Source organism: Neorhizobium sp. USDA 3394, from assembly GCF_056280385.1.
In genome coordinates this window covers 4,307,434-4,409,539 of sequence record NZ_JBWCDU010000001.1, presented here as the reverse complement: position 1 = coordinate 4,409,539, position 102,106 = coordinate 4,307,434, and the positions used below count along the sequence as shown (strand labels likewise).

Annotated in this window: 88 protein-coding genes, 2 tRNA genes and 3 pseudogenes; 47 read left to right on the top strand and 46 right to left on the bottom strand. The window is 59.7% G+C overall.

From position 1 onward, the window contains the following. Positions 1-372: 372 nt before the first annotated feature. Positions 373-2,313, top strand: coding sequence for a M23 family metallopeptidase (locus ACZ9EJ_RS21545; RefSeq protein WP_046642136.1), 1,941 nt, complete (start codon positions 373-375; stop codon positions 2,311-2,313). Between the two features lie 75 nt (positions 2,314-2,388). Here ACZ9EJ_RS21545 and clpB read toward each other — a convergent pair whose 3' ends face one another. Beyond that, a complete protein-coding gene (gene clpB, locus ACZ9EJ_RS21540; RefSeq protein WP_046633901.1) occupies positions 2,389-4,989 on the bottom strand; it encodes an ATP-dependent chaperone ClpB in 2,601 nt (866 codons plus the stop codon). 383 nt (positions 4,990-5,372) lie between these two features. Between clpB and ACZ9EJ_RS21535 the strand changes: the two genes are divergently transcribed. After that, positions 5,373-6,449: a 3-deoxy-7-phosphoheptulonate synthase gene (locus ACZ9EJ_RS21535; RefSeq protein WP_255743287.1), complete on the top strand. Its 1,077-nt coding sequence runs from the start codon at positions 5,373-5,375 to the stop codon at positions 6,447-6,449. Positions 6,450-6,528: 79 nt separating this feature from the next. Here the strand turns inward: ACZ9EJ_RS21535 and ACZ9EJ_RS21530 are convergent, their stop codons facing one another. From ACZ9EJ_RS21530 to ACZ9EJ_RS21500, 7 genes are all read right to left on the bottom strand, one after another. Next, positions 6,529-7,392, bottom strand: a complete 864-nt coding sequence (locus ACZ9EJ_RS21530) for a DUF4167 domain-containing protein (RefSeq protein ID WP_046633897.1) — start codon at positions 7,390-7,392, stop codon at positions 6,529-6,531. A 301-nt stretch (positions 7,393-7,693) separates the two neighbouring features. Beyond that, the gene (gene prmC / locus ACZ9EJ_RS21525) at positions 7,694-8,557 is read right to left on the bottom strand and encodes a peptide chain release factor N(5)-glutamine methyltransferase (protein WP_046642138.1); all 864 of its coding nucleotides are present in this window, start codon (positions 8,555-8,557) and stop codon (positions 7,694-7,696) included. After that, positions 8,554-9,636, bottom strand: a complete 1,083-nt coding sequence (gene prfA, locus ACZ9EJ_RS21520; RefSeq protein ID WP_046633893.1) for a peptide chain release factor 1 — start codon at positions 9,634-9,636, stop codon at positions 8,554-8,556. The genes prmC and prfA overlap by 4 nt, the downstream gene beginning before the upstream one ends. A 160-nt stretch (positions 9,637-9,796) precedes the next feature. Continuing rightward, positions 9,797-12,064, bottom strand: a complete 2,268-nt coding sequence (ptsP, locus tag ACZ9EJ_RS21515; protein ID WP_046642156.1) for a phosphoenolpyruvate--protein phosphotransferase — start codon at positions 12,062-12,064, stop codon at positions 9,797-9,799. Between the two features lie 81 nt (positions 12,065-12,145). Then, positions 12,146-13,420 carry an aspartate kinase gene (locus ACZ9EJ_RS21510; RefSeq protein ID WP_046633890.1) on the bottom strand — a complete coding sequence of 425 codons (1,275 nt, stop codon included), beginning with the start codon at positions 13,418-13,420 and terminating at the stop codon, positions 12,146-12,148. A 267-nt stretch (positions 13,421-13,687) separates the two neighbouring features. Then, complete coding sequence (locus ACZ9EJ_RS21505; RefSeq protein WP_080954204.1) at positions 13,688-14,263, bottom strand: SH3 domain-containing protein; 576 nt, start codon at positions 14,261-14,263, stop codon at positions 13,688-13,690. A gap of 142 nt (positions 14,264-14,405) precedes the next feature. Then, positions 14,406-15,455, bottom strand: coding sequence for a LacI family DNA-binding transcriptional regulator (locus tag ACZ9EJ_RS21500; RefSeq protein WP_046633888.1), 1,050 nt, complete (start codon positions 15,453-15,455; stop codon positions 14,406-14,408). A 146-nt stretch (positions 15,456-15,601) separates the two neighbouring features. On the opposite strand from ACZ9EJ_RS21500, the gene bglB reads away from it, so the two are divergent. The 8 genes from bglB (at position 15,602) to ACZ9EJ_RS21460 (ending at position 25,051) form a co-directional block, all read left to right on the top strand. Beyond that, positions 15,602-16,702: a beta-galactosidase BglB gene (gene bglB / locus ACZ9EJ_RS21495; RefSeq protein ID WP_046642139.1), complete on the top strand. Its 1,101-nt coding sequence runs from the start codon at positions 15,602-15,604 to the stop codon at positions 16,700-16,702. Then, positions 16,699-17,535: a 5-dehydro-4-deoxy-D-glucuronate isomerase gene (gene kduI / locus ACZ9EJ_RS21490; RefSeq protein ID WP_080955846.1), complete on the top strand. Its 837-nt coding sequence runs from the start codon at positions 16,699-16,701 to the stop codon at positions 17,533-17,535. The genes bglB and kduI overlap by 4 nt, the downstream gene beginning before the upstream one ends. An 8-nt stretch (positions 17,536-17,543) precedes the next feature. Beyond that, entirely contained in the window at positions 17,544-20,027 is a 2,484-nt protein-coding gene (locus ACZ9EJ_RS21485; RefSeq protein WP_046642140.1) for a hypothetical protein, read from the top strand. 51 nt (positions 20,028-20,078) lie between these two features. Further along, positions 20,079-21,347: an ABC transporter substrate-binding protein gene (locus ACZ9EJ_RS21480; protein ID WP_046633883.1), complete on the top strand. Its 1,269-nt coding sequence runs from the start codon at positions 20,079-20,081 to the stop codon at positions 21,345-21,347. A 194-nt stretch (positions 21,348-21,541) separates the two neighbouring features. Next, the gene (locus ACZ9EJ_RS21475) at positions 21,542-22,558 is read left to right on the top strand and encodes a carbohydrate ABC transporter permease (protein WP_046642141.1); all 1,017 of its coding nucleotides are present in this window, start codon (positions 21,542-21,544) and stop codon (positions 22,556-22,558) included. Then, positions 22,558-23,610 carry a carbohydrate ABC transporter permease gene (locus tag ACZ9EJ_RS21470; protein WP_046633879.1) on the top strand — a complete coding sequence of 351 codons (1,053 nt, stop codon included), beginning with the start codon at positions 22,558-22,560 and terminating at the stop codon, positions 23,608-23,610. The genes ACZ9EJ_RS21475 and ACZ9EJ_RS21470 overlap by 1 nt, the downstream gene beginning before the upstream one ends. Before the next feature lie 9 nt (positions 23,611-23,619). Continuing rightward, positions 23,620-24,702: an ABC transporter ATP-binding protein gene (locus tag ACZ9EJ_RS21465; RefSeq protein WP_046633878.1), complete on the top strand. Its 1,083-nt coding sequence runs from the start codon at positions 23,620-23,622 to the stop codon at positions 24,700-24,702. Positions 24,703-24,808: 106 nt separating this feature from the next. Continuing rightward, positions 24,809-25,051 carry a DUF6719 family protein gene (locus tag ACZ9EJ_RS21460; protein WP_046633876.1) on the top strand — a complete coding sequence of 81 codons (243 nt, stop codon included), beginning with the start codon at positions 24,809-24,811 and terminating at the stop codon, positions 25,049-25,051. Positions 25,052-25,108: 57 nt separating this feature from the next. Here the strand turns inward: ACZ9EJ_RS21460 and ACZ9EJ_RS21455 are convergent, their stop codons facing one another. Further along, the gene (locus tag ACZ9EJ_RS21455; protein WP_251089896.1) at positions 25,109-26,026 is read right to left on the bottom strand and encodes an alpha/beta hydrolase family protein; all 918 of its coding nucleotides are present in this window, start codon (positions 26,024-26,026) and stop codon (positions 25,109-25,111) included. A gap of 259 nt (positions 26,027-26,285) precedes the next feature. Here ACZ9EJ_RS21455 and ubiG point away from each other — a divergent pair, with 259 nt between their 5' ends. Next, positions 26,286-27,032, top strand: a complete 747-nt coding sequence (gene ubiG / locus ACZ9EJ_RS21450; protein WP_046642158.1) for a bifunctional 2-polyprenyl-6-hydroxyphenol methylase/3-demethylubiquinol 3-O-methyltransferase UbiG — start codon at positions 26,286-26,288, stop codon at positions 27,030-27,032. Between the two features lie 136 nt (positions 27,033-27,168). Here the strand turns inward: ubiG and ACZ9EJ_RS21445 are convergent, their stop codons facing one another. The 4 genes and pseudogenes from ACZ9EJ_RS21445 to ACZ9EJ_RS21430 form a co-directional block, all read right to left on the bottom strand. Then, positions 27,169-27,597, bottom strand: a complete 429-nt coding sequence (locus ACZ9EJ_RS21445; RefSeq protein WP_046633872.1) for a DUF1178 family protein — start codon at positions 27,595-27,597, stop codon at positions 27,169-27,171. After that, positions 27,594-28,449, bottom strand: a pseudogene (locus ACZ9EJ_RS21440) (carbon-nitrogen hydrolase family protein). Before ACZ9EJ_RS21440 ends, ACZ9EJ_RS21445 begins: the two are co-directional and overlap by 4 nt. A gap of 12 nt (positions 28,450-28,461) precedes the next feature. Further along, positions 28,462-28,719, bottom strand: a complete 258-nt coding sequence (grxC, locus tag ACZ9EJ_RS21435) for a glutaredoxin 3 (RefSeq protein WP_007774047.1) — start codon at positions 28,717-28,719, stop codon at positions 28,462-28,464. Between the two features lie 71 nt (positions 28,720-28,790). Then, positions 28,791-29,567, bottom strand: coding sequence for a ComF family protein (locus ACZ9EJ_RS21430; protein ID WP_046642159.1), 777 nt, complete (start codon positions 29,565-29,567; stop codon positions 28,791-28,793). A gap of 58 nt (positions 29,568-29,625) precedes the next feature. On the opposite strand from ACZ9EJ_RS21430, the gene ACZ9EJ_RS21425 reads away from it, so the two are divergent. Beyond that, positions 29,626-30,498 carry a class I SAM-dependent methyltransferase gene (locus tag ACZ9EJ_RS21425; protein ID WP_046642144.1) on the top strand — a complete coding sequence of 291 codons (873 nt, stop codon included), beginning with the start codon at positions 29,626-29,628 and terminating at the stop codon, positions 30,496-30,498. Positions 30,499-30,502: 4 nt separating this feature from the next. Here the strand turns inward: ACZ9EJ_RS21425 and ACZ9EJ_RS21420 are convergent, their stop codons facing one another. From ACZ9EJ_RS21420 to ACZ9EJ_RS21395, 6 genes and pseudogenes are all read right to left on the bottom strand, one after another. Further along, positions 30,503-30,676: a Flp family type IVb pilin gene (locus ACZ9EJ_RS21420; protein ID WP_251089897.1), complete on the bottom strand. Its 174-nt coding sequence runs from the start codon at positions 30,674-30,676 to the stop codon at positions 30,503-30,505. A gap of 43 nt (positions 30,677-30,719) precedes the next feature. Next, positions 30,720-31,040 (bottom strand): hypothetical protein, encoded by a 321-nt coding sequence (locus ACZ9EJ_RS21415; protein WP_046633866.1) that lies wholly within the window; start codon positions 31,038-31,040, stop codon positions 30,720-30,722. Positions 31,041-31,147: 107 nt separating this feature from the next. Then, a complete protein-coding gene (gene mutT, locus ACZ9EJ_RS21410) occupies positions 31,148-31,561 on the bottom strand; it encodes an 8-oxo-dGTP diphosphatase MutT (RefSeq protein ID WP_037081747.1) in 414 nt (137 codons plus the stop codon). Further along, positions 31,558-32,378 (bottom strand): annotated as a pseudogene (locus tag ACZ9EJ_RS21405) (GNAT family N-acetyltransferase). The gene mutT and the pseudogene ACZ9EJ_RS21405 overlap by 4 nt, the downstream one beginning before the upstream one ends. Beyond that, a complete protein-coding gene (gene argJ, locus ACZ9EJ_RS21400) occupies positions 32,347-33,588 on the bottom strand; it encodes a bifunctional glutamate N-acetyltransferase/amino-acid acetyltransferase ArgJ (protein WP_046642146.1) in 1,242 nt (413 codons plus the stop codon). The pseudogene ACZ9EJ_RS21405 and the gene argJ overlap by 32 nt, the downstream one beginning before the upstream one ends. A gap of 60 nt (positions 33,589-33,648) precedes the next feature. Further along, positions 33,649-34,521 carry a peptidylprolyl isomerase gene (locus ACZ9EJ_RS21395; protein WP_046633857.1) on the bottom strand — a complete coding sequence of 291 codons (873 nt, stop codon included), beginning with the start codon at positions 34,519-34,521 and terminating at the stop codon, positions 33,649-33,651. 254 nt (positions 34,522-34,775) lie between these two features. On the opposite strand from ACZ9EJ_RS21395, the gene secA reads away from it, so the two are divergent. Beyond that, positions 34,776-37,487, top strand: coding sequence for a preprotein translocase subunit SecA (secA, locus tag ACZ9EJ_RS21390; protein ID WP_046642147.1), 2,712 nt, complete (start codon positions 34,776-34,778; stop codon positions 37,485-37,487). A gap of 75 nt (positions 37,488-37,562) precedes the next feature. Here the strand turns inward: secA and ACZ9EJ_RS21385 are convergent. Beyond that, positions 37,563-38,469, bottom strand: a pseudogene (locus ACZ9EJ_RS21385) (LysR family transcriptional regulator). A 128-nt stretch (positions 38,470-38,597) separates the two neighbouring features. On the opposite strand from ACZ9EJ_RS21385, the gene ACZ9EJ_RS21380 reads away from it, so the two are divergent. The 4 genes from ACZ9EJ_RS21380 to ACZ9EJ_RS21365 all read left to right on the top strand — a co-directional run bounded on the left by ACZ9EJ_RS21380 (position 38,598) and on the right by ACZ9EJ_RS21365 (position 43,101). Continuing rightward, positions 38,598-38,840, top strand: a complete 243-nt coding sequence (locus ACZ9EJ_RS21380; protein ID WP_046642148.1) for a DUF2798 domain-containing protein — start codon at positions 38,598-38,600, stop codon at positions 38,838-38,840. Next, positions 38,837-40,297 carry an MFS transporter gene (locus ACZ9EJ_RS21375; protein ID WP_046642149.1) on the top strand — a complete coding sequence of 487 codons (1,461 nt, stop codon included), beginning with the start codon at positions 38,837-38,839 and terminating at the stop codon, positions 40,295-40,297. Before ACZ9EJ_RS21380 ends, ACZ9EJ_RS21375 begins: the two co-directional genes overlap by 4 nt. Positions 40,298-40,399: 102 nt before the next feature. Next, positions 40,400-41,821, top strand: coding sequence for a lipopolysaccharide biosynthesis protein (locus ACZ9EJ_RS21370; protein ID WP_311522584.1), 1,422 nt, complete (start codon positions 40,400-40,402; stop codon positions 41,819-41,821). 59 nt (positions 41,822-41,880) lie between these two features. Further along, positions 41,881-43,101, top strand: a complete 1,221-nt coding sequence (locus tag ACZ9EJ_RS21365) for a GNAT family N-acetyltransferase (RefSeq protein ID WP_251089909.1) — start codon at positions 41,881-41,883, stop codon at positions 43,099-43,101. On the opposite strand, the gene ACZ9EJ_RS21360 is transcribed toward ACZ9EJ_RS21365, so the two are convergent. Together ACZ9EJ_RS21360 and ACZ9EJ_RS21355 are read right to left on the bottom strand one after the other, a co-directional pair. Further along, on the bottom strand, positions 43,102-44,736 hold the full coding sequence (locus ACZ9EJ_RS21360; RefSeq protein ID WP_046642152.1) for an AMP-binding protein: 1,635 nt from the start codon (positions 44,734-44,736) through the stop codon (positions 43,102-43,104). A gap of 132 nt (positions 44,737-44,868) precedes the next feature. Next, on the bottom strand, positions 44,869-45,519 hold the full coding sequence (locus tag ACZ9EJ_RS21355; RefSeq protein WP_046642153.1) for a hypothetical protein: 651 nt from the start codon (positions 45,517-45,519) through the stop codon (positions 44,869-44,871). 245 nt (positions 45,520-45,764) lie between these two features. On the opposite strand from ACZ9EJ_RS21355, the gene ACZ9EJ_RS21350 reads away from it, so the two are divergent. Further along, positions 45,765-45,849 (top strand) — tRNA-Leu (locus ACZ9EJ_RS21350). A gap of 162 nt (positions 45,850-46,011) precedes the next feature. Here ACZ9EJ_RS21350 and ACZ9EJ_RS21345 read toward each other — a convergent pair. Continuing rightward, positions 46,012-46,941, bottom strand: a complete 930-nt coding sequence (locus ACZ9EJ_RS21345; RefSeq protein WP_046642154.1) for a hypothetical protein — start codon at positions 46,939-46,941, stop codon at positions 46,012-46,014. A gap of 284 nt (positions 46,942-47,225) precedes the next feature. On the opposite strand from ACZ9EJ_RS21345, the gene ACZ9EJ_RS21340 reads away from it, so the two are divergent. The 4 genes from ACZ9EJ_RS21340 to ACZ9EJ_RS21325 are packed head-to-tail and all read left to right on the top strand — an operon-like array spanning position 47,226 to position 51,802. Then, entirely contained in the window at positions 47,226-48,656 is a 1,431-nt protein-coding gene (locus ACZ9EJ_RS21340; protein WP_255743285.1) for a hypothetical protein, read from the top strand. A gap of 1 nt (position 48,657) precedes the next feature. Continuing rightward, positions 48,658-49,476 (top strand): hypothetical protein, encoded by an 819-nt coding sequence (locus tag ACZ9EJ_RS21335; RefSeq protein ID WP_046642561.1) that lies wholly within the window; start codon positions 48,658-48,660, stop codon positions 49,474-49,476. Then, positions 49,476-50,834, top strand: coding sequence for a methyl-accepting chemotaxis protein (locus ACZ9EJ_RS21330; protein WP_052764724.1), 1,359 nt, complete (start codon positions 49,476-49,478; stop codon positions 50,832-50,834). The genes ACZ9EJ_RS21335 and ACZ9EJ_RS21330 overlap by 1 nt, the downstream gene beginning before the upstream one ends. Beyond that, positions 50,825-51,802, top strand: a complete 978-nt coding sequence (locus ACZ9EJ_RS21325) for an OmpA family protein (protein ID WP_046642562.1) — start codon at positions 50,825-50,827, stop codon at positions 51,800-51,802. The genes ACZ9EJ_RS21330 and ACZ9EJ_RS21325 overlap by 10 nt, the downstream gene beginning before the upstream one ends. A gap of 1 nt (position 51,803) precedes the next feature. Here the strand turns inward: ACZ9EJ_RS21325 and ACZ9EJ_RS21320 are convergent, their stop codons facing one another. The 3 genes from ACZ9EJ_RS21320 to ACZ9EJ_RS21310 form a co-directional block, all read right to left on the bottom strand. After that, positions 51,804-52,463, bottom strand: coding sequence for a thermonuclease family protein (locus ACZ9EJ_RS21320; RefSeq protein WP_046642563.1), 660 nt, complete (start codon positions 52,461-52,463; stop codon positions 51,804-51,806). Positions 52,464-52,710: 247 nt separating this feature from the next. Next, positions 52,711-53,241 carry a hypothetical protein gene (locus tag ACZ9EJ_RS21315; RefSeq protein ID WP_046642564.1) on the bottom strand — a complete coding sequence of 177 codons (531 nt, stop codon included), beginning with the start codon at positions 53,239-53,241 and terminating at the stop codon, positions 52,711-52,713. A gap of 102 nt (positions 53,242-53,343) precedes the next feature. Continuing rightward, positions 53,344-53,586: a hypothetical protein gene (locus ACZ9EJ_RS21310; RefSeq protein WP_046642565.1), complete on the bottom strand. Its 243-nt coding sequence runs from the start codon at positions 53,584-53,586 to the stop codon at positions 53,344-53,346. A gap of 114 nt (positions 53,587-53,700) precedes the next feature. On the opposite strand from ACZ9EJ_RS21310, the gene ACZ9EJ_RS21305 reads away from it, so the two are divergent. Beyond that, positions 53,701-54,204, top strand: coding sequence for a PIN domain-containing protein (locus ACZ9EJ_RS21305; protein ID WP_080955878.1), 504 nt, complete (start codon positions 53,701-53,703; stop codon positions 54,202-54,204). 28 nt (positions 54,205-54,232) lie between these two features. On the opposite strand, the gene ACZ9EJ_RS21300 is transcribed toward ACZ9EJ_RS21305, so the two are convergent. Both ACZ9EJ_RS21300 and ACZ9EJ_RS21295 read right to left on the bottom strand, forming a co-directional pair. Continuing rightward, positions 54,233-56,152, bottom strand: coding sequence for an AAA family ATPase (locus ACZ9EJ_RS21300; RefSeq protein ID WP_255743284.1), 1,920 nt, complete (start codon positions 56,150-56,152; stop codon positions 54,233-54,235). 839 nt (positions 56,153-56,991) lie between these two features. Further along, the gene (locus ACZ9EJ_RS21295; RefSeq protein WP_052764725.1) at positions 56,992-57,606 is read right to left on the bottom strand and encodes a response regulator transcription factor; all 615 of its coding nucleotides are present in this window, start codon (positions 57,604-57,606) and stop codon (positions 56,992-56,994) included. Positions 57,607-57,861: 255 nt separating this feature from the next. On the opposite strand from ACZ9EJ_RS21295, the gene ACZ9EJ_RS21290 reads away from it, so the two are divergent. Then, a complete protein-coding gene (locus tag ACZ9EJ_RS21290) occupies positions 57,862-58,464 on the top strand; it encodes a recombinase family protein (protein ID WP_080955880.1) in 603 nt (200 codons plus the stop codon). Here ACZ9EJ_RS21290 and ACZ9EJ_RS21285 read toward each other — a convergent pair. Further along, positions 58,415-59,641: a flagellin N-terminal helical domain-containing protein gene (locus ACZ9EJ_RS21285; protein ID WP_046642569.1), complete on the bottom strand. Its 1,227-nt coding sequence runs from the start codon at positions 59,639-59,641 to the stop codon at positions 58,415-58,417. The genes ACZ9EJ_RS21290 and ACZ9EJ_RS21285 overlap by 50 nt on opposite strands. Positions 59,642-60,498: 857 nt before the next feature. Between ACZ9EJ_RS21285 and ACZ9EJ_RS21280 the strand changes: the two genes are divergently transcribed. After that, positions 60,499-61,344 (top strand): hypothetical protein, encoded by an 846-nt coding sequence (locus tag ACZ9EJ_RS21280; protein WP_046642659.1) that lies wholly within the window; start codon positions 60,499-60,501, stop codon positions 61,342-61,344. A gap of 735 nt (positions 61,345-62,079) precedes the next feature. Then, the gene (locus ACZ9EJ_RS21275; RefSeq protein WP_255743282.1) at positions 62,080-62,841 is read left to right on the top strand and encodes a competence protein CoiA; all 762 of its coding nucleotides are present in this window, start codon (positions 62,080-62,082) and stop codon (positions 62,839-62,841) included. 127 nt (positions 62,842-62,968) lie between these two features. Here the strand turns inward: ACZ9EJ_RS21275 and ACZ9EJ_RS21270 are convergent, their stop codons facing one another. From ACZ9EJ_RS21270 to ACZ9EJ_RS21260, 3 genes are all read right to left on the bottom strand, one after another. Beyond that, positions 62,969-63,640, bottom strand: coding sequence for a hypothetical protein (locus ACZ9EJ_RS21270; protein WP_052764735.1), 672 nt, complete (start codon positions 63,638-63,640; stop codon positions 62,969-62,971). 566 nt (positions 63,641-64,206) lie between these two features. After that, positions 64,207-66,111, bottom strand: coding sequence for a hypothetical protein (locus ACZ9EJ_RS21265; RefSeq protein ID WP_255743281.1), 1,905 nt, complete (start codon positions 66,109-66,111; stop codon positions 64,207-64,209). Positions 66,112-66,196: 85 nt separating this feature from the next. Beyond that, positions 66,197-66,499, bottom strand: coding sequence for a hypothetical protein (locus ACZ9EJ_RS21260; protein WP_255743280.1), 303 nt, complete (start codon positions 66,497-66,499; stop codon positions 66,197-66,199). Between the two features lie 542 nt (positions 66,500-67,041). Here ACZ9EJ_RS21260 and ACZ9EJ_RS21255 point away from each other — a divergent pair. The 4 genes from ACZ9EJ_RS21255 to ACZ9EJ_RS21240 all read left to right on the top strand — a co-directional run bounded on the left by ACZ9EJ_RS21255 (position 67,042) and on the right by ACZ9EJ_RS21240 (position 71,167). After that, positions 67,042-67,848 (top strand): sulfite exporter TauE/SafE family protein, encoded by an 807-nt coding sequence (locus tag ACZ9EJ_RS21255; RefSeq protein WP_046642704.1) that lies wholly within the window; start codon positions 67,042-67,044, stop codon positions 67,846-67,848. 196 nt (positions 67,849-68,044) lie between these two features. Then, the gene (locus ACZ9EJ_RS21250) at positions 68,045-68,896 is read left to right on the top strand and encodes an SIR2 family protein (protein WP_476099661.1); all 852 of its coding nucleotides are present in this window, start codon (positions 68,045-68,047) and stop codon (positions 68,894-68,896) included. A 4-nt stretch (positions 68,897-68,900) separates the two neighbouring features. Beyond that, positions 68,901-69,392, top strand: coding sequence for a hypothetical protein (locus ACZ9EJ_RS21245; RefSeq protein WP_476099659.1), 492 nt, complete (start codon positions 68,901-68,903; stop codon positions 69,390-69,392). Continuing rightward, complete coding sequence (locus ACZ9EJ_RS21240; protein ID WP_046642677.1) at positions 69,389-71,167, top strand: ATP-binding protein; 1,779 nt, start codon at positions 69,389-69,391, stop codon at positions 71,165-71,167. The genes ACZ9EJ_RS21245 and ACZ9EJ_RS21240 overlap by 4 nt, the downstream gene beginning before the upstream one ends. A gap of 19 nt (positions 71,168-71,186) precedes the next feature. Here ACZ9EJ_RS21240 and ACZ9EJ_RS21235 read toward each other — a convergent pair whose 3' ends face one another. The 4 genes from ACZ9EJ_RS21235 to ACZ9EJ_RS21220 all read right to left on the bottom strand — a co-directional run bounded on the left by ACZ9EJ_RS21235 (position 71,187) and on the right by ACZ9EJ_RS21220 (position 75,876). Continuing rightward, positions 71,187-72,092 (bottom strand): hypothetical protein, encoded by a 906-nt coding sequence (locus tag ACZ9EJ_RS21235; protein ID WP_038583998.1) that lies wholly within the window; start codon positions 72,090-72,092, stop codon positions 71,187-71,189. 288 nt (positions 72,093-72,380) lie between these two features. Next, the gene (locus ACZ9EJ_RS21230) at positions 72,381-74,222 is read right to left on the bottom strand and encodes a DUF3732 domain-containing protein (protein ID WP_255743278.1); all 1,842 of its coding nucleotides are present in this window, start codon (positions 74,220-74,222) and stop codon (positions 72,381-72,383) included. Further along, complete coding sequence (locus ACZ9EJ_RS21225) at positions 74,219-74,665, bottom strand: three component ABC system middle component (protein WP_046642693.1); 447 nt, start codon at positions 74,663-74,665, stop codon at positions 74,219-74,221. The genes ACZ9EJ_RS21230 and ACZ9EJ_RS21225 overlap by 4 nt, the downstream gene beginning before the upstream one ends. Then, entirely contained in the window at positions 74,662-75,876 is a 1,215-nt protein-coding gene (locus tag ACZ9EJ_RS21220; RefSeq protein ID WP_255743277.1) for a hypothetical protein, read from the bottom strand. The genes ACZ9EJ_RS21225 and ACZ9EJ_RS21220 overlap by 4 nt, the downstream gene beginning before the upstream one ends. Before the next feature lie 565 nt (positions 75,877-76,441). Here ACZ9EJ_RS21220 and ACZ9EJ_RS21215 point away from each other — a divergent pair. The 4 genes from ACZ9EJ_RS21215 to ACZ9EJ_RS21200 all read left to right on the top strand — a co-directional run bounded on the left by ACZ9EJ_RS21215 (position 76,442) and on the right by ACZ9EJ_RS21200 (position 82,310). Then, entirely contained in the window at positions 76,442-77,134 is a 693-nt protein-coding gene (locus ACZ9EJ_RS21215; protein WP_255743276.1) for a PDDEXK family nuclease, read from the top strand. An 84-nt stretch (positions 77,135-77,218) separates the two neighbouring features. After that, complete coding sequence (locus ACZ9EJ_RS21210; protein WP_476099654.1) at positions 77,219-79,519, top strand: Mu transposase C-terminal domain-containing protein; 2,301 nt, start codon at positions 77,219-77,221, stop codon at positions 79,517-79,519. After that, positions 79,519-80,502 (top strand): ATP-binding protein, encoded by a 984-nt coding sequence (locus ACZ9EJ_RS21205; RefSeq protein WP_046640066.1) that lies wholly within the window; start codon positions 79,519-79,521, stop codon positions 80,500-80,502. The genes ACZ9EJ_RS21210 and ACZ9EJ_RS21205 overlap by 1 nt, the downstream gene beginning before the upstream one ends. Continuing rightward, positions 80,499-82,310 carry a TniQ family protein gene (locus tag ACZ9EJ_RS21200; RefSeq protein ID WP_046640067.1) on the top strand — a complete coding sequence of 604 codons (1,812 nt, stop codon included), beginning with the start codon at positions 80,499-80,501 and terminating at the stop codon, positions 82,308-82,310. The genes ACZ9EJ_RS21205 and ACZ9EJ_RS21200 overlap by 4 nt, the downstream gene beginning before the upstream one ends. 395 nt (positions 82,311-82,705) lie before the next feature. Here the strand turns inward: ACZ9EJ_RS21200 and ACZ9EJ_RS21195 are convergent, their stop codons facing one another. The 3 genes from ACZ9EJ_RS21195 to ACZ9EJ_RS21185 form a co-directional block, all read right to left on the bottom strand. Further along, positions 82,706-83,380: an SH3 domain-containing protein gene (locus ACZ9EJ_RS21195; protein ID WP_046640068.1), complete on the bottom strand. Its 675-nt coding sequence runs from the start codon at positions 83,378-83,380 to the stop codon at positions 82,706-82,708. Positions 83,381-83,400: 20 nt separating this feature from the next. Continuing rightward, on the bottom strand, positions 83,401-83,676 hold the full coding sequence (locus tag ACZ9EJ_RS21190) for a hypothetical protein (protein WP_251089899.1): 276 nt from the start codon (positions 83,674-83,676) through the stop codon (positions 83,401-83,403). Positions 83,677-84,066: 390 nt separating this feature from the next. Continuing rightward, a tRNA-Arg gene (locus tag ACZ9EJ_RS21185) sits at positions 84,067-84,143 on the bottom strand. Between the two features lie 263 nt (positions 84,144-84,406). Here ACZ9EJ_RS21185 and ACZ9EJ_RS21180 point away from each other — a divergent pair. Then, positions 84,407-84,922, top strand: a complete 516-nt coding sequence (locus ACZ9EJ_RS21180) for a disulfide bond formation protein B (RefSeq protein ID WP_046640070.1) — start codon at positions 84,407-84,409, stop codon at positions 84,920-84,922. Between the two features lie 39 nt (positions 84,923-84,961). Here the strand turns inward: ACZ9EJ_RS21180 and ACZ9EJ_RS21175 are convergent, their stop codons facing one another. Together ACZ9EJ_RS21175 and ACZ9EJ_RS21170 are read right to left on the bottom strand one after the other, a co-directional pair. After that, positions 84,962-85,519, bottom strand: a complete 558-nt coding sequence (locus ACZ9EJ_RS21175; protein WP_007767848.1) for an HNH endonuclease — start codon at positions 85,517-85,519, stop codon at positions 84,962-84,964. Positions 85,520-85,620: 101 nt separating this feature from the next. Further along, complete coding sequence (locus tag ACZ9EJ_RS21170; RefSeq protein WP_046640198.1) at positions 85,621-86,262, bottom strand: DNA-3-methyladenine glycosylase family protein; 642 nt, start codon at positions 86,260-86,262, stop codon at positions 85,621-85,623. A 48-nt stretch (positions 86,263-86,310) separates the two neighbouring features. Here ACZ9EJ_RS21170 and gluQRS point away from each other — a divergent pair, with 48 nt between their 5' ends. After that, a complete protein-coding gene (gene gluQRS, locus ACZ9EJ_RS21165; protein ID WP_255743273.1) occupies positions 86,311-87,207 on the top strand; it encodes a tRNA glutamyl-Q(34) synthetase GluQRS in 897 nt (298 codons plus the stop codon). On the opposite strand, the gene ACZ9EJ_RS21160 is transcribed toward gluQRS, so the two are convergent. Continuing rightward, positions 87,136-88,110, bottom strand: coding sequence for a YihY/virulence factor BrkB family protein (locus ACZ9EJ_RS21160; RefSeq protein ID WP_046640071.1), 975 nt, complete (start codon positions 88,108-88,110; stop codon positions 87,136-87,138). The genes gluQRS and ACZ9EJ_RS21160 overlap by 72 nt on opposite strands. 70 nt (positions 88,111-88,180) lie before the next feature. On the opposite strand from ACZ9EJ_RS21160, the gene ACZ9EJ_RS21155 reads away from it, so the two are divergent. The 7 genes from ACZ9EJ_RS21155 (at position 88,181) to ACZ9EJ_RS21125 (ending at position 93,459) form a co-directional block, all read left to right on the top strand. Next, on the top strand, positions 88,181-89,014 hold the full coding sequence (locus ACZ9EJ_RS21155) for an SDR family oxidoreductase (RefSeq protein ID WP_046640072.1): 834 nt from the start codon (positions 88,181-88,183) through the stop codon (positions 89,012-89,014). Between the two features lie 21 nt (positions 89,015-89,035). Continuing rightward, a complete protein-coding gene (locus ACZ9EJ_RS21150) occupies positions 89,036-89,239 on the top strand; it encodes a twin transmembrane helix small protein (protein ID WP_007766527.1) in 204 nt (67 codons plus the stop codon). Between the two features lie 15 nt (positions 89,240-89,254). Continuing rightward, complete coding sequence (locus tag ACZ9EJ_RS21145) at positions 89,255-89,827, top strand: cob(I)yrinic acid a,c-diamide adenosyltransferase (protein ID WP_046640073.1); 573 nt, start codon at positions 89,255-89,257, stop codon at positions 89,825-89,827. Between the two features lie 24 nt (positions 89,828-89,851). Further along, the gene (locus ACZ9EJ_RS21140; RefSeq protein ID WP_046633833.1) at positions 89,852-90,598 is read left to right on the top strand and encodes a rhomboid family intramembrane serine protease; all 747 of its coding nucleotides are present in this window, start codon (positions 89,852-89,854) and stop codon (positions 90,596-90,598) included. 139 nt (positions 90,599-90,737) lie between these two features. Then, positions 90,738-91,484 (top strand): electron transfer flavoprotein subunit beta/FixA family protein, encoded by a 747-nt coding sequence (locus tag ACZ9EJ_RS21135; protein ID WP_046640074.1) that lies wholly within the window; start codon positions 90,738-90,740, stop codon positions 91,482-91,484. A gap of 19 nt (positions 91,485-91,503) precedes the next feature. After that, positions 91,504-92,433 carry an electron transfer flavoprotein subunit alpha/FixB family protein gene (locus ACZ9EJ_RS21130; RefSeq protein WP_046640075.1) on the top strand — a complete coding sequence of 310 codons (930 nt, stop codon included), beginning with the start codon at positions 91,504-91,506 and terminating at the stop codon, positions 92,431-92,433. A 144-nt stretch (positions 92,434-92,577) separates the two neighbouring features. Continuing rightward, positions 92,578-93,459 carry a 3-hydroxybutyryl-CoA dehydrogenase gene (locus ACZ9EJ_RS21125; RefSeq protein ID WP_046605326.1) on the top strand — a complete coding sequence of 294 codons (882 nt, stop codon included), beginning with the start codon at positions 92,578-92,580 and terminating at the stop codon, positions 93,457-93,459. Positions 93,460-93,654: 195 nt separating this feature from the next. Here ACZ9EJ_RS21125 and tlpA read toward each other — a convergent pair whose 3' ends face one another. Next, complete coding sequence (gene tlpA / locus ACZ9EJ_RS21120; protein WP_046633827.1) at positions 93,655-94,323, bottom strand: thiol:disulfide interchange protein TlpA; 669 nt, start codon at positions 94,321-94,323, stop codon at positions 93,655-93,657. 23 nt (positions 94,324-94,346) lie between these two features. Between tlpA and argH the strand changes: the two genes are divergently transcribed. From argH to ACZ9EJ_RS21100, 4 genes are all read left to right on the top strand, one after another. Next, positions 94,347-95,750, top strand: a complete 1,404-nt coding sequence (argH, locus tag ACZ9EJ_RS21115; protein WP_046640076.1) for an argininosuccinate lyase — start codon at positions 94,347-94,349, stop codon at positions 95,748-95,750. Positions 95,751-95,853: 103 nt separating this feature from the next. Continuing rightward, positions 95,854-96,060 carry an LPS translocon maturation chaperone LptM gene (lptM, locus tag ACZ9EJ_RS21110; protein ID WP_046633823.1) on the top strand — a complete coding sequence of 69 codons (207 nt, stop codon included), beginning with the start codon at positions 95,854-95,856 and terminating at the stop codon, positions 96,058-96,060. A 16-nt stretch (positions 96,061-96,076) separates the two neighbouring features. Then, the gene (lysA, locus tag ACZ9EJ_RS21105) at positions 96,077-97,345 is read left to right on the top strand and encodes a diaminopimelate decarboxylase (RefSeq protein WP_046640077.1); all 1,269 of its coding nucleotides are present in this window, start codon (positions 96,077-96,079) and stop codon (positions 97,343-97,345) included. Positions 97,346-97,480: 135 nt separating this feature from the next. Beyond that, on the top strand, positions 97,481-100,210 hold the full coding sequence (locus ACZ9EJ_RS21100) for a TIGR02302 family protein (RefSeq protein WP_046640078.1): 2,730 nt from the start codon (positions 97,481-97,483) through the stop codon (positions 100,208-100,210). A 4-nt stretch (positions 100,211-100,214) separates the two neighbouring features. Here the strand turns inward: ACZ9EJ_RS21100 and ACZ9EJ_RS21095 are convergent, their stop codons facing one another. The 3 genes from ACZ9EJ_RS21095 to ACZ9EJ_RS21085 form a co-directional block, all read right to left on the bottom strand. Further along, the gene (locus ACZ9EJ_RS21095) at positions 100,215-100,592 is read right to left on the bottom strand and encodes a response regulator (RefSeq protein WP_046633817.1); all 378 of its coding nucleotides are present in this window, start codon (positions 100,590-100,592) and stop codon (positions 100,215-100,217) included. 131 nt (positions 100,593-100,723) lie between these two features. After that, complete coding sequence (gene hpt, locus ACZ9EJ_RS21090; RefSeq protein ID WP_007770732.1) at positions 100,724-101,266, bottom strand: hypoxanthine phosphoribosyltransferase; 543 nt, start codon at positions 101,264-101,266, stop codon at positions 100,724-100,726. A gap of 62 nt (positions 101,267-101,328) precedes the next feature. Beyond that, positions 101,329-101,988: a hypothetical protein gene (locus tag ACZ9EJ_RS21085; protein ID WP_046640079.1), complete on the bottom strand. Its 660-nt coding sequence runs from the start codon at positions 101,986-101,988 to the stop codon at positions 101,329-101,331. Positions 101,989-102,106 lie beyond the last annotated feature (118 nt).

The window sequence follows — 102,106 nt, the reverse complement described above, 5'->3', positions numbered from 1 at the left end:
CCCACCACTCCGACAAGTCAACAGCCTTGTTTTGGAAATCTTGAGAAAAATTCTAGGTAATTGATTTTAAAAGGTAATTTCCATAATATTTCCCCGGAGACTGTTTTCCTGTGAGTTTTGCTCCGTAAGAAGGGTGGGAAACACCTCCCTTTCAGCCGCCGCCTCAAAACCGCCCCGACAAATTCACAATCTCATGGTTACCACGTTCTGGAGAGGGATTCGAAAGCGCGCAGTTCAGGCAATGCACCCGTTTGCAGCTTGACCGGTTTGACTCTCTACTCTGAAAGGGGCACATGTTTGGCCCAAGGTCCCGCAGGCAGTATAAAAGCTGCCTACGGCAATAACGAGTATCAGGGACTGGCTTAAACTGGCATGATGACGGCCCGCAGCATGATCCGCTCGCTCGGCAACGAACCGCCGATCCTCGCCGACGGCCGTCGCGCTCCGGATCGACGTGAGATTTCGTTGCGTTGGCTGTCCGGCACCTTCCTGACCGGCATTACCTCTTCCATCCTGATGGGCGTTGCTTTGTTTGCCGCTCTCGACGGCCGGCAACAGCTTGCCATCCCGGCCGAAGCCTCCGCCTCCATCCCGACCAACGATGCGGATGCTGCCTCGCGCGGCAAGCGGCTGCTCGGCAGCAATATCGTCGCCATGCCGACCGACCGGAAGGTGATGGAAGTCTCGACGGTCGTGCACGAGGGCAATAAGGAAGTCGTCCGCCGCAAGCCCTTCGCGCATGTGAAGATGAATCTGGCCGCAAACCACGTGGCCCAGGAAGACTATCCGAACTTCGATCCGATGACGATCTTCTCGTCGAGCGAAACACCGCCGCCGCCTGCCGCACGTGCCGGCGTCATCTACGGCTCGAACGTCGAGTCCGAGGTCAGTCTCCAGACCGTGGCCTTCCCCATCAAGGGCAGCATGTATGCCTTCGCGCAGGCGATGACGCTGGAGGAGGTCGAGGAAAACGTCCGCTCCAACGGCTCGGTTCTCACGGACGGCAACAGCCAGCTTTCGGCGCTCTATTATGTCGACCCGCAGCGCTTCTCGTCGAAGGAGGATGGCGGCGGTCTCGACATCACCGCCGGCCTTTCGGCCCGCGTCGTCGAGGAAAACATCTCGGTTTCGATGCCTGAGGCGATCAACGCCCGTACCCGCGAATATGCCGACGACATCATTCCGGTGCGCAAAGCCGAGACGGTCAGCCAGGCGATGACCGAGGTCGGTTATCCGGAAGGCAAGGCGCGCGAGATTTCCGGCTACCTGCAGTCACGCCTCGGCGAGGCCAACCTTGCCGTCGGCGACGTGCTGCGCATCGGTGTCATCCAGGAAGGCGACATGGTCCTCGTCGTCCGCGCCAGCCTCTATCGGCGCGGCGACCACCGGGTAACCGTCGCTCTCGACGATCACGGACGCTTTGTGGACGGCCAGGAGCCGCCGATGCTGGATGCGGTGGCCTCGGCCTTCAGCGAGCAGCCGGCGCAGGTCCTCGCCGGTCGCGAACTGCCGCGCGTCTACGACGGCATCTACCGGGCAGCCCTCTCCTACGGCATGAGCATGGAGATGACAGCTACTCTGGTAAAACTGCTTGCCAGCAATGTCGATCTGCAGGCCCAGCTGAAACCGACGGACAAGATCGAGGCCTTCTTTTCGGTCGCCGACGAAAAGGGCCAGGCGAACAAGGATTCCCAACTGCTTTACGTGAACGCCCGTTTTGGCGACACGACGAGCCGCTTCTACCGCTTCCAGAACCCCGACGACAATTCGGTCGACTATTTCGACGAGGACGGCAAGAGCATCCGGCAGTTCCTGTTGCGAAACCCGCTTCCGAACGGCCGCATGACCTCCGGCTTCGGCATGCGCGGGCACCCGCTGCTCGGTTATTCCCGCATGCATACCGGCACCGACTGGGCAGCCCCGCGCGGCACGCCGATCATCGCCACGGGCAACGGCATCGTCGAAAAGGCCGGCTGGGATTCCGGCGGCTATGGCAACCAGACGCTCATCCGTCACGCAAACGGCTACGTCTCCTCCTACAATCACCAGAGCGCCATTGCGCCGGGTGTTCGCGAAGGCGCCAAGGTCACCCAGGGCCAGGTGATCGGTTACGTCGGCTCCACCGGCCAATCGACCGGCGCCCACCTTCACTACGAGCTGATCGTCAACGGCACCAAGGTCGATGCGATGAAAATCCGCCTGCCGGGCGGCAATTCGCTGAACGGCAAAACGCTTGCCCGGTTTGAAGAAGAACGCAAGCGGATCGATACGCTGCTCAACACCCAGTCGGCCGACGAGGTCGCCAGCCGGTAAGGCCTTTGCTAATCAGTTGGACACGAAAAAATGGCGGCCGAAGCCGCCATTCTGATTTTCAACGTTCGGCCTGACTTACGCAGCCTCACTCACCGCCCGTTTGACCCGGAAGAGCAGCCGGTCCGAACCGGCGCTGACCGCAACGGCCGATCCGTCTGGAATCTGGCCGCCGAGGATCTGCTCGGCCAGCGGATCCTGCATGAACTTCTGGATCACCCGCTTCAGCGGACGTGCGCCATAGACCGGGTCGTAACCCTTGTCGGCCAACCATTCGCGGGCATCCGAACCGAGATCGATGCTGATCTTCCGCTCCGCCAGAAGCGACAGCAGCCGCTTCATCTGAATATCGACGATCGCCCCCATCTCGTTGCGCTTGAGGCGGTGGAACAGGATGATCTCGTCGACGCGGTTCAAAAATTCAGGCCGGAACGAGGCCTTCACCACGTCCATCACCTGCTCGCGTACGCTTTCGGAATCCTCGCCCTCGCGCAGAGCGGTCAGGTATTCCGCCCCAAGATTGGAGGTCATGATGATCATCGTGTTCTTGAAGTCGACCGTGCGGCCCTGCCCGTCCGTCAGCCGCCCGTCGTCGAGCACCTGCAGGAGAACGTTGAAGACGTCCGGATGCGCCTTCTCGATCTCGTCGAACAGCACGATCTGGTAGGGCTTGCGCCGCACCGCTTCGGTCAGCGCCCCGCCTTCCTCGTAACCGACATAACCCGGAGGTGCACCGATCAGCCGCGCGACCGAATGTTTCTCCATGTATTCGGACATGTCGAGGCGGACCATCGCGGACTCGTCGTCGAACAGGAAGCGGGCCAGCGATTTCGTCAGCTCCGTCTTACCGACACCGGTCGGACCGAGGAAGATGAACGAGCCGATCGGCCGGTTCGGATCCTGCAGGCCGGCGCGAGAACGGCGGACCGCACGCGAAACAGCCTGAACCGCATCGCCCTGGCCGACGACGGACTTTGCCAGCTCGTCTTCCATGCGCAGCAGCTTGTCGCGCTCGCCTTCCAGCATCTTGTCGACCGGAATTCCCGTCCAGCGCGACACCACATGGGCGATCGCGTCCGGGTTCACGACTTCCTGCACCATGGCATTGGTCGAACCGTCCTGGGCTTCGGCTTCCACGAGGCGTTTTTCCAGTTCCGGGATCACGCCATAGGTCAGTTCGCCGGCACGCTGGAATTCGCCCTTGCGCTGGGCAGTCGCCAGTTCGTTGCGGGCCTCATCGAGCTGCCGCTTCAGGTCGGCGGCAAGACCGAGCTTCTGCTTTTCCGCCTGCCAGCGGGCCGTCAGCGCATCCGCCTGCTCTTCGAGCGAGGTGACTTCGCTTTCCAGCCGCAACAGCCGGTCGGCCGAGGCGCTGTCGGTTTCCTTTTTCAGGGCCTCGCGCTCGATCTTGAGCTGCATGATGCGGCGGTCGAGTTCGTCGAGTTCCTCAGGCTTGGAATCCACCTGCATGCGCAGCCGCGAAGCGGCTTCGTCCATCAGGTCGATCGCCTTGTCGGGCAGGAACCGGTCGGTGATGTAGCGGTTGGAAAGCGTCGCGGCCGCAACCAGGGCCGAATCCGAGATCCGAACCTTGTGGTGCTGCTCGTATTTTTCCTTGAGGCCGCGCAGGATCGAGATCGTGTCCTCGACCGTCGGTTCCTCGACCATGACCGGCTGGAAACGACGGGCGAGCGCCGGGTCCTTTTCCACGTGCTTGCGGTATTCGTCGAGCGTGGTTGCGCCGACGCAATGCAGTTCGCCGCGGGCAAGCGCGGGCTTCAGGAGGTTGGAGGCATCCATCGCACCGTCGGACTTGCCAGCGCCCACGAGCGTGTGCATCTCGTCGATGAACAGGATGATCTCGCCGTTTTCCGACTGCACTTCGTTGAGCACGCTCTTCAACCGCTCCTCGAACTCGCCGCGATATTTGGCCCCGGCGATCAGCGCGCCCATGTCGAGCGCCATGAGCTTCTTCTCTTTGAGGCTTTCCGGCACGTCGCCATTGATGATGCGCAACGCGAGACCTTCGGCGATCGCCGTCTTGCCGACGCCGGGCTCGCCGATCAGCACCGGGTTGTTCTTGGTGCGGCGGGAAAGAACCTGGATCGTGCGGCGGATTTCGTCGTCGCGGCCGATCACCGGATCGAGCCTGCCGTCACGGGCTTCCGCGGTCAGGTCCCGGGCATATTTCTTCAGCGCCTCGAAACCGGCTTCGGCATTGGCGCCATCGGCCGTGCGACCCTTGCGGATGTCATTGATGACCTGGTTGAGCCCCTGCGCGGTTACACCGGCCTTTTTCAAGGTCGCGGAGGTCGAAGCCGACGTTTCGATGATAAGCGCCAGAAGCAGGCGCTCGACTGTGACGAAACTGTCGCCAGCCTTCTTGGCTGCCTCTTCCGCTGTCGAGAAAACCTTCGCGAGCGGCTGGGAGAGGTAGATCTCGCCATTGCCGCCGGAAACCTTGGGAAGCTTGGCGAGTGCGGCGTCGTTGGCGATGCGCGCTTCCTTGGAATTACCGCCGGCGCGGTCGATGAGCGACGACGCCATGCCCTGATCGTCGTCGAGCAGGACCTTCAGCACATGTTCGGGCGTGAATTGCTGGTGACCCAAAGCCAAGGCCTGGGTCTGAGCCGACTGCAGGAAACCGCGGACGCGCTCGGAGTATTTTTCGATGTTCATGTGACACCTCCAGTGATCGACCCGCCCTTGATAAGGCACGGACCGATGATTGAGATTGAGCTCCCTCAAAGGCGAGCCCTGCCGAAGTCTCGGCGTTGTTGGAGATATGGTAAGCGGATTCTCGTGTTTAAAGTGTTCAGACGGTCAAAATCTGCGAGCTGAAACCTCAGGAATTTTCCGCGTGACAATCCACAATCGAGGGAATACAGAAACCCCATGTCTTTCACGTCCGCCTACGCCTCGCGATTTTATAGCTACCGCTTTTCCCAGCGGATGCGGGTCCGTGCGTAGCTGATTTCGACGCAACGACATTCCCTCAAGCCGCTGGTCTACCTGGCGGCTTTTTCAATTCCGCACGGTATGACCAAAAAGGAGCCATGCCCGTGCCGAATGCCCGTCCAGCCAATACCGTCGACGATCGCCGCATCGTCGAGATCACGCCGCTGACTATCCCCGCCGACGTCATCGCCGAAATTCCGCGCAACGATGCGGTCACCGAGACCGTGACCCGTACGCGCGACACCGTCCACCGCATCCTGCATGGCGAGGACGACCGGCTGATCGTCGTCATCGGTCCCTGCTCCATCCATGATCCCGTTGCCGCACGGGATTATGCGGCCCGGCTGCAAGAACAACGACGACGTTTCGGTGGCGATCTCGAAATCATCATGCGCGTCTATTTCGAAAAGCCGCGCACCACCGTCGGCTGGAAGGGCCTGATGAACGACCCGCATCTCGATGGCAGCTACCGCATCGAAGAGGGTCTGAGGATCGCCCGGCAGCTTCTTCTCGATATCAATGCGACGGGCCTTCCGGCCGGCTGCGAATTCCTCGATACGATCACCCCGCAATATATCGCCGACCTCGTCAGCTGGGGCGCGATCGGCGCTCGCACCACCGAAAGCCAGGTACATCGGCAGCTGGCATCCGGCCTCTCCTGCCCGATCGGCTTCAAGAACGGTACCGATGGCGGTGTCGCGGTTGCGCTCGATGCCATACTGGCCGCCTCGCAGACGCACCATTTTCCGGCGGTGACCAAGGACGGCCGGGCCGCGATTGCCACGACGACCGGCAACGAGGATTGCCACGTCATTCTTCGCGGTGGCAAGCAGCCGAATTATGAAGCCGCCGATGTCGAGGCCGTTTCGAGGGATGCTGCAAAACGCGGTTTGGAACCGCGGATCCTCATCGATGCCAGCCATGCCAACAGTGGCAAGGATCCGATGAACCAGCCGCTGGTCGTCAAAAACGTCGCGGCGCAGATCGCTGCGGGCGACATGGCCATCAAGGGCATGATGATCGAGAGCAATATCGTCGGCGGGCGCCAGGATCTCGTGCCCGGCAGACCTCTCGTCTATGGCCAGAGCATCACCGACGGCTGCATCGACTGGGAAACATCGGTCCTTGTCCTCGAAGAGCTTGCCCGCTCCGTCCGTGATCGGCGCCAGTCTCGGGCCTGACGCAGGCAATCCCTGTTGGAAGAAAAAGGCCGCCCGGTTTCCCGAGCGGCCTTCTTGATCTCGTTATTTGCAGGATGGCTTATTCAGAAGCTGCATCCGCCAGGGCCGGCTGCGAGCCGTCGCCCGAGGCCTCGCCCTCGGAACCACCCTCTTCACCGGCGCCTTCGCCACGACGCGGACGACGTGGGCGGCTGCCGGCGGCGCGGCGGCGGCGCGGAGCGGCTTCTGCCTGCGCCTCTTCCTCGACCGCCACTTCGGCAGGCGTGCCTTCGATCACCGGCTGCGGACCGGAGCCATCGACGACCGGGGCGACTGGCTGAGGTGCTGCGACCTGGGCCGGAACTGCTGCGACGACCGGCTGTTCCGGACGATTTTCCCGACGGGGGCGTTCACGCTGCTGGTCACGCTGTTCGCGTGGCTCCCGTTGTTCACGGGGTTCCCGCTGCTCGCGGGGCTCGCGTTGTTCCCGGGGCTGCTCCCGGCGGGGCTGCTGTTGCTGGACCTGCGGCTGCGGAGCCTCGTCCATGGACGGCTGTTGTGAGTAGCCGTTGTCCTCGTTGTCGCTATTGTCCATGTCGTCCTGATCCTGGACGTTGCCGTCCCGATCCTGGTATTCGCCACGGTTATCGTGCTGGAACCTGTCCTGCATCTGCGCCTGTGCGGCGGCAATGATGCGATTGTAGTGTTCGGCGTGCTGGAGATAGTTCTCCGCCATCACGCGATCGCCGGAGCTTTGGGCATCACGGGCGAGTTGGCTATACTTTTCGGCGATGTGCTGGGCGGTCCCGCGGATCTTCACGTCCGGGCCGGAGCTGTCGTAGGTGCGGCTGAGAGGATTGCCGCCCTTGCGGTTGAAGTTGTTATTTCCGCCGCCGCCGCCATTATTGTTATTGTTGTTACTGCCGCGACCTCGACCGCGTTTGTTCTGCTGTCCTGGCCTCATCTATCGTTCACCAATTCTCTGTCTTCGCTGATAAGGGGCCACGCGACCTGCCGGACAGAGCCGAACAAGACTTCGCGTGCCGCGCACAGGCCGATCAAAGCGTCCTGCCGCTTGTGAAAGTCAAATTAACTGATTCACGCACCGGGAATTGTTCAACCTTCGCAACTCTTCGAAAAGAGAAGGATCAAAGGGTTGCCCTGTAACCCGAACGAATCGCTGTTCATTCCCAGCCGTCCCAGTGCGTATTTGCAAGCTATCCCGCTTCCTCCGGAAATCCAAGCCTTTTCTTTTGCCTGCAAAATCAAGGATGATTCACGGTAAATACGAGAACCCGATCATTATCGCCATAATCGCGTACCGCCTCCATCGGCGTAAAGCCGGCAACGCGGAAAATCGCGGTCACGGTTTCCTTCTGATCGAACCCGATCTCGACGCCGATAACGCCGTCCTTTTCGAGGAAATCTCCTGCATTCGCTGCAATCGCGCGATAGGCTTCAAGCCCATCCGGACCTCCATCTAGCGCTGCCAGCGGATCGAAATCCCGGACTTCCGGGTCCAATGCGGGGATGACATCGCTTCGTATATAGGGCGGATTTGACACGATTATGTCGAACCGACCGGGAATTGCGTCAAACCAGTGGCTGCGGACCGCCTGAAATCTCTCGGCCATTCCCAGCCGTGCCGCGTTTCGCGCCGCCGTCTGCAGTGCGTCCTGCGAAATGTCGCTGCCGATACCTTGGGCCCGCGGGCTTTCCTTCAGCAGTGCCAAAACGATCGCGCCAGTTCCGGTTCCAAGATCGAGGATACGTGCCGAACCCTTGTCTGCGACAATCTGCCTCACATGGGCAAGCATCGAATCTACCAGGATTTCGGTGTCCGGCCGCGGCTCCAACGTTTCCTTCGAAATCAGGAGCTCCATGCCGTGGAATTCACGTGATCCCAATATGCGGTGTACCGGCTCACGTTTCAAGCGGCGCTCGACCGCTTCCCCGATCCGGGAGGTTTCCTCCTCCGTCAGCAGCCGGTCGCCGCCTGTGAAGACTTCAGTGCTGGAAAGCCCGAGCAACCCGCCGATCAGCAGCCGTGCCTCGATCGCCGCATCCGGCAGGCCAGCCACGGAGAACCGCGATCTCGCATCCGCGACGGCTGCGGACAGTGTCGTCATCCCTGTTGCTCGCCGAGTTGCGCGAGCTGGCCGGCCTGGTAGTCGGAAATCAGCGCATCGACCACTTCGTCGATATCGCCTTCCATCATCCGGTCGAGCTTGTAGAGCGTCAGGTTGATGCGGTGGTCGGTAACCCGCCCCTGCGGAAAATTATAGGTGCGGATGCGCTCGGACCGGTCGCCGGAGCCGACCTGGCTCTTCCGGTCGGCGGAACGTTCGCTGTCCGCCTTCTGGCGTTCCATGTCATAGAGGCGGGTGCGCAGCACCTGCATCGCCTTGGCGCGGTTCTGGTGCTGAGACTTTTCCGAACTGGTCACCACGATGCCGCTCGGCATGTGGGTGATGCGCACCGCGGAGTCGGTCGTATTGACGTGCTGGCCGCCGGCGCCGGACGAACGCATCGTATCGATGCGGATGTCTTCCGGCCGGATTTCGATGTCGATCTCTTCGGCTTCCGGCATCACCGCCACGGTCGCCGCCGAGGTGTGGATGCGGCCGCTCGCTTCCGTATCGGGCACGCGCTGCACGCGATGCACGCCGGATTCGAACTTCAGCTTGGAAAACACGCCGCGCCCGGTCACCGTCGCGATGATTTCCTTGTAGCCGCCCGCCTCGCCTTCGCTGGCCGACAGAACCTCGACCTTCCAGCCCTTGGTGGCGGCATAACGCTCGTACATGCGGAACAGGTCGCCGGCAAAAAGAGCCGCCTCGTTGCCACCCGTTCCGGCGCGGATTTCGAGGATCGCGCTCCTCTCGTCGGCCGCGTCCTTCGGCAAAAGCAGGACCTGCATGTCCTTTTCCAGCGCCTCGAGCCGCTCCTCGGCTTCCGGCAGCTCCATTTCAGCGAGTTCGCGCATCTCGCGATCGGTGCCCTTGTCGGTCAGCATCGCGCGCAGGTCGGCCACTTCGGCGATCGACTTCTCGTATTCGCGGATCTTGCGTACCACCGGCTGCAGCTCGGAATATTCCGACGCCAGCTTCACATAGACGTCGGCGGCCGGCCCTTCCGACATGCGCGCCTCGATCTCGCCGAACCGGCGTTCCAGTTCGCGCATCTTTTCGACAGGAAGCTTCGCCAACTATAGAACTCCAACTATGCCATTCGTCATCCTCGGGCTTGTCCCGAGGATCTCTCCACGCGTATAGGTCAGCAGATCCTCGGGACATCCTCGGACTTGATCCGTGGACCGAGGATGACGGTGAGAGCACATAGCTCGACCAATAGCCGTCATTCAATCATCAAACCGGAATATTGTTGGCCTCGGCGAACCGCACAAGCAGAGTGCGGATCGACTCCGACGACCTTATATCGTCGAGCGCCGCGTTCAATTCTGCCGACAGCTGGTCGATGTCAAGCCCGAGCAGCATTGCCTTCACCGGCCCGATGGAGGTCGGGGACATCGAAACCGAGCGGAAACCGACACCGAGCAGCGCCATCGCCGAGAGCGGCTTACCCGCCATCTCGCCGCACAGCGTCACCACCGTCTTGTTCCGTTCGCCGGCCCGTGCGATGTCGCGCAGAATGCGCAGGAACGGCTTGCCGAGATTGTCGAAACGGTCGGAAACCCGGGCATTGCCGCGATCGGCCGCCATCGTGAACTGGAACAGGTCGTTTGAGCCGACCGAGACGAAATCCACTTCCGCCATCAGTTCGTCGAGCTGCCACATCAGCGCCGGCACTTCCAGCATCGCCCCGAACTGCAGCTTGCGCGGCAGGCTGTGGCCGAATTTGGAAAGATGCTGCACTTCCTTCTGCATCAGTTCTCGCACCGCATGGATTTCCGAAACCTCGGTCACCATCGGCAGCATCATCTTGAGCTCGGCGCCGGCGGCAGCCCGGAGCAGCGCCCGAAGCTGGGTACGCAGCAGGCCCGGACGATCAAGCGACAAACGGATCGCGCGCCAGCCGAGCGCCGGATTTTCCTCTTCCTGGGCCCGGAAATAAGAGACGACCTTGTCGCCGCCGATATCGAGCGTGCGGAACGTCACCGGCCGGCCGGCCGCTTGCTTGATGACGTTGCGGTAGAAGCTTTCCTGCTCCTCGAGCTTCGGCATGGTCGAAGCGATCATGAACTGCAGCTCGGTGCGGAACAGGCCGATGCCGTCGGCGCCGGACTCGGCAAGCTGCGGTAGATCCACCAGCAGCCCGGCATTCATCTGCAGGCTGATACGCTTGCCGTCCTTGGTGATCGGCTCGACATCCCGCAGCGCCTTGAACTGCTCCTGCCGGCGGGCCCGCAGGCGTACCTTTTCCTCGTAGGCCTTCTGCAGGTCGAGAACCGGCCGCAGATGAATCTGGCCGTCGTCGCCGTCGATGATGATCGGATCGCCGTTTTCGGCAAGCGCCACGACACCCGCCGCCTGGCCGACGACCGGAATGCCCATGGCGCGCGCGACGATCACCACGTGGCTCGTCACCGCTCCGTCTTCGAGCACCAGGCCGCGCAGGCTGGCACGCGGATAGTCGAGCAGTTCGGCGGCCCCCATGGCACGGGCGAGAATGATGGCGTCGGTCGGGAAACCTTCGTCGAAGGCGCGGCCTGAAAAGCCCGTCAGCTGGCGCAGAAGTCGGTTGGCGAGATCGTCGAAATCATGCATCCGCTCACGCAGATAGGGATCGGTCAGGCGCATCATCCGCGCCTTGGTATCGCTCTGGACCTTCTCGACCGCGGCTTCCGCCGTCAACCCGTTGTGGATCGCCTCTTCCATGCGGCGGACCCAACCCTGGTCATGGGCGAACATCCGGTAGGTTTCGAGCACTTCGCGATGCTCGCCTTCCTGGGATACTTCGCGGCGCGACAGCATGTCGTCGATCGAGATGCGCAAGGACCCGAGCGATTCCGCCAGCCGGGTGACTTCCTTCTCGGCATCTTCGTTCAGGAGATTGGTAACGACGATGCGCGGTTCGTGCAGCACCACATGGCCAAGGCCGATGCCTTCGTTATAGGCGTCGGCGTCGATGGTGATGGCACGCGTGAGGTCGAGTTCGAGGCCGGGCCTCGTGATCTTCTTGAGCTCGCCGGTGGCGATCATCTCGGCGATCACCATCGCGGTGGTTTCGAGCGCCTCGACCTCGTCCTCGCGATAGTTGCGGCTCGCCTTGTTCTGGACGACGAGAACGCCAAGCGTGCGGCCGGCCCGAAGGATCGGCACGCCGAGGAAGGAATGATAGATTTCCTCGCCGGTTTCGGGGAGATAGCGGAAGGCCGGATGCGCCTGAGCATCGGAAAGGTTGAGTGGCTGCGCGGAGGCGGCAATCGTGCCGACGAGGCCCTGGCCCATCTTCAGCTGCGAAGTGTGGACGGCTTCCTTGTTGAGGCCTTCGGTCGCGTAGAGTTCGAGAACACCGTCGGAGCGGAGCACATAGACCGAACAGACCTCGGCCACCATGTTGCTGGCAATCTGGCGGACGATCCGGTCAAGGCGCTCCTGTGGCTCGAGCGGCTCCGCCATCAACTCGCGTAGCCGCTTCAACAGAACGCGCGGACCTGCCGACAGGTCTCTCATCGGCATATGCTCTCCCGAAACGAGGTCACCCCAACCGGAAGACGGCGCGCTCGATTGACGGCGCGCCGAACCGGTTCATTATCAACTCTTATCGAGACCGTAAGCGGAATGCAAAGTCCGAACAGCGAGTTCCGAATAGGCACCGTCGATCAGGATCGAAATCTTGATTTCCGAGGTGGTGATCGCCTTGATGTTGATGGATTTTTCGGCAAGTGCCTTGAAAGCATGCGCGGCAACGCCCGCATGGCTGCGCATGCCGATGCCGATGACCGAGACTTTCGCCAGACCTGATTCGGTCTGGACGACGTCGAAGCCGATTTTTTCCTTGTTGTCGTCGAGAACCTTCATGGCCTTCTGCACGTCGCCCGAAGGTACGGTGAAGGTCATGTCGGTGCGCGAACCGTCTTCCGACGTGTTCTGCACAATCATGTCGACATTGATATGCGCTTCGGCGAGCGGGCCGAAGATCGCCGCCGACACGCCCGGCCGGTCGGCAAGACGCCGGAGCGAAATCTGCGCTTCATCCTTGGCATAGGCGATGCCGGTGACGACTTCCTGTTCCACGATTTCTTCCTCGTCGCAAATCAAAGTACCGGGCGGGTTCAAAAGGTCACCCATGCCCGGCGCATCGGGATCCTCGAAACTGGAACGCACGAAGGTGCGGACCTTGTGGACCATGGCGAGCTCGACCGAGCGCACCTGCAGAACCTTCGAGCCGAGCGAGGCCATTTCGAGCATTTCCTCGAAGGAGACCTTCTTCATGCGCCGCGCCTGGGGCACGATGCGCGGATCGGTCGTGTAGACGCCGTCGACATCCGTATAGATGTCGCAGCGGTCGGCCTTGACCGCGGCCGCGATCGCCACCGCCGACGTGTCGGAACCGCCGCGGCCGAGCGTCGCGATCCGGTTGTCGGGGCCAAGCCCCTGGAAGCCGGCAACGACCGCCACCTGGCCCTCGCCCATCCGCTTGATGATCTCCGAACCGTCGATCTCCATGATCCGCGCCGCGCCATGGGCGCTGTCGGTGCGGATCGGGATCTGCCAACCCTGCCAGGACCGGGCGTTGATGCCCATCGACTGCAGGGCGATGGCAAGAATGCCGGACGTCACCTGCTCGCCGGATGCGACGACGGCGTCATATTCGCGCGCATCGTAAAAAGGCGAGTTGGCGCCGGAAACCTTCGGCATGTCCTGAACCCAGCCAACCAGCTCGTTGGTCTTGCCGGACATGGCGGAGACGACGACCGCGACCTCGTGCCCGGCTTCGACCTCACGTTTCACATGGCGCGCGACGTTGTGAATGCGTTCGAGATTGGCGACCGAAGTGCCGCCGAACTTCATGACGATGCGAGCCATACCGACAAAAACCACTGTTTCGCCAAGAGGCTCTGGAGCCTTGGGCGCCTGCTTTCAAACCGCCTCGAAGTTCCGTCGTTTGTGACAGGATCGTCGAGTTGCGGCGTCTCTTATCGAAAAGGCTGAAAAGGCGCAATGGCCAGAACATGGCCGAACGGTACGCTCGGCAGCAGCGCATCGCAATGCGGATGCAAAAAGGCCACCCGAAGGCGGCCTGTTTTAATTTCTGAATGGGGCTAGCGGTCGAACCACCGCGGCGGGCTACGGTCAACCCGGGTCCCGATAGAACCGGTCACGGTCGCCGCGCCATACCGGCGGACGGGGCGGCTGGGCGTCGCCCGGGCTCCAGCTGCGATCCCGGTCCCAACGCGGGGCGCCGTCACGATCCCAGCGCGGCGGCAGGGGCGGAGGCGGCGGAAGACGCGCATCGCGTCTCCAGTCGTAGCGGTCCCAGCGATCACGATCGCGATAGAAGTCGCGGTTGCGATAGTAGCGGCCCCAATAGTTGCCGACGTCGAACGTGACCATGGGAATGCCGAGGCCCTCGTAGTAGTCGGGCGCGACATAAACGCGGTTGGAACGATAGGTCGCCTGAACGTAGTTGCCCGACACCCAGCCGCGTCCGCCGACGAAGGCGACGTCGCACCAGTTGACGCTGCTCATGCAGCCGTAGATCGTTACCGCCGCGCCGACCGGGACGACGTCGACGGCCGGATAGCCGGTGCTTGGCCCGGACCGCATGTTGACATTGGCCGTGGCGACCCCGCGCACGGCCGCATCCGCAATCGACGGCGCCACGAACAGGGCGCAAAGTGCCGCAACGGACATCAGAGTTTTCTTCACGGGCTTCCTCCTGAGAAACCAAATAACGCGCGAACCGGACTGACGATCTGCCGAACGGATTTCGCCGGATATCAATGTTCGAGACATTCCCATTGTTCCAGCACGGCTCTGAATGGAGCATGAATAAACGTTTTGGCCGGGGTCAACCTTTGGCCGGCCCGGTCGACTGCCGCTCGGCAATGTGGCAAGCAAGCTCCACCCGCCGCGCCGGTTTCGCAAATCCGGTCATCCCGTCCCGCAAAAGATCGAGCGCCACGGCCCCGAGTTCGCGCATCGGAATATGCACGGTGGTCAGCGGCGGGTTGAGGAATGCGGCCTGCGGCAGGTCGTCCATGCCCATCACCGAAACGTCGCCCGGCACGGTGTATCCCATCTGCTGTACCCCCATCATCGCGCCCACTGCGAGACTGTCGCCCGCCGTCAGCACAGCCGTAAAATCTTGCCCGTTCCTGCGCAACCGCTCGCTGATCGCCTGGGCGGCAAGCTCCGGCAGCCAGTCCTCGACCGGCACGACCAGATCCGGGGGGCAAGGCAAACCATGATGCTGGAAGGCATCCTGCCAGCCTTCGCGGCGCCGGTCGATCGTCCGCCGGCCAGGACGCATCAGGAAGAGGATGCGTTTGTGGCCCAACCGGATGAGATAGTCGGTGGCCAGATGCGCCGCCGACCGATTGCAGGGGGTCACGCTCGACAGCCGCATCATCGGGTCGTCACCGTTGATCAGCACGACCGGCTTGCCGAAGCCGCGGGTGGCCTCGAGCATTCCTTCGTCGTCGACGGTCAGGAACAGCAGTCCCGCGACGTCCGGATCGACCCGCGCCTCTTCCAGCACCACTTTTTCCTCCGACTGGTCGGCGACCGCGCGGGTGACAATATCGAGCCCGAGAGCCTGCGCGCGGTCCCGCAACCCTTCCAGCACATAGAGGGTGAACTGGTTGCGCACGTAGTCGATCATCGCCGCGCTCGAAGCCGCCAGGATCACCTTCTTGCCGGCGACCGGCGTCGGCATTGCGTAATTGGCGTCTTTCGCCGCCTCCATGACCCGCTGGCGGATGTCCGCGCGCACGCCCTTTTCGCCGGCCAGCGCCCGCGACACGGTGCTCAGCGACACGCCCACCTTTCCCGCAATATCCTCCAGCCGTACCCGCCGGCTTTTCTTGCCGCGTTTGCCCGGCACGATCGTCGTCGCCATGACATCCTCCCATCACCGATGCGCACACTGCAAAAAATTTTCAGATTGCGCAATCAATTTTCAGATGTTTTCATGAAGGCACCGCTTGGGAGAGTGGATCGGCAATGCTGCGCAGCAAATGCTGCAGCACAGGGAGGAATTGAGACATGGGCCTTTCAGCCCGGGACATCCGTGAAAAGCTTGACCGCCTCGTGACCGGCATGACCGGGCTTCGCGACGATGGCCGTTTCCACGAACCCAATCTCGACGGCACCGCCGGCGACTATATCTCTTTCGAAAGCTGGGAATGGCCACAGGGCGTCGGCCTCTACGGCCTGATCCGGCTGTGGCTGTTCACCGGTCGCGAAGATTTGAAGACGCTGATCGAGAACTGGTATTCCGCCCGCATCGAAGCCGGGCTCCCGACGCTCAACGTCAACACCACTGCACCGATGCTCGGCCTTTCCGTCCTCTGGCGCGAAACCCGCGACCCGCGCTGGCAGCCGGTTCTCGACACCTGGGCCAATCGCGTCATGAGCCAGATGGGCCGCACCGAGGAAGGCGCCTTCGAACATCACGTTTCTGACAAGGTCAACGACGACGAACTCTGGGACGATACGTTGTATATGGTCGCCCTCTTCCTCGCCTCCTACGGCGAGGCGAGCGGCCGCCGTGAGCTGGTCGATGAGGCGTCGAAGCAGTTCCTCGTCCATTCCCGTTACCTCGCCGACACGAAGACCGGCCTCTGGTTCCATGGCTGGACGTTCCAGGGCCGCCATAATTTTGCGGAAGCCCGCTGGGCGCGCGGCAATGCCTGGATCACCGCCGGCATGCTCGACCTTTTCGACCTCGCCGAGGTTTCGAAGCCGGTAAAGGATTTCCTGCTCGGCGTGCTGACGGCGCAGGTCAATGCGCTGCTGCCGTTGCAGGCCGCTTCCGGCGCCTGGCGCACCCTGCTCGACGATCCGTCCTCCTATGAGGAGATTTCCGCGACTGCGGGCTTTGGTTACGGCCTGCTCAAGGGCTACCGCCTCGGTCTCGGCACCCATGAATGGCGCGCCGCCGGCCTCAGGGCCGTTGAAGCCGTTCTCAACAATATCGACGAAACCGGCACCGTGCTCAACGTCTCCTATGGAACGCGCATGGGCCATGATCTGCAATTCTATCGGGATATTCCCATCCAGCCGACCGGCTATGGGCAGGCTCTTTCGATCCTGTGCCTCTCCGAAGCCATCCGGCATGTGGAACCGGGAGGCGAGACGCCATGACGATGAAGGTTCTCTACGGGGCCGGCCCCAACGACATCAAGGCCTACGACACCGCGCGCCTGCGCGCCGAATTCCTGATGGAAGACCTGTTCCAGGCCGACAAGGTCTCCTTCACCTATACCCATGTCGACCGCCTCATCGTCGGCGGCGCGGTTCCGGTATCGTCCACGCTGAGCTTCGGCTCGGGCGAGGACATCGGCACGCCCTTCCTGCTGTCGGCCCGTGAAATGGGCATTGCCAATCTCGGCGGCACCGGCGTCGTCTCGGTCGACGGCAAGAGCTACACCCTGGAAAATCGCGACGTGCTTTATGTCGGCCGCGGCGCCCAGGACATCTCTGTCGCCAGCGCCTCTGCCGACAAGCCGGCCCGGTTCTACATGAACTCCGTTCCCGCCGGCGCCGATATCCCCCACCGCCTTATCAAGCGGTCGGAATCCAAGATGCTGACATTCGGCGACCCCAAGCGCGCCAATCTGCGGAACCTCAGGATGTACATCCATCCTGAAGTCACGCCTTCCTGCCTGCTTCTGCTCGGCATCACCGACCTTGCCGACGGCAGCATCTGGAACACCATGCCCCCGCATCTGCATGAGCGCCGCATGGAAGCCTATTGCTATTTCGACCTGCCCGAAGAGGAGCGGGTCATCCACCTGATGGGACGCCCGGAAGAGACGCGCCATCTGGTGGTCAAGAACCTCGACGCGGTTCTCTCGCCCGCCTGGTCGATCCATATGGGTGCCGGCACGGCGCAATACGCCTTCGTCTGGGGCATGACCGGCGAGAACCAGGAATACAACGACGTGGCCCCCGTGGCCCTCAGCGAACTGAAGTGAAGACGACCATGAATCCCGAAGCAAACTGGATGCGAAAGACGTTGAAGCCGGGCGAAGCCGTCCGCTACTGGCAGCTCGGCAGCATCGCGCAAGAGCGTTTCGACGTGCCGGACGCCCCGATGAAGGGCGAGATGGACCCGTTCTTCTTCCTGACCAAGGTCAAGAACTTCATTCCGCACGAATATCCTTGCCGCACCATCTTTGCCGAAACCTATCGCGGCAAGCGCCCGGATGTCCGCGGCTCCTTCGATGCGACCCGCTGGTGGCTGCCTTTCGGCTCCCCGCGGCTCGATCTTTCCGGCTTCTGGTTCCGCCCGACCCGGCTCGCCACCTGGACCCGCACCTATATCGAGGCGGAAACTGCCGGCACGGCGAAGATCCGCCTCGGCACCTGCGGCGGCGCGGTCATCTGGATCAATGGCGAGGAAGCCGGCTGGATGGCGCCCTATAGCCGCAATCTCGAAGCCAAGCAGGAATTCGAACTGCCGCTGGTCGCCGGCCTCAACGAGATTACGCTGTTCTTCGACGACCTCGCCGAGCGTGACGCCCGCTATTTCTATCAGTTCGATTACGTCTCCGGCCCGGCTGCCAGTGTCGCCCTGCCGGTCCCGGTCACGAGCGCCGTTGCCGCAAGCCTCGAGAAGGCGCTCGACACCATGTATTTCGATCGCCAGCATTATTTCGGCGGCGACATCACTCTGCTTCTCTCCGCACCCCTGCCGGTCGAAGTGAAGGTCAACGTAGCGGTCGAAGGCGATTTCATGTCGCGCGAGCGCTTCGATTTCGACTTCACCCTGGCCGCGGGCGCCACCAGCCTCAATATCGGTCCGTCGGAAAAGGCGCCCGCCGACTTCCGCCACTTCCGCATCACCCTCAATGCCGGCGGCTTCGTCGTGTCCCGTTCGCTCGGCGTCGAGATCTGCCACGCAGAAAGCCAGGGGCAGGCTCCTGCATCGCTGAGCGATCGTATCACCGAGACCCTGGCGCAAATCTCGGAAAATTCCGAACGCGATACGGTCCGCGCCTTCGCCCGGCTGGCAAGCGGCCGGTCCGGTCCCGATACGGATGCGATGATCGAGGAAATCCTGCCCTCGATCGAAGACTGCCACGACTGCGCCGACTTCTCGCTGGTGCCGCTCATCTGGTCGCGCACCGTCTGGGGCAAGGACATCAACGAAAAGACCCGTGCCCGCATCGACGGCGCCATCCTCAACTACCGTTACTGGATGGATGAGCCGGGCAATGACGTGCAGTGGTATTTCTCCGAAAACCACGCCCTGCTGTTCCATACTTCCGCCTATCTTGCGGGCAGCCTCCTCCCAGACGCCACCTTCGTCCGTTCCGGCCGCAAAGGCTCGGAGCAGGCGAAGGTCGGTGCCGCCCGCGTCCGCGCCTGGCTCGACCATTTCGAACACTGGGAAATGGCCGAGTTCAACTCCGCCCCCTATTTCCCGATCGACCTCAAGGGCCTGACGGCACTTGCAGCCCTTTCGCCCGACAAGGATATCGCCGACCGCGCCAAAGCCGGCATCGTCCGCCTCTGCGAAATCATCGCCCGCTCCGCCCATCACGGCATGGTGACGGCAGCGCAGGGCCGCTCCTACGAGCACACGCTCTGCGCCGGCCGCTCGCTGGAACTGTCCGGCGTTGCCCGTCTGCTCTGGGGCAAGGGCTGGTATGGCCGCCGCGTCCACTGCCTGCCGCAGATGGCCGTCTGCCTGCGCGACCACGGCCTCGAAATCCCGGCCGAATTCGCCGCGATTGCCGATCACCGCGGCAGCCAGCACCAGGAATGGCGTTTCGCCCAGGGCGAAAACTCCTTCGCCGCGCTCTATCATTACAAGGGCGAGCACTTCGCCATGGGCTCGACGGTCCATTACCGCTGGGACGAATGGGGCTACCAGGAAACCATCCTGCACCTTCGCCTTGGCGACAAGCCGGAAGCCGCTATCTGGATCAACCATCCGGGCGAAACCATCCAGTTCGGCTACGGCCGTCCGTCCTACTGGGGCGGCTGCGGCACCATCCCCCGAGCGCAGCAATACCGCGGTCTGGCGATCCTCGAATTCACCACCTATGAGGAACAGCCGGATTTCACCCATGCCTGGTTCCCCAAGGCCGAGTTCGACGAAACACTCGTTTCCGGCGGCGTGGCGCTTGCCCGCTCCGGCAAGGGCGCCGTCATGCTGCGCGCCGCCTCGAAGCTGGAGGCCGTCACCGACGGCCCCTCGGCAGGGGCCGAACTGCGCCAATACGGCCAGAAGACCCGCTGGATTGTCCGGGTCTGCGAAGCGGACAATCTCACGGCCGTCGAGTACCGCTTCAGCGGGCTCGCCCCGAGACAGGAATCCGACGGCACCGTCGTTGTCGAGGACCCGGAATATGGTACCGTCCGCTTCAGGAAGGATGGTTCCGTGGAGGCCGAAGGCCGCGTGATCGCGCGGGCGGATTATACAGTAAAAGGCGAAGCGACGATCCTGAGCGCTTCGTGATCTAAAAAACCGGACGGGTGGAGGCCCGTCCATTCAGAGGAGGAAATGAGCATGAAAACCAAATCGCTTCTGGCGGGCGCTGCGCTCGCCCTTCTCATGTCGACGGCAGCACATGCCGGCGACGTGCGGATCATGTGGTATTCGGACGGCGTCGAAGGCGACGTCATGAAGGACCTCGTCGGCCGCTTCATGAAGGAAAACCCGGGCATCAACGTCATCCTCGACAACGTTGCCTACAGCGTCATCAAGGACCAGCTGCCCGTGCAGCTCGAAGCCGGCAACGGCCCGGACATCGCCCGCGTCACGGCGATCAAGGACCTCTCCAAGCACTGGCTCGACTTGCGCCCGCTGGTCAAGGACGCCAAGTACTGGGACGACAATTTCGGCGCCCAGGCCGACTGGATGCGCCCGGACGGCTCCAAGCAGATCTCCGGCTTCATGACGCAGATCACCCTGACCGGCGGTTATGCCAACAAGACCCTGTTCGACCAGGCCGGCGTTCCGCTTCCAGGCCCGAAGGCCACCTGGGAAGAATGGGCTGCTGCTTCCAAAAAGGTCAAGGATAGCCAGAAGCTCCCGTTCGCCATGGCGATCGACCGCTCCGGCCACCGCCTGACTGCTCCGCTCCTGTCCTACGGCGCCAACTATGTCGGCAAGGACGGCAAGCCGGCACCGCTCGACAAGGGCGCCAAGGACTTCCTGACCAAGTTCGTCGGTTGGGTCGGTGAAGGCTCCTTCGCCAAGGACGTCTGGGTCTCGGCCGCCGGCTCGACCTACCGCGCCGCCGCCGAAGACTTCATCAACGGCCAGCTCGCCTTCTACTATTCCGGTTCCTGGCAGGTGGCGAACCTCACCACCAAGATCGGCAACAGCTTTGACTGGGTCGCAACCGGCAGCCCCTGCGGCCCGGCAGCCTGCACCGGCATGCCCGGCGGCGCGGCACTCGTCGCCGTGAAATACACCAAGAACCCGAAGGACGTTGCGACCGTCATGGACTGGTTCGCTCAGGAGAAGGTCGTCAAGGAATTCTCCGAGCGCACCCTCTTCCTGCCCGGCCACAAGGGCGTCGTCGACAAGGGCGGCCTCGACTTCAAGACCGACAACGCCTTCGCCAAGGCTGCCCTGACCAAATATGTCGAGGCATCGAAGACCACCTCCGAAACCGCCCTGAAGCTGCCCGGCTGGCGCTGGTCCGACACGGTCTATGCCGCGGTCGTCACCCGCGTCGGTCAGACCCTTGCCGGCGAACTGAAGCTCGATGACGCCTTTACGCGTATCGACGCCGACATCGCCCAGAAGGTCAAGGACAGCGGCCTCTGATAACAGCGGGGTGAGAAGCCTCTCACCCCGCCTCCGCTCCGCTCGGCCCACCCTCTCCCCGCAAGTCGGACAAGGGTGGGCGGCGACGGCGCGGCATATCCCTTCTCTCCACCCGGGGGAGAAGGTGCCGGCAGGCGGATGAGGGGCGAGCCCCGCCATCCGGACAAGAAGACAAGGAGGGATGGAATACCAACATGAGCACGACGTCTCTCACCGACCGTCTCGGCAGCCTTCTCATGGCGCCCGTGCATCTCCTGATGCGCATCATCGACATACCGCTCCGCGCCGTTCAGAAAGCGGCCGGCATCGGCGGCATGGCGGCCGTGTTCCTCGCTCCGAACATGCTGATCTTCGGCATTTTCGTGCTCCTGCCCCTCGTCATCAACTTCGTATACTCGATGACCGGCGGCACGGCCTTCTTCCTTTCCGAGCGCAATTTCGTCGGCGCCGAGCAGTATCAGCGCCTCTTCACCTGCACGAACTACCTCGACCCGATGTCCTGCCAGGAGGATGCCTTCTGGACCGCGGTCGGCAACACCTTCTGGTTCGTGGTCCTGCAGGTCACGCTGATGATCGGCGTGTCGCTGATTACGGCACTGATCCTCAACCGCGATCTCGCCGCCCGCTCCTTCTGGCGCGCCGTGTTCTTTTTCCCGGTCCTCCTGTCGCCCGTCGTCGTCGGCCTGATCTGGAAGTGGATCCTGCAGCGCCAGGGCCTCTTGAATTTCGGCCTCTACCAGTTCGGCATCGAGCCCTATACCTGGCTTACCGACCGCAACTGGACCTTCATCGCCACGATCGGCGTGTCGATCTGGGCGCATATGGGCCTCTACACGCTGATCCTGCTCGCCGGCCTGCAGGCGATCCCGAAGGATCTCTATGAAGCTGCGGAAATGGACGGCACCAAGCCGGAGCGCGTCTTCCGGCGCATCACGCTGCCGCTTCTCGCGCCGAACCTTCTCGTCGTCGTAGTTCTCGCCCTGATCAAGGCCGTGCAGATCTTCGACGAGGTCTACGTGCTGACCGGCGGCGGTCCGGGCACCAGCACGCTCTATCTGACCCAATACATCTACGAGACCGGCTTTGCCTCGACGCTCCGCAATCCGGGCCTTGCCGCTGCCGCCTCGATCCTGATGGGCCTCGTGCTCGTGGTGCTGACGCTGATCCAGCTCGGCGTCGGCCAGCGTAGCGAAAAGAAGGGGAAACGCTAATGGGTGTCGCCTCCCGCTTCATTCTGCGCCGCCGCGGCGGCAAAAGCTGGCACTGGACTGATATCGTCACCTGGGTCTGGCTCGTCGGCGGCCTGATCATCATGTTCGGCCCGGCAGTCTGGCTCGCCTTCTCGTCCTTCAAGACGCCGGCAGCCCTTGCCGAGTTCCCTCCGTCGATCCTGCCTTACGTCACCAGCCAGGCAACGGTCCAAGGTTACGACAAGCCGCTGCAGCTCTTCGAAGCCAAGATGCCGGACGGATCGACCAAGGTGCTGGCCGAGGTGCGCCGCATCGGTCTCGTCGCCCAGATGGTCGATCCGAAGGCGCCGGGCGAAATCGTCCGCGTCAATATCGGCGACCGCACTCCGGTACGTTCGGTCGCGTTTGCGACGGAAAACTACACGACGCCCTTCACGCAGTTCGATTTCCTGCGCTACCTGTGGAACTCTGTCTTCGTGACAGTGACGGCAACGCTGATCACCCTGATCGTCAATTCCATGGCCGCCTTCGCGCTGTCGAAATACGAGTTCAAGGGCCGCAGTCTCGCGATGCTGATCATCCTTGCGACGCTGATGGTGCCGCTTTCGGTGATCATGGTGCCGCTCTATTCGATCATCTCGTCGCTCGGGCTGTTCAACAATCTCTGGGGCGTTATCCTGCCGACGGTCGCGACACCGACCGGCGTGTTCATCCTGCGTCAGTACATGCTGACCATCCCGGACGAACTGATCGACGCCGCGCGCATGGACAAGGCGTCCGAATGGCAGATCTACTGGCGCATCGTGCTGCCGCTGACGGCACCGGCGCTCGCGGTTCTGGCGATCTTCTCGGTCGTCTGGCGCTGGAACGACTTCCTGTGGCCGCTGATCGTATTGTCGCGGCGCGAACTCTATACCCTGCAGGTGGGCCTAAGCATCTATTCCGGCGAGCTGAACGTCCAGTGGCACTTCATCCTGGCGATGACGGTCGTGACCATGATCCCGGTCGTGCTTGTCTTCATCTTCCTGCAGCGTTTCATCACCACCGGCATTGCCGGCACCGGCCTGAAGTAAGGATCACCGATGGGCGAGATCACCCTCACCAAAATCAAGAAGTCCTTCGGCGCAGTCGACGTCCTGAAGGACATCGACCTCGATATCAAGGACGGCGAGTTCATCGTTTTCGTCGGCCCGTCCGGCTGCGGAAAATCGACCTTGCTGCGCACCATCGCCGGCCTTGAAAAGGTCACCGGCGGCGAGATCGAGATCGACGGCAAGCGCGTCAACGAAGTGTCCGCCGCCGACCGCGGCCTTGCCATGGTCTTCCAGTCCTATGCGCTCTATCCCCATATGAGCGTGCGCCAGAACCTCGCCTTCGGGCTGGAAAATTCCAACATGCCCAAGGCGGAGGTGGCCGAGCGCATTACCGAAGCCGCCCGCATGCTGGAGATCGAGGCTTATCTCGAGCGCCGGCCCGGCCAGCTTTCCGGCGGCCAGCGCCAGCGCGTCGCGATCGGCCGCGCCATCGTGCGCCGCCCGACCGCCTTCCTGCTCGACGAGCCGCTGTCGAACCTCGACGCCGAGTTGCGCGTCTCGACCCGCGCCGAACTCGCAGCCCTTCACGCCCGCCTCGGCTCGACGATGATCTACGTCACCCACGACCAGGTGGAGGCGATGACATTGGCCCACCGCATCGTGGTCATGCGCGCCGGCAAGATCGAACAGGTCGGAACCCCGCTCGACCTCTACAACACACCAGCCAACCGCTTCGTCGCAGGTTTCATCGGCGCACCGCACATGAACTTCCTGGCCGGCGAGGTCGCCGAGCTGGAAACCGGCACGGCAACGCTTACGACCGCAGGCGGCCACCGCCTGCTCGTGCCGTTCTCGGGCCATTCCCTGTCCGTCGGCGACAAGCTGACGATCGGCATCCGCCCGCAGCACATAACGCTTGCCAATGATCCGGGAAGCCTCAAGGTCAAGGTGCGGCTCGTCGAAGCGCTCGGCTCCGAAACGGTCATCCACGCGGACCTGAACGGTGAAAAACTCCTCGCCGTCGTTCCCGGCCAGAAACTCATTTCCCCGGGCGAAGAAGCGCACCTTTCCGTCGCCGGCGCACCGCTGCACCTGTTCGACCGGAACGGATTGAGGGTGAAGGGGAGCTAGTCCTACCCTCGTTGCTTCGGGCCGAGCTACACCGGACGGTGGAATGGCCCGTCGATAGCACGGGCGTTACAATCCCTCACCAACCATAGCGGGAGGAGAGGTGTCGATGTTCCGTGCTTTTCTGATTCTGTTGCTGGCCATGGTCTTTACCGGACCGGCCGGGCTATCACCGGCCAACGCCCAGACCCGGATGGTCAAGGCCAAACCGACGCCGGCGTCGATGGCGGCCGGTGAGTCCGTATTGTTCGACGACAAGAGCTGCCCGGCGGGCATGATCGCTCGTTATACCAAGTCGCAGCGCAAGGAGCAGATTTCGAAGAGATGCGTGCATCTGAACGGCACGCGGTAGGCAGCAGGATCGAGGCGGATATCCGCGTCATGTGAGCGACGCCGATCTTCTCATGCCTCAGAGATACCCCTTGAAAAAGGCCAGCATCGCCCTCCGCATCGCTTCAGTTTCGCGGTGGCCGACGCCTGCTTCCGGCAGGAAAACCAGCGCGCCGAGCGCTTCAGCCTGGAGATAGGCAGCTTCCGTTTCGGCAAATGCGCAGTCCACCGCTGCTGGCGGCGTCAGCGGGTCGTCCCAGCCGATGCAGATCAGCTGCGGCCGCGGCGCCACCAGCCCGGCGATCTCACCGATCGAGGTCTCCTTGAGCAGTCCCGGCACCGTCAGGTAGTGGCCATGAAGGTCATGGGCGCCGATTTTGACCAGCGTCGCGAAATCGGCATAACAACACAGATGGGCCGCCGCCTTCACCCTCGGATCGATCGCCGCCAGGAAATAGGCAAGAGTCGCCCCCATCGACAGCCCCGAGACGCCGATCCTTTGCGGATCGACCTCCGGTCGGCCGGCGAGCCAGGTCAACGCCGCCGCCTGTTCGGAAAGCATCTGCCCGAACAGCGTTCTGCCGTGCCAGAGCGCCGCCTTGGTCGCCGCGTCCTCCGTCACCCCGGCCCGCTCGCCAAAGGTCGGCATGTCGATGCACAGCGCAACATATCCTTCGCGCGCCAGAGCCGGCCCCGGGGCATCGAGCAGGGCCGGCCGGCCGTCGATCAGTTCGGATGCCCCGATATCCCAGCGGGCGCCATGCGCATGCGCATAGACAATCGCCGGGCCGCCGGTGAGGAAGCCTTCGCTCGGCCGGGTGAGGAAACCCCGGACCTCCGCGCCATCCTCGAGCCTGAACCGCAATCTTTCGAGAATATAGCCGTCGTGGATTTCCGCGGAACTCTCCGCCAGCGCCATGGAGACCTCCTCGAAGGCAAGCAGCTCCTTCAATCGCTCGACCGTGATCGCCATCCTGCCCTCCTCCCAACGCGCCATCCCTCCCCTCCAGAGAGGATGACCGCCGTCTGTGCCCGTCAGCTTTTCGAAGGCATAGACCAAATCGCCTCGCCTCGCATCCCCACCATTCGAACTTGCGCCGACAATCGACCAGCCTCGTTTCGGCTAAGGCGGGACGAGGCTGCCGTCGCAGCATCAGGCCCGGCGAGGCCGCCTGTGAGAAAATCTCGATCGCAGAACTCTTGACTTCCACGCCCTATCATCCGACTTCAAACTCTGAAACGAAGGGATGAAGACCATGACCGAAGCCGCCCGCAGCACGATCGACCAGAGCGAAGTCGACCGGTTTTCCGCAATGGCCGCGGAGTGGTGGGACCCGACCGGCAAGTTCAAGCCGCTCCACAAGTTCAATCCCGTGCGGCTCGCCTATCTCCGCGACCGCATCTGTGAAAATTTCGGCCGCGATCCGAAGAGCCACCTGCCGCTTTCCGGCCTGCGCATCCTCGATATCGGCTGCGGCGGCGGCCTGCTCTCCGAGCCGATCGCCCGTATGGGCGCAACCGTCGTCGGCGCCGATCCGTCCGAAAAGAACATCGGCATCGCCTCCACCCATGCCGCCGAGACGGGCACCTCGGTCGATTACCGCGCAGTGACTGCCGAGCAGCTCGCCGAAGCCGGCGAGACGTTCGACGTCGTGCTGAACATGGAAGTCGTTGAGCACGTCGCGGATGTCAATTTCTTCATGACGACCTGCGCCAACATGGTCCGCCCCGGCGGCCTGATGTTCGTCGCCACCATCAACCGCACCTTCAAGGCCGGAGCGCTGGCGATCTTCGCCGCCGAAAACATCCTGCGCTGGCTGCCGCGCGGCACCCATCAATACGAAAAGCTGGTCCGCCCGGAAGAGCTCGAAAGACCGATCTCCGCAGCCGGCATGGACATCATCCACCGCACCGGCGTCTTCTTCAATCCGCTGCAGGACCGCTGGAACCTGTCGCCGGATATGGACGTCAACTACATGATGCTGGCCAAACGGCCGGCGTGATTTTCGGAACGTCTGGTCCAGGGTAATATTGCAGGCGCTATGGGAGCGTGACTATGGCTGAGGTCAGGCCAGCGCTCCCTCCGCCTCGGCACCTACGCCGGCCAATGCCGCCCGACGTTGCGCCGTCCCCGCTCGTTCAGTTCGCGTCTTCGGGAATGACCGGCAGCGGTGCGATCTCGATGCCCTCGTCGAGCAGCTCGCGCACCTCGCCGAGGCTCGCCTGGCCGATGATGCCGCGCGCATCCGCCTCGCCATAGTGGATCTTGCGGGCTTCCTCGGGAAACTTCTCGCCGACGTCCTCGGCATTAGCCTTGATCGCCGCGACTGCTTCCTTGAGCTTGGCAATCATCTCCTGGCGCGCGAGGTCCATCACCATCGCCTGCTTCTCTTCCTTCTTTCGGGCGGTCGAGACAGAGGGCGCCATCAGCGTCTTGGAAATAGAGGCGGAATTGCAGACCGGACAGGTGAGGAGCCCGCTCGCCACCTGCCGATCGAAGTCGGCGCTTTCCGAAAACCAGCCTTCGAACGTGTGGGCATTGTCGCAGATGAGCGAATACTTGATCAAGCGGCCACCTCTTCCGCCGCGTCCGTAACCGCATCGAGCGAGAACTCGCGGGCGTTCTTGAGGTTGGGGATCTTCCCCCGGGCCGCGGCAACGGCGGCAATATCGATCTCGGCGAGCACGATGTCTTCGCCAGTGCCTCCGGCGGACGCCAGCAGCCTGCCCCAGGGATCGACGATCATCGAATGGCCAAATGTCTCGCGGCCGTCCTCATGCACACCGGCCTGAGCGGCGGCGATCACGAAGGCACCGTTCTCGATAGCACGGGCACGCAGCAGGATTTTCCCAATGGGCCTCGCCGGTCTGGCGGGTGAAGGCCGCCGGCACCGTCAGGATTTCGGCCCCGGCCAGGGCTTCGGTCCGGAAAAGCTGCGGGAAACGGACGTCGTAGCAGATCGCGAACCCGAGCCTGCCGAACGGCAGGTCGGCGACGCGCGCTTCGCTGCCCGGCTCGTAGGCCGAGCTTTCGCGCCAGCTCTCTCCATTGTCCAGATCGACATCGAACATATGGATCTTGTCATAGGTGCAGATCTGCCGGCCGCTGGGCGCAAACAGGAAGGCGCGGTTGGCGATCTTGCCCCCATCAACGGCGATCGCCGTCGAGCCGACATGCAGATGGATGCCGAGTTCGCTTGCAAGGCTGCGGGCGGTCGAAACGATGACGTCTCCCGCCTCGTCGCGCAGAACGGCACGCATGGCCTTGCGGTCCCGCTGCAGGAAGCCCGTCATCTCCGGGGTCTGGATATAAACCGCCCCTTGCGCTGCCGCTTCACGGACCAGCCGCGCCATATCGGCGGCGTTCCTTTCCGGATCGACTCCGGAGCACATCTGGATGGCGGCAGCCTTGAAAGCCATGGGAGATACCTCTCAGTTCGCCAGCATCGGGTCCAGCTTACCGGCCCGGTCAAGCGCGTGCAGATCGTCGCAGCCGCCGACATGCGTCCCGTCGATGAAGATCTGCGGGAAGGTCGCACGGCCGTTCGCCTTGCCGATCATTTCCTGGCGCAGTTCCTGCGAATAGGTGGCGTCATGCTCGGTATAGGCCACACCCTTGGTGTCCAGCAAAGCCTTTGCGCGCGCGCAGTAACCGCAATATTCGCGGGTATAGATAGTGACCTCTGCCATGATCGTCTCCGGGCGCGGCCCCAAGGGAAAGGAAGCGGGAAAAGGCCGCGCGCAATAGTGTCTTCTTCTGTTCATATAGGTCCGGCAACAGCCATTGCAAAGGTCAAAACCGTGACCTCGACGGCACCTGCTTTTTTCAGTGCGCGAGTGGCGGATGAAACCGTCGCACCGGTCGTATAGACGTCGTCGACCAGCACCAGCCGCTTGCCGAAAACGCGGTCCTCGTGGCCCGGCGAGATCGCGAAAGCCGCCCGCACGTTGTCCTCGCGGGCCCGCGCCGAAAGCCCCACCTGCCGGTCCGTGCGCTTGACGCGGACGAGTGTGGACGGCAGGAACGGCCGGCCGGATTTTCGCGACAGGTGCCGGGCAAGCTCCGCCGCCTGATTGAATTTCCGCGAGGCGAAGCGTGATCGATGCAGCGGCACGGGCAGGATGCCGTCGCAGTTTGCGACGTAGCCATCGGAGGCTCGCAGCATCCAGCCGGCCATCATCCCCGCAAGATCGGTGCGGTCGCGGTATTTCAGCGAATGGACGAGATCACGGGCCGCGCCCTCGAAGATTGCCGCCGAACGCAGGCGGTCGAAGACTGGCGGTTCCGCGATCGCCTGCGCCGATAGAATGCCCGGCCCCGGATCGTAGGAGAACGGCAGACCGAGCGTCTCGCAATAGGGCCGCTCGATGAAGCGGATTTCCCGCCAGCAGGCGGGGCAGAATCCCTGATGCGCTCCGGTTCTGATGCCGCAGCCGGGACAGGCCGGAGGATAGACGAGATCGCCGACCCATCTCGTCCACCCCGCGGCGAACGATGTTAAAAGTCGCAAGGGGTTGACGTTGGGCTCGGCGGACATGACTTGACAATAGCGGACGGAGCGCGCCTTTGCGACGGCAGAATACGAGTGGACGGCCATGGAAATTCTTTTCGACGAAAAGCTGGTGAGCGCACGGCGCAGACGCGCGATAGCCGCCAAGGACAGCAATGCCGCATTCCTCCTAGACATTGCCGGCCGCGAGCTTGCGGACCGTCTGGCGGTCGTCGAACGCAAGTTCGAGACGGCGGTCGAACTGCATGGGGGAACCGGTATCGCCGCCCGTGAGGCGCTGGCGACCGGCAAGATCGGCACCTTGAGCCGCGTCGAGACCGATGCCGCCTTCGCAGGGCCTGGAGACGCCTTTACCACGGCCCCGTTCGAAGACGTCCCTCTCGAACCCGAATCCGTCAATCTGGTCCTGTCGCCGCTCTCGTTGCATCTGGTCAACGACATGCCCGGCACGCTGATCCGCATACGCCGCGCCCTGAGGCCCGACGGACTTTTTCTGGCGGCGATCCCCGGCTCCGGCACGTTGCAGGAAATGCGCGACGTCCTTCTCTCTGCCGAGGCGGAACTGACAGGCGGCGCGAGCCCCCGCGTCATACCGTTTGCCGATGTGCGCGATGTCGGCGCCCTGCTGCAGCGGGCCGGTTTCTCGCTGCCGGTCGTCGATGCCGAGACCTACACGGTGCGTTACGACTCGCTCTTCCCGCTGATGCGCGATTTACGCGCCATGGGCATGACCAACCCCCTCGCGGGCCGCAGCCGGGTGCCGGTGACGAGGCGTTTCTTCGTAAGGGCTGCGGAGCTTTATGCGGAACGTTATTCCGATCTGGACGGCCGCATCCGCGCCACGTTCTCGATCATCTACGCATCCGGCTGGGCACCGCACGAAAGCCAGCAGAAGCCGCTGAAGCCCGGCTCCGCCAAGATGCGGTTGGCCGACGCGTTGCGCGGGGAACCGGAATAGGAGCTTAGCGGGTAGCGTCCTCGTAGGTATTCGCGATACCGCCGAACATGTTGTCCATGAGGTCGTAATAACCGCCGAGAGCGATAAACAGCGTTACCGCCAGAATTGAAGCGATGAGGCCATATTCCACGGCCGTTGCGCCGCTGTTGTTCTTCAGAAGAAACCTGAAAAGGCGCATGGAATATCCTTCAATCAACATGAGCGGGCCGAAGCCCCTGGCGTCAGCAGTCGCTGCCCACGCCATAGCCCTGCACGATGCAGACCGAGCCGGGCGTTTCCTGCAGCACGCTGCGCCGGATAGTATAATGCCTTGCGCCCTTTTCGCCGGGCTTGATGGAGCCCGTGCTGATCAGGTCGAAATCCTCCTGGACATGCGCCAGTCGGCGCTCGTCATTGCGGCCAGCGAGCATCGGCGTCACGATCAGCGAAAGAGCGATCGCGGCCGTCCCGAACAGAAGAGCGATATTGAGCGCGCCGGTTTTGCCGGAGCCATGCGCCGCCCGCTGACGGACCCGCACAGTTTTCCAGAATTCCTCGTCCATGCCTTCTAAAGCCTCATCAACGCGTTACCGGATAAGCCTTGAAGGTGCCACAATCGGCTAAACGATCCCTTAACGCCGTATGAATTCGGCCGCTCTAATTTTATCGATCAGAGCAGATCCTGCAGGATCGGGATCAGCGGCTCGTCGGCCGGCGGCATCGGGTAATCCCTGAGCGCGTTCGGCCGCACCCATTTGATCGCCTGCCCTTCCCTTCCCGTCGGAATGCCTTCGAAGCGACGGCAGACATAGAGCGGCATCAGGAGATGGAAGGTTTCGTAGGTGTGGCTGGCGAAGGTGAGCGGCGCAAGGCAGGGGATCCGGGTCACGATGCCGAGTTCTTCCTCGAGCTCGCGCACCAGCGTCTCCTCGGGCGTCTCACCCGGCTCGACCTTGCCGCCGGGAAACTCCCAGAGGCCGGCCAGCGACTTGCCTTCCGGACGCTGCGCCAGAAGGATGCGGCCGTCGGTATCGATCAGCGCGCAGGCGGCGACGAGCAGGATTTTGCGGGGTGCGTCGCTCATGCCCGGCCTTCCTGCCGCCAGTACCGGTATTCGTAGGCCTTGCGGAAGCCGAACTTTCGATAAAGCGCCATCGCCGGTTCGTTGGTCGAGACCACTTGCAGCCACGCCGAACGCGCACCGCTGATACGAGCCCAGCGCAGCGCCGAGGAGAGGATTTCGGTGCCCACACCCTCGCGCCGATGCTCTTTGGCCACGGCAAAGGAGATGATCCCGGCAAGGTCGTTGTCCTGGACGCAGAGCGCCACGGCCGCGGCCCCTTCCTGCGGATTTTCCTTGATGAAGAAGCCGGAGGTTGGCTTGATCGAACTCAGAATCTCGGCAAGCGCCGGCTTCAGCGCCGGATCCTCGCTATCGACCGCAAGGCTCGCATCGCAGAACCGGCCGATATCGTGGCTCGGCAGGTGATCGAGCGTGTCCGGCAGTTCCAGTTCGGTGAGGTTGACGGTCAGGACGTCGACGGTCTCGAACACCCGCCAATCGGCGGCATCGAGATGCTCGATAAGCTTGGGAGGAGCGAGCGGCGTCTCCCGGACGACCAGCTGACGGCCGTAATTCTCGAACCGCTTGCGCGCCTTCTCGAGCCGCATCGCCATGTCGCGGTGGTCGGATGGGTCGAGTGGTACGATGCAGTTCAGGCGCTTGGAAGGATGGCCGCCGGTCAGCCGCACCTGCCAGCTTCCGTCATAAACGACGGACGCAGCCGGCCAGGCTCGAAAGCCGACGGCTTCGAGCCGCCTGACCAATGGCAGATCGTTCTGAGGAGATGAGGCTTCGTTCAATTCCTGTCAGCTCCGGTAGTCGCCGTTGATGGCAACATATTCCTTTGTGAGGTCGCAGGTCCAGACGGTCGCCCGGCCGTTGCCGAGACCGATATCGACCTTCACCGGAATGTCCTGTTCCTTCATGACCGCGGTGGTCGCGGCTTCGGAATAGGCCGGATCGCGCTCGCCGTCGACGGCGACGCGCACGTCGCCGAACCAGATCGCCAGCCGGTCGCGGTCGGCCATTTCGCCGGACTTGCCGACGGCCATGACGATGCGCCCCCAGTTGGCGTCCTCGCCGGCGACCGCGGTCTTGACCAGCGGCGAATTGGCGATCGAAAGGGCGATCGTCTTTGCCGCCGCATCGCTCTCGGCGCCGGTGACGGTGATCTCGACCATCTTGCGGGCGCCTTCGCCGTCGCGAACGACCTGCAGGGCCAGATCCTTCAGGAGATCGTTGAGCGCGGCGCGGAAGCTCGTGAGGCGCGGATCGTGGGCAGTTTCGACGCGGGCCTGGCCATCTGCGGCAGCGGCACCGGTGGCAAACAGCATCAGCGTATCGGAGGTCGAGGTGTCGCTGTCGACGGTGACCGAATTGAAGGTGGAGCCAACGCCGGCGGACAGCAGGCTCTGCAGCGCCGGCGATGCGATATCCGCATCGGTCGCCACGAAGGACAGCATGGTCGCCATGTCGGGCGCGATCATGCCGGCGCCCTTGGCGATGCCGTTGATCGTCACCGTGACGCCGCCGATCTCGGCGGTGCGGGTCGCGACCTTCGGATAGGTGTCGGTGGTCATGATAGCCTTGGCGGCTTCCAGCCAGAAATTACCGACGGCGCCGGTGTTCATGTCGCCGAGCACGCCCGCAAATTTGGTCGCGTCCAGCGGTTCGCCGATGACGCCGGTCGAAGCCAGATAGACCTCGTTCTGGCCGCAGCCGACCGCTTCGGAGGCCGATTTTGCGGTGAGTTCAGTCGCGGCCTTGCCCTTGACGCCGGTAAAGGCGTTGGCATTGCCGGAATTGACGACAACGGCGCGCGCCACCCCGTGCGACAGATTGGCACGGCAGAAATCGACCGGCGCCGAAGGGCACTTGGAGCGCGTGAAGACGCCGGCGACAGTCGCCGGCTCGTCGAACACCATCAGCAGCACGTCGGTGCGGTTCTTGTACTTGATCCCGGCAGCGGCTGTCGCCATGCGCACGCCGCGGATCGCCGGCATGTCGGGATAGGATTTCGGAGCGAGCGGCGAAACGGAATCGGACATCGGAAATTACCTGGCTCAAATAAGGAGAGGGCCCGGAAAATCCGGGCCCGTTGTCGAGAATTACTGCTGGACCGGCGCGTCGCCCGCTTCCTGCATCTTGCTGACGTCTTCATAGCCCTTCTTGAGGGCAGCATCCTTGATGTCGATCTTCTGCTCGCTCTTGGCCTTGGTGATGAGGGCGACGTACTTGTCGCGCATCACCAGCTGCTTGACCTGGTCCTCGACCTGGTCGAAAGCCGGCGCCGGGGCATCGCGCGTGTCTTCCAGCTTGATGACATGATAGCCGAACTGCGACTTGACCGGCGTCTTGCTATACTCGCCCTTCTTCAGCGCGAAAGCGACTTCTTCGAATTCCGGAACCATGCGGCCGCGGCCGAACCAGCCAAGGTCGCCGCCTTCATCCTTGTTGGAATCCTGGGACTTTTCCTTGGCGATCGCGGCGAAATCCTTGCCCTTGTCGAGATCGGCGATGATCGCCTTGGCCTCGTCCTCGGTCTTCACGAGGATGTGGCGGGCATGCACCTCTTCCTGCTTCGGCAGGGAAGCGATTTCCTTGTCGTAGCGAGCCTTGACCTCTGCCGGGGTGGTGGCGTCGATCACATGCTTGCGGAAGTAGGCATTATGCAGCTCGCGGTCGGCGATATAGTCCATCCGCTTCTTGAAGTCCGGCGTATCCTTGATGCCTTCGGCGAGAGCGCCCTTGGCGAGCAGCTTGACGTCGATCGCGCCGGAAAGGGCTGCGACCTTCTTCTGGTCGTCCGGAAGCTGGGCCAGCTGCGGGTCGAGGTTCTGGACCGCAATATCCAGTTCCGACTGGTGAATTTCCAGGTCGCCGACCTTGGCAACGACCGGATCCTCTGCCGCAAAGGCGGGAGCCTGGCAGAGGATCGCGGCGGCCAGCGCGGCCGTCATGAGAAACTTGTGGCGCAACATCGATAAAGACCTTTCGATAAGGAAGCCGGTTTCAGAACGTCTGATTCCGGCCAGAAAACCTTCACAAACACCGGATTGTGGCCATTCTGTATCGGCCGCCACCGTTGACATCATTCGACCCCCCTCTTATCTGTCACGCAACTTGGCGTCCAGCAGAGTTTCCGGGCGTGACGGGTCATTTTATCGGCATCAGAAACCGATGGTTCGACCGGTCCCGCGCCCTCATGGGACAGATTTCAGAAAGGACCATTCGTATGGTCAGCCTTGGCGGCATCGCCCGCAAATTGTTCGGTTCGGCAAACGATCGCCGCGTGCGCAGCTACCAGCCGACTATCGACGCGATCAATGCAATCGAGGAGAAGACCAAGGCTCTCTCCGACGAACAGCTTGCAGCCCAGACGGTGGAGTTCAGGAAACTGCTCGCCGAGGGCAAGACGCTCGACGACATCCTGATCCCGGCCTTTGCGGTGGTGCGCGAGGCCTCCCGCCGCGTACTCGGCATGCGCCCGTTCGACGTGCAGCTGACCGGCGGCATGATCCTTCACGATGGCGCGATCGCCGAGATGAAGACCGGCGAAGGCAAGACGCTGGTGGCAACGCTGCCCGTCTACCTCAACGCGCTCGCCGGGAAGGGCGTGCATGTGGTCACCGTCAACGACTACCTCGCCCAGCGCGACGCCCATACGATGGGCAAGCTCTACGGCTTCCTGGGCCTGACGACCGGCGTCATCGTCCATGGCCTCAGCGACGAAGAGCGCCGCGACAACTATGCCTGCGACATCACCTACGCCACCAACAACGAACTCGGCTTCGATTATCTGCGCGATAACATGAAGTACGAGCGCAGCCAGATGGTCCAGCGCGGCCACAATTACGCGATCGTCGACGAAGTGGACTCGATCCTGGTCGACGAGGCGCGCACGCCGCTGATCATCTCCGGCCCGCTCGACGACCGTTCGGAACTCTACAACACGATCGACGCCTTCATCCCGGTCCTCACGCCGGAAGACTACGAGATCGACGAAAAGCAGCGCTCCGCCAACTTCTCCGAAGCCGGCACCGAAAAGCTCGAAAACCTGCTGCGTCAGGCCGGCCTCCTGAAGGGCGAGTCTCTCTACGACGTCGAGAACGTCGCGATCGTCCACCACATCAACAACGCGCTGAAGGCCCACAAGCTCTTCACCCGCGACAAGGACTATATCGTCCGCAACGACGAGATCGTCATCATCGACGAATTCACCGGCCGCATGATGCCCGGCCGCCGGTATTCGGAAGGCCAGCACCAGGCGCTCGAAGCCAAGGAAAAGGTGCAGATCCAGCCGGAGAACCAGACGCTCTCCTCGATCACCTTCCAGAACTATTTCCGCATGTACGGAAAGCTCGCCGGGATGACCGGTACGGCCCAGACCGAAGCGGAAGAGTTCGGCAACATCTACAAGCTCGAAGTGGTCGAAGTGCCGACCAACCTGCCGATCCAGCGTATCGACGAGGACGACGAGGTCTACCGGACGTTCGACGAAAAGTTCAAGGCGATCATCGAAGAGATCAAACAAGCCCATGAACGCGGCCAGCCGGTCCTGGTCGGCACGACCTCGATCGAGAAGTCGGAGCTGCTGGCGACCATGCTGCGCCAGTCCGGGTTCACCAACTTCCAGGTCCTGAACGCCCGCTACCACGAGCAGGAAGCCTATATCGTGTCGCAAGCCGGCGTGCCGGGCGCCGTCACCATCGCCACCAACATGGCCGGCCGCGGTACCGACATCCAGCTCGGCGGCAATATCGACATGCGCCTCGAGCGCGAGCTCGAAGGCATGGAGCCGGGTCCGGAACGCGACGCCAAGGAAGCGGCAAGCCGCGAGGAAGTGAAGCAGCTCAAGGAAAAGGCGCTTGCCGCCGGCGGCCTCTACGTCATCGCCACCGAACGCCACGAAAGCCGCCGCATCGACAACCAGCTTCGCGGCCGTTCCGGCCGTCAGGGCGACCCCGGCCGTTCGAAGTTCTACCTGTCGCTCCAGGACGACCTGATGCGCATCTTCGGCTCCGACCGCATGGATAGCATGCTGCAGAAGCTCGGCCTGAAGGAAGGCGAAGCGATCGTCCATCCCTGGATCAACAAGGCGCTGGAACGCGCCCAGAAGAAGGTCGAAGCCCGCAACTTCGACATCCGTAAGAACCTTCTTAAATACGACGACGTCACCAACGACCAGCGCAAGGTGATCTTCGAACAGCGCATCGAGATGATGGATTCGCCTGACGTCTCCGAAGTCGTCGAGGAAATGCGCGCCGAGGTGATCGAAATCCTCGTCACCAAGCACATTCCGGAACGCGCCTATGCAGAGCAATGGAACGCGCCGGGCCTGCGGGAAGACGTCGGCCGCCTTCTCAATCTCGACCTGCCGATCGAGGACTGGGTCAAGGAGGAGGGTATCGGCGAAACTGATATCCGCGAGCGGATCACGGAAGCTGCCGACAAGGCCGCGGCCGACCGCAAGGAGCGTTTCGGCGCCGATATCATGACCTATGTGGAGCGCTCCGTGCTGCTCCAGACGCTCGACCACCTGTGGCGCGAGCATATCGTCAACCTCGACCACCTGCGCTCGGTCATCGGCTTCCGCGGCTACGCCCAGCGCGATCCGCTCCAGGAATACAAGGCGGAAGCCTTCGAGCTGTTCCAGGCCCTGCTCGCCAACCTGCGCGAGGCGGTCACCGCCCAGCTGATGCGTGTCGAGCTGGTGCAGAACCCCGAGCCGCCGCAGCCGCCGGCGATCTACGACGAACAGCATGTCGATCCGACGACCGGCCTCAACCAGGTCACCGGCTTCGACAGCGAGAACTTCATTGCCGCGCCGGAAGACCGTCGCCCGGAAGATCCCTCCACCTGGGGCAAGATCGGCCGCAACGAGGCCTGCCCCTGCGGGTCCGGCAAGAAATACAAGCATTGCCACGGCGCCTTCGAGCAGGCCTGAGGCTTCCGCAAAACCTGATGATGTGAACGCCGCCCTTGGGCGGCGTTTTCGTATCCGGCTTCCGGAAGGACGGCATCAGTCGTCGGCTGGAGGCCCGGCGCAGATTTCCCGAACACATGTCCGCAGCCACCGGTGAGCCGGATCGGCATCCAGCCGCGGATGCCAGAGCAAGGACACGGTGATCTCGGGCACCGGGACCGGCAGGGCGAAACTGAACATTCCGGCACGCAGGTTGCCGCTGTGCCGTTCGGGAACGCTGGCGATCAGATCCGAAGACCTGGCGAGAACCAGCGCCGCGGCAAAACCGTCGACGATCGTCACGATCCGCCGTTCCAGCCCCGACGCCGCCAAGGCCTCGTCGATCGCCCCCTTTTCGAGCCCTCGTCGCGAAACCAGGATATGATCGCCCGCCGCGTATCGCCGAGCCGATATCTCCCCCTCTGCCAGCGGATGCCCGCTGCGCACGACGCCGATGAAACGGTCCCGGAACAGTGCCTGGGCCCGCACTTCCGGACCGATCGTCTCCCCGACGACCCCGGTTTCCAGATCGGCGCTTGCGTCGCGAAGCGAGGCGCTGTCCTTGTCCGGCTTGCGGATGAAACGCAGCCGCACACCAGGCGCCTGAGCGCTGACACGAGCGATGAGGCCAGGCCCGAAATTTTCGACGAAACCCTCGCTGGTGCGCAGCGTGAATGTGCGGACGAGCTTACCGAGATCGAGCATCTCGACCGGCCGCAAGACCGCTTCCGCGTCCTGCACGAGGCCGCCGACCCGCTCGCGCAGTTCGATCGCCCGTGGCGTTGGCACGAGCCCCCGGCCCGCCCTTACCAGCAGCGGATCGCCCGTCGTCTCGCGCAATCGCGCCAAGGCCCGGCTCATGGCCGACTGGCTTGAGCCGCAGCCGTTTGGCCGCCCGCGCCACGCTGCCTTCGGCCAAAAGGACGTCGAGGGTGAAAAGCAGGTTGAGATCGGGTCTGGACATGCGCGCAGCATAACACAGGCTCTTCGATATGACATGGCGCCCCATGCATTGAATTGATGCAAATGATGCGCCTTCCGCCATGCCTTGCCTTGGGATAGCCATCGGACGACAGTTTCTGGAGGTTCCCAATGATACCCGCACGACTGATACCCGTCATTTTTGGCCTCGTTCTTTCCTGCCTGATGTCCCTGCTTGTCTCCGGCGTTTCCACACTTCGCAGCGCAGGGCTGGTCGAGGGCTTCTTCGGGGTCTGGATGGGAGCATGGCTCCCCTCCTGGATCATCGCTTTTCCGGTCGTACTCGTTGTCGCGCCGCTTGCGCGCCGGATCGTCAGCAACCTCGCGAGACCGGCGGAGGGCCAGAAACGATGACGTCTGCCACTCACGACCCGGTTCCGCCACCTGTAGAACGGGCGAGTGCCTTCCGTGGGGCGCTCGCCGCTCTTTCGCTCTCGATGTTGCTCTCGTCGCTCGGCACCAGCGTCGCCAATGTCGGCCTGCCGACACTGGTGCAGGCGTTCGACGCCTCCTTCCAGCAAGTCCAATGGGTGGTCCTTGCCTACCTTCTCGCCATCACCACCCTGATCGTCAGCATCGGGCGGCTTGGCGACATTGCGGGACGTCGGCGGCTCCTGCTCGCCGGGATTGCCCTTTTCACGGCAGCCTCGATCGCCTGCGGGATTGCTCCGACGCTGGGCATCCTGATCGCTGCAAGAGCCGCACAAGGTCTCGGGGCCGCCGCCATGATGGCGCTCGCCATGGCTTTTGTCGCTGACATATTTCCAAAGACACGCACCGGCACGGCCATGGGATTGCTTGAAACCATGTCGGCAATCGGCACCGCACTCGGCCCTTCCCTGGGCGGCCTTCTGATTGCCGGCGCCGGCTGGCGGACGATCTTCCTGATCAACGTGCCGCTGGGCCTGCTGGCGCTCCTCCTTGCCTTTCGTTACCTGCCTGCCGATCTTCGCCGCGAAAGACCGGACCAAAGACCCGGCTTCGACGTCTCGGGCACGCTGCTGCTTGCCCTGGTGCTTGCAGCCTATGCGCTGGCCATGACGATCGGCCGCGGCAGTCCTGGTCCAGCCAACGCCGCCCTGCTGCTGTTGGCTGCCGTCGGAGCCGGCCTGTTTGTTCTTGTCGAAGCGAAAGCGGCGTCGCCCCTGATCCGGCTATCGATGTTGCGCAATCCGGCCTTGAGCACGGGATTGATAACCAGCGCGCTTGTCTCGGCGGTGATGATGTCGACGCTGGTGGTCGGGCCGTTTTATCTTTCGCGTTCGCTCGGCCTCGACGCGGCTTTCGTCGGGCTCCTCATGTCGATCGGCCCGATCGTTTCCACATTCTGCGGCGTACCGGTCGGCCGGCTCGTCGATCGCCTGGGCGCGGGGACTGCGGTTACCATCGGTCTCATGGGAATGCTGGCCGGCTCGCTTGCCCTCACCCTGCTTCCCGGAACGTTCGGCATTGGCGGTTACGTCGCTGCCATCGCGGTGCTGACCCCCGGCTACCAGCTGTTCCAGGCATCCAACAACACCGCGGTCATGGTGGACGTCGGTGCGCAGCAGCGCGGCGTCGTTTCCGGCCTGCTCAATCTGTCGCGCAATCTCGGCCTCATCACCGGCGCCTCGCTGATGGGCGCGGTCTTCGCAATGGCCTCGGGAACGGGCGATGTCGCGACGGCAGCTCCGCAAGCCGTGGCCGCCGGCATGTCGTTCACCTTCGCGATTGCCGTGGGGATGATCGCCGTCACACTCGCCGTCGCCGCCATCCACCAGGTTGTTCCGGCCGTCCGCAAGCTGTTGACCCGCTCTTCCAGGGAGCCTTGAAGTTCATAGTTCGCGAAGCCATCGACGCCCGGGCGAACCCTTTCTTAACCCTGCTGTGGCAACACTTTCGGCCATTGTTCCCGTCGTCGTTACGAGTATTGCGTGCCCATCATGGCGGTTATCGAAACAGCGGAAAGATTGCTTCCGCCTGGTCTGAGGACCCGGCTGGCACCGCTGACCCGCAAGCTCGAATCGATCCTGACCGACGACGACGAGACAGCCCGCGCCCAGCGTCGTGCGCTGACCGCCTTCGTGATCCGGGTTGCAAGTGCTGCCATCGCCTTCGTGTCGCAGATCGTGCTCGCCCGCCTGATGGGCGAGTTCGAATACGGCATATTCGCCTTCGTCTGGGTTCTGGTCGTGCTTGCCGGCAATCTTTCCTGCCTCGGCTTCCACACCTCCGTCATCCGCTTCCTGCACCAGCACAAGGCGCGCGACGAGGTGGCGACGGTGCGCGGGCTCAATCTCGCCGTCCGCCTGGTGGCGCTCATTTCGGCAAGCACGGTTGCAGGCCTCGGCTTCCTGTTCCTGCATGTCTATGGCCACACGGTCGAAGCCTACTATCTCGTGCCGGTGTCGCTCGCCTTCTTCACCCTGCCGATGATCGCGCTCGGTGACGTGCTCGACGGCACCGCGCGTTCGAACGGCTGGACGGTGACGGCGCTGAGCCCCACCTACCTGATCCGCCCGACCCTGATCCTCGCCTTCATGCTGGCCGCCCTCTGGTTCGGCGCGCCGCATACCGCCGTAACCGCCATGGAGGCGGCCCTTGCCGCCACCTATGTTACGACGCTTTCGCAGCTCCTGCGCCTGACGCTGCGCCTGCGCCGGCTCTACGGACCGGGCCCGGTGCAGTTCGAGATCGGCGCCTGGTTCCGTTATTCGCTGCCGCTCTTCCTCGTCGACGGCATCGGCTTCCTGCTGACCAATGCGGATGTCGTCGTCGTCGGCCTCTATCTACCGCCGGACCAGGTCGGCATCTATTACGCCGCCGCAAAGACGATCGTGCTGGTGCAGTTCGTCTACTTCTCGATCAAGGCGGCCGCCGGCCCCCGCTTCTCCGCCATCATGGCGGAGAACGACATGCCGGCGCTGGCAGCCTTTGCCGGACAGACCGCGCGCTGGAGTTTCTGGCCGTCACTTGCCGTCGGGCTCATGGCGCTGGCATCCGGCGAACTGCTTCTGTCGCTGTTCGGCAGCGCGTTCACGGCCGGTTACTGGCTGATGGCGATCCTGTTTTGCGGCATCCTTGCCAAATCCATGGTCGGCCCCGGCGAGGTCCTGCTCAGCATGGCCGGCCGCCAGAAACTGTGCGTCCTGCTCTACGCCGTGACGCTGTCGGCGAGCATCGGCCTCAATATCGTGCTGATCCCCCGCTTCGGCCTCACGGGTGCCGCGATGGCGACGGCATCCGCGATGATGATCGAGGCGATCCTATTGCATATCGCAGTCCGCCGCACGCTCGGCATCGTCCTTTTCGCGTTTGCCGATCCGACGCCCTCTGCTCCTTCAAAGGCTTCCTGACCATGGCGTTACCTCCGTTCAGCAGCGAGTTCGAGGGGAATGGCGGCGGTCGTGCGAGCATGATCCAGGCATTCCGCGCCGAACGGCCAGATGCCGATACGCATCTCCAGGTCGGTCGGCCGGGCCGCGAACTCTGCCTCTATCCCGCCGCCTTCGGTTACGACCTGCAGGAAGAACTCGAGTTCCTCTCCAACCGCGCGCTCGAGCCGAACATCTTCTTTTCGGCCCGGCTGCTCGCCCCCGCCATGCCGCGGGTCGAGGACAAGCTGGTCCGCCTGGCGCTGATCCGCGACGAGACGGGTGCGCGCAGCCGCATGCGGCTGCTGATGCCGTTCACGATCGAAAAGCCGGGCTTTTCCGTTGGCGCCTCGATCATACGCGCCTGGGCCAATCCCTTCGGCCCGATTGGCACGCCGCTCGTCGATGCGGAAGATTCAGCCGAGACGATCGACAATCTTTTCGACGCGCTCAGCATGCGCGAAGCCCGCCTCCCCTCCGTGCTGGTCATGCCGGACGTGCGGCTTTCCGGCCCGTTCGCGCAGCTCGCCAAGGCCGTCGCGATCGGCCGCAACCTGCCGGTCACCGTCACCGATCCCCAACAGCGGCCGATGCTGGAAAGCCTGCTCGACGGCGAGGCCTATCTGAAACACTCGATCTCGTCGCACCACTACCGCGAAATGCGCCGCCTCTGGCGCAAGCTCGACAACAAGGGCTCGCTCAGCTATTCGGTCGCCCGCCAGCCGGAAGAGATCCGCCTGCGGATGGAGGAATTCCTGGCCCTCGAAGCCAAGGGCTGGAAGGGCCGCAAACGCTCGGCCCTGATCAACGACCGCTACCGCGCCGCCTTCGCCCGCGAGGCGATCACCAACCTGGCGGAAGTCGATGCGGTCCGCATCCACACCATCGATTTCGACGGCCGCGCGATCGCCTCGCTCATCGTCTTCATCATGGCCGGCGAGGCCTATACGTGGAAGACCGCCTACGACGAGAGCTTTTCCCAGTTCTCGCCCGGCAAGCTCTTGATGGTGAAGCTGACCGAATGGCATCTCGAAGACGCCAACATCACGCGCACCGACAGTTGCGCGGTTCCCGATCACCCGATCATGAGCCGTTTCTGGGAAGAGCGCGAGGAGATGGGCACGCTGGTGATCGGCCTGCGCCAGAACGGCGACCGCGACGTGCGCCAGGTGGCAGCACAGCTCCACCTCTACCGCAACACCCGCAACATGGCCCGCATGCTTCGGGAAAAGATCATGTCGCTCGCCGGCCGTTCGGAATAACTACTCTGCAGCCGCCTTGTCCCGCAGCAGCCGGCGGATGACCTTGCCGCTGGTCGTCAGCGGAATATCATCGACGAAGGCCACCTCGCGCGGATATTCGTGCATGGAGAGCCGCGTCTTCACCCAGTCACTGACTTCCGCAGCCAACTCATCGCTGGGAAGATAGCCTGGTGCCAGAGCGATATAGGCCTTGACGATCTCGGTGCGGATCGGGTCCGGCTTGCCGACCACGGCCGCCAGCCGCACCGCCGGATGGCCGGTCAGACAATCCTCGATCTCGCTCGGCCCGATGCGGTAACCGGACGAAGTGATGACGTCGTCATCCCGGCCGACGAACTCCACATAACCATCGCGGTCCTTCCGGCCGAGATCGCCGGTGATCAGCCAGTCGCCGACGAATTTTGCTTCCGTCGCAGCCTCGTCGTTCCAGTAACCGAGAAACATCACCGGATCCGGACGGCGGATGGCGATCTGCCCCATCTTGCCGACCGGAAGCTCGATGCCCTTGCCGTCGACCACCGCCACATGATGGCCCGGCACCGCCCGCCCGATCGCCCCGCCGCGCGACACGCCGAGATTGGCGGCCGAGGACAGCACGAAATTGCACTCGGTCTGGCCGTAGAACTCGTTGACCGTCAGCCCCAGCGCCGCCTTCGCCCAGTCATAGGTCTCGCGGCCGAGCGCCTCGCCCGCCGAGGCGATCGTCCGCAGCTTGAGATCGTATTTTTCGAGCGGCTTTTCGACCGATTTCAGGAGCCGGAGCGCCGTCGGCGGAATGAAGGCGTTGCGCACATCCATCTCGCTCATGATCCGGAAGGCCATGTCCGCATCGAACTTCTGGGCCGGCGAGGAGACGACCGGAATGCCGAGCATCAGCGCCGGCAGCAGCACGTTGAGCAGGCCGCCCGCCCAGGCCCAGTCCGACGGCGTCCAGATCCTGTCGCCTTCCTGAGGCGCGAATTCATGCGCCAGCTGGAAACCCGGAATATGCCCCGCCAGCACCCGATGGCCGTGCAACGCCGCCTTCGGCGGGCCGGTCGTGCCGGAGGTGAAGATCATCAGAGCCGGATCGTCAGGAACGCTGTCGACGACCTCGAACACGGGAGGATGGGCGGCAATCAGCGCATCGAGCCCCAGAAGGCCCTCGCCGGCCGGCGTATCTCCGGTGACGATGACATGCCGCAACTCCGGCAGCTTTTCGCGTAAGCCCGCAAGCCGTGACAGGCCGAAGGGGTTGGTGACAATAGCCGTCGCACCGGATGCCTTCAGCCGGTATTCGAGCGCCTCGGCCCCGAAGAGAAGCGCCAGCGGCAGGGCGATGCCACCCATCTTGTAGATCGCCACATGGGCGATCACCGTCTCGAAACTCTGCGGCAGCAGCAAAGCCACCCGATCGCCGGGCTTGAGACCCAGCGCGACGAAAGCATTCGCCAGCGAGGCGGACCGCTGCGACAGCGCGCCATAGGTCAGCGCCCGATGGTCGCCATCCGGGCTGAAATGCTGGAGACAGATGCGCTCCGGAAATTCTTTCGCCCAGGCATCGCTGACCACCTCTCCCATGTTGAATCGCTCTGGGATCTCCCAGGCGAAATCGCCAAAAAGGTCTTCATAGGAGGTACGGGCAGGCAGTTTCATGGGCAGCGCTTCTATTTTTGCTGCACCAGCTAACATCCGCGATGCCGAAAATACAAGGGGGACACGGGAGGGGACCTGATATGGAGAAACCCATCCCCTGCGAATGGGGATGGGTTTCGAATACCAAGCAGATCAGCGTGAGGCGCTCATCCGCAGCATGCGGCAGAGCGATTCCAATGCCGCATCGCCGCCGCCAGTGGTGATGTCTGCGCAGCGAGTGAGCAGCCGACGCTGCTCGGTTTCGGACATCGCCTGGAAGGCCTCGAACTGCGGGGCGGTGAGCCCGCCTGCACCCGGAGCACCCGCGGCGCCGGCACCGCCCAATGGGGCTGCGCCGATCCCCGTGCCTCCGAGGCCGAGCAAAGCGGGACCGGAAGCCGCACCGGGACTGCCGCCGCCGATCGATGCCGTCGTCCCGGCATCGACGCCATCACCGCTACCGAGCGCAAGGCCGGCATTGACGCCATTTCTGCCTCCGAGAGAAACGGCCGCATCCCCATCGAGCCCACCCCTTCCGCCGACATTCGCATCGGCATTCAAACCATCACGCCCGCCCGCCGTCACATCCGCATCCGCCACGCCCCTGCTGCCACCGATACCGACATCGGCGCTGACACCGCCGGTTCCGCCGACGGAGACTTCGGCACCGATCCCGTCGCTCGTATTCACATCGGCACTAACGCCATTCTCGCCGCCGACAGACAGGCCCTGCGCAAGGATCTGCCCGGCAAAAGGCAGGGCGAAACATCCGGACAGCAACAGCACACGCAATGATTTCCGCATGATAATCTTCTCCTTCCGAAACCCGGCACCATTGCCGGACCTCCGAGAACCGAATGTCCAGGCGACATACATGTTTCAGGAGATGCTAAACAACGGCGATATGCCGTTAAGGAAAGGGAAAAATCCACATCCCACTGCCTTGATCCGGAACAACCGCGCAGGCACGGAGCAGGCGGGATTGCAGCCTCACTTCACCCTTGCATGCCGGTGCGACGCCGTGATAGAGCGCTTACCGCTACCCGAGTGCCCCGTTGGCGGAATTGGTAGACGCGCCTGACTCAAAATCAGGTTCCGAGAGGAGTGCTGGTTCGATTCCGGCACGGGGCACCAAAAACCACTAGGATATTCAAATACCTACTGTGTTTTCAATAGGTTAAAATTCCATCTGCTACTGGTGCGGCCCCTAACGAATTTCCCCAGGAATGGTCTTAGGGGGCGGATGCCCCATAACAACTTTCCCCGGCCGATTCGCGGCTTAAACCGCAGAACCCTCTAAATCCGAAAGCCAACTGGTCCAGAACCCCAATCGGGTTCCGTAAGGTCGGGAACCGGTCCGATGTTTCGGCCGACAAACTGCACGGCTGGAAAGCCGTTCTCGAAAAGATACCGCCTAGCATTTTCATCGCCTTTCAACGCCTTCCGGACCTGCTTGTCCGGAGCGCCGGTGAAGAAGCCCAATTCCAGGTCACGCCCTTCAAGACCGAGATAGATCATCGATCTGACGACAAGATCATAAGCCATGCGATAGACGTTCAACGGGGCGGTTAAAATCTGGCTTTCTTCCGTCAACCCGTTTTGGGCCATGCTGGCAAAGCTCTTTTGAACGCTGTTGGTGTGCTTGATCTCAAACCGGACGAAGTCTGTGTTCCGCTTCAGCGTCTGGCCGATTGGACGGTCGAAGGCCAGCACTCCAAATTCAGGATCACTGAATACGAGCGCAATTCTGAACGTGCTGACTTCGTTATCGCCGATCTCATTGTCGACTTGTGTGACGTAAGCGCCTTCAAAATATAGGTCCTCATTCTGGTCGACGACCAGCGCCGCTTGGCGACCAAGATGAATGTAGATGGTTTTATCGCCCGGCAGCACCAGGTTACGGAGACTAAAGGCCGAGACATCGTTTTTTGCTAACTTCGGTATCAAGGCCGATACGTCGAAGATCGAGCACTCGTCGCTGTGCAGAACAGGCTCCGCGATCTTTTCCAAAATTTTGGCGCGAGCCTTCATGTCCGCGACTTGGTCCTCGGTCGCGCCCGACTGTTCCGAAGCGGCCATCCATTTCGCTATAACTTCACGTTGGCGGTCCAACCTGGGATCGGTAACGGCAATGTTCTTCTCGATGGCTGCTTTCGCTTGAGTTGAGCGTTCGAGCCCAGCGGCTTGGATAAACTGAGTTCGAGCGGGGTGGGGTAAGTAATCCATGGACGTCCTTTCGGTTGACCTAGGATTTGGCGCAGCTATGCATGTTACAAGCTCCGTTATAGGCCCTCCATCAGCGGGAAATGTCGGCCTTTAAATCACCAAGGCGGATGGTCGGCAGAAAGTCATCGCAGCCTTGTGGAAAGTTCGAAAAACCGTTTAGCGAATGCTCAAGCCAGCGGCCGATCCGCTGTTAATCATTTAACAAATTACTAAGGTTGGAGCGTGGACGGAAATCAACCACTGCGGTAGGAAGGTGCGGGGAATCAACTGTTGCGAAATCTAATATGGCTGCTCGTTTTGACGCATTGAATCGGCTGTGGACCACCGTGAGAGAGTCCAACCATGACTTTCGTGCGTCAACGGATATTTTTCCGATCCTCGACACTGAAAAAGTCAGTCGCAACCTTGAACTTAATGAGCGCGGGGAGGCCAACGGCACCAATAACAGGCCGGTCAAGTCGGCCCGCGCGCTTGATGAAGTCGAGCAGCAGATAGTCGCCAAGGTCGAGGAGGAGAAGAAGGGGTCCTATCAGCTTCTTGAAGATCAGTTTGCCACCTTTTCTGACCGGCTTCGTAATCTGGACTTCGAGGGACAGTTCGGCTTGATCCGGCAAGCGAATTTTACGAGCCTCTCCGACTTCAAGGCCGAAGTGACGGTGGGCCAGGATGAACTTCATGGTCTGCGGCGAGATTTAAAGGTCGCTGAGGAGGAGCTTGAGAATTTCAAAGAAAAGCACGGATTGAGAAGAGCCGCCAAGGTAAGCAACGGGGCTCATATGGCCTTCAAAGTCAGCCTACTGATTTTCTTGCTCTTGATCGAGACCATATTAAACGGAAATTTCCTGGCGAAGGGCAGTCAGCAAGGTATCCTTGGTGGCGTGACGGACGCTTTCAGCTTCGCTCTTCTGAATATCGGTTCTGCACTGTTTCTCGCCTTCTTTTGCGTCAGATTCCTGGTGCATCGAAACTGGTTTTTGAAGCTCCTAGGGTTTATCGGCCTCCTTATCTACATCGGGATGACTGTTAGCATCAATCTGGCGCTTGCCCACTTCCGGGAACTGTCTGAGACCGCGTTCGCCGACGCAGGACGCGAGGTCATCCGGAGGATGCTTTCGACGCCCCTTGGCTTGGCGGACCTGAGTTCTTGGACACTGTTCGGCATCGGCATCATGTTCTCTCTGATCGCCTTCGTCGATGGGTGCCTGCTGGTCGATCCATATCCCGGTTTTGGGTCAACTCAAAAACGCGTCAAACTGGCACGCGACGAATATATCGGCCGAAAAGAAGACCTAATCGGTACTCTGAAGGATATCCGAGACGACCATAACGACAAGGTCGAAGCCATCATCCGGGACCTGAGCCAGCGGCGCTCAGAACATAATGCGATCCTCTCCCACCGGACAAGAAGTTCCAGTCTCTTCGTTGAGCATCAGAACCAGCTGGAGCGGGGCGCAAATGCGCTTCTGACGATATATCGGGAAGCAAATCGCAAGACCCGCTCCGATCCCGAGCCGAAATATTTTTCCACCGCTTATAAGCTGGACCGGCTCACACCGACGCAAACCTCTCCAGATGAATGGAACGACCGAGAATTGGCAGACCGAATCAACACAGCCCAAACAGAACTGTCTGAGCAAATGCGGAAAATCAGCGAGGAATTCGAGGCGGCGGTGACCCGATATCATCAACTAGACAACCTTTTCCCGGGGGCGTGAGTTGGCCAGACGCAGAAGCCGGAAGTCGGGAAACTCCGTGGGGCTGATCATCGGCACCACTGTCCTAGCATTGCTTTCGATTGGCATTGTCGGTGGGTATGCCGTCTTGAGGATGCGGGCAGGAGAGCAAGAGCCGCTCGACAAGGCGACTCTTTGCCCGCTTTCAGGTCCACGCGCGATCACCGCCATACTTCTCGACGTGACCGACCCCATAGCTGACGCGACAGCGACCGACCTTCGTAACGAATTTCAGGCAATCGTTGATCAAGTTCCAACAGGTGGGCTTGTTCAAGTCTATTTGCTGACGGAGAAGGAAGGCGAATTGGCGGTCAGCTTTTCAGGCTGTAATCCAGGAAGTGGTAAAGACGTTGATGAGTGGACGAATAACCCTCGACTAGCACAAGACCGTTGGGAGCGAGGTTTCCAAAAGCCACTTGAAGAGCTGTCGAAGCGCCTTCGTGATGGGAAAGCGGGACAGCAGTCACCCATTATGGCAGGTATCCAGAAGATCAATCTCGAAGCATTCGGCCTTCCTAAGTACCAGTCTCTTCCAAGAACGCTCGTCGTAGCCTCCGATATGGTGGAGCACACAGCGGCGTTTTCGATCTATCGCACGGGCGCGTCGTATCCAAAATACGAGCAAAGCGGCGCGCAAGCGAAATTCCGGACACCACTGAACGGTATCAACGTAAGGGTCCTTGAATTTCAGCGCCCGGGCCTTCGGTTCAGCGATCAAGAACTTGGCAATTTCTGGAATTCTTGGGTCTCGAATAATTCTGGCACTCTCGGCAGCTTTAAGCGCCTGCAAGGGATTCTGTGATGGCCAAAGAAAGAAACTTTGGAAAGTTGGTGGCCCACCACGGCCCGATGTTGTTGTTCGCAATTCTGACCCTGACCGGCATTGTCTTCATCTGGACGGCGAAGCTCTGGGAGTTGCATATCGGCCTGGTGACCGCTGTGCCCATCTCCATCATGCTGGCCTATCTGCTGATTTCCCTGATCGCGAACGGTATGCGCCTGCATAATGAGCAGGCTGGAGACAACCTCTATTACATGGGATTCCTCTTCACCCTGTCGAGTTTGGGAGTGTCACTCTACCGGTTTGTTGGTGATGCCTCCATCGACGAAATCGTTCGGAACTTCGGCATCGCCGTTACCTCAACCATCTGCGGCATTGCGTTCCGCATTCTGTTCAACCAGATGCGACGAGACCCCATAGATATTGAACGCAGCGTGCGGCACGAACTGGCTGAGATGACGCGTCGGGTTCGAACTGAACTCGACTCCTCAGCACGCGAGTTTTCCAGTTACCGCCGAAGCAGCAGCCAGATGTTGTTGGAGGGCTTCGAGGAGATCGCCCGCCAGGCCGAACAGACGGGGGCCGCAGTCCAGAAAGCCATCGAAATCCTGTCGACGGAATCCATTAAACCAATTCGGGAGGCATCCGAAAAACTCGCGACGTTGAGCCAGCAGAATTTAGCTTTGTTCGAGGAACGGTCTTCGAAGCTCAATAGCGTCGCGGAGGAAGCGACCGCGAAGGTCAACGCCGCGACAATGCAGATGTCGCAATTGGTGGAAGGCCTGGGTAAAGCCATTGAAGGTATGTCCGGCAAAATTGACGGGATGCAGTCCCCAGATGAAGTCCTGCGCTTTCAGTTGCAGCCTGCCGTCGATGCTATTCACGATGTGGCAAAACTCCAGGCGAAACAGAGCGAAGACACCGCTGCGCTGTTGAAACAGCAAGTTGAGAAAACGGCGGAAGCCCTCTCGCCACTTAACGACCTGCCGAAGCGTCTGGCAGAGGCTATCGAGCCGTTGAAGGCGCTGGCCCAGCTATCTTTGAGGCCGTCTCCTGTGGCTCCTTCCGCCGAGCGCACCGCGTCTGAACCCGCATGGCCGGAAAGATTTGCTGAGCTGCCGATTTCGACACGCGATGCAATCCGTGTAACAACGATGGATATCCCACAACCGACGCTATTCGCTTCGGACCGCATTGATCTTCCGCCTGAGATCAAGACCGGGGACGGGCCGCTACAAGCCGAAATACGTGTCTCGCCGACCATTATAACCGGAGCAAGGAACGGCGAGGATGAAGCGAGACCTCCAATTTCTGGCCACCCGCTGGCCGCAACCGATGATGGGTTGACCAAGAAGTCATGGTTTAAGAGATGGCAGTGATCTCCGAACCTGCTGCGAAATCGGAGCACAAGGGCTACAACCGTGGTCTCATTCTCGGTCTGACGATGGCCGAGTCGATGCTGCTTTTGGTGTTCTGCCTGCTACTGGTTGCTGCCGCCATCATCAATTCTGAACGGAAGAAGGTGGCCGAGGCCGTTCAGGAGTTGGTGAACGTGCGGCCACTGCAGGAAGAAAACCGACGTTTGAAGGAGCAACTGGACGATTTACAGCGGAGCGTCGATCTTTTGGCGGGCACGTCCGCCGAAGCGGAAGAGCTTCAGAAGGAATGGCGTGAACTGGTGCAGGCCCGTGACACGCTCCGCTCCTATCAGGAACTGGGCTTGACGCCGAAAGCCATTGCCGAACTGCGGCGGGTAGCCGAGGCGTTGAAAAGAGCTGGGATCGCGACAGTCGATATAGCCGCGCTAGAACAGCGCCTCCAACAGTTGATCAGCGCCGAAACAGAACAGAAAAGCTCGAAACCCCACGAGTGGCCTCCAATCATAAATCTCAGCGAGGCAGGTGGCTACTTCTTTCGATCAGGCAGCGCCGAGCTAACCAAAGCGTTTGCTGACAAGCTCCGGGGCTCCATTGCCAGCGAGATCGCCCAAAGTCTAGACCGCTACCAAGTGGATATTATTGAGGTCATCGGCCACACCGACGAGCAGCCGATTTCACGGACTGGCTCCAATCTGGACCAGTCGATCATCGATGTGGTTGATGGTAGGAAACCGATCACTGCTATTATCCCTGCGGACAATGCAGGATTGGGACTTGCACGCGCGATTGCGGTGGCGAACGTCTTGCGCGCTGATAGGTCGTTGAAAGACGCTGCGATCCTGCCAATGTCCGGCGGACAGCTTGTTATGCCGGGGGATGTACTCACCACGGGCCAGGCGGGCAACGTCGAATCCCGTCGGCGGATTGAAATTCGCATCAGACGTAGAGCCGAGCCAATGACACCTTAGGTCAGCGGCCCCAATAGGGAGCGCGCCACCCTGCCGCGACGGCCTCCGCCTCAGTACAAAACCAACGCTCGCCTTTTTGCAGCGACACTTTTGTCCTGTCGTACCATGGCGACCAAGGTGCGTGGTAGATGTAACCGCCTCCGGAAACGTTGCCCTTGATCGGACACCCATTTGGAGCTTCTTGCTGCGACACGGCCCATTTTGCTTCGCGGAAATCCCATGGTGTTTCGGTAGGAGCTTGCCAGACACCAACGCGGTTCTGATGAGCGACATCTTCCAGCTTCGCGTAGTCCAACGAATATTTTCGAAACGCCCAAGCCATACCGGCCGAAATCATAGCCGCATTGATGTCGGCACCATTAACCGTGCAGACGCCAATAGTCCGGCCATAGCCATCGCTGCCCCGCGAATCACATTGCACCGCTTTATCCAGCACCAGGTCTTCCATCGACCTGATTGCCGCCTTTCCACATGGCCATGACTTGCCTAAGGGCAGAGTGCATTGCTGTCCGGCTTCCGGGGCGTCGATTCCATGAAGCCGAAAAGTCTCGCCATTCAACTCAATCGTATCGCCGTCGACCACCCGTACATTCCGGGCGGCTATAGATGTCTCGGCAATGGTCCCCAACATGAGAGCCGCAGCTATCAGAAATTTGCGCATTTTGTGATCGTGTCCCCAACGAAAGGCCGTTCACGCCCTCAACAAACATTAACTGAGGCAACCCAGTCCGGCAGTCGTTTTTCGGACTTCAGATTGTTAAGCTCTAGTCTCTGCACGGAGATGAGCGATAACAACAAGCCGTATCGTAAACGAGGCTTACTTCCCGCTCGGAGGCTTGGGAGGGGGTGGTGAGCTGGGTTTGCCACCATTAGGATTCGGCCGGTTGGCGGACTGCAGAGTTGGGGCTCTAGGAGCCGGGCTGTGCGTCGGGGTTCCTCTTTGTTCCAATTGTGGGGGACGGGGGACCTGAGGCCTGTCCTGAGACATCTTTGCTGCCTTCCATGTTTCGGTATGCATGCAACGAAAGAAAAATCACGCCAAAGAAGAATAGCGTCAGCGCAACGAAGTTCAAAACGACGGTGGTCGTCCGAAAGACATTTCCCCAAGAATATTCGGTTCCGGTTTCTACTGCCTTTGTAATTTTTCGTATTTCAACTTCTGCATCCTGGGCACCTGACCAGTATGAAGAAATGTTCGCTGTGATTGAAAGGCCGAACGCCAGCCAGCTCAATAGCAGAAATTGCGAAAAGGTGGCGGCACCACCACTTAGCTTGTCTGCGTTGACGATAGACAATCCGAGCGCACCACCGCTCACGCCAAGGATGGCCTTGTCGAAGGTCGTGTACTGATCGTTGCGCAGTTCAAGAGTGCTCTTCCAATGTTCGAGAAGGCGAGCGTCATCTCGCGCTGCTTCGGGCTCCTGCTGATCAGTATCCATTGGTTGCCTCGAAGAAGGACGGGAGGCTGAAGCTATACGAACCCGACTGATTCCCCAACGTGTCAAAGCGGCACCGAGCCAGAACGGCAAGCTGCGTCACACTTACTTCGATCCGCTGCCGGAAACCGGGCCACCACGCGTCAGAAAAGCTCGCGCTTCGTCTGTTATCTGCAACCGCGAAATCCGGACAAGGAATTCTTCAGAACCGTCTTTCACAGTGAGCGTGCCCGTTCGGCGCAAGGCTTCAAAGAAGCGCCTTAGATCGCCCTCCTCGGGGATGAGGAATGCGCCGTCCGATATATTATCTTCATGGGCTCCCGCTAGGGAGTGATCGTCTTCAGACATATCTATTCCTGTAAAATCTTCCGGCGCGCTCGGAAGTATATTCGAATATACAGATTAATCGATGCTTAACCATAATGGTGGAGCGTGCGCGCATTGCAAACTGAGCGTACTTTTATGACGATAGGATATTTACTGGACACATGCGTTTTGAGCGAAACAAGTAGGGCCAGACCTCATCCACACGTGATCCGGTTCATTGAAACGGCATCTAATCTCTTTATTCCCGCAGCCGCGATCATGGAGTTCCAGCAAGGGATCGCTCAGCTGTGCTCACGTGATCCGCTCAAAGCGGTTCGACTAGCTAACTGGTATCAGAAGCTGATCTCCTCCGGCATGCCGATCCTGGATACTGGAAAAGAGATCGCTGAGGTGTGGGGCGTCCTCGCTGCCGATCCTAGATTGCGCAATCTCCTAATTTCACATCCTGGGGCAAAACGCCTGCGGCACGGGCAAGACCTCCATATTGCGGCGACGGCGCTCGTCAATGGATTACCGATAGCAACTCTCAATATCAAAGATTTCCTTTTGATCAACAGCTGCTATCCGCTTCCAGGAATCTACAATCCCCAAGATAACAGGTGGCACAGCAAATTTACGGCACCAGCGGCTTTTGCCTGATGGTTTTCCTGCCAGGGCACTGACCAGTTTAAGATGTCCTGTTGTTGGCGTGCAGGCGACTTTCCCTGCGTGTGAGGAGATCGGGTTTCGCCACCATCTCGGCGACCTGGTCAGCGGTCACTTTGCCTCGGGATTCCAGTTCATCAGCAATACGCTCGACGAGTTGTCGGTTCTCCCAGATAAGCTGCTTTGCTCGTCCGAATTCGCATTGGAGCACGCCATCGACCCATGCCGTGATCGTCGCGTCAGTGTTGCGAAGCTTTTCGAGGTCGGCGTCTTTCTTCGCAAGGCTGTGTCGAAGACGATTGCCCATTCCCAAGCCTGTCTGCAGCAGCGTTGCGATCCTTGTTGCCTGTGCAAGATCGGATCGTTCGCCTGCCCCGGAACCATCGCTGATGGCTCCGAGGAAGACCTCCTCAGCCGCCATCCCTGCGAGCAGGACTGCGATCTGGTTCCTGTAGGTCTGGGCGGTACGGTGTGCTACATTTGGAAGCTCGTAATAAGCTCCCCCGCCAGGTACGGTCTCCGCATCGTTGCGAGTGTGGTCGATGATCATGGCACCATGAAATTTGCCATGATCAAGAACAACCACTGCCGCCGCGTGCCCAGCTTCATGGACGGCGAGCGCCCGCCGGAGCTTACCCGTGATCGGGACAAGTTCCGGCAATACCTCGACAACATCATCCATGGTCACGTGACGTCTCGCCCGTCGTGCAACTCGTTTTGCGTCGCGTGCGACCTTTGCAAGATCGGCCCCGGAAAAGCCGCTGGTCGCGGCCGCTAGCCTTGAATGATGCTTGCTTGGAAGTTCTTGGCCAAGCTGCTGTTGAAGGATGGCGATCCTGTCCGTGGCGGTCGGCAATGGAATGGCAACATGTCGATCCAATCGTCCCGGCCGCAGGATGGCGGGGTCAATTCGACTGAGGTCGTTCGTCGCGCCGATCATGACGACACCTTCGCGCCCGTCGAGCCCGTCCAAATGTTCAAGGAAGGCATTCACGACCTGGACCGAATAGTCTTTGTGATCGTGGGTGAATGAGTTTCGGTCGCCGAAGCTGTCCAATTCGTCTACGAACAGGATGCTCGGCGCACTGTCTTTTGCCTTGGCAAAGTCTGTTCGCATGGCCTTGAGCAGGTCTCCGAGGTGTCCGTTCGCTTGCCAACGAGCCAGCGAGGCCGCGATAATCGGAATACCGCATTGTCGGGCGAGCGCGGCTGTAAATTGCGTTTTGCCGACACCTGGCGGACCCGAGAGGACGATACCTGTATCGACCTCTGACCAATCGATAGTGCCTCGCTGCCAGTCTTTTAGGTCTTGCGCAAGTTCGAGGCCCCAGGTCTTTGCAGCTCCATAACCGTACATCGCCTCTAGGAGCGGCAATTCACTTTTATGCTTCGATCCGCTGCTACTGAGTTCAGATGCCTTCGCCAAACGAGCCAAGGCTCCCTTGATGGGGCGGCCGCGACGCAGTGCTGCCCATACATGATCCAGCGGATATTTCATGGCGGCTTCCGCTTCAGTAGCAGTAGCATCGATCTGATACGCAATGCGGCAGCCGATCCGAAAATCCATCACCGAGATCGGCGCAAGATCGACTTCGACATCGATGGACAATGACACCTGGAGCGGAAGGTCAACAGCCTGTTCCTTAAAGATAAGAAGTCGGCTTTTCTTATGGTCCGCTTCCAGTCGTTTGACGATTGCCCTCGGCTTGTCGGCGGCGGTGATCATCACATACGCCATATCATCCCGATTAGCAGACAATCGCAGCATGAGGCTTGCCGCACACGTATCATAGTCTTCCGCACATCGGTCCGACGGCACATTCAGAAGTACGATGCAATCGTAGCCGCCGATGAAATCAGGGGCCTTTCGGAGCGCTCGCCTGAGCGTACAATACAGAGCGACATCGTTTGGGGTTTTGAGCGAAGGCATCTTTTTAGACACAATTATCCTCCTGGCGGCGGAGCCGCGAACGCTGAACAGGTAATGTGGGATCAACCGCGATAGCGGCGTACTATGGTCTCAGGGGCAATCAAGGCGTCATCCAAATCGATGGCGACAATACGGGCCAGAACCAGACTCGCTAGACCGGGTATCGGAGGCACGTTTCGAAATACGGAAAGGCATTCAGCCACCGTGAGAGTGCCGTGTTCCTCTAGAGCCGCCAACAATCGAACTCGATCATCGAGCGCAACTTCGTAACGCGCGTACCGCAAAAGGTCTTTCGCATTCCGAAGCCGTACGTCAGGCAGATCGGGCCGAGCTAGAATCTGAATTTCGAAACCAGCCAGGTGAGCGGCCTCAATCAACCAAGTTGGAGCGCCCTCGCACCTATTGTCGGCTTGAATCAGGGTTCGGCAGCTCTCACGCTCCACGAGCAAATCAGGAAAATATACTTCGCCGCCATACCGGAGTGCCTCGCTGAGGCATGACCACGAGGTCACGTCATCGTCGACGTCCAGAAGGCATGCGATGTCGCGTGCCAACTGATTGCGGAATGCAGCTGGGCCAGAGCACCGGACCGTCTGTTGAGGATAAAAAATTTTTGTCGGAATTGATGACGAGCCCTGGGGGCTGACAGGCTGAATTTCCATCGGACCACTCGAATACGCTGAACTCACTGCCTCCAGTGGAGACGCGGGATCAGATCGATATTCGTATGGTGCGGGCCGTGTTCATCATGGATGGAACATTTAGTGAACAAATTTTTGGTCGTCAAGTGGGGAGTGCGGACATTTTATGCTCGGCAGGTGGTTGGAATAGGCTGTGCTTCAGCATGCGTTTTACAGCCTGCTCGAAATCCAGAGCGCTACGAGGTGCTGTAGGTTCTTTGCCCCGACCCTCCCCTTAAGCCGCTCGATCCGATGCTCAATCGTCCGAGGCGACAGGTCCAGCCTGAGCGCGATCTCCTTCTGCGCAGCGCCTTCTGTGAGCAGTTGGAGGATACTGAGATCAATGTCGTCCACTTTGAACCCTGTAACCTCAGGGAGCAGGAGGTCGATCTTCGAGAAGAGGATGCACCATTCGCTTCTTCCGGTTGCGGACTTTTGAGGAAGGAGCAGCCTGTCATGGAAAATCCTGCAACCTTGGAAGACTGTGCGTCCCCTGGAAAGCAATGGTCGCTTTTGGGCCAGTACCTCGGTCAACGCGGGCATCACGATATCGTGGAGGTAATCTTGATCTGAGAAGTTCCGGAGATTGAACGGCTGTTGCAACGGGAAATCCAGAATTCCCGTTGCAACGCTGTAGCGCCGGATAAATTCGACTGAGAAACTGCTTGGTTCCTGAGCCTTGCAGCCGATGAGTGCCAGAATTGCGTTCGGCTGCGTTGGGCGAAGAACGGCTTCGTAGATGTCGGTAGCTTTGGCTCCCTCGCTGCTTTTGATCCAGGCGTCCATCAAGTCGTGCACGCAGGCTGAAAAGGATTTCACCCCTCGCACGAAACAACTCCTGCAGGGCAACACGACAAATCTTGGCTGTCGGTGAAGGACAAAACGAACCAATTTTGTCATCGAACCAGAATTGATGTCGTACCTTGCGTAGGTCCCTGAGAACCTTGGACGCATACCTTTATTGCACGTCGGCAAACGTGGTCGGACAAAATTGGTTGGTTTTGTCAATCGCGCCGATTCCAAGGAAATCTCGGAAAGATCATGAGAATAGGTTACGCGAGGGTATCGACCACAGAGCAAAATCTGGATTTGCAGTTGAACGCTTTGGTTGCGGCCGGTTGTGACGTCATTTTTGAAGACGAAGGATTTTCGGGCGCGATCACAAATCGGCCTGGCCTAACAAAGGCATTGCGACGGCTTAAACGAGGTGACACGCTCATCGTGTGGCGACTGGATCGTCTCGGGCGGTCACTGATTCACCTGGTGAAAACAGTAACGCGGCTGCAAAATCGGGGAGTAGAATTTCTCTCGCTGACGGAATCCATAGATACTGGTAACCCCGCAGGTGCTTTCGTTTTTCATATCTTTGCCGCGTTGGCGGAGTTTGAACGACGCCTCATATCGGAACGCTCGGCAGCCGGGATCGCCGCCGCCAAAGCCAAAGGTCGTCTGCTTGGCCGTCGACCGTCGCTCACGCAAGAGCAGATTGCCGACGTCTGCCACGCCCGTTTCCAGGAAAATCTATCGCTGGAGGTCATCGCCAGCCGATATCGTGTCCATCCAAGAACGGTTCGAAGGCATCTACGGAAGCACGTCACTGAAACAGTCGTAGAAGGGCGTTCGGACTTTCATTCGCAATGCTGAGAGCCTGCACCGATAGGTTCTGGCGCGTTTGCAGAGCCTTCAACCGCGTGGATGCCTCGTTCAGGTCCGCGTCGACAAGGCGTCCGATGCCACTGTCCAGGCTGTCCCTGAGCTTGGACGCGAATTTTTCCTGCATCTCGATCCGCTTCGAGAGGGCTCCATATTTCGCCGTGACCGAAACGGCGTTTTGAAGTTTATCGTCCACGAATGAGATCAGAACATCGAGAGCAAATTCCACCGGTGCCTGCGTGCCGACGAACTGCGCTGAATACTCATCAAGCTTCGTTATGTCGAGGCTCGCAACCGTAACGTCCGGATTGAAGCCATGGCTCGCGGTCGTACTTGTTGTATCAATCTTGCCTGAGGCATCAACCGCCTTGACGAAAAAGCCGTTGAGGCGAGTGAAATAGTCGGTGCCGTCGGAATAGAGGTCGTCACTCACTCGTTCCCAGCTCGACTGGTAATCCAGAAAGGCTACAGGCCTGGGAACGTTGAAGACGTCATCGGGGATGTAGATCATCTCGTATTTGATCGGACTATCCGCAATGCCGTAGCCGGTCTGCACGCCGATCAGGGGAGCGCCCGGCTCATAACGAGCTGGAGCAAACACAACGTCTTTGGTTGTTCGCTTGATGTCGATGGTTTGGACCGACGCATTCCCGGCGCTATCGCGCGTGAAGGATGCGACCAGTTTCTTATCGCCCTCCAATAACGGGAAGGGATTGGGGTTGTCTGGCCCGGCATAAACGAAGCCGTTGACGTTCGGATGGCCGATAAGCCAGTTCTCGCCAGCAAATGACGAAGAATTCGAGATCGACAGCAGTTGGTCCTGAAGCTGTTTAATTTCGCCTTGGACCTTGGACCGGTCCACTCCTGGTTCCGCTGCGGCAACTAGCCTGTTCTTGATCTCCGCGATCACTTTTGTGGTCGCCTCCATACCGGCATAGGCCGTGTCGACCATGGCGGCTCCCAACCCGAGCGCATCCTGAACGGCAGAAAGCGCGCTGTTATCCGAGCGCATCGTCATTGCAATCGACCAATAGGCCGCATTGTCCGACGCGGTTTTCACTCGCAGGCCCGTAGTGACCTGCTGCTGTGTCTCAGACAGGGATTGCCCTATCGACCGGAGGGTATGAAGGGCGGCAATCGCGGACGTATTTGTGAGAATGCTGACCATGGCAAACCAATAAAATTAATAAAGATCGGTTCGTCATGAGCCTCGCCGCAGCATCGTGCTGCTGTGCGACTATCGCCAGCGAAGGTTAACCGACGTACGAAAACGGGAGGGGGAAACTACCCTTTAGCCACATGGAATGTGCGAGTTAATTCGAACCCGGCGACGATCAGCGTCGGGCAACAAATCTCGACGATTGGTCAGCCAGTAAAGCGCCTTTTAGGACTTTGCGTGGATATTCTGATCGCGTCGTCATTCTGGGTGGAAGCATGGATGTAAAATCATCACAGGTAACCGGGAACGCTGCCACGCACTATGCGGCATGGCAGTTGTCTCGCAGGGGTTGGAACGTCATGTTGACGTCTAGAAACGCTAAAGGCAGTGACCTTTTCTGCGCGAATGACAGCGAAACAATCCGCTTCGGCGTGCAAAGCAAAGGGCTGACGAAACGAGACCCCGTAGGTCTCGGGAGCAATCTTGCGAACCTCAGATCAGATTGGTGGATCATCACAATCAAGGCCAAGACGGAAGCGCCCGTCTGCTTCATCATGACCTTGGAGGAAGTGAAGGCGCATTGTAGTCACAGCGATCCAGCCAAGAGCAGAACAGGAACGGCTTCGATTTGGTTGCAGCCAACTGCGTATGACCGGCCCGAGTTCCGCGAAGCCTGGCATAGGTTTGCGCCCACGGGCCAACCAGCTGTCATCGAGGCTCAAACTAGTTAAAGGTGAAAGCGGCCATGCGGTTTTTGCTTCTCTCCGACATTCACAAAAATCTTGTTGTGATCGCGTTGAAACCTCAGTTCATTAAAGATTTAGACGTTTGGCTTAAGTGTCCCTGCATTCCTATGGGCTAAAAGAATGCACACTATAAAAAAATTCACCTATCCGATGTTCATGGGTATCTGCTCGATTCTGGCGACTTTCGCCGACATTCTCCAGAACCAGAACATTTTCGCAGCCATCCTTGTCACCCTAGCCGCATTGGGAGTGCTGGCAGTCATCGTGCCGTCGGCATGGGTTACGACAAAGCTGGCAGAAACATTCGGCGTCGATCCATCCATTAAGTCCGCTCTGAAACCATTCGGATTTTCCTGCCTCATCCTGGGGATGATGATCTACGCTTTCTCCGCAATGTCCACCGAGGCATCGCCGCAAGGTGGCGCATTGATTTCTGCGTTCCCCGAGCTGAAACAGTTGCAGGTATCGCTGGGTAAGGTTGCGGAAGACGTTGGGGAGCTGAAGCAGCAAACAGTCGCTATAGAGAGGAATACTGAAAAGCTGGTTGCGTCTTCCGTTGATTGGATCAGCGTCAACGCTAGTCCAATGTCGTATGCCCGATTCACGAACGATGGCGTAGGCCATCATTTCCCGAGAGGCTTCATCGTCGAATTGAGCAACGAGAGTGGCCAGGCATATGAGGAAATTGCGGTTGTGGTCAGCGACGGTTCCAGCAAGATTCTATCGGAGAAGTTGCCGATATTGCTGCAAAATGGATTCAAGCGCTATAGCCATGAGCGTGGAAACGAGGTCTACGAAAAGATCGCGGTCTGCGTAACCGGAAAGAGAAAGGGTCGTGACGAGTGGGTCATCGAAACCCGAGTTTATCAGCTCGCTCAGCGTCGTTTGCAGGACCATCCGGATTACGACATAATCGAAGCCAGAGAGCATACGGCATCAGGAGAAAAGCCTAGCTGTTCGACCTGACAGAAGGCCAGCAAGCCAAACAGGCCAGCCCCGCGAAGATGAGCGGTGCTTGGCTGCCGGGTAGGTCACGAAACAGGAGCTGTGGCGGAAGAACTCGTTCTTCGGCCCTCTGGATATGTCGAAGTTCCAGATCGCCGCCATTGGCGGAAAACCTGTCCCAAGTTTCCTACGACTGTAACGGCCCCGGACGATTGCAAATGATGGTAATCACGGATTTCTGGTTTAGTTTCTCTTCCCGTGATCATGCCGAGGCTTTGCCTTCAACGCTGACAGAATCTGTTTGATGATGAAAAGGGTTTCGCCTGGGCTGGTGCCCCGGCGACATTCTTCGTTGGCTCGGCGCAGCGCGACTAGCAAATCGGCCTGCTTCATCTCTGGCAACCCTGGGAATGAGCGTTCAAACATCTATATCCACTTGGTGGACTGACCACAACCATGGCGACATCTCGGCCGCGTACACAATTTTTTGATATCGCCAACAGCTCCTCTCTTCGCCTTCCGGCAAAGAACAAGCGAGCGGCGGAAAGTGCCCCGGGGTGCGTTGACCGACTGCCAAGCCCTACTGGTGCTGTTCGGCAACACACTGAAGATGATTGAGCGGCGGTATCTGTGCATTTACTGACACCAGGGCCGAAATTTCGCGGGACAGCTCCTTTACTTCAGTGGAATCCTGCATCCAAGCTGACCGTCGGTTCGCGACCTGCGAATGAACGGCGATTGGGATGGAGTTGTCCAGTGAAACTGAAATATGCTTTGGTCGATGGGAAGCGTGCAGAAGCTCACCCGAAGCTTCGCGGCGCTTGCCCAAACTGCGAGAGGGAGGTCGTTGCAAAGTGCGGCCAGCAACGGATATGGCACTGGGCTCACCTTGGAAAGCTGGAGTGCGATCATTGGTGGGAGCCGGAGACCGAATGGCATCGTTCCTGGAAGTCCCTGTTTCCACAGGAGTGGCAAGAGATCGTTCATATCGCCGCCGACGGTGAGCGACATATCGCTGACGTCAAAACCGGCGCAGAACTCGTTGTAGAGTTCCAGCATTCGCCGATCACTCCCGAGGAACGGCGTTCTCGCGAAAATTTCTACAAACCTATGATCTGGGTGGTAGATGGCGTGCGGTTCAAGCGCGATTCGGATGCATTTCGTCGGGCACTAAAAGACTCCCTAGTTGTGAATAACAATCCCCTGCTCCTGAAACCGGCCGCTGGGAATAACGCCCTTTTTCGTCGATGGGCACCTATTCAATCTCACGTATTTGTTGACTTTGGTGACGAGGGCTTCGAGATCAGGGGCTTTCCTATTCCTCAACCAGTCCTGTGGCGATTCTACCTTCAGGAAGGCACGGACAACGTGTTAATTGCGGCGGTTACGCGCGAGAGCTTCTTGAACCATTGTTTAAATGGCGGAGAGTTGCAGCATCTGACTCTGGTTATTTACGAACAACCGAGAGGACGTACTCGGCCACTCCACCAGCTGTATGGCAGGAGGCGGCGGTTCTGAGAGTTTTAGCATTCGCCAAGGTCGCGATAGCTCTGGGAGGGAACGAGCGGCTGGCCGAACGCCATAACCGCCATACGAGAGAGAATAGTCACAGGCTGGCCATCTCTATAATCAGGGCGAATTCTGGCTAGGTTCGCCGCCTCTTCATCATCTTCAGGAAACTGGGTGTAAGCGCCGTCACCAAACCAAGCACTGCGCTTGTAAACCCGACAAGGCCGTTGACGAGTCCCAGTGCCTCGGCTGCGGTTTTTCTGGGCTCGGGCGGGGGCATGAAACCGACCTTTATCAATAACAGACATGTCGCGAAATAAAGCGGGATCGCAAAACCAAAGACGGTCACCAAAAACAGTGCGATGCGCTGGAGTGCAAATGTAGTGACAAACGTTGGCTTCCATCGCAGCAAGGTCGCGATAACGACGATGGCGCTGATGCTCAACACGATATCGATCAGCGCTTGACCATAAACATTCAACAGAGCGTCGTGGGACCAAAAGTTGACCCCGGAGACCGAACCCAAAAGGATGAAAACCACCAACGCAGTGATCGACTCCGACTTAGCGGAAATGCCAGGGTCGATGATTATAGCAGCGCAGACAAAAGCAGCAGCGAGCGCCAGGGGGAGAAGCAGAAGGCTTCCCCAGTTGCCGGTGTTTACATTTTGGGTCGTTATCGAGACGGTAGGGGTTGCCTTATCCAGAAGAGACCAAACCAAGCTGCTTCCTATTCCCGCCACATTGAGCATGAGCCACAGTGTCAGCAACCCTGCGAAAATGGCAAGAATGACGCGACCGATACTCATGTAGCCTACTCCCGGTTGATCTAAGGTAGCTTCGTTTAAGGTGCCCTTACCGGCTCATCTTCCAGATTCGAACATGCAGTATCTCGGCACCCAACAGCTTGCTTGCGCGCTCAGTTCTCGAAAAAATCGAAAAGGTCTTGGGATGTTACTTCTTGCCATTGGGCGAAGCAGTCATTGCGGGTTTCAACCGAACTGCGGCTTGCTGCCATCTTATTGGCGTTTCTCCAGAAGACGCAACATCCTCGGTCAGCAGGGCGGCGCGGATTGACGTTGGCAACGGCGTGCGCAATACGACAGCAGCTTTCCAAGCCATATTTGCGGTTAACGACCGGCGTTCGTCAACAGACACGGCTTAACGCTTCCGGGTCGTTGATGTCATCGACTAGCGCCGTCAGCGCCTCCAGCCTTTCCATGGCTCCTTGCTGATCTCGCATTGAAAGGCAAGCCTGCTGCTGTTTTCTTAGGATGCTCCCATCCCGGGCCATTCGTCGCCCACACCTTTCGAAACCCCTAGAAAATCCCGGATGTACGTTTGAAGACAGAGCCTAGGACCACCTATAACAGCTTCAAAAAAGGCGTTTGAAAAATTTCACAACAGGGCTGTTCTGAATGAGCTGTGGAACCGTCGGCGGCGGCACCCCTAGAGGTCCGAGTACAGACGAAACACCTGGAGGTAACAATAGGCCTGATGCGAGATTCGATATGTTCAAGCCACCAAGTCCAAAGTCGATTACCGGCTCGCCGCAGGATTTGCTACCTATCTCTTTAGCGATCTTATCTTTTATAACCTTCTCAGTCTCAGAACGCACCTCTCCAGGTGGAGCGACGTCAGAGTAGGTAATGTTCAGTTTGAATCCTACTCTCAAACCTTCCGACGCCGCCGCAGCCAGCACTGGTGTAGTCACTACCGATGCAGCTCGCCATCTTGGTTCAAGCACAAGCTGCTTGTCATCATTCCCAAGCAGCAAAGATGCCCCGTCTGCGCCTCTCCCAGAAACCCAGTGTGGCACGTCCGAGACTAGCACTTGTTTCGGAACAACTTGCCCACCAACACTACCGTAAATTGTAACATTTAGGCCTGTGAGGCTCACCGGAGTTGGTGACGATCCTGCAATAACGAGGCCAAAGCTGAAGCGTTCACAGTCAAAATCTGGCTCTATCAACAACACACTGTGTCCGTCGACGTTCACGATCCTAGGGGCGAGCCAGCCCTCTATTTGTGTGCCACCCCCGCCAAGGGCTACGATTCGCTCTCCTACCCCACCTCCAGCTATAAGGTTCGCGTGCACGTGGGCTGTCACAGTCACATCCCCCGTAACCTTCGCGGCAACTTTCAGCCCTTTTTCTCCCGCCCACTGCCCTAAGACATCACTCACTACCGCCCTTCCGCGAACTGGGTTGTCACCGGTTAACTCAGCATAAGCCGAGGCGAAGGAGCTGCCGCCACCTGCTTCCTTGAGTTTTCCCTTGAACCTCAACGTCGACAGTGTGGCCGTCCGGTTCGGGTCAGGTAGTTTTCCGACGTCCGAAATCAGTCGTTCGAAAACGCGGCCCGAAAGCCATACCGACAGGTCCTGATCTGTCGGAGCTTGAATACCCGCCAAGCGCTCCCGAAGTCTTGCGGTCTCAGCGGACATCGCACTTTGGTCAGGCAGCCTCCCAACTGGTTCAATCGTCAATGGAGCATCTTTGTCTTCGAGATGAGCCAAGAGCCATAAACCGTCCTTCAAGAACACCGGGTTCAGGAATGTCAGCTTCTGCTTGATGAAGGTTTTTGGCAGAGCTATCTTAAGTTCGACATTATGAGCGGCATCTGGCGGGTCCCTGACCTCGATCTTATGTTCCTTCTCAAGACCGAGTTCAAACTCAAGATCAACGGGTAGCGGAATCCGTACAGGAACCTTCTCCGCTAGATAAATCATTGCCCCCGACGAAAGCATCTCAGCGGCAAAACCTCGCATTTGGATGTTAAGGCCGTACCAGCTGATATCGGGCTTCAGGCTGAGGAGGTGTATTGCAAAGACTGCTTCATGATTTCCGTTTTGTTCTTCAACCCCCTTGAAGGAAAGTGTCGACCGCCCGGTGAACCGTGCGGCCAGACCCCGCCTCTTAGATTCTGCTGTGAGCGTTATTTCGCCCTCGGCAAATCCTGGCTCAAAAGCCAGCGTCAGCGTCTGAAAAGTAAGGACGATATCGTCTGATGCTTCAGAGGCCCCGTATGATACCTTCGCGCCCTGAAGCGAGTTCAAAACCTTGCTTATTCCGTACTCGGAGACAAAGACTCCTGCAGACCACCCTTCCGGAATTGGTTTCGCGCGAGAGATAGCTTCCGAACTTGCCAGAGACGCCCATTCAAGGTCTGCACGCTCCCTCCTGAACTCGCTCTGCTGCCAAGTAAGATAGTAAACCCCAACAGCCACAAGCGTAGCGGCGCAGAAAAGGCCAACGACAAGAACGCTTCCCCACCTCATTTCAGACCCTCCTGAACGACAATCATCGTCATGTCCTAAAAGACGACGCTCGGAAGCGGCATCTCTGTTCACGCTTCGAAATGGGCTAGGGCGCTGTCATTTTGAAAATTGTCACTGGGTCTACATGGCCCTCATCGAGCCTTACCGTACAGGAGCCCTTGCCATCGATTACTTTTACGTGGATAGCTCCCAAGCCAAATGCGGTAAAACGCGTTGTGCCCTGGAAGGAAAGCTTCTCACCCCTCGGCTCACCAAAAGCTTTGACACCCATTCCGACCTGACACTTCCTGTCACTTGGGCAATGCACGGTCCAGTCGCCTTTACCGCCAACATAATCCGTGAACCATGTCCAACTTTCTGTGACTGTCTTTGAAATTTCGTCGCTCATACTGGCCTCTGGGCTGCAAACACCCGCAACGGTTCCGGCCGCTGGAAGAGCGGCAGCGACCCAAGCTCTTAGCCTCTAGCGGAGTCAACGTCTCCATAGTTGACGCGGCGATAGAAGAGCCCCCGAGCCAATCAATGTTGCCACCGAAACCCTCACCCACTGTGGGAGGCAAGATCAACCAGAGTATTCAAAACCATTAGATTTAGATCATGCTCTGGCACATACAGTTCAGCTTTGAAATTATTACACGCTTTCCGCCAAAGGACAATTACACCTTATGTATATAGTGGCCGCTGTTCACCGTCTCCTTGGCGTCTTCCCAACCAACGATACCAGCGCCTTCTCCAACCGCACCAGCGACCGATCCTGATCGTCGAGAAACAACACTTCCACCGTAACCGGTGTTCTGCCCCCACGTGGATAATTCCTCACCACTTGAGTGTACGTAAAGGTGCTCTGCCCAGCACTCTATGCTGCCCTTGTAGACGCTCGGCTTCCGGCTCATAGATCATGCCACGCGATATCGTGGAGAACATAACGCCATGGCTGATCCGGCCTTGAAGAACGTGTCCAGCAATCGGCCCCAAGCATTTTTTGGCGGAGCTGCCATCGGCACTCTCGGGGGGCTGATCGGTCTTGGCGGCGCTGAATTCCGGCTGCCTCTGCTGATCGGCCCGTTCGGCTTCGCCGCGTTGGAAGCCGTGGTCCTCAACAAGGCCATGAGCCTTGTCGTCGTCGCTTTCGCTCTGCCATTTCGAGCGGCGACCGTGCCCTTTGATCAGATCGTGGCGCACTGGCCGATCATCGTCAACCTTCTGGCCGGGAGCCTGGCTGGTGCCTGGCTCGGCGCGGGCTGGGCAACCCGACTGAAGTCCGAGACGCTCTACAAGGTGATTGCGGTTCTGCTGCTCATGATTGCGGTCGTGCTGGTGTTCGGTCACGACATCGCAGCAGGTTCGGCCCTTGTCACCGGGACTGCGCAGATCGTAGCAGGCGTGGTCGCGGGTTTGGTCATTGGCGTTATCGCATCCTTGCTCGGTGTCGCTGGTGGCGAACTCCTGATACCGACCCTCATTCTTCTGTTCGGAGCGGATATCAAGCTTGCTGGAAGTCTCTCTCTGTCGGTGAGCCTGCCGACCATGATAGTTGGCTTTACCCGCTACAGCCGCGACAAGAGTTTTGCGGTTATCAGGGGCAACCGGATGTTTTTGCTCGTCATGGCCGCCGGGTCAATCCTTGGCGCATTCATCGGCGGACAGCTCCTGGGGATTGTCCCGAGTGCCGTGCTGCTGCCAGGTCTCGCCTTGATCCTCGTGATCTCCGCGATCAAGGTGTGGCGGCACGCGTGACTACGAGCGTCCTGCCTGCGACCGTATGATCTTAAATGGAAGCTGGCGTCATTGGCCGCGTGGTAGACGCGATGTAGAGGGATGACGAGGGAATGTTCCACCGAACGTCCAAAAGTTGAACCTCCCAATGTTTTTTAATGTCCTTTTGTGCGACTAGATACGCAACCCTATGTTGTCCCATGATTCGGGAGAGAGTGTGAGCGACTATTGGAAAGGAAAAACTGGTGCCGCCGGTAACCTTCGTCTTCTGACGCGAGAGGGGAAATGGCTTGCGTGGGAAGATCAGGAGTCCGACCCGAGCGATCCCAGCAGCAAGCGAATCCCAGGGGCCAAGAGCCGCGTCAATGAGATGCTTACCCAGGCCGTCCACGCCACTAATGTTTTGACCCTCCTTGGTTCAGGCGCTTCGTTCAGCGCAAAAAACGCTGGTCCAACCGAAGCGCCTGGAATGGGAGACTTGTGGCATGCCGCCAGAGAAAAGGTTTGCGAAAACGAACTAATTGACCATTCGAATTTCGACAACGTCGTATTGGATGCCGTCGGAAGTTTGCCGCCAGAGGAAAACGGCAAACAGCGAGCCGGTGACATCGAAAATCTCCTCAGCCTTTGTAAGATGAAGCTTGAACTGATGGAGGTACGTGCAAAAGACAAGGAAAAGAGCGATCCTGATGGCCCGATAAGGAAATTAAAAACTTTTATCGAGCAAGCAGAAGGCGCGATACTTGCGAAGGTCGATTTTGTCGATCAAGCGACTGATCTCCCCGCTCACAGGGGGCTGATCCAGAAATTCGCAAAACGTGCCGTAGACAAGCCACGCGTTAAAGTATTCACGACAAACTACGATCTCTGCGTTGAAGAGGCCGCATCTCGCCTGGGCGTCGTGCTCATAGATGGTTTTTCCCATAGCGCCGAACAGCGTTTCAACCGTGACTATTTCCAGCACGATCTGGTCAGAAGACAGACTTCGGGAACCAAGGCGGACTACATCGACGGTGTTTTCCACCTGTACAAGCTTCACGGTTCCATAGATTTGGCGGCGTCGTTCTGATGGCGTGGTCATTCGATCCAGGGCGGGCGATCCCGCGCTGAAGCCGGTCCTGATCTATCCAAGGTCGACGAAATATCAGGAAGCATTCGAAATCCCTTATCTCGACATGTTCGCGGCTTTTCAAGCGGCCCTGCGCGAGCCGGATACCGCTCTCTTGATCGCTGGCTTCGGGTTCGCCGACGATCATATTAGTGCGCCGATATGGTCAGCGTTGGAATCAAACCTCAGCCTCCGCCTCATTTTAGTCGATCCGTCCTTCATCCCGCCGGTGAAGCTGGATGCGTATCCCGCGCCCGATCACCTCCTCGACGTCGGCCTGCCGATCAAGAAATATCAGAACCGAATGGCTCGCTTGGTCGCAGAAGGTGATCCACGTGTGACCTTACTCAACGGTAGGTTCGAAGACCTTGTTGATGCCATTCCCGCCATCACCGGGGAATCAGACCGGCAGCGGCTACAAATGCGATTGGATCAGATCAGGGACGTTACTGAATGACCGATCCTATCATCGCGCTCATCGATCCTGACAAGCGTGTCGGTACCGTCACCAGGGTGAGCGCATCGTCGATTGAGCTGACCGCACCCAAAGCGCTGGCTGCAAGCGGTCAGCGCGGCCTGGCTAAGGGAGCAACCGGCGACTTCGTGTTCATTGATTGCGATCACGAGACAATTCTTGGCCGTATAACGGACGTGTTAGTTCCAGAGCGGCAGCGACCCGCATTGGAACGCCAAATGGAAATTGACGCAAATGCCGAGCCTCAAGGCCGTGCACAGCTTCTTGCGACCGTCAACAAGTCTACCCATAAGGTGACGCGTGGGATCAATGTTAAGCCACGCGTCGGCGATGGGGTCTATCTCGCTGATGGTGGGGCGCTTGCGACTGCCATTCGAGAAGCTCTGCAAGGCGAAATCGAGCCGGGAAAGACCGAACGCCTACTCGTGAACCTTGGCAGGCTCTCCGGCATCGCCGACGCGTCGATTGCGATGCCGCCGGAAAAGCTGTTTGGGCGGCACTGTGGAATTTTCGGAGCGACAGGAGGCGGCAAGAGCTGGACGCTTTCGAAGCTCTTAAACGAAATCGTTCGGCTGCGCGGAAAATGCATCCTATTTGATCCCACAGGAGAGTTTGCTGGAAAGGTATCCGGAGCGAAGGAGTTCTCGTTCTCAAAGGCAAATGACGACCAGCCCCTTGCCAGGTTCCCTTACCGACAATTGTCCGAAATCGATCTCTATGCCCTCCTTACTCCATCAGTGCAGATGCAAGGACCGAACCTCCGCAGCGCGATCAAAAGTCTTAGGTTGGCGACAGCGCTGCGCAAGGAGCCTTTACGATATGCGGTCAAAGCCATGGAAGACGGTAGTGAGCGCTTTGCAGTTGGGAAACGAGGTTTTGTCGAGGTCCGTCAAAGCGGTGTCGTTCGAAAAGCTGGAAACAGCCGCCACGCTCTTTCGCTAGCCCTGATTGAGTTGTCGACGGAACTGGATTCGCATTTTTGCGACTTCGACGTCCACTTGCTATCCGACCAGATCAAAGAAGAATGTGTGAAGCAGCACACGAACGACACGATGGGTTCCTATGGCACTCACGACGACTTCGCACTGGGAACCTGCAATTCCCTAAACGTGCGCATCGAAAATTATCTGTCATCGCCAGAGATGAGGTGCCTTTTCTCTGACGATGGCGTCGATATTTGTAAAGAAATAGAAGAGTTTATTGCCGACCCGATACAGCACGCGCTCGTGTTATCATTCGAGCATGTCAGTTTCAAATACAACACGCGTGAGCTGCTGCTAAATACGCTCGGGCGTTATCTACTCGGCCTCGCTCGACAGAATGTCTTCCAAACGTGTCCGCTGGTTTGTTTTCTGGACGAAGCCCACCAGTTTATCGGCCGATCTATCGGAGACGACACCAACCATGTCATGTTGGACGCTTTCGGCCTTATTGCTAAGGAAGGCCGAAAGTACGGGCTTACAACAACGATTGCCACCCAGCGCCCTAGAGATGTCCCCTCGGATGTGTTGAGCCAACTCGGTACGTTATTCGTCCATCGCCTGACAAATGACCGGGACCGCGAGACAATCGAACGCGCTTGCGGCGACCTAGATCGTGACGCGGCGGCCTTCATTCCCTCTCTCGCCCAAGGCGAGGCGATCATCGTTGGTCCGGAGCTACCGGCTCCGCTTCCGGTGCTCATCGACCGGCCAGAAAAAGGCCAACAACCGGGTTCACATGGGCCGAGGTATCAGGCGTTCTGGGGCAAATCGTAGCGCCAAAGTACCCACGCATTTACGTGCCGTTGCCATAACCGGACTCAGTATCCGGCTCTGGCGTCTCGGGCACCCACTCAAGGCCTAACGTCTTCATAAGGTCATCCTGCGAGATGAAAGACCCGGCGTGCTTCAAAAACTCCGTAATCTCCCAGCCACTCATGCCGTTCAGAATATAGTCGTTGAGACCGGGTGAGATCGCGAATGAAAGCCGCGCAACGGCATCTGGCAACCACCCGCTAAGAGCATCCTTAACGGCGGCTTCGGCTGCTGGATTATTGAAGAGTGTTGGGTCGTAATTGAGCTTACCCATCAGAATTGTCTCGAAAAGATTGCGCCTGCCTCTAAGAGAGGAGACTCGCATGCAATGATCAATGATGGGCCGCCGTTCCTGAGGGGACAATTTTCCGATGCGTTCAACTATGGCTTCCGAATATCTCTCGGCAAGATCAAAATTTCTAACAAGCAGTGACAAAACAGCTGTTGGAAGCGGCTTCTTGATCAAGCGCTGGCAAACCTCTTCTGAACCAGCATCCATGAAGAAGAATCGGTGCCCGAACCAGCCCATATTGTGTTCGATTAACTCCGTTTTGCGCGGTTCGTCGCCTGTGTAATATGCGTACTGGAACAATCGCCTTTTCAAATCGAACTCAACCGAAATGAGCGTGGCGTACTCGATCATGCGATAGAAAAAGTCGCTCCCCGGTGACGTTTCCTGCTCTATGTGTATAATGTCCCCGTCCTGCGTGAAGCCGACAAGATCAGATGAAAATTTCTTGTGACGCGGAAAGAAGGTCTGCTTCTTCCAGTCTATTGCTGTGATGTTTCTCTCGGTCAGTGCGCTAACCGTAGCAGCTTCTTCAAGAAGCGGATGTGTTGCCTCTTCGAAATTTCGTTGCACGAGGGTTGTATTTTTTATTGGCATGCTAGGGCTCCCTTTTTGGGTCCTTTAACAGACGAAGGTTTCCTCATTCTTTCTTCGCCGTGTTCGGCAGAGAGATGCCGTAGCTTTGCGTTTCTTGTCGCCCTTCAGCACGGCTCACTCTAATCAGTTTCTGATCGGCACTCTAGGATCAGCGTAGCTGAGAAGGCGTGTGGAGGAAGCGTATAAGATACTGCGCTGCAGGATGTCGCCACGCACTGATACAGATTGGTGTGCACGGGGTCTAACGACACGGAGCCTTCTTCGTGTGATACTGGACGGTCCCGTCCCCTATCCTCCAGAAGCAACTGGGATGAGAGCGTTTCCATCTCGGAAAATCTCGACCAAGTGAACATTCTTCAGCCCCTCCCAATATCGCGGGTTTATATGCTCGAAGACGATCATCTGGAACTCTTTGCCCATTCCATTTGCCGTAGTGATGAACTGGTCCAAAAGCTCCAGGGCCAACTTCACCTTTCCGACATCGCTCTGGTCGACATCTTTCTCGTCATCCTCACCCCAGTACGGTCTGGAGAACTGATCGATAATCAGGAACGGGGCAACGTGAATGCGGTCGTTCCGCATTATCAATTCATGCAGGCCCAGGAACAGGAACAGGTGAAGGAACATGTGATTGGAACTGCTACCGACGTTCTCGGTAGAAGTTGTTTTGGGCTTGCGCAGATGAAGCTTCTTTTCCGAATAGTTGAACGCGGAACGATAATCGCCATAATTTCCGAGCGCTGCCTTCGTCAAAGAGATGTAATCCTGGATCGCCTCATCAAGGGCCCTGGTAAAAAGCTCTTTCCGGTCTTCGACAGGTGATACAGCAAGGTCTTCGATCTGAGCTTCTAGGCTTGCGATCAACTCGCTGTTGTCTGGAGCTTTGTCTGACTCTGGTTCGCTATACAGCTCAAGCTTGGCCTTCGTTTCTCCGATGAAGATGTACTTATCTTTGTCGCTCTCGAAGCTTTCCATCTCGGCAGGCAGGGCTTGAAGGTCCTTTTCCAGCTTCCCGCGCTGAGATTCCAACTCTTTGATAATTTCGGCGATATTGCCGTCAAGCGGCGTCTTTCGAGCAGTGGCATCCTTGATCTCCTGTAGACCCTTGGAAAGGTTTCTAAGGATGTCGTCGAAAACCGATGTTCGAACCGTCTCCTCAAAGTTCCTCATCAGATGCTCAACAGGCTGAAGGCTGTCCGCTGTTTCCTTGAGGGTCGCCTTGTGGTTCCCATATTCCGAAACGAACCTGCGGAGCCCCCTGATCTTCCGAGAAACTCGGTATATCTCCGAGGAAATCTCTTCATATTTCGCCGATACATGCAGGTCAGGGCCACTCTCCCTCTCGGTCACCATTCGCGTCAACACGGTGACTGAAGCATCAGCGTCTGTATCCTCGGCAACGAGCCCGTACCCTTTAGCCCGAGCGACGGTTTCGGCCAGTTGAGCATTAAACTGCTCGCGCATTTCCTCCGTTTTAGCCGAAAGTTTTTGCTGCCGGGCAAGGCTACGCTCCAACTCTGCGCGCTTTTCTCGCTTCAGGATGTTCTCGACTGTGTCGATCCCCACAGCAATATCGAATATGCGTGGGAGCGCCTCTTGGTAGCGAGCCTGGTTCTGCTTGTCGAAAAACTGGTCGCTATGCGTGATGATGTCTTGTGAAATTGTGTTGAAGAGCAAGAAATATCGGAGCGACACCCGAGAATTGGCCTGCAGAGTCCTCCCGCCAAAGGGAATTCTGACGTCCTGATCGATACCGAAATCAGCGCTCAACAGCTTCTTCAAGACGCTCTCGCTGATATTCGGGCTTGGCGCGGTGTCTGGCACTTCTCCCGTTGAAGAGAAGTAGTAATCGGGTGATGGGGTCGTCCCCACTGGCGCGCGTCTCGCCAGCATATAGATTTTTTCATTCAAATGAATGCGCAGCCCGTACCAGCCAACATTTTCGTTGATTATGCTCTCTGAAATCCGATGCTTGCTCGCGAACATGCAGTAATCGACGATGTCCAAAATCGCCGTCTTCCCGGTGTGGCTGTCGCCGGTAATCACATTCACTTTGTTCGGCAGAAACGAAACCGACCGTCTTTTTCCGGTCTTCAGCCAAAGTTGGAGGCTTTCTATATAAAATTTCATAGCTCGATCCTCGCATTGAGGTAGAAAACTTCAGCATTACCCGAGACCAGGGCAGCTATGTTGGCTGACGCACGCTGCACGCGCTCGGCGCGTTTGCCCATGGACGCATCGAAGGGTAAGGCAGACGCGATCACCGCCCCGTGATCTTTCAGTTGAACTACGCCAATTTCGTACAAAAATTGGAGAGCATTCACTGTCGGAGTCAGCGACGCCATGTATCGTTCATTGAAATTGTAGAAATATTCGATGTTATCGATTAGATACTGTTCAAAGCTTACAAAGCGAAACCTGCCGTGGCCAAGTTTATTTACCATTTCGCGATGCGCAACAACTGGCAGGATCAACGCGATTTTGGGAAGCGATAGAAATTCTGCCTCTTTCAACACCGAAGAGATAGCAAACGCGTTGATCCCGAGGTTATTGTAGTATGAGCTGAACTTCACTTGTAGCGATCTTTCCAGTTACTCAGCCAGCCGATCACCGGGCGATCAGAGAGATCGTAGAATCCGCCGTTGCTCATGGATAACGGAAGCTCCTGTGAAGCGAGCGTGAGCTTTCTCAGGCGTAAGTCTCCGAGGATCGCACGGGCGGATGCACCCTCGTCAACAGCGGCCACTTGACCCGAATAAATCTGGAGGAACTTGCCTTCCCACATAACGCCAGCCTCCTCCTCCAAATCGTCGATATCGGATTGAGTGATATCTCCGTCTTGGATTAGGCGTTCCAGGTTATCGCGAAAGTGCAGACGCCTAGTGGTGAACTTGGTATGAAACTCAATGTTATCCGACGCGATGTCTTCGATATCCACCAGTTGCCTGATGAACGTCTGCTCGGACAGATTGTCCGGCAGAACAGGCGGAAATTCCCTGAAAAGCAGAGCACCGCTCCTCGCCTTGTCGAAATGGCGTCGGTACTTCTGGTTGAACTCGTCAAAGCTGATTGTGATCTTGTTCCCCGCCTTGACGGTGGCGAAGGAATTTTGCCGCACCTCGGAGTCGACGGCGTTAAAGACATCGTCGATCCGTGACTGGTGTATCTGCTTTTCGGCGATGGACGCCTTGCATAGATTGATGATTTCGTCCTGACCCAGAGCGAACGACAACTGCTGAAAGAACATCTCTGACACAGCGGGATCGAGCGTGAGCACGTCGTCGATGTAGCCCTGGATGATCGCATCTTTGCTTGTAGCCTTGATCAACGTGATATCGGCGACGAGCGCAGCGTGAGTTTTGGTTCCCGACTTAAATGCATCGATTGACACCAGGAGGGCGTTCTTGTCGTTGTCGGACTTGTTCGAAGCTAACAGGAAGCCGGTCTTCTTAATAAACGCAACCTGAGAGGCCCCTGAAGTACGCCCCTCCGCCGGGTCAATGATTACCTTGCACCAGTTCGAAATCGACTTCCACAGATCACCGTCCATGGTCGTAAGGTTAATAGGATGACCCTGTACGTTTTTTTGAACTGTGTGCTTCAGCTGAACAAGTAAGTGGGTGCCGTCAGGACGCTCAACATGAACATCATCCAAAACTTCCAAGCCAACAACTTGGCCGCTCTTCAAATTCAGCAACTCGTTGAGAAAGTAATAATACTGGTAGTCGAAGCCAATTGATTTATCTTCTGCGCTAGTCGTCTCGACACGCGACCTTTCGTTCATGGCCTACCTACAGAATCCGCGAAAACCCCAAGTTGTTGAACCAACATCTAGCAGCTGCAAATCGCTCCTTCAATGTGTTCACAACGGGAACCGGAACTTACACACAAATCAACGCCACCAGTCTACTCGCCGTCCGACCTTCTCGTTGAGGAGGAATGGACGCCCTCGCCTGCTAAAGTGTTGACTAATACAGACTACGTTAACCACATTTCTAACAAGCGGATTCCCCCCGCTAGACACGCGGTACCGCCGCTGACTATCTTCCGTCCCAGTTTCAAACACGGAGCCCCACGATGATACGCATCGTCATTCTAGGAAAGACCTTCCTCAGCTCCATCTGAAGTCAGGACATCGTGTCCTCACCTCCGATGGGCTGCCCCAGCGCGCCCTAGGAGGTATCTATGCGCCCATCGAAAAATGTGCTGCACCACGTGTTGGTGCGACGTACCATTCTGAACGAATTGCGCTCCGGTGCCGGAGACGACATTCGCTCCCGATTTGAAGTGTTCCAGGACACGGGATCGGGCGCGGATAAGGACGCAATCGTCGGGATGCGTACGTCGCGATGGTAAGCAATCCCAATTCCCCCATTCTCATTGACGGCGAACCGATGCTGTGGGTTGAACCGCTGCGTCACGAGGGTGTCCGCAACGTAACCCCCAAGCATCTCTTGAACACGAACGGTTCGTCCGTGTTCAAGAATCGCGAGGTGCAGCATGAAAGCGGCACTGAAAAAAAAGCGGCCACGGTCCTCAAGGCCCGTCGCGGTGTCGTTGAAGTGCGTTCGCAGTTCATGACGGTTGAATATTACGACAATGATGGCGTGGTGCACAAACATACGCTCGACTACTGCGTCCGCTATGAGAGCGGACGTTGGGAGGCGGTGGCTGTCAAGCAGGAGACGAAAAGGGCGGAAGCTCAGGCCATTCTCGATGGTATGCTTCCTGAGTATCGCGCGCTCTTCGACAAATTGACCGTGATGACCGAACTCGACGTGCCTTGGTGCGTCGTGCGCAACGCGGCGAGCATCCTGTTCTACCGGGAACTCCATCACGATTACGAACATCACGTCCGAGTGCTGCTGGATGAGCTTCAGCAGCACAGGAGGGCCAGGGTGTGCTTCTATCAGATGTACACACCTGGTATCGACCGACCGTCCCGAACGACCGCCATATGGCGGCTCATCGATCTTGGGCACCTAAAGGCTGAACCAGGGCAACTCGTTAACGAGCTGACCTGGTTCACGGTCGAAACCTAACCACCCTTTAGCCAACAACCCAATTCCCCTGCCACTTCGAGCACCGTCTCGGAGCATGGCGAAGCTATGTCCAAGGAGGACACCATGACTAACAATACCGACAAGCCTGAACTGCGCATTTTCCGCGAGAACGCACCTTCGATCCCCTTGATGGGGTCGAACGACCGTTTTGTTTATGAGGGCACCCCGCTCATCGCAATCTCGTACAGCGCTACGGATACATTGTTCTACAAAGAGAACGATCCCTTGGCGCATCGCCGCATCGCACACAGCGAAATTGAACTCGCTATCGATGAAGGGCGTGCGCATTTCTATCCTGGTTTCCATACCCAGGTTGGCTGGAAGGCGTACCAACGCTTCGGCGACAAGAACGTCGACGATTTCAAATCCGAAGCGGTAGCTATCGGGCGTTTCAATGAATACCTCATCCACAGGTACCGCGCCTGGTGTGTCGAGGTTGGGCAGCATGTGCCGCGTAGCTTGAAACCGGCGGAGGAAATGCCGGGCGGGCGCTCGATGGAAGAACTTCTGTTCGAGTGGACCACCGAATATCAGCTGAAACACAAGGTCACAAACCCCCAGACGGGTAAAATTCGGAAGCGCCGTGCCGGTAAGAAGACCAATGGGGTCGAGCTGCCAACGCTTCGCAGTTTCAACAACTATATCAGGCTGTATGAGAGCTGCGGTGACGACGTACGTGCACTCATCCCTCAGCAAAAGGGTCCTAAACGTCGTCATCTGCAGGTCGAATGCGCCGAGAGCTACTCGATCTGGCGACAGGCCGCAGCCGAATTTGCATCTCGGCGAAAGGGGGGCATGTCCAACGCGCGGAAAATTGCGAATGCACGAATTCATGAAGTAAACAAAACGCGCGGTGGGGACCAGCCGAAACTCATTTTCGTAAAGCGTAAGCGCTTTGAAAATATGATTAAGGAACTGCGAGCGTTTGACGTGGTTGCCGGTCGCGAAGGCGAGGCTTACGCGCATGCCGTATTCAAGCCGAAGATGGATTCCTATGACGTTGTGCGTCCAGGCGAACGGGTAGAATTCGACGACTGGAACGTCGATGGCATCACTCTCATGAAGGAAACCGGGGCCTGGTTGCTCCTTCCTGCGAGATTCCAAACGATCCTCGAACAGGCCAGCGCAGACAAACCACAACGTTTGTGGTTTGTGGGAGCCATTGATGCAGCGACCGGTATGCCTTTGGCTCTCAAGGGAACTCGGAATCCGTGTGCGTCCGCCGTGGTTGAAGCCCTCGAAATGGTGATGTCTGATAAGACGCACATTTCGGACCTGGCCGGTGCGAAGACCCCCTGGACTGCGAAGGTCCGGCCGGAAAACGTCTTCACCGATAATGGCACGCCTTACATTGCCGACCTCACGCGTGAGGCCTTCCTCATGAGCAGCGTTTCCTTGACCCGCCCCCCGGCGGGCCAAGCATGGAAACGTCCGTTCATTGAATCGTTGTTCAAGACATTCGCGAAGGATTTGATGTCCTATTTCGACGGCCGCACCTTCTCTAACGTGGTCGAACGGCGTGACTACGACTCCGTCGCCAACGCGACGCTCATTATCGATGAATTTATGATCGTTGTGATCCGCTGGCTTTGCGACGTGTTTGTTAACACGCCGAGCGCGCGGTTGAACGGGTTGACGCCCAACGAGGCATGGGAACTCAAGAAACGGACGTACCCCATGCGTCCGGTTCCTGGTCGCCACGAGAAACGCCACATTTTTGGCACGAAGAAGGACAAGCCGATTCGCAGCGAGGGCATTATCCTTCACGGCGTTCCGTATAACTCCGACGAATTGCAGTCGTATCGTCGCAAGCACGGCTCGAAGAAGCTTTTCCCGGTTCGCTTCCATCCTCGCGATTTGGAATCCATCTCGGTCTCGACGGAAGACGGATGGTTGATTGTCAAGAACTGCCTTGAGATGCCTCCATACATCTGCATTGAGGAGTGGTACCTGGCGAAAAAGGAACTGGAGCGTCTCAACACAGAGCGGTCTGCGCGTTCGGCACCCACCATGTATGACGGCATCAACTGGGTACACGGCGTCGTAGATGCCGCTGCTCTCCGCAGTGGAATTTCCCCGCATACGCGCAGCGCCGAAGAAATGTCTCGCGCTACGGAGAAGCTCTTCGAAGGCCGCGCCATTACCAAGGCAGAAGCGGGTGATCTTGAACGTCTGGCAGCGCCTGCGCCCCAGGAAACGCCATTGCTTCAAGGTACCGTCGGTGAGCTGCCCGCTGAAGTCTTGGTTACGAAAGCATCAAAAAAGAAGGCAGTGGAGCCAGAGATTTCAGCCGCTCCTCCAGTCGACGATTCCGCAACGGAAATCGATGAGGACGATGAAGATTCCCAGTTCGGAGACTACTAATGCTGACGAGGTTTGCCGACATGTCGATTGAGGACCGCAAGCTCCATATCGAGCAGCAATACATCTTGCAGCCAAAGGATCGGGAGCTGGAGGACCTCATGACGAAGTTCACTGAAAATGCAGAGCGCGCTCTGAAGGGGGGTGGCTCTAAGATGCCTATTCTCTTCGTCATCGGGGAATCGAACACCGGAAAAAGCCACGCTTTGAAGCGCCTCTTCTCCACGATGGAAGCGTTTCAACCCCGCGTAGATGCGAACGGTAGGGTAAGGAATCGCTTGTTGAGCATGGATTGCGAAAGCGATTGTTCGCCGAAAGCGCTCGCTGAGGCCATCCTGGATAATTGGAATATCACAGTTCGCGGCCGACCGAACGCTCCCACTTTGTGGAGAATGGTGAAGCGGCAATTGCGCCACCAAGAAATCCTCTACCTTCACCTCGATGAGATGCAACACGTAACCACCGGTGACACCGATCTCGCGATTGGCAAGGTGCAGGATGCAGTCAAGAGCCTCACGCAAATCGACGGTTGGCCGTTGCATCTGATTGTTTCTGGCATGCCAGGCGTTGTTAACTTTCTGGAGAGCAAAGAGGTCAAGAACCGTGCACAGGCGCAGTACCTTGATCTGATGGAGGTAAGGGCCAGCACCGTAGCTGCGATGGAGAAAGTTGCATCGATGATCGTTTGTGACCACGCTGGCCTGCAGTGCGAATGGTCCAAAGAAGATGAGGTTCCCGGACGCCTGATTGTCGCGGCAGGTGGAGAATTTGCAACCTTGATCCTTCTCGTAAGGGAAGCCTGCTTCAGGGCGCTGGATCAGGGGAGAGACGTCGTTACGTTGAATGATCTGGCTGCCATCTACAAAGCCCGAAATGCGAACTTGAAGGGGGATAACCCCTTCACCACCACGGACTGGAAATCCGTAGTCCGCGCCAATTCCACCTCTCATATTGGTTCGACTTCTGTTCGCCGGAGGCGCAAATGAGCGCCCCCGGCCGCCTCCCAACCTGTGTGCAGTTTCACAAAAATGAAACGCCCGAAGGCTTGATGGCCCGGACTGCACGAGCCAACAGCTTCTATTCTCTCGCGGAGTTTTGCGGGTTTACGGGCATTCCACGCGCTGCAATCGCTGCCATGGATGCCGACTACATGCATCAGATCGCCGACTGGACCGGCGTAGAGATTGCAGACTTAATGAAGTTCGCCAGCCGTTCGGAAAAAATCATCGAGTTCGGCAGCGCTCGTGTGAGGAAAACGCAACTGAGGGCGACCGGTCGCCGATATTGCCCTCATTGCTTTGCGCTCGATTTGGAACGCGGCAGCGGTCAACCCAACGCTCGCATTTATATGCGGGCAACGTGGCGCTTCAATATGATCTCCGTTTGTCCGGAGCACCATATGCCGCTTTGCGATCTTCCTGACGATTTCGACCTCCTGGACCTGAGTGATTTCGCGGTTGCACAAGAACCCGATATGGGCGGATTTGATCCTTCTCCTCATAGCAAATACTTCGCCGACCGTCTGCTTGGGCGAGTAAGCGGAGCGTATCTTGATAGCCTACCCTTGTATGTTGCAGCGGAATTGTGCTCCGTTCTCGGTGCGCTCCAGCAGAAGATGATCGACAACAAAATCTCTGAACACGTTCCACTCGGAATGACGAACCCGGCGTGTCTCGCTTCTGGATACAGCATCGCATCAAGGGGACGCGACGCAGTTTGTGAGTTCTTGACGTCCTATGTGGTGAAAGTGGTCGGCCGAGCCACCAAGTACCCCATGGTATTCTCACTGCCCTTGCGTTGGTTGCGTGATGAGCTGCCGGACGGAGATTTCGGCCCGGTTAGAAAACTTTTTCAAGAACACGCTGAGAGTCATCTTCCATTGGAGGCAGGTGAGGTTTTCCTGGAACAGGTGCCGAGAAGACGTGTTCATACAGCGTATACTGCAGCGAAGGAATATGGGCTACCGGAGGGTCGTATCCGAGATATTCTGGTCAACCAGGACAATGGAAATAGCGTGATCGCCACATTCAAGGGTCGGAGCATCGTGTTCCGCCGTGATGATGCGCATCCGTTGCTGGAGTCGGCCTCGCTTCAAATCACGACAAAAGAAGCCGCTGAACGTCTTGGCTGCGCGATGACGCAGATGGAGGCGCTGCTGAGCAGTGGACTTTTGCAGTTCTCGCGGAATGGAGCTTCATCAGGGCGCGTCTATCGATGGGTGCCAATTGAGGAAGTGCAGAAATTCAAGGATCGTGTTCAGGCACGCCTTTGGACAATGTCAGGACAACGACATCTCGTACCGATCCTCATAGCCACGAAAGTCTGTCGGCGCATTTTTCCGGAGATCATCTCTTTAGTGCTGGAGGGCAAATTAGCCCAGGTACAGATGTCAGGACCCGATTTCCGCCTCGTCGATATTATGGTTGACCCGAAGGAAATCGACGCACTCTCAAGCGCAGGTGACGATGAGGGATATCTCGGTCGGAAAGAGGCCGCTGCCTTTCTTGGAACTTGCGTTGAGACAATCAAAGACCTATTTGATCTCGGCATTTTTTCCGTGGAGATTATCCCACACAAAAAGACTCAGCTACCCATCGACATGGTGCGGCGAGAAGAACTGGCCGAATTCTCGCGCCAATACGTCGTGTTGGACGATTTGTCGAGAGAGCGTCAGGTGAGGTCCATCAAGGTGAGAATGCAACTCACGAGGTTAGGGATTTTGCCGGTTTACGAGGGAAGCCGGAAGGCGACGAAGGTATACCGACGGAGCGATATCGAACGCGTAGACATCTAGGACGGCGACATAAAACAGTCCATTTAAGGCCCGCTTCAGCGGGCCTTTTTGTTTTGGGGTGCGGTCTAGGGAAAGCTGTTAAGGGGCGCGATTTTTGCTCGTTGAGGGGCGTGAATTCGAAATTGCCTAATGATTTCAACGTCAGACTTCTTCCAGGGAAATTCGTTAGGGGCCGCACCAGCTACAGCGAGGCATGGAAGACCTGAACCGTTTACCCTTGGTTGACCCTCAGAAATCACTTGTTGCCACAGTCGAGAAGCAACAGCCCAGCAAGAACACGCTCGAAATTCTACATCGCCGAGAAGGGTGTCGGACACCGAGTTCGCCCAGAAGAAGCGCAGGAACCGCCTAGACGCCATCACGCGCACCGCTTACTGCCCTCGAAATAACGTCTCTCACCGGTTGTATCTGCAACTGGTATCGGTGACGGTCACCCTAACTATCGGCTCTATCGATATGCCCGGCGTCAAGGTGACATCCACCGTTGTGCTACCGTAACCGGAATTTACATGCAGGGTCGCGTAGCCGTCAAAAGTCTTTCGACTAGGGAAAAGGTCGTCCCTCTGCTCCATCCGCGCTTCAACATCACAGTCTACAGAGAATGCACCCTCGACATCGGCATCGCCATTGTATTCCACCCTTATGGTATAGTCGCATCCACTAAGCCCGCCGCCGATTATATTCTCTCGGCAGTTAAGGTCTGTGTCGCGTATGGAAAGCGGGGCGCGATACGTTGAGCGCGGAGTTGCGGAGGGAGATGGCGATGCAGGCGGCAGCTTTAATGGGCTGCTGGATAGCTGCTCGATAAACTTCTCTCTTACCCAGCCAGTTTTCGTCTGGTTGTCAATCAACACCCCGATTTCTCGCCAATCACCCACTCGCCTGCTGAAGAGCACGACTTTCATGCCCATCGGCAGTTCCGCCAGAACCGCGCCGCTCGTAGCCGGCACAGAACGCATGTTCAGCCGCTGGGTGGTCACCCTGCCAAGCGTCATCTCCTCCGCGTGCGAAACAACTGGCAACAACAGCCCCAGCGCGATGACAAATGCGACGATAGCTCTCATGGACATGCAACCACTCGAAGGCAACGTTAGCCGAACGTGAAGGTGAAGCGCTGGCTGCCTACGGAGCCGGTGCCGGTGCCTCGCGTCCCCGTCGAGACGAACGAGAAGGAACCACTTTGCCCATTCGTGCAGGTGAACGTGCCCTCGCCACGACGCTGCGTCACATAGACGAAGTCCCCGCTGCACTTCCTGCCCTTGCTACTGGTCAGCTCCAGCGTTCCACCGCCATCCATGTAACCGGTCGCCTTGCCAGAAAAGGTTTCGTCACCGCTTTCGGTCTGCCCTCTCAGTGGCAAAGTCATGCCGCAGCTCGATACAAGCAGAGCGACAGCTACAGATGTAATTACGCGTTTCATTGATACCCCCGAACGATTTGCGCCCGGACTTTAGTCTGATCAAGTCGACATTCGCCAGACTGGTGGGCGCTTATCCCCAGATCGGAAAACACAAGAGTATCAATAGACCACGCCCTATTGACTTCCACCAAAGCTCTTCATGAAAAGTGCCATATGAATATGGTTTTGATTTTTGAGACGGCCGGTGCCAGAAGCTCTAAAATTTCATTGGTGCATGCGGTGCCCGACCGGCACGCGCTTGTCGCTTATGCCCGCGGGCGACACCGTTTTCGGGCTGAGGGAACCGCCCTATCTCAAAACTGTTACCTATGTCTCCGGATCGGACATTAGGGAAGATGGCGCACCCGACAGGATTCGAACCTGTGACCTTTGGAATCGGAATCCAACACTCTATCCAGCTGAGCTACGGGTGCTAACCTGAAAGGCGATGACTCGCCTTCGTCCGATGGTGGTTCTTAGCTCAGGACGTAGCCCGCATCAATCGCCAATTTGCGATGGGCACAAATCATCTGATGGCGGCAGGCTGTTTTCCTCAAGGCAAGGGAGTCTTATGGCTTCCGGCCCGCGGCGATCAGGGCGGCGAGTTCAAGATAATTTGTCTTACGGCGCCGGGCCATCTGCTCTAAGGGAGGCGATGGCGTTCCCTGCCGGTCGAAATGCATATCAGGAGAGGCGCATGGCGCTGACAGCTTCCACACCCCGTTCCCGCGCCGGTATCGGCTACGCCATCGTCCTGACCCTTGGCATGGCGGCGACCGTCGGCGGGGCGCTCGCCTTCCAGTATATCGGCGGTTACATCCCTTGCGCACTCTGCCTCCTGCAGCGCAATCCCTATTATTACGGCATCCCGGTCGGCATTCTGGCGATTGTCGTCGCAGCACTCGGCCTGCCCGCCTGGGTCCCCCGCGCGCTGCTCGTCGTCATCGGCGTGATGATGCTGGTCGGCGCCGGCATGGGCGTCTATCACGCGGGCGTCGAATGGGCCTTCTGGGAAGGTCCGGCAAGCTGCGGCGGCGGGGCTGGCGTCACCACCAATGCCGGCAGCCTGCTGTCGGACCTGAACACGGTCCACGGCCCCTCCTGCACCGAAGCGGCCCTTCGCGTACTCGGCCTCTCGTTTGCCGGCTGGAACGTGATTGCGAGCGTGGTCCTCGCCGCCATCGCCTTCGTCGGCGCAAAAAAGGCCGCATAACCGGCCTTCCTGTCCGATACCGGCTCGATCTGCTCCGTCTTACGGCTGCAGTTCCGTATCCCAGTAGAGATAGTCCATCCAGCTTTCGTGCAGATAGTTCGGCGGGAAGAGCCGGCCGTTATTGTGCAGGTCCTGCACCGTCGGCTGGTAGGGTTTCTGGTGCGGAAACATGGCGGCCTGCTTCGGCAGTTTGCTGCCTTTCCTGAGATTGCAGGGCGAGCAGGCGGCCACGACATTTTCCCAGGTGGTCTCGCCGCCATGGGCGCGCGGGATGACGTGGTCGAAGGTCAGGTCGTCATGTTCGCCGCAATACTGGCATTCGAACCGGTCGCGCAGGAATACGTTGAACCGGGTGAAGGCGGGATTGCGGGTCGGCTGGACATAGGTCTTGAGGCTGACGACACTCGGCAGCTTCATCGAGAAGCTCGGCGAGCAGACCGAGTGATCGTATTCCGCGATGATGTTCACGCGGTCGAGGAAAACCGCCTTGATCGCGTCCTGCCAGGACCAAAGCGACAAGGGATAATAACTCAGCGGCCGGTAGTCAGCGTTCAGAACGAGCGCCGGCAGGGCCTGCGGGGAGACTGCAATCGTCAAATGACGCTCCTACCCGATTCGGCATCTGTCCTTTCTATATTAGGTCCGTTGTTACAGGATTGTGAAGCCCAATAAATGCAGTGGGATACTTGTTCCCGGCTTCAGCCGAGAGGTGTGGCGTCGCGGCGCATTTTCGCCGCATAATAAGCCCAGAAAAGCCGGGCCGCGACAGATCGCCACGGCGCCCAGGCCTCAGCCATCACCGCCAGATTTTTGGCCGACGGCCGTGTTTCAAGGCGGAACGCATGGCCGACCGCGGCCTGCAGCGCCACGTCGCCCGTCGGAAAAATATCGGCATGCCCGCCGCAGAACATCAGGTAGACTTCCGCCGTCCATGGACCGATGCCGGGAAGTGCCGTCATCCTGCGGATCGCTTCACCCGTTTCGAGCGCGCAGACGGATGCGAGATCGAAATGCCCTTCCGAAATTGCTGTGGACAAATGAAGAAGCGTCGCCGCCTTTGCCCGCGAGAGGCCGAACGTGGCGACAACGGCGGGGTCGAGCGCCCGATATCCTTCGGCGGTCACCGGGCCGGCGGCCGTTATCCTCCGCCAGATTGCCTCGGCACTCGCCCTCGACACCATCTGCGAGACGACGATCGACGCAAGGCCGGAAAAGCCAGGCTCGTTCAGCCTGAGCGGCACCGGGCCGGAAGCCTCGACGACATCGGCAAGTCTCGGGTCGAGCGCCACCAGCGCCTCGAGCCCCGCCTGGATGTCGGAATGATCGCGGATGATCGCCACCGCCTGCCTCCCCATCGCTTGCCTCCCCATGGCCGTTTTTCAAAAAGCATGGCAGAAGAAATCATGCCCGCTCCGCCTTCTGATAAACCGGTCTATCGTTTCGCGCCAAGCCCGAACGGGTTTCTGCATCTCGGTCACGCCCTGTCGGCATTCCTCAACCACGACATGGCGAGCGCGAATGGCGGCCGTTTCCTGCTGCGCATCGAGGATATCGACCTGGCGCGCTGCACGCCGGAGTTCGAGCAGGCGATCTATCGCGATCTCGCCTGGCTGGGGCTCGGCTGGGAGGAGCCGGTGCGGCGGCAATCCGAACATTTCGACGCCTATCATGCGGCACTCGATCGGTTGACCGAGATGGATCTCGTCTATCCGGCCTTCCTGACCCGCGGCGAGGTGAAAGCCAGGGTCGCGGCCCGCGAGGCGGACGGGAAGAGCTGGCCGCGCGATCCGGACGGTTCGCCACTCTATCCCGACGATGACCGCCATCGCAGCCACAAGGAGCGGCGGAGGCTGATCGCCGATGGTGTCCGGCACGCCTTTCGTCTCGACATGGGAAAGGCACTTAGCCTGATCGAGGCACCGCTGAGCTGGATCGAGACCGGCGACGGAGAACGGGGCGAGATCATCGCCGATCCGTCGGCCTGGGGCGATGTGGTCCTCTCCCGCTCGGATGCACCGTCAAGCTACCATCTGTCGGTGACGGTGGATGATGCCGCGCAGGGAATCAGCCATGTGGTGCGCGGTCTCGACCTTTTCGAGGCGACGGCGGCGCACAGGCTGTTGCAGGAACTGCTGGGCCTTCCCCAGCCGGTTTATCACCACCACCGGCTGGTCATGGGAGCGGATGGCAGGAAGCTGTCGAAAAGCGAAGGCTCAACCGGGCTCGCGGCGCTTCGCGACCAGGGTCTCTGCCTCAGTGATATCCGTCACCTCCTTGGCCTTTGACAACGCTTCCCCGCGTTGACGCCGCTCCCGCCGGAACCGGTTGAAGACCGAGTAGATCCGGTATTTCATCAGGGCGGCGTTGAACTCGGCGCCGAGAATGAAGATCACGCTGATCATGTAAAGGAAGACCAGCACGATCATGATCGATGCCAGCCCCGCATAGGTCGCCGCATAATTGGCGAAGCTCGACAGATAGGAGGCGAAACCGAGACCGAACGCGGTCCAGATGACGATCGTCAGCGTCACGCCCGGCAGGACGTCGATGATCCGCCTCCGCCCGGCCGGCAGCCATTTGTGCGAAAGCAGCAGGCCGATCATGAGCAGGAGCGCCGTGCCATAAAGGCCCCAGTTCGCAGCCCGCGTCAGGTCCCCGATCAGCCAGGGAAAGCGGGTTTCGGCAAAACGGAGCGCGACCGGCACCGCGACGAGCAGGATGCTGATCACGGCGAAGATGACGACGGCGACGATCACGTAACCGAGGCTGGCCAGACGGGTCACGTACCAGGGCCGGGTTTCCGTCACGCGGTAGGCGCGGTTGAGGGAAATCCGAAGCGCCTCGACCCCGTTGGAGGCGAAATACGCCGCCGCCAGGACCGAGATCGTCAAGAGCCCGCCGCGCGGGATTTCCAGCACCTGGCGAATCTCGGAAGCGATCGGTGCGGCGATATTCGCAGGCCAGGTGTCGAAGAGCAGATGCACCGCGGTTTCCGAAAAACCGCCGGCTCCCAGAAAACCGGCGAGCGCCGTGCCGAAGATCAGGAACGGAAACAGCGCCAGCAGGCCCGAAAGCGCCACATGGCTCGCCATGGCCCAGCCATCGTCATCCGAGAAGTGCCAATAGGCGTCCCAAAGAACCTTGAAGGCGAGGCGATACCACCGGACGGGGCGGTTTTCTTCGGGCAAGGGCAACTCCGTTGTGACGTCGCGGGAAATATGGGAGGAACTCTTTCGATTGTACAGGGAGCCTTACTCAATGGCCGAAAATAGAACGATCATCGTTACCGGCTGTTCCTCCGGCATCGGCGCTCATTGCGCTCGGGCTCTGAAGGCGGACGGCTGGCGGGTGTTCGCGACGGTGCGCAGGGACGCCGATCTGGCGCCGCTGGAAGCGGACGGCATCGAGGCCCTTTTGATGGACTATACCAAGCCCGAAACGATCGCAGCCCTGGTGGAAACCGTGCTGGATCGCACCGGCGGACGCCTCAACGCGCTGTTCAACAACGGCGCCTACGGCCAGGCGGGTGCCGTGGAGGATCTGGAGACCGACGTGCTGCGCGAGCAGTTCGAAACCAATTTCTTCGGCTGGCACGAGCTGACGCGGCGGGTCATCCCGGTCATGCGCACTCAAGGCCATGGTCGCATCGTCAACTGCTCGTCGATATTGGGTCTCCTGCCCTATCGTTACCGCGGCGCCTACACCGCCTCGAAATACGCGCTCGAAGGCCTGACGATCACCATGCGCATGGAGCTCGAAGGCAGCGGCATCGGAGTGAGCCTCATCGAGCCCGGCCCGATCGCCTCGCGTTTCACGGCCAATGCGCTTGCCAAGATCCGCGAGCATGTCGATCTCGAAGGTTCGGTCCATGCGGAGGAGTATCGGCGGCAGCTCAGGCGCCTCGAAGGAGTGGGGCGGGCCAGCCGCCATAAACTTGGGCCCGAAGCGGTGTATGGCGTCTTGACGCATGCCTTGACCGCACCTCGTCCGAAGCCACATTATCTGGTAACGACGCCCGCCAAGCAGGGCGCTTTCCTGAAAAGAATACTCCCGGCCGCGCTCTTCTACACATTGATGCGCCGGCTGGACTGAGCAAAAGGCAGCAATCCGACAATGTCCACTTTCACCACCGTCCTTGCCCTGATCGTCATGGGCCTCGTCGTGCTCGTCCTGATCCGCGGGCTGTTCAACATGGTCAAGGGCACCGACGCCAACAAATCCAACAAGCTGATGCAATTGCGTATTCTCTTGCAGGCGGTTGCAATCGTCCTCATCATGCTCACTCTCTGGATTACGGGCGGCGGTCGCCCGACCTGATTCTGATGATGGCGGATGGTAAAGCTCAACAAGATCTACACGCGCACCGGCGATAACGGCACCACGGCGTTGGTCTCCGGCCCGCGCCGCGACAAGCATGACCTGCGCGTCGAGGCCTATGGCACGGTCGACGAGACCAATTCCACGATCGGGCTGGCGCGCCTGCACACGTCAGGCATGGCCGAGCTCGATGCCATGCTCTTCCGCATCCAGAACGACCTCTTCGATCTCGGCGCCGATCTTGCGACGCCCGATACCGGCGAAAAGCTGGACTACGAGCCGCTTCGCATCGTCGAAGCCCAGGCGACGCGGCTGGAAACGGAGATTGATGCGCTCAATGCCCATCTCGATCCGCTGACATCCTTCGTGCTGCCGGGCGGCTCTGCCGCATCCGCCCATCTGCATCTCGCCCGCACCGTGTCGCGCCGCGCCGAGCGGCTGATGGTCGAGTTGTCGCGGAGCGAGACCGTCGGCGCTGCCGCGCTAAAATATATCAACCGGCTTTCCGACTTTCTGTTCGTGGCAGCACGTTTCGCCAATGACGGCGGCAAAGCCGATATACTCTGGATCCCGGGCAAGAACCGATAACCGCAACGGCGAAGGAGCTACAGCATGTTCATCCCGCTGCACGACGCCGTCGAACTCAAATACATCCGCGTCCAATACGTCACGATCAGCATCATCGCCATCAACGTACTGGTCTGGCTGTTTACGAATTTCTCCGCGCCCAACGTGGCCGAACGCGCCTCGCTCGGGCTCGGCTTCATTCCGGCTGTCATCTTCAACTACGCGACGCTCGATCCGTCTCTGGTCATCGTGCCGGACGACTTCACCTTCGTCACCTATGCCTTCCTGCACATGGATTTCTGGCATCTCGCGTCGAATATGCTGTTCCTGTGGGTGTTCGGCGACAATGTCGAGGATGCGCTGGGGCATGTGAAGTTTCTCGCCTTCTACCTCCTCTGCGCAGCTGCCGGCGCCGCTTTTCACGGCTTCGTTGCATCGAGTTCGGAAGGCCCGCTGATCGGCGCATCCGGGGCGGTCTCCGGCGTTGTTGCGGCCTATTTTCTGCTGCACCCGCGCGTGCGCGTCTGGGTGCTGGTGCTCTTCCGTATCCCGCTGCCGCTGCCCGCCTTCATTCCGCTGGCGCTCTGGATCGTCCAGCAGTTCGCCATGCTGGCGCTCGATCTCGACGGCATGGTCTCCTGGGGCGCACATGTGGGCGGCATCATCGCAGGCGCCATCCTCGTGCTGTTCATGCGACGCAGGGGCGTGCCGCTGTTCGACCGCAACATCGTAACCCCGAAGGCTGTCGAGCTGAAGCCGGACGTTCGGCGGATCGGTGCGGCAACCGAATAGAACCATGAGAAAACGGCAATGCCCGACGGCAAATCCGCGTTGTAATCGCGCGAAAAATGCGTATCCATGTCGCCCACTGACAAATGAGGAAGCGGCAAATGTCGCAATTTGCGGCTGGAGATAGTCAAGGAAGGACCCCATGAAGATCCTGGTGCCAGTCAAGCGAGTGGTCGATTACAACGTGAAGATCCGGGTGAAGCCGGACGGCACGGGTGTCGAGCTTGCCAATGTGAAGATGTCGATGAACCCGTTCGACGAAATCTCCGTCGAGGAGGCTTTGCGGTTGAAGGAAGCCGGCAAGGCTGAAGAAGTGGTAGTCGTGTCGATCGGCCCGGCCAAGGCCGAAGAGACACTGCGCACCGCGCTCGCCATGGGCGCCGACCGTGCGATCCTGGTCGAGACCGACGACGTGGTCGAGCCGCTTGCCGTGGCCAAGATCCTGAAGGGCATCGTCGATGCCGAGCAGCCGGGCCTGATCATCGTCGGCAAGCAGGCGATCGATGACGATTCGAACCAGACCGGCCAGATGCTGGCAGCCCTTCTCGGCTCCGCCCAGGCGACCTTCGCCTCGAAGATCGAGATCGCCGACGGTTCGGCCAAGGTCACCCGCGAAGTCGATGGCGGGCTGCAGACGATCGAAGTCAAGCTTCCGGCGGTCGTTACCACCGACCTGCGCCTCAACGAGCCGCGCTACGCCTCGCTGCCGAACATCATGAAGGCGAAGAAGAAGCCGCTCGACAAGAAGACCCCGGCCGATTTCGGCGTCGATACGACACCGCGTCTGAAGGTGCTGAAGACCGAGGAGCCGGGCGGCCGCAAGGCAGGCATCAAGGTCAAGACGGTCGAAGAACTGGTCGGCGCCTTGAAGACCGCCGGCGTTCTGTAAGGAAAGGGAGAACATCATTATGACCATTCTTCTTCTGGCAGAACACGACGGTTCGAGCCTCAACGACCAGACCGCCAAGGCGCTGAGCGCAGCCTCCAGGATTGGCGGCGACGTGCATGTGCTGGTCGCGGGCTCCGGCGCCAAGGCTGCGGCCGATGCCGCCGCCAAGCTTGCCGGCGTTTCCAAGGTGCTGCTCGCCGACGACGCGGGTCTCGCCAACAACCTCGCCGAACCGCTGGCCGCCCTGATCGTCTCGCTGGCCGGTTCCTACGACACGATCATCGCCGCCGCGACGGCATCGGCCAAGAACGTCATGCCGCGCGTCGCAGCGCTGCTCGACGTCATGCAGGTCTCGGAAATCGTCGAGGTCGTTTCGGCCGACACGTTCAAGCGTCCGATCTACGCCGGCAATGCCATCCAGACCGTACAGTCGACCGACGCCAAGAAGGTGATCACCGTGCGCACGGCCTCCTTCCAGGCTGCCGGTGAAGGTGGCTCCGCTTCGGTGGAAACCATCTCGGCTGCCGCAAACCCGGGCCTGTCGAGCTTCGTTTCGGATGCGCTCTCCTCGTCCGAACGTCCGGAACTGACCTCGGCCAAGATCATCATCTCCGGCGGCCGGGCACTGGGTTCGGCCGAGAAGTTCCAGGAAGTGATCCTCCCGGTTGCCGACAAGCTCGGCGCGGCGGTCGGTGCATCGCGCGCCGCGGTCGACGCCGGTTACGCCCCGAACGACTGGCAGGTCGGCCAGACCGGCAAGGTGGTCGCGCCCGCGCTCTATATCGCCGTCGGCATATCGGGCGCCATCCAGCATCTCGCCGGCATGAAGGATTCGAAGGTCATCGTCGCCATCAACAAGGACGAGGAAGCCCCGATCTTCCAGGTCGCCGACTACGGCATCGTCGGCGATCTCTTCGAAATCCTGCCCCAGCTTGAAAAGGCGCTTTGAGCCCGTTCATTTCGCAAGCGCGAAAAATGCTGGCAAAACGGCAAGTAGCGGAATAACAATCTGCCGGGCTGCATACATGCAGTCCGGCATTTTCATAAAATCGGCGTACGCTGGAGATAGCGTAAACGCCCAGGGAGCGAAACCATGGGTCTGGTCATAAAGAACATCGGCGTCATCGGAGCAGGCCAGATGGGCTGCGGCATTGCACATGTTTCGGCTCTCGCCGGTTACAAGGTGCAGATGTACGACGTGTCCAAGGACCGGATCGAAGCAGCGCTCGCAACCATCAACGGCAATCTCGCCCGCCAGGTCTCCAACGGCAAACTCGGCGATGACGAGCGTAAGGCTGCTCTTTCGCTGATTTCCGGTTCTTCCGACCTCAACGACCTGGCGCCGATGGACATGGTGATCGAGGCCGCGACCGAGGACGAGAGCGTCAAGCGCAAGATTTACGCGCAGGTCTGTCCGGTCCTGAAGCCCGAAGCCCTGCTTGCCACCAACACCTCGTCGCTTTCCATTACCCGCTTGGCGTCGGCAACCGACCGTCCGGAGCGCTTCATGGGTATACATTTCATGAACCCGGTGCCGGTCATGAAGCTCGTGGAACTGGTGCGCGGCATCGCCACCGACGAGCCGACCTTCCGGGCCGCCAAGGACTACGTCGTCGCGCTCGAAAAGACCGCGACGGTCGCCGAGGATTTTCCGGCCTTCATCGTCAACCGCATCCTGCTGCCGATGATCAACGAGGCGATCTACACGCTTTATGAAGGCGTCGGCTCGGTCGAGGCGATCGACACCGCCATGAAGCTCGGCGCCAACCATCCGATGGGCCCGCTGCAGCTCGCCGATTTCATCGGTCTCGACACCTGCCTGTCGATCATGCAGGTCCTGCACGATGGCCTCGCCGACAGCAAATACCGCCCCTGCCCGCTTCTGGTCAAATATGTCGAAGCCGGCTGGCTGGGCCGCAAAGCCGGCCGCGGGTTCTACGACTATCGCGGCGAAGTGCCGGTACCAACGCGGTAGGCTGGGCGCCAGCGGCTTGGCCTTGCCGGTTAAGCTGTATCGAGCTATATTTTTGGAGTGAAGGGCGAACTTTCGCCCACCTCTCTTGTTTATTTTTGGAATGTGACCCGCACGCTTGCCTGCCAGCTCGTGCGGGTTTGTTTTTTATTCCTCATTCCTGTGCTTGTCACAGGAATGAGGGAGGCATGGATGTCGTTACAGCCCCTTCGCCGCCGTGATCAGCGCCCTGGCATCCGGGCTGTCCCAAGCCGCCGGGCCGTTCATCGCCGAAATGAGGCAGCCTTGTCTGTCCATGACCAAGGTCACCGGCAGGCCGAAGGCGAGGCCTTCCTTCTTCAGCGAATTGAAGACGCCCATCGAGCTGTCGCGGTAATAACCGAGCGCATCGACGCCGTATTCGGCGAGAAAGGCCTTGGGCTTCTCGTCGCTGCCGGTATCGATATTCACCGCCACGACCTCGAAATCCGGACCGCCCATGCCTTTCTGCAGCGCGTTCAACGCCGGCATCTCTTCCCGGCACGGGCCACACCATGTGGCCCAGAGATTGAGGAGCACCGTCTTGCCGGCGAAATCGGCGGTCTTGAGGTCCCGGCCGTCCGGTCCCTTGAAGGTGAGATCGAGCGGCCGCGGCGGCTGGGCGGCAACCATGGCGGCGACCTGGCCCTTGGAGAATTGCGAGACCGACTTCACCGTCTCGACAGCACCTTCGCAGGCGCCGGAGGATTGGGCGAGAAGCCCGCTCTCGCCATTGCCAGACCCCATGCTACTCACGTATACCGCCACGGCACCGGCAAGTATTCCCGCAACGGCGGCAATCACGATCAATCTGGCGGACGGAAGGCCGAAAGGTCTTTTGGTCGTCATCAATTACTCCAGGACTAGGCATCATGGCTGACGGCACGAAGGACGCAGTATCCTCCAACCAGATGTGGGGCGGACGCTTCGCTTCAGGGCCGGATGCGATCATGGAGGAGATAAATGCCTCGATCGGTTTCGACAAGAAGCTGTTCGCCCAGGATATCCGCGGCTCAATAGCGCATGCGACGATGCTGGCGGAAAAGGGCATTATTTCCGGCGAAGATAAAGACCTGATCGTGTCCGGCCTGAACACGATCCTGTCAGAGATCCAAAGTGGGAAATTCGAATTCTCGCGGAAGCTCGAAGACATCCATATGAACATCGAGGCGCGGCTGGCAGTGCTGATCGGCCCCGCCGCCGGACGGCTGCACACCGCCCGCTCCCGCAACGACCAGGTCGCGCTCGATTTCCGCCTCTGGGTCAAGGAAGAGCTCGTCAAGACGGAGCGCATGCTGACCGATCTGATCGCCGCCTTCCTCGACCGCGCCGAGGAACATGCCGATACGGTCATGCCCGGCTTCACCCACCTCCAGACCGCCCAGCCGGTCACCTTCGGCCATCACTGCATGGCCTATGTGGAAATGTTCGGCCGTGACCGCGCCCGTGTGCGCCACGCGATCGACCATCTCGACGAAAGCCCTATCGGCGCCGCAGCGCTGGCCGGTACGCCCTATCCGATCGACCGCCATATGACGGCGAAGGCGCTTGGCTTCCGCGAGCCGACCCGCAACTCGATCGATACCGTTTCCGACCGCGATTTCGCGCTGGAATTCCTGTCGGTCGCGGCGATCTGCGCCGTGCACCTGTCACGCCTCGCCGAAGAGATCGTCATCTGGTCGACGCCGCAATTCGGCTTCGTGCGCCTGTCGGACGCGTTCTCGACCGGCTCCTCGATCATGCCGCAGAAGAAGAACCCGGATGCCGCCGAACTGGTGCGCGCCAAGACCGGCCGCATCAACGGTTCGCTGGTGGCGCTCCTGACCGTCATGAAGGGCCTTCCGCTCGCCTATTCCAAGGATATGCAGGAAGACAAGGAACAGGTCTTCGACTCTGCCGAGAACCTGGAACTGGCGATCGCCGCCATGACCGGCATGATGCGCGACATGACCATCCGTGCCGACAAGATGCGGGCAGCCGCCGGTGCCGGTTACTCGACGGCGACGGACCTTGCCGACTGGCTGGTGCGTGAAGTCGGCCTTCCCTTCCGCGACGCCCATCACGTCACCGGCCGCGCTGTGGCGCTTGCCGAAAGCAAGGGCTGCGACCTGTCCGAACTGTCGCTCGAAGAGCTACAATCGATCAATCCTGATATCACAGACAAGGTTTTCAACGTGTTGTCGGTCGATGCGTCGGTCGCGAGCCGCACCAGTTTCGGTGGCACCGCGCCGGCGGAAGTGCGCAAGCAGATCGCTTGGTGGCGCGCCAGGAATTGATGTCGGCCGCAACGAACGCCGAGAAGTGATGCCGGATAGTGACTGCACAAGGGCGCGGAACTTCGCTATGAAAGTTCCGCAGCCGTGCCGGAGAAGGAATAGAATGTCGAAGTCCCTGGTAAAAATCGCCCGCATCGCCTTTGTGCTGAGCCTCGCCGGCATCGTTGTCGTCGGCTGCGGCCGCAAGGGCAGCCTCGACCGCCCGAGCACGCCGGTGGAGCAGCAGAATATTCGCAAGAGCGGCAAACCGGGCGAACAGAAAACCGAACCGGTCGCCAACCGGCCTTTCCTGCTCGACCCGCTCCTGTAATTTTTCGAGTTTTACCGTGAACCATTTTCATTACATCGACGGCGTGCTGCACGCCGAGAACGTGCCGATCCCGGAAATCGCCAAGGCGGTCGGGACACCCTTTTACGTCTATTCGACGGCCACCCTGGAACGTCACTACAAGGTTTTCGCCAAGGCGTTCTCCGATGTGGACGCGATGGTCTGCTACGCGATGAAGGCGAATTCCAACCAGGCGGTGCTGAAGACGCTCGGCCGGCTCGGAGCCGGCGTCGACGTCGTGTCCGGCGGGGAACTTCGACGGGCGCTGGCAGCCGGCATTCCGGCAAACCGCATCATGTTCTCAGGCGTCGGCAAGACGGTGCAGGAAATGGACCTGGCGCTGTCGGCCGGAATCTACTGTTTCAACGTCGAGTCCGAGCCGGAACTGGAAATCCTCAATCTGCGCGCCCTGAAGGCCGGCAAAAAGGCGCATGTCTCCTTCCGCATCAATCCGGATGTCGATGCCGGCACGCACGCCAAGATCTCGACCGGCAAGAAGGAAAACAAGTTCGGCATCGCCTATGAGCGTGCCCGCGCCGTTTACGCTCATGCCGCAACGCTCGATGGCATCGACGTCACCGGCATCGACATGCATATCGGCAGCCAGATCACCGAACTGCAGCCTTTCGAGGATGCCTTCCGGCTGTTGCGCGAACTGGTCGATACGCTGCGCAGCGACGGCCACCGCATCGATCATGTCGATATCGGCGGCGGCCTTGGCATCCCCTATCGCGATGACAACAACCCGCCGCCGCTTCCCGATGCCTATGCGGAAACGGTGAAGCGCCAGCTGCGATCGCTGGAATGCAAGATCGTCACCGAGCCCGGCCGGCTGATCGTCGGCAATGCCGGCATTCTGGTGACCGAGGTCATCTACGTGAAGGACGGCGGCGAAAAGTCCTTCGTGATCGTCGACGGCGCCATGAACGACCTGATCCGCCCGACGCTCTACGACGCCTATCACATGATCCGACCGGTCGTCGTGCCGCCCGCCGACGCGCCGCGCATCAAGGGGGATGTGGTCGGCCCGGTCTGCGAAACCGGCGACTACCTGGCGCTCGACCGCGAGATGGCGGAACCGAAGCCCGGCGACCTGATCGCCGTCGCTTCTGCAGGTGCCTATGGCGCCGTGCAGGCAGGCACCTACAACACCCGGCTGCTGGTGCCCGAGGTTCTGGTGAAGGGATCGGAGTTCCATGTGGTGCGCGCTCGCGGCAGCTACGAAGAGCTCATCGGCCTCGATTCCGTGCCGGCATGGCTTGACTGAACATCTGACGCGACGTTCACTTTTGCGGGAAATCCGGGAAATTATGGGGGCGAATTGCCCCCTGCCCTCGTCTTCGCCACAAACACTGTTATCTTGGAAGCTTGATTTGCGCCGCCACGATTGGAGACGGACCGCATGAGCTTCATCCGCAAAGGTGCCTTCGAATCGCATCCCGTGCTTGCGCGCCGCGTCGCACTGAAACGGTCCTTCGCCCGGATCGTGTTGTTTTTCGAACGGATTTTGCCGCTGCTGCTCGCCCCCCTCGGGATCGCGGCGCTGTTCCTGTCGGTCGCGTGGTTCGGGATTTTCCGGATCGCGCCGGATTGGGTGCGCTGGGTCCTGGTCGGCGGGTTCGCCTTTGCCTTCGTATATGCGCTGCTGCCGCTCAGCCGCCTGCGCTGGCCGGAAGTGGCCGACGCCGATCGGCTTCTTGAAGACCGCAACAACCTGCCCCACCAGCCGGTCGGCGTCCAGGACGACCATCCGGCTTTCGAGACGCCCTTCTCACGCGCACTCTGGAAGGAACACCAGATCCGCATGGCCGAGCGCATCGCAGCGCTCGATGCGGGCCTGCCGCAACCGGATATCGCCCGGCACGACCGGTTCGCCCTGCGCGCCGTTCCCGCTCTCGTCTTCGTCGTCGCGCTCGGTTATTCCTTCTCGAACGGCGGCGGTTCCCCTGCCGATGCCTTCCGGCCCGCGCCGCCGGCGCCGAGCATCAACCCGGACCTGCGCATCGACGCCTGGCTGACGCCGCCCTCCTATACCGGCCGTGCCCCGGTCTTCCTGACCGGCCGCGAGGTCACCACCACCGTTGCGGCTGTCTCGATACCGCAGAATTCCGCACTGACCGTGCGGGTCACCGGCGGTGAAGGCGGAGAGGCCGTGGTCTTCGCCCCGAAGGCCGGCGGGCAGCCGTCGACGCTGATCACCGAGGAAGCCAAGAAGGCGGCGGAAGCGGCGGCGCAGCAACCGCCGCAGGGCGCCACCGGCCAGCAGACCTCCCAGCAGCCACCGGCTCAGCAGGCCGCACCGCAGCAGCCCAACCAGCCGCGGCAGCCCCGCACCTATGCGCTTAATGTCGCCGAGAGCGGCAGCCTGACCGTGAACGGCCAGAGCTGGGCCTTTGACGTCATCCCCGACCGACCGCCGGAAATCGCCTTCGACGGCCAGCCGAAGCGTTCCGTCAACGGCGCGCTCGAAATAGGCTTTACCGGCAAGGACGACTACGGCATCCGCGAAGCCCATGCGTTGATCGAACCCGTCGATCAGTCGGCTCCGGGGGCGACCCCGCTCTATCCGGCCCCGGACTACCGGCTCGACCTGCCGCGGCAGAACAGCCGCGAGGTCAAGAGCCTGACAAGCCGCAGCCTGGTCGAACATCCGCTCGCCGGCAAGCGGGTCAGGATCACCCTGATCGCCAAGGACGGCGCTGGCCAGACCGGCCGCAGCCCGGCCCATGAAATGGTGCTGCCGTCGCGCGGCTTCTCCGAGCCGCTCGCAGCCGCCGTCGCGGAAGAGCGCCAGGTCTTCGCACTCGACACCCGCCAGATGCCCCGCGCCATCGAACTCAACGAGGCGCTGGCAATCCGCCCTGACGAGACGATCCCGAACCTCAGCCACTTCCTGCTGATCCGTTCGGCGCTCGAGCGCATGAAGCTCGCCCGCAACGAGGAACAGCTGAAGGATACGGCCGAATATCTCTGGGAGATCGCACTCGGCATCGAGGATGGCGACCTGTCGCAGGCGGAGCGCCGCCTGCGCGACGCCCAGCGCAACCTCGCCGAAGCGCTGCAGAACAAGGCGTCCGACCAGGAGATTGCAAAGCTGATGCAGGAACTGCGCGAAGCCATGCAGCAGTTCATGAACGAGCTTGCCCAGCGGATGCAGAACGCGCCGCAGGCGCCCAACAACATGCAGTCCCAGAACGTCATCCGCCAGCGCGACCTGCAGAACATGATGGACCAGATCGAGAACCTCGCCCGGTCCGGCAATCGTGATGCCGCCCAGCAGATGCTCAACGAACTTCAGCGGATGATGAACAACCTGCAGGCCGGCAGGCCGCAGCGCGGGCAGCAGGGCCAGCAGCAGCAGAACAGCCAGATGCGCCAGCAGATCGACAAGCTCGGCGAGATCATGCAGGAACAGCAGCGGCTGATGGACCAGACCTTCAAGCTGGACCAGGCGCTGCGCGACCGCATGCAGCGCGGCGATCCCAGCCAACGGCCCGGCGATCAAAGCCAGCAAGGGCAGCAGCAGCAAGGCCAGCAACAGCAAGGGCAGCAGGGCCAACAAGGTCAGCAAGGGCAGCAGAACACCGACCAGATGACCGCCGAGCAGCTTCGTGAAGCGCTGAAGAACCTCCGCGCCCAGCAGGAAGGTCTCGGCAAGAAGCTGGAAGAGCTGCAGCAGGCACTGAAGGGCCTCGGCATGCAGCCCGGCGAAGGTTTCGGCAAGGCGCAGAGCGAGATGGGCAACGCCGGCAAGGCGCTCGGCGAGGGCCAGGGCGAGCAGGCGGTCCAGGGCCAAGGCAATGCGCTGAGCGCGCTTCGCCAGGGCGCCCAGAACATGATGCAGCAGATGATGCAAGCCATGCAGCAGCAGGGCCAGGGTCAGGGCGAAGGCCAGGATCGTGGCGGCCCGGGCGAGAACATGACCTCGCAGGGCGGCCAGAACGGCCGCGACCCGCTCGGGCGTCCGCGCGCCACGTCAGGCCCGGATTTCGGCGATCAGGTGAAGGTGCCTGATGAGATCGACGTGCAGCGGGCCCGCGAAATCCTCGAAGCGATCCGCGAAAAGCTCGGCAACGCCTTGTCCGGCGAGGCGGAGCGGCAATATCTCGAACGGCTTCTGGATATCCGTTGAGCGATCAGGCGGCGTTGGAGTTTGCGGCCGCCAGTGCCGACGCGACGGCACGGCGGATATCGGGCAGCGCGAACGGCTTCTGCACCACGTCGATAATCTTGGTCGCGAGATCGTCGGCTCGCTCCCGCTGCTCCGCATAACCGGTCATCAGCAGGATCTTGAGATCGGGAAACTTGGCGGATGCCTGGTGTACCAGTTCTATGCCGTCCATGACCGGCATGCGGATGTCGGAAAGCAGCAGGTCGAAGGGGCCTTCGCTCAGCTTTTCGAGACCTTCCGCGCCGTCGCCCGCTTCATGGGTCTCATGACCATCGAGACGAAGCGCCCGCGCGACGAACATGCGGAGCGAATCCTCGTCTTCGGTAATCAGGATTTTTGCCATTGCGGTGATCGCTCCCGTGTTTTGTTTATGTGGGCAGCAAATCAACAGAGTTTTGTTGTCGAGGAGTAAACGCCGGCCCATTGCGGGCCGACATGGTTAACACCTCGTCTCGCCCCGGGCAGGCAGATCGGTCAGGCGTCTCCGGTCACGACGCCGACGAAAGGCAGTTCGCGAAAGGCATAGGCGACATCCATGCCGTAGCCGACGACGAAGTAGTCCGGGCATTCGAAACCGACGTAATCCGCCTCGAGATCTTCCTGGCGCTTGACGCGCTTGTCGAGCAGCACGGCGATCGAGACGTTGCGGGCGCCGCGCTCATAGAGCATTTCCTTGGCGAATTTCAGGGTGCGGCCGGATTCGAGGATGTCGTCGATCAGCAGCACGTCGCGATCCTTCACGTCGCTGTCGATATCCTTGACGATCCGCACCCCTTGCGAAACGGTGCCGGCGCCATAGCTCGACAGCGTGACGAACTCGACTTCCGGCGCCAGACCCACGTCATGCAGCGCACGCAGAAGGTCCGCGGCGAAGATAAACGAGCCCTTGAGGATGGCGATGACCAGCAGATCCTTGGTCGGCCCTGTGGCGATCTGCGCCGCGATCGCGTGGTTGCGCTCGGCGATCTGTTCGGCGGTATAAAGCGGCTCGATGATTTTGCCGCGTACGACGGGCATGAGGTTCTCCTGCGTGTCCGTAAAAAACCGCGATACCACAATCCGCCGAGGAAGCGAAAGCTTTAGGCACCCCGTTCCGCAAAGGAAAGCCGCAAATCGGGCAGTTTTCCACCGGGGTGGGGCACGCGCGCCGAGAAGCCGCGGCTCTGACCGCCCTCGATGGACGCCGCCGGTGGCGAGATCAGCGTCGTCGCAATGAGCGTCTGGCCGGACATCAGCTCGGCGCGGATCTGCGGCATGGCACGATTGTCGCCGCCGCGATTCTCGACGATGCCGTTGATCAGCAGCACCCGCATGCCATTGGCATCCTGCGGCGTCATCGTCACATGGGTTATGTCTAGGGTCGGTCCGGCCTCGGCCGTCGTCGAGCCTGCAAACAGGAAGGTGAAGCCACCCGCGAGGCTGAAAACGGTGACGAAGACAACGGCTACGACCGCCGAGAAGAAATCGGCGGAAAGATGCATCAGGCCGCGCTCCATCCGGGCGACGACCCGCTCCGCGAACGACGATGCGGCGACCGCGGATTCCGCACGTCTGGTCCGGTTATCGTTGTGCGAGCGCGGGGTCGGGTCGCGGCGGAAGGTCTCGCGAACCGGAACGAACTGGGCGTCGACCACCTCGCCGCGCCGCGGGTTCATCCGGGTCGTGCGCGCGGAAGGTTCCGGCGGCAGGATGTCCATCCGGATGACTGTCTTGCCCTGATGGCTGCCAAACGTGCTCATGGGGTCCTCTTCGGCCCGTTTTCCCCTTTGTTCGGGATTGCGGGCATTGAATCGAATCCTGCTCAGTCGTAAATTGAAATGGTTAACGCATCGCAAATACGGCCTGAAATTAGCCCTT

What these genes read in the sequence shown, in the direction of transcription:
- argJ (WP_046642146.1), bottom strand. Translation starts at nt 33,588, where the DNA reads ATGTCCGATTCCGTTTCGCCGCTCGCTCCGAAATCCTATCCCGACATG.
- ACZ9EJ_RS21455 (WP_251089896.1), bottom strand. Translation starts at nt 26,026, where the DNA reads ATGGCGCGTTGGGAGGAGGGCAGGATGGCGATCACGGTCGAGCGATTG.
- ACZ9EJ_RS21380 (WP_046642148.1), top strand. Translation starts at nt 38,598, where the DNA reads ATGATACCCGCACGACTGATACCCGTCATTTTTGGCCTCGTTCTTTCC.
- ACZ9EJ_RS21205 (WP_046640066.1), top strand. Translation starts at nt 79,519, where the DNA reads ATGCTGACGAGGTTTGCCGACATGTCGATTGAGGACCGCAAGCTCCAT.
- ACZ9EJ_RS21295 (WP_052764725.1), bottom strand. Translation starts at nt 57,606, where the DNA reads ATGGACGCCTGGATCAAAAGCAGCGAGGGAGCCAAAGCTACCGACATC.
- ACZ9EJ_RS21230 (WP_255743278.1), bottom strand. Translation starts at nt 74,222, where the DNA reads ATGAAATTTTATATAGAAAGCCTCCAACTTTGGCTGAAGACCGGAAAA.
- lptM (WP_046633823.1), top strand. Translation starts at nt 95,854, where the DNA reads ATGTCGAAGTCCCTGGTAAAAATCGCCCGCATCGCCTTTGTGCTGAGC.
- ACZ9EJ_RS21465 (WP_046633878.1), top strand. Translation starts at nt 23,620, where the DNA reads ATGGGCGAGATCACCCTCACCAAAATCAAGAAGTCCTTCGGCGCAGTC.
- ACZ9EJ_RS21305 (WP_080955878.1), top strand. Translation starts at nt 53,701, where the DNA reads ATGACGATAGGATATTTACTGGACACATGCGTTTTGAGCGAAACAAGT.
- ACZ9EJ_RS21375 (WP_046642149.1), top strand. Translation starts at nt 38,837, where the DNA reads ATGACGTCTGCCACTCACGACCCGGTTCCGCCACCTGTAGAACGGGCG.
- grxC (WP_007774047.1), bottom strand. Translation starts at nt 28,719, where the DNA reads ATGGCAGAGGTCACTATCTATACCCGCGAATATTGCGGTTACTGCGCG.
- ACZ9EJ_RS21240 (WP_046642677.1), top strand. Translation starts at nt 69,389, where the DNA reads ATGACCGATCCTATCATCGCGCTCATCGATCCTGACAAGCGTGTCGGT.
- ACZ9EJ_RS21460 (WP_046633876.1), top strand. Translation starts at nt 24,809, where the DNA reads ATGTTCCGTGCTTTTCTGATTCTGTTGCTGGCCATGGTCTTTACCGGA.
- ACZ9EJ_RS21125 (WP_046605326.1), top strand. Translation starts at nt 92,578, where the DNA reads ATGGGTCTGGTCATAAAGAACATCGGCGTCATCGGAGCAGGCCAGATG.
- ACZ9EJ_RS21480 (WP_046633883.1), top strand. Translation starts at nt 20,079, where the DNA reads ATGAAAACCAAATCGCTTCTGGCGGGCGCTGCGCTCGCCCTTCTCATG.
- ACZ9EJ_RS21470 (WP_046633879.1), top strand. Translation starts at nt 22,558, where the DNA reads ATGGGTGTCGCCTCCCGCTTCATTCTGCGCCGCCGCGGCGGCAAAAGC.
- ACZ9EJ_RS21395 (WP_046633857.1), bottom strand. Translation starts at nt 34,521, where the DNA reads ATGTTGCGCCACAAGTTTCTCATGACGGCCGCGCTGGCCGCCGCGATC.
- ACZ9EJ_RS21210 (WP_476099654.1), top strand. Translation starts at nt 77,219, where the DNA reads ATGACTAACAATACCGACAAGCCTGAACTGCGCATTTTCCGCGAGAAC.
- ACZ9EJ_RS21365 (WP_251089909.1), top strand. Translation starts at nt 41,881, where the DNA reads ATGATCCAGGCATTCCGCGCCGAACGGCCAGATGCCGATACGCATCTC.
- ACZ9EJ_RS21100 (WP_046640078.1), top strand. Translation starts at nt 97,481, where the DNA reads ATGAGCTTCATCCGCAAAGGTGCCTTCGAATCGCATCCCGTGCTTGCG.
- ACZ9EJ_RS21320 (WP_046642563.1), bottom strand. Translation starts at nt 52,463, where the DNA reads ATGCGCAAATTTCTGATAGCTGCGGCTCTCATGTTGGGGACCATTGCC.
- ACZ9EJ_RS21265 (WP_255743281.1), bottom strand. Translation starts at nt 66,111, where the DNA reads ATGAGGTGGGGAAGCGTTCTTGTCGTTGGCCTTTTCTGCGCCGCTACG.
- bglB (WP_046642139.1), top strand. Translation starts at nt 15,602, where the DNA reads ATGGGCCTTTCAGCCCGGGACATCCGTGAAAAGCTTGACCGCCTCGTG.
- ptsP (WP_046642156.1), bottom strand. Translation starts at nt 12,064, where the DNA reads ATGAGAGACCTGTCGGCAGGTCCGCGCGTTCTGTTGAAGCGGCTACGC.
- ACZ9EJ_RS21360 (WP_046642152.1), bottom strand. Translation starts at nt 44,736, where the DNA reads ATGAAACTGCCTGCCCGTACCTCCTATGAAGACCTTTTTGGCGATTTC.
- ACZ9EJ_RS21200 (WP_046640067.1), top strand. Translation starts at nt 80,499, where the DNA reads ATGAGCGCCCCCGGCCGCCTCCCAACCTGTGTGCAGTTTCACAAAAAT.
- ACZ9EJ_RS21290 (WP_080955880.1), top strand. Translation starts at nt 57,862, where the DNA reads ATGAGAATAGGTTACGCGAGGGTATCGACCACAGAGCAAAATCTGGAT.
- ACZ9EJ_RS21195 (WP_046640068.1), bottom strand. Translation starts at nt 83,380, where the DNA reads ATGTCCATGAGAGCTATCGTCGCATTTGTCATCGCGCTGGGGCTGTTG.
- ACZ9EJ_RS21355 (WP_046642153.1), bottom strand. Translation starts at nt 45,519, where the DNA reads ATGCGGAAATCATTGCGTGTGCTGTTGCTGTCCGGATGTTTCGCCCTG.
- ACZ9EJ_RS21545 (WP_046642136.1), top strand. Translation starts at nt 373, where the DNA reads ATGATGACGGCCCGCAGCATGATCCGCTCGCTCGGCAACGAACCGCCG.
- ACZ9EJ_RS21190 (WP_251089899.1), bottom strand. Translation starts at nt 83,676, where the DNA reads ATGACTTTGCCACTGAGAGGGCAGACCGAAAGCGGTGACGAAACCTTT.
- ACZ9EJ_RS21135 (WP_046640074.1), top strand. Translation starts at nt 90,738, where the DNA reads ATGAAGATCCTGGTGCCAGTCAAGCGAGTGGTCGATTACAACGTGAAG.
- ACZ9EJ_RS21425 (WP_046642144.1), top strand. Translation starts at nt 29,626, where the DNA reads ATGGAAATTCTTTTCGACGAAAAGCTGGTGAGCGCACGGCGCAGACGC.
- ubiG (WP_046642158.1), top strand. Translation starts at nt 26,286, where the DNA reads ATGACCGAAGCCGCCCGCAGCACGATCGACCAGAGCGAAGTCGACCGG.
- ACZ9EJ_RS21215 (WP_255743276.1), top strand. Translation starts at nt 76,442, where the DNA reads ATGGTAAGCAATCCCAATTCCCCCATTCTCATTGACGGCGAACCGATG.
- ACZ9EJ_RS21510 (WP_046633890.1), bottom strand. Translation starts at nt 13,420, where the DNA reads ATGGCTCGCATCGTCATGAAGTTCGGCGGCACTTCGGTCGCCAATCTC.
- ACZ9EJ_RS21430 (WP_046642159.1), bottom strand. Translation starts at nt 29,567, where the DNA reads ATGTCCGCCGAGCCCAACGTCAACCCCTTGCGACTTTTAACATCGTTC.
- ACZ9EJ_RS21345 (WP_046642154.1), bottom strand. Translation starts at nt 46,941, where the DNA reads ATGGATTACTTACCCCACCCCGCTCGAACTCAGTTTATCCAAGCCGCT.
- ACZ9EJ_RS21145 (WP_046640073.1), top strand. Translation starts at nt 89,255, where the DNA reads ATGGTAAAGCTCAACAAGATCTACACGCGCACCGGCGATAACGGCACC.
- ACZ9EJ_RS21285 (WP_046642569.1), bottom strand. Translation starts at nt 59,641, where the DNA reads ATGGTCAGCATTCTCACAAATACGTCCGCGATTGCCGCCCTTCATACC.
- ACZ9EJ_RS21220 (WP_255743277.1), bottom strand. Translation starts at nt 75,876, where the DNA reads ATGAACGAAAGGTCGCGTGTCGAGACGACTAGCGCAGAAGATAAATCA.
- ACZ9EJ_RS21485 (WP_046642140.1), top strand. Translation starts at nt 17,544, where the DNA reads ATGAATCCCGAAGCAAACTGGATGCGAAAGACGTTGAAGCCGGGCGAA.
- ACZ9EJ_RS21150 (WP_007766527.1), top strand. Translation starts at nt 89,036, where the DNA reads ATGTCCACTTTCACCACCGTCCTTGCCCTGATCGTCATGGGCCTCGTC.
- ACZ9EJ_RS21095 (WP_046633817.1), bottom strand. Translation starts at nt 100,592, where the DNA reads ATGGCAAAAATCCTGATTACCGAAGACGAGGATTCGCTCCGCATGTTC.
- prmC (WP_046642138.1), bottom strand. Translation starts at nt 8,557, where the DNA reads ATGACGACACTGTCCGCAGCCGTCGCGGATGCGAGATCGCGGTTCTCC.
- ACZ9EJ_RS21280 (WP_046642659.1), top strand. Translation starts at nt 60,499, where the DNA reads ATGCACACTATAAAAAAATTCACCTATCCGATGTTCATGGGTATCTGC.
- argH (WP_046640076.1), top strand. Translation starts at nt 94,347, where the DNA reads ATGGCTGACGGCACGAAGGACGCAGTATCCTCCAACCAGATGTGGGGC.
- ACZ9EJ_RS21420 (WP_251089897.1), bottom strand. Translation starts at nt 30,676, where the DNA reads ATGCGCCTTTTCAGGTTTCTTCTGAAGAACAACAGCGGCGCAACGGCC.
- ACZ9EJ_RS21310 (WP_046642565.1), bottom strand. Translation starts at nt 53,586, where the DNA reads ATGTCTGAAGACGATCACTCCCTAGCGGGAGCCCATGAAGATAATATA.
- ACZ9EJ_RS21140 (WP_046633833.1), top strand. Translation starts at nt 89,852, where the DNA reads ATGTTCATCCCGCTGCACGACGCCGTCGAACTCAAATACATCCGCGTC.
- tlpA (WP_046633827.1), bottom strand. Translation starts at nt 94,323, where the DNA reads ATGACGACCAAAAGACCTTTCGGCCTTCCGTCCGCCAGATTGATCGTG.
- ACZ9EJ_RS21085 (WP_046640079.1), bottom strand. Translation starts at nt 101,988, where the DNA reads ATGAGCACGTTTGGCAGCCATCAGGGCAAGACAGTCATCCGGATGGAC.
- ACZ9EJ_RS21130 (WP_046640075.1), top strand. Translation starts at nt 91,504, where the DNA reads ATGACCATTCTTCTTCTGGCAGAACACGACGGTTCGAGCCTCAACGAC.
- gluQRS (WP_255743273.1), top strand. Translation starts at nt 86,311, where the DNA reads ATGGCAGAAGAAATCATGCCCGCTCCGCCTTCTGATAAACCGGTCTAT.
- hpt (WP_007770732.1), bottom strand. Translation starts at nt 101,266, where the DNA reads ATGCCCGTCGTACGCGGCAAAATCATCGAGCCGCTTTATACCGCCGAA.
- ACZ9EJ_RS21530 (WP_046633897.1), bottom strand. Translation starts at nt 7,392, where the DNA reads ATGAGGCCAGGACAGCAGAACAAACGCGGTCGAGGTCGCGGCAGTAAC.
- ACZ9EJ_RS21260 (WP_255743280.1), bottom strand. Translation starts at nt 66,499, where the DNA reads ATGAGCGACGAAATTTCAAAGACAGTCACAGAAAGTTGGACATGGTTC.
- kduI (WP_080955846.1), top strand. Translation starts at nt 16,699, where the DNA reads ATGACGATGAAGGTTCTCTACGGGGCCGGCCCCAACGACATCAAGGCC.
- ACZ9EJ_RS21155 (WP_046640072.1), top strand. Translation starts at nt 88,181, where the DNA reads ATGGCCGAAAATAGAACGATCATCGTTACCGGCTGTTCCTCCGGCATC.
- secA (WP_046642147.1), top strand. Translation starts at nt 34,776, where the DNA reads ATGGTCAGCCTTGGCGGCATCGCCCGCAAATTGTTCGGTTCGGCAAAC.
- ACZ9EJ_RS21500 (WP_046633888.1), bottom strand. Translation starts at nt 15,455, where the DNA reads ATGGCGACGACGATCGTGCCGGGCAAACGCGGCAAGAAAAGCCGGCGG.
- clpB (WP_046633901.1), bottom strand. Translation starts at nt 4,989, where the DNA reads ATGAACATCGAAAAATACTCCGAGCGCGTCCGCGGTTTCCTGCAGTCG.
- ACZ9EJ_RS21180 (WP_046640070.1), top strand. Translation starts at nt 84,407, where the DNA reads ATGGCGCTGACAGCTTCCACACCCCGTTCCCGCGCCGGTATCGGCTAC.
- ACZ9EJ_RS21340 (WP_255743285.1), top strand. Translation starts at nt 47,226, where the DNA reads ATGGCTGCTCGTTTTGACGCATTGAATCGGCTGTGGACCACCGTGAGA.
- mutT (WP_037081747.1), bottom strand. Translation starts at nt 31,561, where the DNA reads ATGAGCGACGCACCCCGCAAAATCCTGCTCGTCGCCGCCTGCGCGCTG.
- ACZ9EJ_RS21475 (WP_046642141.1), top strand. Translation starts at nt 21,542, where the DNA reads ATGAGCACGACGTCTCTCACCGACCGTCTCGGCAGCCTTCTCATGGCG.
- ACZ9EJ_RS21415 (WP_046633866.1), bottom strand. Translation starts at nt 31,040, where the DNA reads ATGGACGAGGAATTCTGGAAAACTGTGCGGGTCCGTCAGCGGGCGGCG.
- ACZ9EJ_RS21330 (WP_052764724.1), top strand. Translation starts at nt 49,476, where the DNA reads ATGGCCAAAGAAAGAAACTTTGGAAAGTTGGTGGCCCACCACGGCCCG.
- ACZ9EJ_RS21270 (WP_052764735.1), bottom strand. Translation starts at nt 63,640, where the DNA reads ATGAGTATCGGTCGCGTCATTCTTGCCATTTTCGCAGGGTTGCTGACA.
- ACZ9EJ_RS21325 (WP_046642562.1), top strand. Translation starts at nt 50,825, where the DNA reads ATGGCAGTGATCTCCGAACCTGCTGCGAAATCGGAGCACAAGGGCTAC.
- ACZ9EJ_RS21255 (WP_046642704.1), top strand. Translation starts at nt 67,042, where the DNA reads ATGGCTGATCCGGCCTTGAAGAACGTGTCCAGCAATCGGCCCCAAGCA.
- ACZ9EJ_RS21315 (WP_046642564.1), bottom strand. Translation starts at nt 53,241, where the DNA reads ATGGATACTGATCAGCAGGAGCCCGAAGCAGCGCGAGATGACGCTCGC.
- ACZ9EJ_RS21235 (WP_038583998.1), bottom strand. Translation starts at nt 72,092, where the DNA reads ATGCCAATAAAAAATACAACCCTCGTGCAACGAAATTTCGAAGAGGCA.